The organism is Mycobacterium sp. KBS0706 (assembly GCF_005938675.2).
GTDB lineage: Bacteria > Pseudomonadota > Alphaproteobacteria > DSM-16000 > Inquilinaceae > Inquilinus.
Genome location: NZ_VCCH02000008.1, coordinates 1 through 112,129 on the forward strand (window position 1 = coordinate 1; position 112,129 = coordinate 112,129).

The 112,129-nt window shown below is 69.8% G+C and carries 105 protein-coding genes and 2 tRNA genes (1 of these 107 cut by a window edge); 56 read left to right on the forward strand and 51 right to left on the reverse strand.

Annotation, left to right across the window (positions count from 1 at the left end):
• The 4 genes from FFK22_RS42740 to FFK22_RS05935 all read left to right on the forward strand — a co-directional run.
• A partial coding sequence (locus tag FFK22_RS42740) for a cupin domain-containing protein (RefSeq protein WP_186002332.1) occupies positions 1–246 on the forward strand: 246 nt, incomplete at its 5' end.
• An 8-nt stretch (positions 247–254) separates the two neighbouring features.
• On the forward strand, positions 255–797 hold the full coding sequence (locus tag FFK22_RS05925) for a GNAT family N-acetyltransferase (protein ID WP_138886853.1): 543 nt from the start codon (positions 255–257) through the stop codon (positions 795–797).
• A 67-nt stretch (positions 798–864) separates the two neighbouring features.
• Positions 865–3,981 (forward strand): YdbH domain-containing protein, encoded by a 3,117-nt coding sequence (locus FFK22_RS05930; RefSeq protein ID WP_138886854.1) that lies wholly within the window; start codon positions 865–867, stop codon positions 3,979–3,981.
• A 16-nt stretch (positions 3,982–3,997) separates the two neighbouring features.
• Positions 3,998–4,195: a YnbE family lipoprotein gene (locus FFK22_RS05935; protein WP_138886855.1), complete on the forward strand. Its 198-nt coding sequence runs from the start codon at positions 3,998–4,000 to the stop codon at positions 4,193–4,195.
• 149 nt (positions 4,196–4,344) lie between these two features.
• On the opposite strand, the gene FFK22_RS05940 is transcribed toward FFK22_RS05935, so the two are convergent.
• Positions 4,345–5,511, reverse strand: coding sequence for a porin (locus tag FFK22_RS05940; protein ID WP_138886856.1), 1,167 nt, complete (start codon positions 5,509–5,511; stop codon positions 4,345–4,347).
• Positions 5,512–5,684: 173 nt separating this feature from the next.
• On the opposite strand from FFK22_RS05940, the gene FFK22_RS42745 reads away from it, so the two are divergent.
• Complete coding sequence (locus FFK22_RS42745; protein ID WP_186002340.1) at positions 5,685–5,843, forward strand: hypothetical protein; 159 nt, start codon at positions 5,685–5,687, stop codon at positions 5,841–5,843.
• A gap of 24 nt (positions 5,844–5,867) precedes the next feature.
• Here the strand turns inward: FFK22_RS42745 and FFK22_RS05945 are convergent, their stop codons facing one another.
• From FFK22_RS05945 to FFK22_RS05955, 3 genes are all read right to left on the reverse strand, one after another.
• Positions 5,868–6,896 (reverse strand): cupin domain-containing protein, encoded by a 1,029-nt coding sequence (locus FFK22_RS05945; RefSeq protein WP_138886857.1) that lies wholly within the window; start codon positions 6,894–6,896, stop codon positions 5,868–5,870.
• A 64-nt stretch (positions 6,897–6,960) separates the two neighbouring features.
• On the reverse strand, positions 6,961–8,091 hold the full coding sequence (locus FFK22_RS05950) for a RimK family alpha-L-glutamate ligase (protein ID WP_138886858.1): 1,131 nt from the start codon (positions 8,089–8,091) through the stop codon (positions 6,961–6,963).
• A gap of 14 nt (positions 8,092–8,105) precedes the next feature.
• On the reverse strand, positions 8,106–8,831 hold the full coding sequence (locus FFK22_RS05955) for a hypothetical protein (RefSeq protein ID WP_138886859.1): 726 nt from the start codon (positions 8,829–8,831) through the stop codon (positions 8,106–8,108).
• A 159-nt stretch (positions 8,832–8,990) separates the two neighbouring features.
• Between FFK22_RS05955 and FFK22_RS05960 the strand changes: the two genes are divergently transcribed.
• Positions 8,991–10,484, forward strand: a complete 1,494-nt coding sequence (locus FFK22_RS05960) for a CoA-acylating methylmalonate-semialdehyde dehydrogenase (protein WP_138886860.1) — start codon at positions 8,991–8,993, stop codon at positions 10,482–10,484.
• 58 nt (positions 10,485–10,542) lie between these two features.
• Here the strand turns inward: FFK22_RS05960 and FFK22_RS05965 are convergent, their stop codons facing one another.
• Positions 10,543–11,166 (reverse strand): FMN-dependent NADH-azoreductase, encoded by a 624-nt coding sequence (locus FFK22_RS05965; protein WP_138886861.1) that lies wholly within the window; start codon positions 11,164–11,166, stop codon positions 10,543–10,545.
• A gap of 123 nt (positions 11,167–11,289) precedes the next feature.
• Between FFK22_RS05965 and FFK22_RS05970 the strand changes: the two genes are divergently transcribed.
• The 4 genes from FFK22_RS05970 to FFK22_RS05985 are packed head-to-tail and all read left to right on the forward strand — an operon-like array spanning position 11,290 to position 14,951.
• The gene (locus tag FFK22_RS05970; protein WP_138886862.1) at positions 11,290–12,306 is read left to right on the forward strand and encodes a LysR substrate-binding domain-containing protein; all 1,017 of its coding nucleotides are present in this window, start codon (positions 11,290–11,292) and stop codon (positions 12,304–12,306) included.
• Between the two features lie 10 nt (positions 12,307–12,316).
• Positions 12,317–13,147 carry an ABC transporter substrate-binding protein gene (locus FFK22_RS05975; RefSeq protein ID WP_138886863.1) on the forward strand — a complete coding sequence of 277 codons (831 nt, stop codon included), beginning with the start codon at positions 12,317–12,319 and terminating at the stop codon, positions 13,145–13,147.
• The gene (locus FFK22_RS05980) at positions 13,144–14,166 is read left to right on the forward strand and encodes an iron ABC transporter permease (protein ID WP_138886864.1); all 1,023 of its coding nucleotides are present in this window, start codon (positions 13,144–13,146) and stop codon (positions 14,164–14,166) included. The genes FFK22_RS05975 and FFK22_RS05980 overlap by 4 nt, the downstream gene beginning before the upstream one ends.
• A complete protein-coding gene (locus FFK22_RS05985; protein WP_138886865.1) occupies positions 14,166–14,951 on the forward strand; it encodes an ABC transporter ATP-binding protein in 786 nt (261 codons plus the stop codon). The genes FFK22_RS05980 and FFK22_RS05985 overlap by 1 nt, the downstream gene beginning before the upstream one ends.
• A gap of 13 nt (positions 14,952–14,964) precedes the next feature.
• Here the strand turns inward: FFK22_RS05985 and FFK22_RS05990 are convergent, their stop codons facing one another.
• Entirely contained in the window at positions 14,965–17,331 is a 2,367-nt protein-coding gene (locus FFK22_RS05990) for an LPS-assembly protein LptD (RefSeq protein ID WP_186002333.1), read from the reverse strand.
• Between the two features lie 86 nt (positions 17,332–17,417).
• The gene (locus tag FFK22_RS05995) at positions 17,418–18,971 is read right to left on the reverse strand and encodes a DEAD/DEAH box helicase (RefSeq protein ID WP_138886867.1); all 1,554 of its coding nucleotides are present in this window, start codon (positions 18,969–18,971) and stop codon (positions 17,418–17,420) included.
• A gap of 168 nt (positions 18,972–19,139) precedes the next feature.
• Here FFK22_RS05995 and FFK22_RS06000 point away from each other — a divergent pair, with 168 nt between their 5' ends.
• Entirely contained in the window at positions 19,140–19,682 is a 543-nt protein-coding gene (locus FFK22_RS06000) for an isochorismatase family protein (RefSeq protein ID WP_138886868.1), read from the forward strand.
• Positions 19,679–20,383 (forward strand): alpha/beta fold hydrolase, encoded by a 705-nt coding sequence (locus FFK22_RS06005; protein ID WP_138886869.1) that lies wholly within the window; start codon positions 19,679–19,681, stop codon positions 20,381–20,383. Before FFK22_RS06000 ends, FFK22_RS06005 begins: the two co-directional genes overlap by 4 nt.
• Here FFK22_RS06005 and FFK22_RS06010 read toward each other — a convergent pair.
• The 3 genes from FFK22_RS06010 to parE form a co-directional block, all read right to left on the reverse strand.
• Entirely contained in the window at positions 20,380–20,922 is a 543-nt protein-coding gene (locus tag FFK22_RS06010; RefSeq protein WP_138886870.1) for a hypothetical protein, read from the reverse strand. The genes FFK22_RS06005 and FFK22_RS06010 overlap by 4 nt on opposite strands.
• Positions 20,923–20,980: 58 nt before the next feature.
• Positions 20,981–21,505 (reverse strand): hypothetical protein, encoded by a 525-nt coding sequence (locus FFK22_RS06015; RefSeq protein ID WP_138886871.1) that lies wholly within the window; start codon positions 21,503–21,505, stop codon positions 20,981–20,983.
• 126 nt (positions 21,506–21,631) lie between these two features.
• Complete coding sequence (parE, locus tag FFK22_RS06020; protein WP_138886872.1) at positions 21,632–23,611, reverse strand: DNA topoisomerase IV subunit B; 1,980 nt, start codon at positions 23,609–23,611, stop codon at positions 21,632–21,634.
• 93 nt (positions 23,612–23,704) lie between these two features.
• Here parE and FFK22_RS06025 point away from each other — a divergent pair, with 93 nt between their 5' ends.
• Entirely contained in the window at positions 23,705–24,106 is a 402-nt protein-coding gene (locus FFK22_RS06025; protein ID WP_221938424.1) for an acyl-CoA thioesterase, read from the forward strand.
• Between the two features lie 226 nt (positions 24,107–24,332).
• On the opposite strand, the gene FFK22_RS06030 is transcribed toward FFK22_RS06025, so the two are convergent.
• From FFK22_RS06030 to FFK22_RS06065, 8 genes are all read right to left on the reverse strand, one after another.
• Positions 24,333–25,061, reverse strand: coding sequence for a bifunctional 2-polyprenyl-6-hydroxyphenol methylase/3-demethylubiquinol 3-O-methyltransferase UbiG (locus tag FFK22_RS06030; RefSeq protein ID WP_138886873.1), 729 nt, complete (start codon positions 25,059–25,061; stop codon positions 24,333–24,335).
• Positions 25,062–25,379: 318 nt separating this feature from the next.
• Positions 25,380–25,604, reverse strand: coding sequence for a YMGG-like glycine zipper-containing protein (locus FFK22_RS06035; RefSeq protein WP_138886874.1), 225 nt, complete (start codon positions 25,602–25,604; stop codon positions 25,380–25,382).
• Positions 25,605–25,615: 11 nt separating this feature from the next.
• Complete coding sequence (locus FFK22_RS06040) at positions 25,616–25,990, reverse strand: hypothetical protein (RefSeq protein WP_138886875.1); 375 nt, start codon at positions 25,988–25,990, stop codon at positions 25,616–25,618.
• A gap of 143 nt (positions 25,991–26,133) precedes the next feature.
• Complete coding sequence (locus FFK22_RS06045; RefSeq protein WP_138886876.1) at positions 26,134–26,358, reverse strand: hypothetical protein; 225 nt, start codon at positions 26,356–26,358, stop codon at positions 26,134–26,136.
• Between the two features lie 78 nt (positions 26,359–26,436).
• Positions 26,437–27,420, reverse strand: a complete 984-nt coding sequence (locus tag FFK22_RS06050) for a calcium-binding protein (RefSeq protein WP_186002334.1) — start codon at positions 27,418–27,420, stop codon at positions 26,437–26,439.
• 396 nt (positions 27,421–27,816) lie between these two features.
• Positions 27,817–28,470 carry an amino acid ABC transporter permease gene (locus FFK22_RS06055; RefSeq protein ID WP_221938425.1) on the reverse strand — a complete coding sequence of 218 codons (654 nt, stop codon included), beginning with the start codon at positions 28,468–28,470 and terminating at the stop codon, positions 27,817–27,819.
• Positions 28,470–29,141, reverse strand: coding sequence for an amino acid ABC transporter permease (locus FFK22_RS06060; protein ID WP_138886879.1), 672 nt, complete (start codon positions 29,139–29,141; stop codon positions 28,470–28,472). Before FFK22_RS06060 ends, FFK22_RS06055 begins: the two co-directional genes overlap by 1 nt.
• A gap of 196 nt (positions 29,142–29,337) precedes the next feature.
• On the reverse strand, positions 29,338–30,180 hold the full coding sequence (locus FFK22_RS06065; RefSeq protein WP_138886880.1) for a transporter substrate-binding domain-containing protein: 843 nt from the start codon (positions 30,178–30,180) through the stop codon (positions 29,338–29,340).
• 113 nt (positions 30,181–30,293) lie between these two features.
• Between FFK22_RS06065 and FFK22_RS06070 the strand changes: the two genes are divergently transcribed.
• Entirely contained in the window at positions 30,294–31,064 is a 771-nt protein-coding gene (locus tag FFK22_RS06070; RefSeq protein WP_138886881.1) for an IclR family transcriptional regulator, read from the forward strand.
• Between the two features lie 83 nt (positions 31,065–31,147).
• Complete coding sequence (locus FFK22_RS06075; protein ID WP_138886882.1) at positions 31,148–31,459, forward strand: hypothetical protein; 312 nt, start codon at positions 31,148–31,150, stop codon at positions 31,457–31,459.
• On the opposite strand, the gene FFK22_RS06080 is transcribed toward FFK22_RS06075, so the two are convergent.
• Positions 31,460–31,858 (reverse strand): VOC family protein, encoded by a 399-nt coding sequence (locus tag FFK22_RS06080; RefSeq protein WP_138886883.1) that lies wholly within the window; start codon positions 31,856–31,858, stop codon positions 31,460–31,462. It abuts the gene before it with no gap.
• 8 nt (positions 31,859–31,866) lie between these two features.
• Positions 31,867–33,723 (reverse strand): adenylate/guanylate cyclase domain-containing protein, encoded by a 1,857-nt coding sequence (locus FFK22_RS06085; protein WP_138886884.1) that lies wholly within the window; start codon positions 33,721–33,723, stop codon positions 31,867–31,869.
• A 73-nt stretch (positions 33,724–33,796) separates the two neighbouring features.
• Between FFK22_RS06085 and FFK22_RS06090 the strand changes: the two genes are divergently transcribed.
• Complete coding sequence (locus FFK22_RS06090; protein ID WP_138886885.1) at positions 33,797–34,522, forward strand: DUF72 domain-containing protein; 726 nt, start codon at positions 33,797–33,799, stop codon at positions 34,520–34,522.
• On the opposite strand, the gene FFK22_RS06095 is transcribed toward FFK22_RS06090, so the two are convergent.
• Together FFK22_RS06095 and FFK22_RS06100 are read right to left on the reverse strand one after the other, a co-directional pair.
• The gene (locus FFK22_RS06095) at positions 34,509–35,198 is read right to left on the reverse strand and encodes a class GN sortase (RefSeq protein ID WP_138886886.1); all 690 of its coding nucleotides are present in this window, start codon (positions 35,196–35,198) and stop codon (positions 34,509–34,511) included. The two genes, FFK22_RS06090 and FFK22_RS06095, sit on opposite strands and share 14 nt — an antisense overlap.
• Positions 35,195–37,459 carry a marine proteobacterial sortase target protein gene (locus tag FFK22_RS06100; protein ID WP_138886887.1) on the reverse strand — a complete coding sequence of 755 codons (2,265 nt, stop codon included), beginning with the start codon at positions 37,457–37,459 and terminating at the stop codon, positions 35,195–35,197. The genes FFK22_RS06095 and FFK22_RS06100 overlap by 4 nt, the downstream gene beginning before the upstream one ends.
• Positions 37,460–37,578: 119 nt before the next feature.
• On the opposite strand from FFK22_RS06100, the gene FFK22_RS06105 reads away from it, so the two are divergent.
• Entirely contained in the window at positions 37,579–38,436 is an 858-nt protein-coding gene (locus FFK22_RS06105) for a helix-turn-helix transcriptional regulator (RefSeq protein WP_221938426.1), read from the forward strand.
• Between the two features lie 9 nt (positions 38,437–38,445).
• Here the strand turns inward: FFK22_RS06105 and FFK22_RS06110 are convergent, their stop codons facing one another.
• On the reverse strand, positions 38,446–39,348 hold the full coding sequence (locus FFK22_RS06110; RefSeq protein WP_221938427.1) for a LysR family transcriptional regulator: 903 nt from the start codon (positions 39,346–39,348) through the stop codon (positions 38,446–38,448).
• Between the two features lie 120 nt (positions 39,349–39,468).
• On the opposite strand from FFK22_RS06110, the gene FFK22_RS06115 reads away from it, so the two are divergent.
• The 5 genes from FFK22_RS06115 (at position 39,469) to FFK22_RS06135 (ending at position 46,588) form a co-directional block, all read left to right on the forward strand.
• Positions 39,469–40,347: an arginase family protein gene (locus tag FFK22_RS06115; RefSeq protein WP_138886888.1), complete on the forward strand. Its 879-nt coding sequence runs from the start codon at positions 39,469–39,471 to the stop codon at positions 40,345–40,347.
• 107 nt (positions 40,348–40,454) lie between these two features.
• The gene (locus FFK22_RS06120; protein ID WP_138886889.1) at positions 40,455–43,613 is read left to right on the forward strand and encodes a UvrD-helicase domain-containing protein; all 3,159 of its coding nucleotides are present in this window, start codon (positions 40,455–40,457) and stop codon (positions 43,611–43,613) included.
• A gap of 136 nt (positions 43,614–43,749) precedes the next feature.
• Entirely contained in the window at positions 43,750–44,670 is a 921-nt protein-coding gene (locus FFK22_RS06125; RefSeq protein WP_138886890.1) for a DMT family transporter, read from the forward strand.
• A 304-nt stretch (positions 44,671–44,974) separates the two neighbouring features.
• The gene (locus FFK22_RS06130) at positions 44,975–45,694 is read left to right on the forward strand and encodes a glutathione S-transferase (protein ID WP_138886891.1); all 720 of its coding nucleotides are present in this window, start codon (positions 44,975–44,977) and stop codon (positions 45,692–45,694) included.
• Positions 45,695–45,733: 39 nt separating this feature from the next.
• On the forward strand, positions 45,734–46,588 hold the full coding sequence (locus FFK22_RS06135; RefSeq protein ID WP_138886892.1) for an NAD(P)-dependent oxidoreductase: 855 nt from the start codon (positions 45,734–45,736) through the stop codon (positions 46,586–46,588).
• A gap of 39 nt (positions 46,589–46,627) precedes the next feature.
• Here the strand turns inward: FFK22_RS06135 and FFK22_RS06140 are convergent, their stop codons facing one another.
• Positions 46,628–47,359, reverse strand: a complete 732-nt coding sequence (locus FFK22_RS06140; RefSeq protein WP_138886893.1) for a DUF6683 family protein — start codon at positions 47,357–47,359, stop codon at positions 46,628–46,630.
• A gap of 364 nt (positions 47,360–47,723) precedes the next feature.
• On the opposite strand from FFK22_RS06140, the gene FFK22_RS06145 reads away from it, so the two are divergent.
• The gene (locus FFK22_RS06145; protein WP_138886894.1) at positions 47,724–47,948 is read left to right on the forward strand and encodes a hypothetical protein; all 225 of its coding nucleotides are present in this window, start codon (positions 47,724–47,726) and stop codon (positions 47,946–47,948) included.
• On the opposite strand, the gene FFK22_RS06150 is transcribed toward FFK22_RS06145, so the two are convergent.
• The 5 genes from FFK22_RS06150 to FFK22_RS06170 form a co-directional block, all read right to left on the reverse strand.
• Entirely contained in the window at positions 47,945–50,521 is a 2,577-nt protein-coding gene (locus tag FFK22_RS06150; RefSeq protein WP_138886895.1) for a polynucleotide kinase-phosphatase, read from the reverse strand. The two genes, FFK22_RS06145 and FFK22_RS06150, sit on opposite strands and share 4 nt — an antisense overlap.
• Positions 50,518–51,096 (reverse strand): hypothetical protein, encoded by a 579-nt coding sequence (locus FFK22_RS06155; RefSeq protein WP_138886896.1) that lies wholly within the window; start codon positions 51,094–51,096, stop codon positions 50,518–50,520. Before FFK22_RS06155 ends, FFK22_RS06150 begins: the two co-directional genes overlap by 4 nt.
• Positions 51,093–52,478, reverse strand: coding sequence for a 3' terminal RNA ribose 2'-O-methyltransferase Hen1 (locus FFK22_RS06160; RefSeq protein WP_138886897.1), 1,386 nt, complete (start codon positions 52,476–52,478; stop codon positions 51,093–51,095). Before FFK22_RS06160 ends, FFK22_RS06155 begins: the two co-directional genes overlap by 4 nt.
• Positions 52,479–52,518: 40 nt before the next feature.
• Positions 52,519–53,256, reverse strand: a complete 738-nt coding sequence (locus FFK22_RS06165; RefSeq protein WP_221938428.1) for a serine protease — start codon at positions 53,254–53,256, stop codon at positions 52,519–52,521.
• 174 nt (positions 53,257–53,430) lie between these two features.
• Positions 53,431–55,461 (reverse strand): calcium-binding protein, encoded by a 2,031-nt coding sequence (locus tag FFK22_RS06170; protein ID WP_138886898.1) that lies wholly within the window; start codon positions 55,459–55,461, stop codon positions 53,431–53,433.
• 375 nt (positions 55,462–55,836) lie between these two features.
• On the opposite strand from FFK22_RS06170, the gene FFK22_RS06175 reads away from it, so the two are divergent.
• Entirely contained in the window at positions 55,837–56,067 is a 231-nt protein-coding gene (locus tag FFK22_RS06175) for a hypothetical protein (protein ID WP_138886899.1), read from the forward strand.
• Between the two features lie 9 nt (positions 56,068–56,076).
• On the opposite strand, the gene FFK22_RS06180 is transcribed toward FFK22_RS06175, so the two are convergent.
• The gene (locus FFK22_RS06180; protein WP_138886900.1) at positions 56,077–56,871 is read right to left on the reverse strand and encodes an IclR family transcriptional regulator; all 795 of its coding nucleotides are present in this window, start codon (positions 56,869–56,871) and stop codon (positions 56,077–56,079) included.
• 225 nt (positions 56,872–57,096) lie between these two features.
• Between FFK22_RS06180 and FFK22_RS06185 the strand changes: the two genes are divergently transcribed.
• From FFK22_RS06185 to FFK22_RS06230, 10 genes are all read left to right on the forward strand, one after another.
• Positions 57,097–58,620 carry an ABC transporter substrate-binding protein gene (locus FFK22_RS06185; RefSeq protein ID WP_138886901.1) on the forward strand — a complete coding sequence of 508 codons (1,524 nt, stop codon included), beginning with the start codon at positions 57,097–57,099 and terminating at the stop codon, positions 58,618–58,620.
• Between the two features lie 178 nt (positions 58,621–58,798).
• A complete protein-coding gene (locus FFK22_RS06190; RefSeq protein ID WP_138886902.1) occupies positions 58,799–60,316 on the forward strand; it encodes an ABC transporter substrate-binding protein in 1,518 nt (505 codons plus the stop codon).
• Between the two features lie 201 nt (positions 60,317–60,517).
• Positions 60,518–61,459 (forward strand): ABC transporter permease, encoded by a 942-nt coding sequence (locus FFK22_RS06195; RefSeq protein ID WP_138886903.1) that lies wholly within the window; start codon positions 60,518–60,520, stop codon positions 61,457–61,459.
• Positions 61,459–62,328: an ABC transporter permease gene (locus tag FFK22_RS06200; protein ID WP_186002335.1), complete on the forward strand. Its 870-nt coding sequence runs from the start codon at positions 61,459–61,461 to the stop codon at positions 62,326–62,328. The genes FFK22_RS06195 and FFK22_RS06200 overlap by 1 nt, the downstream gene beginning before the upstream one ends.
• Complete coding sequence (locus tag FFK22_RS06205) at positions 62,328–63,482, forward strand: amidohydrolase/deacetylase family metallohydrolase (RefSeq protein WP_138886905.1); 1,155 nt, start codon at positions 62,328–62,330, stop codon at positions 63,480–63,482. The genes FFK22_RS06200 and FFK22_RS06205 overlap by 1 nt, the downstream gene beginning before the upstream one ends.
• A complete protein-coding gene (locus FFK22_RS44345; protein WP_138886906.1) occupies positions 63,479–64,492 on the forward strand; it encodes an ABC transporter ATP-binding protein in 1,014 nt (337 codons plus the stop codon). The genes FFK22_RS06205 and FFK22_RS44345 overlap by 4 nt, the downstream gene beginning before the upstream one ends.
• The gene (locus tag FFK22_RS44350; RefSeq protein WP_138886907.1) at positions 64,489–65,496 is read left to right on the forward strand and encodes an ABC transporter ATP-binding protein; all 1,008 of its coding nucleotides are present in this window, start codon (positions 64,489–64,491) and stop codon (positions 65,494–65,496) included. Before FFK22_RS44345 ends, FFK22_RS44350 begins: the two co-directional genes overlap by 4 nt.
• A 2-nt stretch (positions 65,497–65,498) precedes the next feature.
• Positions 65,499–65,966 carry a RidA family protein gene (locus FFK22_RS06220; protein ID WP_138886908.1) on the forward strand — a complete coding sequence of 156 codons (468 nt, stop codon included), beginning with the start codon at positions 65,499–65,501 and terminating at the stop codon, positions 65,964–65,966.
• A gap of 11 nt (positions 65,967–65,977) precedes the next feature.
• On the forward strand, positions 65,978–67,189 hold the full coding sequence (locus tag FFK22_RS06225) for an aminotransferase class V-fold PLP-dependent enzyme (protein WP_138886909.1): 1,212 nt from the start codon (positions 65,978–65,980) through the stop codon (positions 67,187–67,189).
• A 148-nt stretch (positions 67,190–67,337) separates the two neighbouring features.
• On the forward strand, positions 67,338–69,704 hold the full coding sequence (locus FFK22_RS06230; RefSeq protein ID WP_221938429.1) for a hypothetical protein: 2,367 nt from the start codon (positions 67,338–67,340) through the stop codon (positions 69,702–69,704).
• 157 nt (positions 69,705–69,861) lie between these two features.
• Here FFK22_RS06230 and FFK22_RS06235 read toward each other — a convergent pair whose 3' ends face one another.
• From FFK22_RS06235 to FFK22_RS06245, 3 genes are all read right to left on the reverse strand, one after another.
• Positions 69,862–71,202 (reverse strand): AAA-associated domain-containing protein, encoded by a 1,341-nt coding sequence (locus FFK22_RS06235; protein ID WP_138886911.1) that lies wholly within the window; start codon positions 71,200–71,202, stop codon positions 69,862–69,864.
• A gap of 11 nt (positions 71,203–71,213) precedes the next feature.
• A complete protein-coding gene (locus tag FFK22_RS06240) occupies positions 71,214–72,956 on the reverse strand; it encodes an ABC transporter permease subunit (protein ID WP_138886912.1) in 1,743 nt (580 codons plus the stop codon).
• 392 nt (positions 72,957–73,348) lie between these two features.
• A complete protein-coding gene (locus FFK22_RS06245) occupies positions 73,349–74,416 on the reverse strand; it encodes a DNA topoisomerase IB (RefSeq protein ID WP_138886913.1) in 1,068 nt (355 codons plus the stop codon).
• A gap of 82 nt (positions 74,417–74,498) precedes the next feature.
• Here FFK22_RS06245 and FFK22_RS06250 point away from each other — a divergent pair, with 82 nt between their 5' ends.
• Positions 74,499–74,987: a YaiI/YqxD family protein gene (locus FFK22_RS06250; RefSeq protein WP_221938430.1), complete on the forward strand. Its 489-nt coding sequence runs from the start codon at positions 74,499–74,501 to the stop codon at positions 74,985–74,987.
• A gap of 3 nt (positions 74,988–74,990) precedes the next feature.
• On the opposite strand, the gene FFK22_RS06255 is transcribed toward FFK22_RS06250, so the two are convergent.
• From FFK22_RS06255 to FFK22_RS06270, 4 genes are all read right to left on the reverse strand, one after another.
• Positions 74,991–75,701: a Crp/Fnr family transcriptional regulator gene (locus tag FFK22_RS06255; protein ID WP_138886915.1), complete on the reverse strand. Its 711-nt coding sequence runs from the start codon at positions 75,699–75,701 to the stop codon at positions 74,991–74,993.
• Between the two features lie 298 nt (positions 75,702–75,999).
• On the reverse strand, positions 76,000–77,169 hold the full coding sequence (locus FFK22_RS06260) for a bifunctional 2-polyprenyl-6-hydroxyphenol methylase/3-demethylubiquinol 3-O-methyltransferase UbiG (RefSeq protein WP_138886916.1): 1,170 nt from the start codon (positions 77,167–77,169) through the stop codon (positions 76,000–76,002).
• 173 nt (positions 77,170–77,342) lie between these two features.
• Positions 77,343–77,546, reverse strand: coding sequence for a hypothetical protein (locus tag FFK22_RS06265; protein WP_138886917.1), 204 nt, complete (start codon positions 77,544–77,546; stop codon positions 77,343–77,345).
• A gap of 110 nt (positions 77,547–77,656) precedes the next feature.
• A tRNA-Thr gene (locus FFK22_RS06270) sits at positions 77,657–77,732 on the reverse strand.
• Between the two features lie 266 nt (positions 77,733–77,998).
• On the opposite strand from FFK22_RS06270, the gene FFK22_RS42750 reads away from it, so the two are divergent.
• The gene (locus FFK22_RS42750; protein WP_186002336.1) at positions 77,999–78,136 is read left to right on the forward strand and encodes a DUF1127 domain-containing protein; all 138 of its coding nucleotides are present in this window, start codon (positions 77,999–78,001) and stop codon (positions 78,134–78,136) included.
• 46 nt (positions 78,137–78,182) lie between these two features.
• Here the strand turns inward: FFK22_RS42750 and FFK22_RS06280 are convergent.
• Positions 78,183–78,274: transfer RNA gene (locus FFK22_RS06280), tRNA-Ser, on the reverse strand.
• Positions 78,275–78,600: 326 nt separating this feature from the next.
• Between FFK22_RS06280 and dxs the strand changes: the two genes are divergently transcribed.
• From dxs to FFK22_RS06300, 4 genes are all read left to right on the forward strand, one after another.
• Positions 78,601–80,517, forward strand: coding sequence for a 1-deoxy-D-xylulose-5-phosphate synthase (gene dxs, locus FFK22_RS06285; protein WP_138886919.1), 1,917 nt, complete (start codon positions 78,601–78,603; stop codon positions 80,515–80,517).
• Positions 80,518–80,667: 150 nt separating this feature from the next.
• A complete protein-coding gene (locus FFK22_RS06290; protein WP_138886920.1) occupies positions 80,668–81,228 on the forward strand; it encodes a hypothetical protein in 561 nt (186 codons plus the stop codon).
• 47 nt (positions 81,229–81,275) lie between these two features.
• Positions 81,276–81,554: a type II toxin-antitoxin system ParD family antitoxin gene (locus FFK22_RS06295; RefSeq protein ID WP_221938431.1), complete on the forward strand. Its 279-nt coding sequence runs from the start codon at positions 81,276–81,278 to the stop codon at positions 81,552–81,554.
• On the forward strand, positions 81,551–81,853 hold the full coding sequence (locus tag FFK22_RS06300; RefSeq protein WP_138886921.1) for a type II toxin-antitoxin system RelE/ParE family toxin: 303 nt from the start codon (positions 81,551–81,553) through the stop codon (positions 81,851–81,853). The genes FFK22_RS06295 and FFK22_RS06300 overlap by 4 nt, the downstream gene beginning before the upstream one ends.
• Here the strand turns inward: FFK22_RS06300 and FFK22_RS06305 are convergent.
• Both FFK22_RS06305 and FFK22_RS06310 read right to left on the reverse strand, forming a co-directional pair.
• The gene (locus FFK22_RS06305; protein ID WP_138886922.1) at positions 81,850–83,202 is read right to left on the reverse strand and encodes a sigma-54 dependent transcriptional regulator; all 1,353 of its coding nucleotides are present in this window, start codon (positions 83,200–83,202) and stop codon (positions 81,850–81,852) included. The genes FFK22_RS06300 and FFK22_RS06305 overlap by 4 nt on opposite strands.
• A gap of 22 nt (positions 83,203–83,224) precedes the next feature.
• Positions 83,225–85,096: an ATP-binding protein gene (locus FFK22_RS06310; protein ID WP_138886923.1), complete on the reverse strand. Its 1,872-nt coding sequence runs from the start codon at positions 85,094–85,096 to the stop codon at positions 83,225–83,227.
• A 304-nt stretch (positions 85,097–85,400) separates the two neighbouring features.
• On the opposite strand from FFK22_RS06310, the gene FFK22_RS06315 reads away from it, so the two are divergent.
• Positions 85,401–86,723, forward strand: a complete 1,323-nt coding sequence (locus FFK22_RS06315; protein ID WP_221938432.1) for a dicarboxylate/amino acid:cation symporter — start codon at positions 85,401–85,403, stop codon at positions 86,721–86,723.
• Positions 86,724–86,775: 52 nt separating this feature from the next.
• On the opposite strand, the gene FFK22_RS06320 is transcribed toward FFK22_RS06315, so the two are convergent.
• The gene (locus tag FFK22_RS06320; RefSeq protein WP_138886925.1) at positions 86,776–87,357 is read right to left on the reverse strand and encodes a hypothetical protein; all 582 of its coding nucleotides are present in this window, start codon (positions 87,355–87,357) and stop codon (positions 86,776–86,778) included.
• Positions 87,358–87,519: 162 nt separating this feature from the next.
• Between FFK22_RS06320 and FFK22_RS06325 the strand changes: the two genes are divergently transcribed.
• Positions 87,520–88,578 (forward strand): alpha/beta hydrolase, encoded by a 1,059-nt coding sequence (locus FFK22_RS06325; protein ID WP_138886926.1) that lies wholly within the window; start codon positions 87,520–87,522, stop codon positions 88,576–88,578.
• A gap of 40 nt (positions 88,579–88,618) precedes the next feature.
• Here the strand turns inward: FFK22_RS06325 and FFK22_RS06330 are convergent, their stop codons facing one another.
• Positions 88,619–88,933, reverse strand: a complete 315-nt coding sequence (locus tag FFK22_RS06330; RefSeq protein WP_221938433.1) for a hypothetical protein — start codon at positions 88,931–88,933, stop codon at positions 88,619–88,621.
• Between the two features lie 109 nt (positions 88,934–89,042).
• Positions 89,043–90,083: a LacI family DNA-binding transcriptional regulator gene (locus FFK22_RS06335; RefSeq protein WP_138886927.1), complete on the reverse strand. Its 1,041-nt coding sequence runs from the start codon at positions 90,081–90,083 to the stop codon at positions 89,043–89,045.
• Positions 90,084–90,282: 199 nt separating this feature from the next.
• On the opposite strand from FFK22_RS06335, the gene FFK22_RS06340 reads away from it, so the two are divergent.
• The 4 genes from FFK22_RS06340 (at position 90,283) to FFK22_RS06355 (ending at position 94,887) form a co-directional block, all read left to right on the forward strand.
• Positions 90,283–91,218: a carbohydrate ABC transporter permease gene (locus FFK22_RS06340; protein WP_138886928.1), complete on the forward strand. Its 936-nt coding sequence runs from the start codon at positions 90,283–90,285 to the stop codon at positions 91,216–91,218.
• A 10-nt stretch (positions 91,219–91,228) separates the two neighbouring features.
• The gene (locus FFK22_RS06345; protein ID WP_138886929.1) at positions 91,229–92,125 is read left to right on the forward strand and encodes a carbohydrate ABC transporter permease; all 897 of its coding nucleotides are present in this window, start codon (positions 91,229–91,231) and stop codon (positions 92,123–92,125) included.
• A gap of 37 nt (positions 92,126–92,162) precedes the next feature.
• Positions 92,163–93,482 carry a sugar ABC transporter substrate-binding protein gene (locus tag FFK22_RS06350; protein ID WP_138886930.1) on the forward strand — a complete coding sequence of 440 codons (1,320 nt, stop codon included), beginning with the start codon at positions 92,163–92,165 and terminating at the stop codon, positions 93,480–93,482.
• A gap of 61 nt (positions 93,483–93,543) precedes the next feature.
• A complete protein-coding gene (locus tag FFK22_RS06355; RefSeq protein WP_138886931.1) occupies positions 93,544–94,887 on the forward strand; it encodes an alpha-glucosidase/alpha-galactosidase in 1,344 nt (447 codons plus the stop codon).
• A gap of 180 nt (positions 94,888–95,067) precedes the next feature.
• On the opposite strand, the gene FFK22_RS06360 is transcribed toward FFK22_RS06355, so the two are convergent.
• Positions 95,068–95,985, reverse strand: a complete 918-nt coding sequence (locus tag FFK22_RS06360) for a LysR substrate-binding domain-containing protein (RefSeq protein ID WP_138886932.1) — start codon at positions 95,983–95,985, stop codon at positions 95,068–95,070.
• A gap of 111 nt (positions 95,986–96,096) precedes the next feature.
• Between FFK22_RS06360 and FFK22_RS06365 the strand changes: the two genes are divergently transcribed.
• Both FFK22_RS06365 and FFK22_RS06370 read left to right on the forward strand, forming a co-directional pair.
• On the forward strand, positions 96,097–97,398 hold the full coding sequence (locus FFK22_RS06365; RefSeq protein ID WP_221938434.1) for an aspartate aminotransferase family protein: 1,302 nt from the start codon (positions 96,097–96,099) through the stop codon (positions 97,396–97,398).
• Positions 97,399–97,615: 217 nt separating this feature from the next.
• A complete protein-coding gene (locus tag FFK22_RS06370) occupies positions 97,616–99,868 on the forward strand; it encodes a calcium-binding protein (protein WP_306770077.1) in 2,253 nt (750 codons plus the stop codon).
• A 12-nt stretch (positions 99,869–99,880) separates the two neighbouring features.
• Here the strand turns inward: FFK22_RS06370 and FFK22_RS06375 are convergent, their stop codons facing one another.
• Entirely contained in the window at positions 99,881–100,459 is a 579-nt protein-coding gene (locus tag FFK22_RS06375) for a hypothetical protein (protein ID WP_138886934.1), read from the reverse strand.
• Between the two features lie 81 nt (positions 100,460–100,540).
• Between FFK22_RS06375 and FFK22_RS06380 the strand changes: the two genes are divergently transcribed.
• Positions 100,541–101,962, forward strand: coding sequence for a PLP-dependent aminotransferase family protein (locus FFK22_RS06380; protein ID WP_138886935.1), 1,422 nt, complete (start codon positions 100,541–100,543; stop codon positions 101,960–101,962).
• On the opposite strand, the gene FFK22_RS06385 is transcribed toward FFK22_RS06380, so the two are convergent.
• Positions 101,959–102,882, reverse strand: a complete 924-nt coding sequence (locus FFK22_RS06385; protein ID WP_138886936.1) for a DMT family transporter — start codon at positions 102,880–102,882, stop codon at positions 101,959–101,961. The genes FFK22_RS06380 and FFK22_RS06385 overlap by 4 nt on opposite strands.
• Before the next feature lie 100 nt (positions 102,883–102,982).
• On the opposite strand from FFK22_RS06385, the gene FFK22_RS06390 reads away from it, so the two are divergent.
• From FFK22_RS06390 to ssuD, 3 genes are all read left to right on the forward strand, one after another.
• The gene (locus FFK22_RS06390) at positions 102,983–103,843 is read left to right on the forward strand and encodes a LysR substrate-binding domain-containing protein (RefSeq protein ID WP_138886937.1); all 861 of its coding nucleotides are present in this window, start codon (positions 102,983–102,985) and stop codon (positions 103,841–103,843) included.
• 118 nt (positions 103,844–103,961) lie between these two features.
• Positions 103,962–104,906: an aliphatic sulfonate ABC transporter substrate-binding protein gene (locus tag FFK22_RS06395; protein ID WP_138886938.1), complete on the forward strand. Its 945-nt coding sequence runs from the start codon at positions 103,962–103,964 to the stop codon at positions 104,904–104,906.
• 20 nt (positions 104,907–104,926) lie between these two features.
• Entirely contained in the window at positions 104,927–106,090 is a 1,164-nt protein-coding gene (ssuD, locus tag FFK22_RS06400) for an FMNH2-dependent alkanesulfonate monooxygenase (RefSeq protein WP_138886939.1), read from the forward strand.
• Positions 106,091–106,156: 66 nt separating this feature from the next.
• Here the strand turns inward: ssuD and FFK22_RS06405 are convergent, their stop codons facing one another.
• A complete protein-coding gene (locus FFK22_RS06405) occupies positions 106,157–107,203 on the reverse strand; it encodes an aldo/keto reductase (RefSeq protein WP_138886940.1) in 1,047 nt (348 codons plus the stop codon).
• A 190-nt stretch (positions 107,204–107,393) separates the two neighbouring features.
• Complete coding sequence (locus FFK22_RS06410) at positions 107,394–108,011, reverse strand: FMN-dependent NADH-azoreductase (protein WP_138886941.1); 618 nt, start codon at positions 108,009–108,011, stop codon at positions 107,394–107,396.
• Positions 108,012–108,158: 147 nt separating this feature from the next.
• Here FFK22_RS06410 and FFK22_RS06415 point away from each other — a divergent pair, with 147 nt between their 5' ends.
• On the forward strand, positions 108,159–108,629 hold the full coding sequence (locus FFK22_RS06415) for a helix-turn-helix domain-containing protein (protein ID WP_138886942.1): 471 nt from the start codon (positions 108,159–108,161) through the stop codon (positions 108,627–108,629).
• A gap of 106 nt (positions 108,630–108,735) precedes the next feature.
• Here the strand turns inward: FFK22_RS06415 and FFK22_RS06420 are convergent, their stop codons facing one another.
• The gene (locus tag FFK22_RS06420) at positions 108,736–109,062 is read right to left on the reverse strand and encodes a DUF1127 domain-containing protein (RefSeq protein ID WP_186002337.1); all 327 of its coding nucleotides are present in this window, start codon (positions 109,060–109,062) and stop codon (positions 108,736–108,738) included.
• A 658-nt stretch (positions 109,063–109,720) separates the two neighbouring features.
• On the opposite strand from FFK22_RS06420, the gene FFK22_RS06425 reads away from it, so the two are divergent.
• Genes FFK22_RS06425 through FFK22_RS06435 form a run of 3 tightly spaced genes read left to right on the forward strand, consistent with a single transcriptional unit; the run spans position 109,721 to position 111,200 of the window.
• Positions 109,721–110,107: an NADH:ubiquinone oxidoreductase subunit NDUFA12 gene (locus FFK22_RS06425; RefSeq protein WP_138886944.1), complete on the forward strand. Its 387-nt coding sequence runs from the start codon at positions 109,721–109,723 to the stop codon at positions 110,105–110,107.
• Positions 110,108–110,130: 23 nt separating this feature from the next.
• Entirely contained in the window at positions 110,131–110,694 is a 564-nt protein-coding gene (locus FFK22_RS06430) for an outer membrane lipid asymmetry maintenance protein MlaD (RefSeq protein ID WP_138886945.1), read from the forward strand.
• Positions 110,695–110,702: 8 nt separating this feature from the next.
• The gene (locus tag FFK22_RS06435) at positions 110,703–111,200 is read left to right on the forward strand and encodes a DUF2155 domain-containing protein (RefSeq protein WP_138886946.1); all 498 of its coding nucleotides are present in this window, start codon (positions 110,703–110,705) and stop codon (positions 111,198–111,200) included.
• Here FFK22_RS06435 and FFK22_RS06440 read toward each other — a convergent pair.
• Both FFK22_RS06440 and FFK22_RS06445 read right to left on the reverse strand, forming a co-directional pair.
• Complete coding sequence (locus FFK22_RS06440) at positions 111,166–111,567, reverse strand: MAPEG family protein (RefSeq protein ID WP_138886947.1); 402 nt, start codon at positions 111,565–111,567, stop codon at positions 111,166–111,168. The genes FFK22_RS06435 and FFK22_RS06440 overlap by 35 nt on opposite strands.
• Positions 111,568–111,626: 59 nt before the next feature.
• On the reverse strand, positions 111,627–112,129 hold the 3' portion of the coding sequence (locus tag FFK22_RS06445; protein WP_138886948.1) for an N-acetyltransferase. Its footprint extends 412 nt past the window's final position; only the last 503 of its 915 coding nucleotides appear in the window; its start codon lies beyond the right edge, outside the window; its stop codon occupies positions 111,627–111,629.

The following is a 112,129-nucleotide window of genomic DNA, read 5'->3' on the forward strand; positions in this document are numbered from 1 at the left end:
TTCCGCGGCGAGCTGGTCGAGGGCGTGCTGCCGGCCGGCGCCGTGGTCAGCTACGACACGCCGCCGATCCACGGCATCGAGCAGCATGTCTGGATGCTGGACGGGGCGCTGGAGCTGCTGGTCGACGACGTCGTCCACCGTCTCGGTCCGGGGGATTGCCTGCGCTACCGCCTGTTCGGGCCGACCCGCTTCCACTGCCCCGGCCCGCAGCCGGCCCATTACGTCATCGCCCTGTGCAAGCCATGAGCGCCGCCATGCCCGACACCGCCTTGTCTCCGGTCACCCTGGCGGAGGTCGCCCCTGACGGCCTCGCCGCTCATCTCGACGACCTCGCCGAAGTGCTGCATGGCTGCGTGCTGGACGGTGCCAGCGTCGGCTTCGTGCTGCCCTTCTCGGTCGCAGCGGCGCGGGAGTTCTGGCTGGGGCTGGAGCCCGCCTTCTGCAGCGGCGCCCGGCGGCTGATCGTGGCCCGGCTGGACGGGCGCACGGTCGGGACTGTGCAGCTCGTGCTCGGTATGCCGGCCAATGGCCGCCATCGGGCCGAGATCGCCAAGCTGCTGGTGCATCCGTCGGCGCGGCGCCGCGGCATCGCCCGGCGGCTGATGCTGGCGGCCGAGGAGCTGGCGCGCCGGCACGGCCGCACCCTGCTGCTGCTCGATACCAGGCGCGGCGACAGCGGCGAGGCGCTGTATGCGAGCCTCGGCTTCCGCCTGTTCGGCATCGTCCCCGGCCATGCCTGTTCCCCGGCTGGCGTGCTGGAGGAAACCAGTTACATGCTGAAGGAGTTGTGGTCGTAGGCGGGTTCGCCGCGACGCCCCCAATGCGCACGCTGTTTTGCCCCGCCGGCTCGGCTAGACTGGCAGGATGGCGCGCTTTATTCCCCGTCGCCGCTGGACGATCGGCATCCTCGCTCTGCTCGCGACCCTGGTCGGGGTCGCGGTCGCGGCGCGCGGGCTGCTGCCCGGCTGGATCGAGGCGGAGGCGATCTCCCGCCTCAGGGCTGAGGGCGTGCCGGTGGAGCGGCTGACCGTGTCCAGCGTCGATCTCGGCTCGGCCGAGATCGGCGGCATCGCCGTGGCCGAAGGGCGGATCACGATCGACCGCATCTCGCTCGGCTTCAACCCCTGGACCCTGATCCGCCAGGGCCACCTGACCTCGATCGCGTTGTCCGGCGTGTCGATCCGCCTCGGCATCGACCGGTCCGGCTCGCTGGACCTGCCGCGGATGGAGGTGCTGGAGGGCGGTGGCGGCGGCGGGCTGGGTGCGATCCCATTCCGGACCATCTCGGTCAGCGACAGCACGATCGTGATCGACACGCCCTGGGGCCGGATCCGCACCCCGGTCGAGGCCGAAGGCGCGGTCAACGAGCTGGGCCGGCTGGTGTGGAAGGGGCAGCTGCGCCCGGCCGGCGCCGGCGGCGCGGCCCAGGCCAAGTTCGATCTGACCAACACCCCCGAAGGCCAGATCTATGGCGGCGTGCAGCTGGAACGGGCCAGCTTCCGGTCGGACCAGCTGTCGCTCGACGGGGTCACCGGCTGGATCGCCTATGGCGGCGAACGCGACAGCAGCGGCGAGATCCAGGGCGCGCTGACGGTCGCCGAGGTCGAGCGCGGCACGGCCCGGTTCCACGATTTCGGTGTGCAGGGCAATGGGACGCTGGAGCAATTGCAGCAGTTGATCGTCGGCGCCAAGATCGGCACCGGCGATGGCAGCCTGGGGCTGCAGTTGCAGGGCGCAAAGCAGGGCGGGGGCACCGACCTGGCGGTGCAGGTCGCCGCCGACAATCTCGCCGCGGTGGCGCCGGCCCTGGGCTTCGAGGGCGGGGTGACCGGCAAGGCCAGCGTCAACGCCTGGCTGACCCTGCGCACCCCAGGCCTGCCCAGCCTCGACGAGCTGCCGCAGCTCCTGGCCGACGGCTTCATCCGGGTCTCGACCGACGGCGTCCAGGCCGGCAGCGGCGTGGCGCTGCAGACCGGACAGTTGAGCGCCGCCATCGACCTGTCCGGCGGCACACTGACCCTGGCCGGCAGCCGGCCCTGGAAGGTGGCGGGCCGCTTCGCCTCCGGCAAGCTCGCGGTCGACCTGGACTGGCTGCCCGGCGACGGCGGGCCGCAGCGGCTGGAGTTCAGCCGTGAGGCCGACACCTGGTGGACCCGGCTGGCCGGCGCGACCAAGGGCAATGTCGCCGGCTTCGACGTCGCCGGCTCGATCGACGCCGAGCTCGGGCTGAACGATGCCGGCCAGGCCAAGGTCCGGGTGCCGGAGGCGGTGCTGGACCTCGACCCGTTCGAGGCGATCGGCCTGACTATCGACCCCGGCCCGATGACGGTGTCGGGCGAGACCACCGATGCCGGCTGGACCGCGACGCTGTCGGGCAGCTCGGCGATCGGCCTGCCGGGCAAGGCGGGCGGCAACGCCACGGCGCAGGGCACGGTCCGGGTCGACACGGTCGGCCAGCATCTGACGGTGCGGCCGGTGCAGGGCGGATGCCTGTCGCTGGCCGTTCCGGCGCAGGATTTTACGCCGCGGCTGCGCCTGGCCGAGCCGGCGGCGGCGCAGCTGTGCCCGGATGCCGAGGGCCGGCCGCTGCTGGAGACCGATCTCGACAGCGACCGGCCACCGCTGGTGCGGGCGTCGATGCCGGCCCTGGCACTGGACCTGTCGATCGGCGCCGGCGCGGACGCGACCCGGCTGACCGCGACAACGCCGGTTCTCGCCATCGCGCCGGCGGCGCAGCCCGAGGGCAGCTATCGCCTGACCGCGGCGGACGGCAAGCTGGCTTTGCCCGGTGCCGGGTTGACGGTCGAGGATGTCGACGCCGAGGTCGCGGTCGTCCCCGGCGCCGCGGTTCCGTTCGACGCCAGCCTGACCGCGGCGCGGCTGGCGATCGAGGGCAATCCGGTGGTGCCGATGAAGGCGACGCTGCGCAGCCGGCTCGACGCCGCCACCGACATCCTGTCGCTGGACGCCGAGCTGACTGATCCGGAAGGCCGGGCCCGCGCCGCCGGCACCGGCCAGCACGACCTGACCACCGGCGACGGCGGCCTCGACCTGGTGCTCGACCCCGTGCGGTTCCGCCGCCGCGGCCTGCAGCCGAAAGATGTGGTGCCGGCCCTGGCCGCGCTGCCGCTGGCCTGCGTCGACGGCCGGATGGAGGGCAGCGGCCGGATCGCCTGGGGCAGCGCCGCGGAGACCGCGCTGGATCTGCGGCTGCGCAACGCCGCCTTCCGCACGCCCTGGGGCCGGGCCGAGGGGGCGACGGCCCAGCTGCGGCTCGACCGGTTCTCGCCGCTGCGGCTGCCGGCCGGCCAGCGGGTCCGGATCGGCCGGTTCCTCCTGGATGGTGAGATGCCGCCTTTGACCGATGTCGACGCCCGCTTCGGCTGGAGCCCGGCCGGCGGCGTCGATCTGCGGCGGGCGGCGCTGGACTGGACCGGGGCCAAGGTCAGCGTCGAGGGCGGATCGGGCCGGCGGCGGCCCTCGGTGCTCAGGATCGAAGGGCTAGACCTCGCCCGCGCCGTCGCCGCGGCCGGGCTGGACGACGTGCGCGCCACCGGCATCGTCGACGGCACCATCCCGTTCCGCCTCGACCGCGACACGATCGTGGTCGAGAACGGCGTGCTGGCGACGCGCGGCCCGGGCGAGATCCGCTATGGCGGTGCGACGGCGCCGGACGAGATCAAGGCGGCCGCGGCTGCCGAACCGGGCATGGACACGCTGATGGCGGCGCTGCGCAACTTCCAGTATCAGTCGCTGCGGGCGACGCTGGACGGCCGCAGCGACGGCGAGGCGAATGTGAAGCTGGCGGTGCGCGGCTCCAACCCCGACCTCTATGGCGGCTTTCCGATCGCGCTCAACGTCAACCTGTCGGGCGAGCTCTACGTCATTGCCCGCCGCAGCCTGGCGCTGGCGCGGATCGGCGACCGGATCCGGGATTATTACGTGGAGCGGCTGGGGCGCCGGACCGATCCGCGATGCTGAAAAGGGAAGGGGCCCGATGACCGACCGATCCCGCGCCGCTGGCGCCGGCCTCTGCCTTGCCGCGCTGCTCGGCGCCTGCTCGCCGGTGATCCGGGTGGTGCCGCCGGACAAGCCGATCGAGATCAACCTCAACGTCCGGGTCGAGCAGGACGTCAAGGTCCAGGTCGACCGCGACCTGCAGAAGGTGGTCGGCAAGAACCCGGCGGCGCCTTAGCCACGAAAAAAGGGATGCGCGGTTGGCAGCACCGCGCATCCCCGTCGACCGGACGCGATCTTTCAGTCTAGGAGGGAACGAGACAGAGACCTTAGGAGCGATCTGTCGCGTCCGGTCTTCTCGGGCCAACCGCCGGTTTGGCCTGGGCCTCAGAAGGCCAGGTTGATGCCGGTCAGCAGGTTGGCGTTCTCGAAATCCTTGCCCTCGCGGAAGTTCTGCCTCTCGTAGATCACTTCCGCATAGGTGTTCAGGCCTGGCGCCAGCGTATAGGTCAGGTTCACGCCGGCGATGTGGTTGTCCTGCAGGTCCGTGGCGCCGGTATAGGGCTGTGTCAGCCCGTTGTTGCTGCCGGCCCAGGTATAGGCATAGGACACCGAGGTCAGGAACGGACCCCACTGGTAGCTCAGATCGCCGATGACCGTGTCCACCGACTTGTCGGTCAGGTACAGGGTCGAGTAGTGGGTCCAGTTCACGCTGGCGGCGATGCCGCCCGACTTGACCCGGCCGCCAAGGGTGTAGGCCTCGAGGTCGTGGTGCTCCGGGTTGTTGTCGGTGGTGACGCCGTTGCCATAGGCAGCCGTGGCGGCCAGGCGCAGGTCGGTGCCGCCGCCGATGTCGCCGTCCCAGCCGACGCCGCCGGTGACGACGTTCTCGTACAGCGTGCTGCTGTCGTTGACCAGGTCATTGCGGCCGCCGGGGCCGGCATGGGTCGAGCCGCCCACGACCGGAGTGAAATCGACGCCGAAGCTGAAGCCGTTGATCGTCGGCGAGGTGTATTTGATGCGGGTATCGTCGTTCGCCAGCCCGCCGAGATAGGTGGCATCGATCGAGTAGAAGTTGCCGCCGCCCAGCGGGAAGTCGCCGTCCAGCAGGTCGCCGAAATCCATGCCGCCGGCCCCGACGGCCCCGGCCAGCTCGTCATGGGCGTAGACATAGCCGAAATCGTCGGCGACGGTCGGCCCGTCACCGAAGGTGATGGTGCCGAAGCTGCCCTTCACATAGACATAGGTGCGGTCGACCAGGACGTTGTCGCGGCGGTTGATCGAGTCGAAGCGGATGCGGCCGCCGTATTCGAGGCCGGAATCAGTGACGTTCTTGACGTCGAACTGCATCCGCGCATTGGTCTGGAAGTCGTAATCGCGGTCGAAGTCGCTGTGTTGGGTGTCGGTGAGCACCAGCGCGGATTGCGCGGCGACGAACCCGGTGATCTTCAACTGCAGACCGGACGTCACATTCGCATCGGCCGCCGATGCCGGCATGGCCCCGATCAACGCGGCAGCGGCCAGCGCCGTGCCTCCCAGCAATACCTGCTTCATTCTGCCTCCCTCTACCCGCACCGACGCGGGGCGATACACGCAAGACGCCCGCCTGTCGGCCGAGCTCTGTGTCGTCGAAGGCACAGTCGATTGGGCTTGGTGGGTTGCTTTAATCGTGTGCCTGAGACAGCAAAAACCCTAGCCTCGGCCAAATTCGTAACATACATACAAAAATGTATAGTTTGTTACAGTGCCGATCCGTTGCCGGCGGGCCACACCCGCTGCCGGGACGGCACCAGCACTATTTCGCCGACAGCTCGCTCCCGTCCTATGACGCGGAGGCGACGGCGCTGCTCACCCGGCGGGTGCTCGCCTTCCTGGGTCGCATCTGACCTGGACTCTGGCGACGCCGGCCATCAAGCGTCCTCGCCATCCCAGTATCGCCGCAGTCCCGACATGTCGAAGATGTCGTCCTGGCTGCGCAGCGCGCCGACCGCCATCTTGTTCGAATCCGGATAGACGCAGACCTCGTTCGGGTTGCGCTGGCCGATCATCAGGGTGCGGCAGGGGCCCGGGCCGCTGTTGATGAAGGAATGGCCGACCTTCCGGCCGGCGGGGAAGCAGACATAGTCGCCGGCTTCCAACTCGTGGCGCTCGTCGCCGAGGATCAGCGTCACCTGGCCTTCGAGGACCAGCGCGTGCTCCTCCTCCAGCATGTGGTAGTGTGTCGGGCACAGGCGCTTGCCGGGCGCCGGGGATTCGATCAGCACGCCGACACGGTAGCCAGGCCCGACCGCCGCATGGGTCAGGTGCTTCGACCGGCCGCCGAACCGCGCGCTGCCGGGCACGCCGTCCTCATGCCAGTCGACCGCGGCTTCGGAGATCGGCGGCTTCGGCACGACCGCAGCCTCGGTCACCGCGGCATCGGTGGGCGGGGCGACGCCGGCCGGCAGGCCGGTGTCCTCGCCGTCCCAGTAATTGCGCATCGCCGCCATGTCGAAGATCGCCCGCCGCCCCAGGGGGCGCACCAGCACCTTGCTGGTGTCGGTGTAGACGCAGACCTCGTTCGGGTTCTTCTCGCCCACCACCACGTAGCGGCAGGTCGTGTTGCCGGTGTTGACCAGGCAATGCCCGGCCTGCTGCCCGGCCGGGTAGCAGATATAGTCCCCGGCCTTCATCTCATGGGTGTCGGTGCCGAGCCGCGCGGTGACCGTGCCCTCGAGGATGTAGACATGCTCCTCCTCGAAGATGTGGTAGTGCGCCGGCGAGCTCTGCTTGCCCGGGCCCAACTCCTCGATGGCGACGCCGACATGATAGTCGTCGCCGACCGCGGCCCGGGTCAGGTGGCGGTAGCGCATGGTGAAGCGTGGGATGTCCGACCATTCCTGCCACGGCACGTCGTCCGACGAGATCGGACTGGCCGGCGCGACGGTCTCGCTCGCCATGTGTCTGCTCCCCCTTGCGATCAGGCCGCCCGATCCTGGACCGGAAGCGGCAGCGGTCAAAGCCTCACGGTTCCGCCGGCCGGCGATGCGCCAGGGCCAGGGAGCGGGCGAGTGCGGCGCCCAGCGACAGGCCGTAAGCATCACGCAGATAGGTCTGGAAGTCGTAGATCGTCACCGCCGGGCAGGTCTCGAACTCCAGGATCCTGACGTCGCCGTCCTCGCCGGCGCGGAGGTCGACCGAGAAATAGTCGCGCAGGCCGAAGATCTCGGCCAGGCGGGGCACCAGCGCCTCGGCCGCGGCGACGGTCCGGGCCGCCGCCGGGCCGGCCTCGGCGCGCAGATCCGACAACCGCGGGACAAAGGCGCGGTCCTGCGTCTCGCCGAAGCCGGTGCGGCCGCCCTCGGTGTCGCGGCTGCCGGAGAGGCTGGCATTGTCGCGCATGGTCATGAAGGCGCCGCCGGTCTCGCTGCCGGGGTCGCGGCCCAGCCGGGCGATGCCCAGCGACGCGGCCAGGGGGCGGCCGGTGTCCATGAAACTGACCCGGACGTCGTGGCCCGGCAGGAAGGGCTGGATCACCGCCCGGTCGCGATAGCGGTCCCACAGCCTCGTGGCAGCCTCCAGCGCCGCCGCCGCATCCGCGGTCCGGGAATCGGCGAAGATGCCGATCTTGGCGCCGAGCGTGTTCGGCTTGACGAAGAATGGCCCCGGCCCGTCCAGCACTGCGGCGCCGGCAATGATCCGCCGCCCCTCCGCCAGGGCGGTCGGCGGCACCGGCAGGCCGGCCGCCGCGGCTAAAGCGGTGCATTTGAACTTGTCCTGGCACAGATGCTGGGCTTGCGGCGGGCTGCCGTAGGTTGGAATCCCGGCCAGCCGCGCCAGGGCGCTGACGGCGCTGCCGCGGTAATAGGCGATGCCGTCGGTCTGGCACCACAGGATGGTGTCGTCGCGCCGGGCGACGAGGCCGGGCAGGGCGCCGATCAGCCCGTCGATCTCGATGAACTCGGCCTCCAGCCCGGCCTCGCCGAGCGCTGCCGTGAGCTCCGGCCGGATCGCCTCCAGGTCGGTCGCCTGGGCCAGATAGCAGGCGATTTCCGCCGTGACGGCGGGATCGAATCCGGCCGCCTGCAGCCGCGCCCGGCACGCCGCCTCGGGTTCATAGGTGATGACCACGCGGCGGAGCGGGGAGGGCGGCATCGTCGGCTCCTCGATCAGGGAAACGCGCAGACCTCGTTGGTGACGCGGACGAAGCTGCGCTCGCCCTCGACCAGGCTGAAGCGGTACTCCTTGTCGCCGACCACGATGGTCTGGAACAGTGGCAGCACGCCGGTGGCGGTGGCCTGCTTGCCGTCGATGCCGCGGAAGTTGACGGTCACGCTCTTGGCCGGGTCGAACCAGGACTGCGCCTTGTTGTTGTCGTCCACCGCGCTCTCGCCGCGGCCGGTCACGGCGATGGTGTTGTTGGCGAAGGCGACCGAGCTGTTCGATCCCGCCGCGTTCTGGGTCGGCAGGATGAAGCGCTTGCTCTCGCCCGGCTTGCAGTCGCGCGGCGCCGCAGCCTGGTCGATGTAGAAGGCCAGGCGCTGCGGGTCGAGCCCGGACTGCAGGCGCTGCGCCACCTTGTCGGCCATCTCGCGATAGGTGCCGGTCGGCACCTCGCGCTCGAATCGGGCCATCAGCTCGCGATACTGGATCTGCGCCGTCTGCGCCGCCGCCTGCAGCTGCACCCGCTGCTGTTCCCACCCGCTCTTGTCCTGGGTCAGCGTGCCGACCTGGGCCTGCAGCGTCGCGATCTGGCCGCGGGTCCGCTCGACCCCGATCTGATAGGCGAAGGCCGCCACCACCACCAGCACGGTGATCGAGAAGAAGACGCGGATGATCGCGCCCCAGACGCGCCGCCGGTAGCGACTCTCCGGATCGTAGAGACCGAGACCCATGAACCCCATCCAAATCCTTTGCCGGCGGACGTTGCCGCCGTAGCATGGCCGACAGTTACGACAGGGGCCCCCCGGCCGCCAAGCCCGTCGCGAGGGGCGCGGCAAATCGGCGGCGTTTAAACTGTCGTCTAAACAGAGTTCCGTTTGGAGGAGCGCAGCGTGGATCCGATCTATCACTTCATCGACGGCAAGGCCGCGCCCGGCCGCAGCGGCCGCGCCGGCGACGTGTTCAACCCGGCGACCGGCGAGGTCTCGGGCCGCGTCGACTTCGCCTCGGCCGAGGAGGTCGGCGCCGCCATAGCCGCGGCCCGCAAGGCGCTGCCCGGCTGGGCGGCGACACCGACGGTGATCCGCGCCCGCATCATGTTCCGCTTCAAGCAGCTGATTGAGGAGAACATCGAGGAACTGGCGCGGATCGTCACCGCCGAGCACGGCAAGGTGCTGTCCGACGCCAAGGGGTCGATCCAGCGCGGCCTCGAGGTGGTGGAGTTCGCCTGCGGCATCCCGCATCTCTTGAAGGGCGAGTTCAGCGAGAATGTCGGGCGCGAGATCGACAGCTTCTCGATCCGCCAGCCGGTCGGCGTCTGCGCCGGCATCACGCCGTTCAACTTCCCGGTGATGGTGCCGCTGTGGATGTTCTCGGTCGCCATCGCCTGCGGCAACACCTTCGTGCTGAAGCCGTCGGAGAAGGACCCGTCCGCCGCCAACTGGATGGCGGCCAAGCTGATCGAGGCCGGGGCCCCTCCGGGCGTGCTGAACGTGGTGCATGGCGACAAGGTCGCGGTCGACACGCTCCTGACCCATCCGGGCGTGGCGGCGGTCAGCTTCGTTGGCTCGACCGCGATCGGCGAGTACATCTATGCGACCGCGGCGGCACATGGGAAGCGGGTGCAGGCGCTGTGCGGCGCCAAGAACCACATGGTGGTGATGCCGGACGCCGACCTGGACAAGGCGGTCGACGCGCTGATGGGCGCGGGTTACGGCTCGGCCGGCGAGCGCTGCATGGCGATCTCGGTGGCGGTCGCGGTCGGTGACGTCGGCGACAAGCTGATCCAGAAGCTGGAGCCCAAGGTGCGGGCGCTGAAGGTGGCGCCGGGCACGGACCCGGACGCCGAGATGGGGCCGCTGGTGACGAAGCAGCACTACGACAAGGTGCGCGGCTATGTCGACATCGGCGTCCAGGAGGGCGCGAAGCTGGTGGTCGACGGCCGCGGCCTGAAGCTGCAGGGCTACGAGAACGGCTACTTCGTCGGCGGCTGCCTGTTCGACCAGGTGCAGCCAGAGATGCGGATCTACCGGGAGGAGATCTTCGGGCCGGTGCTGTCGGTGGTGCGAACGCCGGATTTCGCGACCGCGCTGGACCTGGTGAACAAGCACGAATACGGCAACGGCACCGCGATCTTCACCCGCGACGGCGATGCGGCGCGGACCTTCGTCAGCAACTGCAATGTCGGCATGGTCGGCGTCAACGTGCCGATCCCGGTGCCGATGGCGTTCCACAGCTTCGGCGGCTGGAAGCGCTCGGCCTTCGGCGACCTCGGCATGTACGGGCCGGACGGGGTGCGCTTCTACACCAAGCTGAAGACGGTGACCGAGCGCTGGCCGACCGGCATCAAGGGCGGGGCGGAATTCACCATGCCGGTGATGCGGTGAGCGGCCCCCGCAAGGTTGGGTTCGCGCTTCGCGAACCCAACCTTGCGGGCGATGATCCTCAAGCCGCCGCAGCCAGACCCGGCGAGGCCTTGGCCTGCTGATGCGCCTCGGCGACGGCGCGGTCGCGGTGTTCCGGGCCGTAGCCCAGGCCTTCGGCGCGGACGAAGTCGATGTCGGTGACGCCGATGAAGCCGAGGATGGCGCGCAGATAGGCCTCCTGGTGGTCCAGGGCCTCGAGGCCGGCGGTGTAGATGCCGCCGCGCGAGGAGGCGATGATCACCTTGCGGCCGCCGGCCAGGCCGACCGGGCCGGTCTCGGTGTAGCGGAAGGTGCGGCCGGCCTGGGCCAGCCGGTCGATCCAGGCCTTCAGCTGGGTCGGGACGGTGAAGTTGTACATCGGCGCGCCGATCACCACGACGTCGGCCGACAGGAACTCACCGACGATCGCGTCGATCAGCGCCCGCTCCTCGGTCTGCGCCGGGGTCAGCTCGGCATCCTTGCCGAACTTCACCACCGCCACGCGCTCGGCGTCCAGGTGCGCGGGCGCGTCGACGACGAGGTCGCGATACACCAGCTCGGCCTGCGGGTAGTGGGCGCGCCAGGCCTCGACAGTGGCACGGGTCAGCTGGCGCGACACCGAGGCGTCGCCGAGCGGGCTGGAATCGATCTGCAGGATCTTCATGGACCCCTCCGTGAGTGCAAATGACATCGGCATTGTATTTACGGATGGTGGCAATCTGCCTGTAGTCTGGATTTTTGCGATGGATCGTTCTATGTGTGAGACAATTCACTACGAGTGACGGCCATGCTCGACCTCAACGACCTCCGCCTCTTTGCCAAGGTGGCGCAGCTGGGCGGCTTCACCGCCGCCGGCCGGGCGCTCGGCCTGCCCAAGTCGCGGCTCAGCCGCCGGATCGCGGCGCTGGAGGAGGGGCTGGGAGTCCGGCTGCTGCAGCGCTCGACCCGCCGGTTGTCGCTGACCGATGTCGGCGAGACCTTCCTGCGCCATTGCGAGGCCCTGCTGGCCGAGGCCGAGGCGGCGGAGCAGGCGGTGGCCCAGGCACGGTCCGAGCCGAGCGGGCTGATCCGCGTTACCTGCCCGCACATCCTGGCGCAGACCATGATCGCGCCCCTGATCAACAGCTTCCTGGCAGCCCATCCCGCGGTGCGCATCGCCATGGAGCTGACCGGCCGCCGCGTCGACGTGATCGACGAGCGCGTCGACCTGGCCTTCCGCGTGCGCCGGCCGCCGACCGAGCCCTCCGATGTCGTGGTGCGGGTGCTGTCCCAGACCCGGGCGGTGGTGGTGGCGGCGCCGGCGCTGCTCGATCGCGTCGGCCGCCCCGCGGAGCCGGTCGACCTGATCCGCCTGGGCACGCTCGACCTGCACCATGCCGATGGCCGCCATGTCTGGACCCTGGTCGACGCCGCCGGCGCCCCGCAATCGGTGCCGCATGTGCCGCGGCTGGCCAGCGACGACATGTTCACCCTGCGCCAGGCCGCGATCGACGGGCTCGGCGCCGCGCTGCTGCCGGACTATATCTGCCGGCCGGCGATCGAGGCCGGGCTGCTGGAGCATGTGCTGTGGGGCTGGCGGGTGCCGGAGGGCGAGGTGCAGGCGGTGTTCGCCTCGCGCCGCGGCCTGGTGCCGGCAGTGCGCGCCCTGGTCGACCATGTCGTGCGCTGGGTGCCGCGGATGGTGGCGATCTGCGACAGCGACCTGCGCGAAGAGGACCGGTTGCCGCCCTATCGGGATTCCGGCGCCAACGCCGCCGCGCTCGGCCTTGATGCGCTGTTGACCGCCCGGCCGGCCGCCCATTAGCGTCGCGGCGATGCGCCGTCCCGCCGCGATCCCGCTGCTCCTGGCCCTCGGGCTCGCGGCGCCCGCCATGGCCGGACCGCATCGGATCGTCTCGCTCAACCTCTGCGCCGATGCGCTTGTGCTGCGCCTGGCCGACCGCGCCGCTGTGCAGTCGGTGAGCTGGCTGGCGCGTGACCCGGAGAATTCGATAGTGGCGGAAGAGGCGGCCTCCGTGCCGGTCAATCACGCGCTGGCGGAGGAGGTGGCGGCGCTGGAGCCGGATCTGGTCGTGGTTGGCGCCTTCACTGCCCGCAGCACGGTGGCGCTGTTGCGCCGCCTGGGAATGCCGGTGCTGGAGCTGGGCGTGCCGCAGGACCTGGACGGCGTCCGCGCCCAGATCCGCGAGGTGGCGGCGGCCCTGGGCCGGACGGAGCGCGGCGAGGCTATGATCGCAGCGATGGACGAGAAGCTCGCGGCGGTCCGGAGACCGGCATCGCCACCGCTGGCGGTGGTACTGCGCCCGAACGGCTTCACCGCCGGCCGCGGGTCCCTGGTCGACGAGATCCTGCGCCGGGCCGGCGTCCGCAACCTCGCCGCCGAGCAGGGGCTGGAGAATTACGGCGAAATCCCGCTGGAGCGGGTGGCGCTGGCCGGGGTGCGGCTGTTGATCCTGAACCAGCCGGAGAACCGGGCGCCGTCGCTGGGCGAGGCGGTGCTGGACCATCCGATCCTGTCCGCCCTGCCGGATCTGCGCCTGGTCCGGGTGCCAGCGCGGCTGTGGACCTGCGGCGGGCCCGAGGTCGCCGACGCCGCGGCCCTGATCGCCGCCGCTGGCCGTGAGGCAGCAGGAGAGTCGCCATGACTGCCGAGACCACGGATCGCCGAGCCTCGGCGGCATCCTATCCGCTTCTGCTCGCCGGCCTCGCCGTGGCGGCGCTGGCCTGTCTCGCCGGGTCGGTCGCCACCGGATATGCGTCGCTCGACCTGCCGGCCGCGATCGGCGACCTGCTGGCCGGGCGGCGGAGCCTGCCGGCGCTGGTGCTGCTGGAGCTGCGGCTGCCGCGGGCGCTGCTGGGCCTGCTGGTCGGGTTCAGCCTCGGCCTCGGCGGCGCCGCGATGCAGGGGCTGCTGCGCAACCCTCTGGCCGAGCCCGGCGTGATCGGCGTCTCGGCCGCGGCGGCGCTCGGCGCCGTGCTGGTGTTCTACACGGGCCTCGCCGGCAGCTTCGCTTTGGCCCTGCCGCTGGGCGGCATCGCCGGGGCGGTGCTGGCGACGCTGCTGCTGCTCACGCTGGCCCGGCGCGGCGCCGGCACCATGACCGTGATCCTGGCCGGCGTCGCCATCAGCAGCGCCGCCGGGGCCCTGACCGCCCTGGCGCTGAACCTGTCGCCGAACCCCTATGCGGCGCTGGAGATCGTGTTCTGGCTGATGGGGTCGCTGGCCGACCGCAGCCTGGAGCATGTCTGGCTGGTGCTGCCGCCGATGGCGGTCGGCTGGGCCTTGATCCTGGCCGGGACGCGGGCGCTGGACGCGCTGACCCTGGGCGAGGACACCGCGACCAGCCTGGGCTTCGACCTCGGCCGGCTGCGGCTGCAGCTGATCGCCGGCACCGCGCTGGCGGTCGGCAGCGCGGTGGCGGTGACCGGGGCGATCGGCTTCGTCGGACTGGTTGTGCCGCATCTGCTGCGCCCGTTGGTCGGGCACCGGCCGGGGCGGCTGCTGCTGGTCAGCGGCCTGGGCGGCGCCGTGCTGCTGCTGCTGGCCGATATCGGGCTGCGGCTGGTGCGGGTGCAGCCGGAGCTGAAGCTGGGCGTGGTCACCGCGGTGATCGGCGCGCCCTTCCTGTTCAGCCTGATCTGGCGGCTGCGGCGGAGCGCCTGATGCGGATCGATGCGACAGGGCTGCACCTTGCGCTCGGCGGCCGCCCGGTCCTCGCCGGCATCGACCTGGCGCTGGCGCCGGGCGCGCTGGTCGGGCTGATCGGGCCGAACGGCGCCGGCAAGACCACGCTGCTGCGCGTGCTGGCCGGGCTGCAGGCGCCGGATGCCGGCACGGTGCGCTATGACGGGCTGTCGGCCCGGCAGCTCGGCCGCGACCGGCTGGCCGGGGGCCTGGCGGTGCTGATGCAGGGCGACGAGGTGCAGTGGCCGCTGCGGGCCGACCATCTGGTGGCGCTGGGGCGGCTGCCGCACCGGCGGGCGCTCGGCGGGATGTCGGCGGCGGACCATGACGCGGTGACGCGGGCGCTGGAAGCGGCGGATGCGGCGCATCTGCGGCGGCGCACGGTGGGCACCCTGTCGGCCGGCGAGCGGATGCGGGTGCTGTTCGCCCGGGCGCTGGCCGTCGAGGCGCCGATGCTGTTCGCCGACGAGCCGGTGGCGGCGCTGGATCCATTCCACCAGCTGCAGATCATGGAGCTGCTGCAGGCCCGTGCCCGGGCCGGCGCCGGCGTGCTGGTGGTGCTGCACGACTTGGCGCTGGCCGGTCGGTTCTGCGACCGGCTGGTGCTGCTGCAGGACGGGGCGGTGCTGGCCGACGGCCCGCCGCACGAGGTGCTGACCGACGATCACCTGCGCCGCGCCTATGCGGTCGAGGTGCAGCGCGGCGAGCGCGACGGGATCGGCTATGTCCTGCCCTGGTCGCGCATCGCCACGCCGGAGCGGTGAGATCGGCCGCCGGTCAGGTGCCCGGTGTGCGGCTCTGCTCGCCGCTCAGCTTCAGCGGCACCTCGCCGAGATTCTTCAGGTTCAGCGTCAGGAAGACGGAGTAGCCTTCCTTCTGGTCCTCGGCCGTGGTGAAGCGGCGCTGCACCGTGACGCCGAAGGTGAAGCACTCGTCCATATACTGCGCGCCGGCGCTGTAGGTGAACGGCCGCATGTTCTGGATGTCGTAGGTCATCCCGGTCGACAGCGACCAATAGTCCGAGATCTTGGCGGTGCCGCCGGCGCCGAGCTGCTGCTGGTTGAAGGTGTTGCCGTCGTCGTCCGGGCCCTTGTCGTCGAGCAGGCTGTAATTGACGTTCAGGTTCAGCCAGTCCGCCGGGGTGGTGGTGGCCTGGACGAATTGCCGGCGGCTATAGAAGTTGTCCTTGTCCAGCCGGAACCGCCAGTCGAGGTTCAGATATGGCGCCGGATGCAGGGTGACGCGGCCGACATAGTCCGACACCTTGTCGCGCAGGCCGGAGCTCTCCGGGAAGTCGTCATCCTTCTCGAACCGGTAGCTCTGGCCCAGGAAGAAGGTGGCGTTGGCGCCGTCCGGCGCGTAGAGGCCGTAGCGGAAGCCGTAGGAGACGTGCTGGCCGCCCTCGACCCGGTCGAGGCCGGGGAAGCGGTTCTCGCTGAACAGGTTGATCTCGTCGAACTCGATGTCGGCGCTGTCGTTGTTCGGGATCTTGTTGCCGTTGCTGATCCCCGGCGCGACGCTGAAACTGACGATCGGCTCCAGCAGTTGCTGGTAGGTGCCGATCTGGCCGACGAAGGGGTAGCGCGCGGTCAGCGTGGCGACAGGGAACAGGCGGGCGGCACTGGCGTCCTCGGTCAGAACCTCGTCGGGCCCGCCATTGATCACCTTGGTCCCGTCTGGCATGTCGTTCGACTGGTACAGGTCGCCGCGCAGATAGCCGCGTGCGTTCAGCACGATGCCGCTGTCGGTGTAGAAGTCGCGCTGCCAGCCGACCTGGCTGGACAGGCGGCGGGTGTCGATGCCGCGGGTCGGGTCGCTGGTCACCGGGTCGAAGTCGCGCAGCAGGCTGATGGCGCTGGCGTTGACGAACCACTGGCCGCCGAACAGGGTGTTCGGCTCGCTGACATAGTTGGCCTGAGCCCAGGGCAGCACGGTGGGCGAGAAGCCCTTGTTGCCGATCCCGGTGCCGGGGGTGCGCAGATCCTGCCAGTCCAGCGCCTCGACCGAGATGTAGTTCAGTCCATAGAAGCCCTCGGCATAGGCCCGGCTCTGCAGCACGTCGGCGCTGGAGATGTTGAAGTTGTCGAGATAGGTCCGGTCCGATGTGCGCTGGATGTCGGTCCCGAACCGCCAGTTCTGATCGAAGTCGTAGCGGGCGGACCCGAAGAGGTGCCAGCGGACCTGCTGCGAGCGGAAGTTGAGGTTGCTACCGTTGAAGCCTGAATTGTCGTTCAGGATCTTGTCGTAGCCGCTCTGGTTGATGCTGCCGTTGAGGGTGACCAGGCCCTTATCGAAACGCTTGCGGTACTCGCCGCTGAACAGCGTGCCGGCATCCCGCGTGGTCATGGCGCCGACCGTGGCGTCCTGGTCCGGCGAGATGTCGAAATAGTATTGCAGCCCGAAGAACGGCCCGACATCGGAGGTGGCGCCGAAGGTCGGGAACAGGAAGCCCTGGCGCCGGTCGACCGAGGGGTCGGGCATCGAGAAGTAGGGCGTGTAGAACAGCGGCACGCCGAACAGGTCGATGAAGGCATCGTGGTAGATGATGTCCTTCGACACCGCGTCGTTGGTCACCCGCACGGCCCGGATCTGCCACAGCGGCGGCGCCGTGGGATCGTCCTTGCACAGGTTGCAGGGCGAATAGACGGCGCGGTCGATGGTGGTGATCTCGCCGCGCTCGCGCACCGCGCTGTTGCCGACCATGCGCGAGTTGTCGGACAGGATCAGCGACACCTGCTGGATGAAGCCGTCCTTCAGGTCGTCGGTCAGCTCGGCATAGTCGCCGAACATCACCTCGCCGCCCGGCTGCACCATGGTGACGTGGCCGCTGGCGGCGACCACCTGGGTCTTCTGGTTGTAGGTGACCTGGTCGGCCCGCACGATCTGGTGATTCTGGTGAATCTCGACCTTGCCGCGGGCGGTGACCAGACCGAGGGTCTGGTCGTAGATCAGCTCATCGGCGCTGATCACCGGGGGCTGCTGCTGCCCGGCCGGCGTGTCGGGCCGCGAGGGAATCTCCGCGGCCGCTGCGGCTGGCGGCGTCTGCTGCGGGCCCTGCTCCTGGGCCGATGCGCCGATCGCCGACAGCATGGCGATTGCGGAAACGGCGCTGAGAAAGATCGATAACCGATTGATTCGCTTCACTGCCGCTTCCATGCTCCGACGCGAGCCGCTGCCCCTTGTGCCGAATGCGAAGGGGCGAAGTCAACGTCGGTTACGGCCGTGCGAAGCTAAGCGGCGGTTTCGGTGACCTCGGCGGTGTTGCGCTTGCGCTGCGGCACGGGGCGCAGCAGGAAGGCCGGGACGTGATCGCCGAGGCCGAGCACCGGCGTATCGTCATGATCGTCGCGATGCTGCCGCCGGTCACGGCCGCGATCGTCGCCACGGTCGCCACGGCGGGGAGCGTCCCGGCGCGGCCGATCGCCGCCCCGTCGCGCGTCGTCGTGGCGCGGCCGATCCTCGGCGTGGGAAGGCACCGCCTCGACGCGATCCTCGCGGGGGGTATCCCGGCGCGGCCGGTCCTCGGCAGGACGCGGCGCCGCCTCGGCGCGCTCCTCCGGTGCCGAGTCGCGACCACGGCGCTTCGGCGCGTCGGCGCGCTCGCCGCGCCGGCGGGACTTGCCGCGCTGCTTGATCTCGTCCTCGGACAGGAAGCCCTCGAGCCCGATCTCCGGCAGCACCAGCAGCGGGATCGGCTTCTTGATCAGGCTCTCGATCGTCTTGACGAAGCGCCCTTCCTCGGGCGTCGCGATCGAATAGGCCGTGCCGGTCTTGCCGGCGCGGCCGGTGCGGCCGACGCGGTGGACGTAGTCGTCGGCATGGATCGGCACGTCGAAGTTGAAGACATGGCCGATGTCGCTGACGTCGATGCCGCGGGCGGCGACGTCGCTGCACACCAGCGTGGTGATCTCGCCGCGCTTGAACTTGTCGAGCGTCTCGTTGCGCACCGACTGGACCAGGTCGCCATGCATCTGCCCGGCATTGAAGCCATGGCTCTGCAGCGACTTGAACACCACCGAGACGTCGCGCTTGCGGTTGCAGAACACGAAGGCGCTCTTGACGTCCTCCTGCCGCAGCAGGTGGCGCAGCGCCTTGCGCTTGTCCTCGGCCTCGACGATGACGATGTGCTGCTCGAGCTTCTCGCCGGTGGTCGCCGGCGGCGCCACCGAGATCTGCTTCGGATTGCTCAGGAAGGCGTCCGACAGGCGCCGGATCTCCGGCGGCATGGTGGCGCTGAAGAACAGGGTCTGCCGCAGCGGCGGCAGCAGGCCGACGATGCGCTCGATGTCCGGAATGAAGCCCATGTCGAGCATCCGGTCGGCCTCGTCGATCACCAGGATCTTGACGTCGGCCAGCAGGACCTTGCCGCGCTCGAACAGGTCGAGCATGCGACCGGGCGTGGCGATCAGCACGTCGACGCCGCGGTCCAGCTTCTTGATCTGGTCCTCGAAGCTCTCGCCGCCGATCAGGAGGGCGTAGGACAGCTTCTCGTACTTGCCGTACAGCTCGAAATTCTCGGCCACCTGGGCGGCCAGCTCGCGAGTCGGCTCCAGGATCAGCGAGCGCGGCATGCGCGCCCGGGCCCGGCCGGAGGCGAGGATCTCCAGCATCGGCAGGGTGAAGCCGGCGGTCTTGCCGGTCCCGGTCTGCGCAATGCCGAGGACGTCGCGGCCCATCAACACGTAAGGTATGGCCTGGGCCTGGATCGGCGTCGGCGTGGTGTAGCCGACATCGTCCACGGCACGCAGGATTTCGGGCTTCAGCCCAAGATCCGAAAAGAGCATCGTACAGGAATCTTTACTAATGGGGGCGCGCCGAGCGGCCCGCCGCAGGCCCTTTAAATGGGAAAAACCCTCGTCAAGTCAATTGAAACTATCGAGACATCAGGGCATGGCTCACCCTAGCGCGGCGCGAGTCATGCCACCGCGGTGATGATTGGGAAGAGGTGACGAATGCTGCTCGACCGGAATGACGGCGTCCTGCTTGTGGTCGATGTGCAGGAGAAGCTGGTGTCGGCGATGCATGATTTCGCGGCGGCGCGGAAGGGGATCGAGACGCTGATCCGCAGCGCCGTGGCGCTCGACGTGCCGGTGCTGTTCGCCGAGCAATATCCGAAGGGCCTGGGCCCGACGCTGCCCGACCTGGTGGCGCTGGCGCCGGACGCGCCGGTGGTGCCGAAGGTCCGGTTCTCCGCCGTCGGCGAGCCGGCGCTGCTGGACCATCTCGAGGGCATCGGCCGCCGCACCATCGTGCTGTGCGGGCTGGAGAGCCATGTCTGCGTGCTGCAGACCGCCTTCGACCTGCATGACGCCGGCTTCCGGCCGGTGGTCGCGATCGATGCCACCACGGCGCGGGCGCCGCGCAGCACGGCGGTGTCGGAGCTGCGGCTGGTGCAGGGCGGCATCGAGATCGTGACTGCCGAGATGGTCTGCTTCGAGTGGCTGGGCGAGGCCGCCACCGAGGAGTTCCGCACGGTCAGCGCCTTCCTGCGATGACACTGCCGGTCCTGTTCCTGCCCGGCCTGCTGTGCGACGCCGATCTGTGGACGGCGCAGCTCAACGCCTTTTCAGCCGGGCGGCCGGTGGCGGTGGCCAACCTCGCCGGCGCTGATTCGGTGGCGGGGCTGGCTGAGGCCGCCCTGATCGCGGCGCCGCCGCGCTTCGCCCTGGCCGGGCTGTCGATGGGCGGCTATGTCGCGCTCGAGATCATGCGCCGGGCGCCCGAGCGGGTGGCCGGGCTGGCGCTGATCGACACCTCGGCCCGGCCGGACACCGAGGAGCAGAGCCGCCGCCGGCGCGGCCTGATCGCGCTGGCCCGGACCGGCAAGTTCAAGGGCGTGACGCCGCGGCTGCTGCCGCTGCTGCTGCACCCCGCCCGGCTCGAGGACCCGGTGCTGACCGGGCGGGTGATGGCGATGGCCGCGCGGATCGGCCGCGACGCCTTCCTGCGGCAGCAGACCGCGATCCTGGGGCGGCCGGACAGCCGGCCAGACCTGCCGCGCATCGGCTGCCCGACGGTCGTGATCTGCGGCCGGCAGGACGAACTGACCCCGCTGCCGGTGTCGGAGGAGATGGCCGGGCTGATCCCTGGCGCCGGGCTGGCCGTGGTCGAGGACAGCGGCCATCTCTCGACCATGGAGCGGCCCGAGGCGGTCAACGCCGCGCTGGCCGCCTGGCTCGGGCGTCTCGCGGCCTAGCCGAAATCCGGACGGCCGAAGGGCACCGGTGAGACGTAGGGGAAGAGCTGGATGGTGAGGTTGCGGATCAAGCTGGTGAAGTTCGGGTCATCCGGCCCGGTCGCCTGGTCGAGATAGCCCGTCACGGCCGATTGCTCGCCGCCGAGGATGCAGAAGGCGGCGCGCACCACGATCGGCCGCATCGCGGGCGCCGTGGTCCAGGTCTTCTTGTCGCACAGGTCGAAGGGGTTGACCGCGGGCTGGGCGTTGAACACCACCGAGACGTAGTAGTTCCGGTTCTCCGTCGGCCCTGGCGTGGTGGTGAAGCGGGTGCGTGGCCCGATATAGGTGGCGGTCATGATCTCCGTCACCAGCTGGTCGAAGCGGGGCGTGCCGAAAGGGTTGCCTTGAACCACGGTGCGCAGGTCGCGGCCATCGGCGGCGGCGAACAGCTCGCCGGTCGAATACATCATGCCGAGATCGCTGCGCACGATCCGCGGCCCGGAACAGGCGGCCAGCGCCAGCACCGCAACGGCAAGGGCGCATCGAAGCAGGATCATGGCGTTTCCCCCTTTCAGATCTCCCGCAGGGGGCCGGGCAGGCCGGCGCCCATGACGGTCAGTACGGGAACATCGCGAGCATCATGTGCTGGATCATGCTGACGAAGTTCGGGTCGTCCGGCCCTTTGACGTTGCTGACATAGCCGGTGACGGCCGTGGCCTCGCCGCCGGTGATGCAGAAGGCGGCCCGGGCGGTGATCCGGCCTGGGTTCGGCGCCGCGGTCGGGATCGGCGCGTTGCATAAAGCGAAGGGCGTGACGTCCGGGGACGGGTTGAACACCACCGAGACGAAATAGTCGCGCTTGGCCGTCGGGCCGGGCGTGGCGGTGAAGTTGGTCTTCGGCCCGACATAGGTCCGGTTCATGATCCCGAGCACCGCCTGGTCGAAGCCCGGCGTGCCGAAGGGATTGCCCTGGATCACGGTGCGCAGGTCGCGGCCGTCCGCGGCGGCCGAGAACTCGACCCGGGAGTAGCGGACACCGATGTCGTCGACCACCACCCGGTCGCTGGCACAGCCGGCGAGCATCGGGACGGCCGCGGCAAGGGCGGCGAGGGAAGGAAGGCGGAGGCGATGCAGGATCATATCGGTTCTCGATGCTGCGGCCGGCCCGGATGTATGCAGCGGCTCGGGGCGCCGCCAATCGGCCGGCACCATCGATATAGGCCGCCCCGCCCCGCCTAGCTTGTGCCCAGGGTCACATGCCGCAGGTCAGATGTCGAGTTCGGTCGCCTTATCCGCGTTCTGCTGGATGAAGCGCAGCCGCAGCTCCGGCTTGCGGCCCATCAGCTGCTCGACCAGGTCGGCGGTGCGGCGGCCATCGATCTCGTCCTCCGGATCGTCCGTCAGCTCGACCCGCAGCAGCGACCGCTTGGCCGGGTCCATGGTGGTGTCGCGCAGCTGCGCCGGCATCATCTCGCCGAGGCCCTTGAAGCGGCTGATCTCGACCTTCTTGCCGGCGAACTGCTTGGCCAGCACCTCGTCCTTGTGGGCGTCGTCGCGGCAATAGACGGTGGTGGTGCCGGCCTGCACCCGATACAGCGGCGGCTGCGCCAGGAACAGGTGCCCCTCGGCGATCAGGCCGCGCATCTCCTTGTAGAAGAAGGTCATCAGCAGCGAGGCGATGTGGGCGCCGTCGACATCGGCGTCGGTCATGATGATCACCCGCTCGTAGCGCAGCCGGTCGCTGGAATACTGGCTGCGGGTGCCGCAGCCCAGCGCCAGGGTCAGGTCGGCGACCTCCTGGTTGCCGGCCAGCTTGTCGGCCGAGGCGCTGGCCACGTTCAGGATCTTGCCGCGCAGCGGCAGGATCGCCTGGGTCTCGCGGCTGCGCGCCGCCTTGGCCGAGCCGCCGGCCGAATCGCCCTCGACCAGGAAGATCTCGGTGCCCTCCGGCGCGTTGCGGCTGCAATCGGCCAGCTTACCGGGCAGGCGCAGGCGCGCGGTCGGGGTCTTGCGGCCGTTCTCCTTGGCCTGCTTGCGGCGCAGCCGCTCCTCGGCCCGGTCGGTCAGGAACTCCAGCAGCCCTTCGGCCGATTTCGGGTCGGCCGACAGCCAGTGGTCGAAATGGTCCTTGATGGCGCCCTCGACCAGCTTGGTCGCCTCGGGCGAGGACAGGCGGTCCTTGGTCTGGCTCTGGAACTGCGGGTTCGGGATGAAGATCGACAGCAGCACCGCGACGCCGGACATCACGTCGTCGGCGATGATCTGGCCGGCGCGCTTGTGGTTGGCCAGCTCGGCGAAGCCGCGCAGGCTGCGCAGCAGGCCGCTGCGCAGGCCCTGCTCATGGGTGCCGCCCTGCGGCGTCGGGATGGTGTTGCAGTAGGTGTGGACGAAGCCCTCGTCGTCCTCCGGCCAGGCCACCGCCCATTCGATCTGGCCGCCGCCGTCGGGGAAGGTGGCGGTGCCGGCGAAGGCGGTCGGGGTGCGCATCGCCCGGTCGTCCAGCGCCGCCTTCAGATAGTCGGACAGGCCGCCGGGGAAATGCAGCACTGCCTCGGCCGGGGTGCGGTCATCGCCCGCCACCAGCGCCGGGTCGCAGCGCCAGCGGATCTCGACGCCGCGGAACAGATAGGCCTTGGACCGCGCCAGCCGGTACAGCCGGCCGGGCTGCAGCCGGGCGTCGGCGCCGAAGATCTCCGGGTCGGGGTGGAAGCTGATGGTGGTGCCGCGCCGGTTCTGCACCGCGCCGCCGCGCTCCAGCGCCCCTTGCGGCAGGCCGCGGGAATAGCGCTGGAGATAGACCTGGCGGTCGCGCGCCACTTCGATCCGCAGGTCGTCCGACAGGGCGTTGACCACCGACAGGCCGACGCCGTGCAGGCCGCCCGAGGTGGCGTAGACCTTGTTCGAGAACTTGCCGCCGGAATGCAGCGTGGTGAGGATCACCTCCAGCGCCGACTTGCCGGGATATTTCGGATGGTCGTCGACCGGGATGCCGCGGCCGTTGTCGCGGACGGTGACGAAGCCGTCGGCGTCGAGCGACAGGTCGATCGTGTTGGCGTGGCCGGCCACCGCCTCGTCCATGGCGTTGTCCAGCACCTCGGCCACCAGATGGTGCAGGGCGCGGTCGTCGGTGCCGCCGATATACATGCCGGGCCGGCGGCGCACCGGTTCCAGCCCTTCCAGGACCTCGATGTCGCTGGCGGTGTAGCGGTTGTCGGTCTTGCTGCCGGGAGCGAACAGATCTGTCATGATCCGGAGTCGGGGCCGTCTCGTGGATGTGCGGGCTGCCTCCATCATATAGACACTTCCGATCTCAACGTAACCAAATCTGGGGATCCATCGGTGACCACCCTGCTGCTGCCGTCCGGGATGCCGGCCCTCCGCACCATCGCCATGCCGAAGGATGCCAATCCGAACGGCGACATCTTCGGCGGCTGGCTACTGTCGCAGATGGACTTGGCCGGCGCGGTGGTGGCCCATGAGCGGGCGCGGGGCCGCACGGCAACGGTGGCGGTGGAGGCGATGAGCTTCCTGGCCCCGGTCAGGATCGGCGACACCGTGTCCTGCTATGCCGAGCTGGTGTCGAATGGCCGCAGCTCGATGAAGGTGCGGATCGAGACCTTCGTGCAGCGGCGCACCGACCACAGCGTGGTCAAGGTCACCGACGGCACCTTCACCTATGTCGCGATCGATGGCGAGGGCAAGTCCCGGCCCCTGCCGCCGGAGCCCACGGCGATCGGCTAGGGCGGGGCCTGCCTCACAGCCCCCAGGCGTAGCCGAACACGGCCAGGCCGTAGCACATGCCGAACAGCAGGGTGAGGGTCACGGTCTCGCGGATGAAGGTCCAGTTGCTCATGATGTTCCTCCTACGTTCTTTCTGGAAAGAAAAGAACATAGGAGGAACATGCGGTCAAGCGGGATCGTTGGCCCGGGTCAGGGCGCGCTGCCGGGGCGATCATGATGGAGCCTCTCAGCGATCGGCGGCGAGCAGCAGGAAGGGCGGGCGCTGCCGCTCGATGGCGTATTCCGGATGCACGGCGATCTGGTCTCCAGTCGGGCCCCATTCCTCGAGATGCGACAGGGTGAAGCCGGCGCGCAGCAGCAGCCCGGCATAGCTGCCGATGGTGCGGTGCTGCTTGACCACGCCCCTGGCCAGCCAGTCGGTGACGCGCGGCCCTTCGTCCAGGTAGCGGTCGACCGGCCAGACATCGCGCCCGGCCTCGTCCCGCACCCATTTCGGATCGGACGGGGCCGAATAGATCGGGTGCTCGACCGAAGCGACCAGCCGGCCGCCCGGGGCCAGCGCCCGGTACAGCCGCGTCAGCAGCCCCTCCAGGTCGGCGATGTAGTGCAGCGCCAGCGAGCTGTATGCGAGGTCGAAGGCGGCGGATGGCAGCTCCAGCCGCTCCAGATCCTCACGGCGATAGGTGACGGCGGCGTCCGGATCGGTGGCCCGGGCGCGGGCCAGCATGTTCTCCGAGACGTCGAGGCCGAGCACCTCGGCGGCGCCGGCCTGCCGGGCCCAGCGGCAGAACCAGCCGAAGCCGCAGCCGAGATCGACCACGCGGCGGCCCGCCAGCCCCGGCACCAGGGCGCGCAGAGCGGGCCATTCCGGGGCGCCGTCCAGGCCCTCGACCGATCGGCGCAGCCGGCTGTATTCGGCGAAGAAGGCGGGGTTGTCGTAGATGTTCTGGGGCATGCTGCGAACTCCATCTGAGAGGGGCGGACGGGGTGCGCGGCAGCCGGGAATGCGGCCAAGAAAAAAGCCCCGTCCGTTTCCGGCGGGGCTGCGTGGGGATGGTGCGCCGACCGGGGTCAGCGCACACGGAGTCCGGGCGTCCCGCCGACGGCGATGCGGCTGCGTCTGACGACCATGCGGGATGCGATCACGGACATGCTCTCTGTATCGCGGGTGGCCGGCGCCGCGTCAAGGACGGGCTTCGCTGGAATGGATTTTTATCCTAGACCTTGCCCTTGAGCGGGGAAGCGGCCCGGCCTGGCGGCCGGGCCTCAATCCTCACCAGTAGCCCTTGCCCTTCAGGTTGCCGGCAACGGCGCCGGCTGCACCGCCGACCAGCGCACCGACGCCGGCATTGCCGCCGGCGATCGCGCTGATCGCGGCACCACCGGCGGCGCCGATCGCCGCGCCGCTCAGCGTGGTCTGTTGTTCATGGGTCATGTTGCTGCAGGCGGTCACGGCCAGCGTGCCACAGAGCAGGACGGGCAGGAGAAGCTTCCTCATGGCGATCTCCCTCACTTCTTGACGTGCCGGGTGGGCTGGATCTTGGCCACGTCGGTGACGATGACCTCGATCACCGCGCGAGAGCTCTGGTCCGGATGGGCGGCGTAGTAATCGTCGACCGCCTTGGAGATGTCGGTCAGCGACATCGGCTGCAGGTTGGTGACCAGGGCATTGATCATGTCCGGCTGGGGGCGGCGGTCGTTCCTGCGCAGCTCGTACTGGATCGAGATGACATTGGCGGCGCCGACCAGGAAGGCCTTCTTCTCGGCCTCCGAGGCCTTGGTCCAGTGCTCGCCGGTGACCAGCGGGACATCGCCGGCCCGGGCCGGCATCGCCGCCGCGGCGGCGATCAGCACCACCCCCACCAGCAGGGGTTTAATGGACAATGCAACCATTATTTCCTCCCGACTGAAATGACGGAACTATTCTTCCGCCAACCGGGAGCATAATCAAATGCTAGATTGCACCGGGGAGGATCTGCCGCGTCCGGATATGGCGAGCGGCGGGGATCGGCGCCCGCCGGGCCGGACTACCAGTAGCCCTTGCTCTTCAGGTTGCCGGCCACGCCGCCGGCCGCGGCGCCGATCACGCCGCCGGCCAGCAGGCTGCCGCCGGTGAGGGCGGTCAGGGCGACCCCGCCGGCCGCGCCGATGCCGGCGCCGCCGAGCGTGTCGCGGGCCTCGCGGTTCATGTTGGAGCAGCCGGCGGCGAGCAGGGCGGCGGCGAGGGCGATCGGCAGGAGGCGGCGGGTCATCGGGCTCTCGGGGCAGGACGGGACGAGGCAGGCAACCCGCGGTGTCGCGGTTTGTTCCGTCCCGCCCTGCCGCCGGTGCTACAGCACGAAGTCGCCGGCGACCGGGGTCACGCCGCCGAGCAGCGCGATCGACAGGTCGGCCTGGCCGTCGCCGTCGATGTCGGCGCCGATCACGGTGAGCCCGCCGGCGGCGTCGAAGCGCAGCTCGCCGGCCTGGCCGGAGAAGGCGGCGCCGCCGATGAAGCTGAAGGCGGTGTCGCCGTTGCCGGCGTTGCCGTCGGCGTCGATGCCGGCGAGGTCGATCCTGTCGCCGTCGGCCGAGGAGAAATCGGCGATGACGTCGCGGGTGTCGAGGCCGGTGCCGGTGTCGCCGGCCGCGGCATAGACGAAGCGGTCGGCGCCGCTGCCGCCGATCAGCGTGTCGGCGCCAGCGCCGCCCGTGATCCGGTCGCTGCCGTCGCCGCCGACCAGGCGGTCGGCGCCGCCGGCCCCGGCCAGCGTGTCGTCGCCACCCAGGCCGCGCAGGATGTCGCCGCCGTTGTCGCCGGTCAGCGTGTCGCCGAAGCGGCTGCCGTGAATGGTCTCGATATCGCCGGCGATGACGTCGCCCCCGGCGTTGCCGCCTTGGTTCACATGGGTGCCCAAGTTGATCGAGACCGCGGCGTCGCTTTCGGCGTAGCTGGCGATGTCGATGCCGTCGCCGCCGCTGAGGATGTCGGGGCCGGCGCCACCGCGCAGCAGGTCGTTGCCGGCACCGCCGTCGATCGTGTCGGCGCCGTTGCCGCCGGCGATCCGGTCGCGGTCGGCGCCGCCGGTGATCACGTCGCCGCCATTGCCGCCGCGCAGCCAGTCGAGGCCGGCGCCGCCATCGATGACGTCGAAGCCTTGGCTACCGTCGACGATGTCATCGCCGTCGCCGCCGGTGATCACGTCGAAGCCAATGCCGCCGTCGATGATGTCGTCACCACCGCCGCCGCTCACCACATCGTTGCCGTTGCCGGCGTCGATGATGTCGTCGCCCGGCGTGCCGATGATGATGTCGGAACCGTTGGTCGCAGTCATGTCCATGTCCCCCTTGCATGTCACACGCGATGTCCGAAGACGATGCCCGTCGCGGGGCAGGGGCCCGAAGGCCGCCGCTCGCCCGACCGGGGCGCGGCCCTGCCGAAGGCAAAGGCCGCAAACGGCCGCGAAAGTTCGTCGAGCCGGAGCGTCTTCAAAGGTTTCGCCGGCTTCTGTCTGATTTCGCAACCGATTCGAAGTCTATATAGACTCGATCCTCTGAGGATTGGGAGTGGATTCTGGCGATTGGAGTCTGATTTTCTGACGCAACGAAATTAAAGAAAATGGTCCGGATCGGATTTCAGACATGCGCCAGCATAAATCAGTAATATTTATTTGAAGCAATTGCCGGAGGAATGCCGAAGGTCTTGGGGCGATCGTGCCCGGCCCCCGGGCTCACCGCAGCGCGGTGCGGCGGGCGAGGGTCTTGCCGAGGCGCTCGATGGCGAAGTTGACGACGAAGTAGATTGCCGCGGCCAGCAGGTAGAATTGCAGGCTCATATAGTTGCGGCTGATCACCTCCTTGGTCGCCAGCAGCAGCTCGGTCACCCCGATCACCGACAGCAGGGTCGAGGCTTTGACCATCTCGGTGCCGGTGTTGACCCAGCTGGGCAGGATCTGGCGCAGCGCCTGGGGCAGCAGGACCAGGACGACGGTCTGGCGGAAGCTGAGACCGAGAGATTTCGCCGCCTCGGTCTGGCCGGGCGGGATCGCCTGCAGCGCGCCGCGCACGATCTCGCCGACATGCGAACTGCAGAACACGGCCAGCGCGAAGATGCCGGCTTGCACCGCGGTCAGCTGGATGCCGATGACGGAGAGGATGTAGAAGGCGGCCAGCACCAGGACCAGCACCGGCGTGCCGCGGATGAAGTCGACGAACAGCCGCGCCGGCCAGCGCAGGGCGCGGCCGCCATAGGTCAGGGCCAGGCCGACCAGCACGCCGAAGACGGTGCCGGCGGCGATCGACAGCACCGAGATCTGCACCGTCAGCCAGGCCCCGTCGAGCAGGGCCCAGCGCGCCACCCAGATCTGCTGCAGGAAGGCCCCCATCACCGGGCTCCTCCGGGCAGCCGCAACCGCGCCTCGAGCCGGCGCAGCAGGAAGGCGATCAGGGTGCAGACGCAGACATAGAGCAGGGCGGTCACCAGCCAGGTCTCGATCACGCGGAAGCTCTCGGTGTTGATCTTGCGCGCGTAGAAGGTCAGCTCCGGCACCGCGATGGCGGCGGCCAGCGAGGTGTCCTTGAACAGCGAGATGAAGTTGCTGCCCAGCGCCGGCAGGATGTTGCGCAGCATCAAGGGCGCCACCAGCAGCCGGCGGATCTGCATCGGCTTGAGGCCGAGCGCGGTGCCGGCCTCGATCACGCCCTTCGGCACCGACTGGATGCCGGCGCGGAATACCTCGACCAGATAGGCCCCGGCATAGACCGACAGCGAGGCGACGAAGCTGTCGATCTTGTCCAGCCGGATCCCCGCCCGCGGCAGAGCGAAGAACACGAACAGCAGGATCACGAGGATCGGCAGGTTGCGGAAGAAGGTGACGTAGCCGGAGGCGAGGCCGCGGGCGACCCGGCTGCGCGAGGTGGCGGCGAAGGCGCCGACCAGGCCGATGACGCAGCCGATCAGGATCGACACCACCGCCAGGCCGAGCCCGAGCGCCAGGCCGCTCAGCAGCAGGTCGCGGCTGTCCCAGACCACGCCGAAATTGAACTGATAGTTCACCCGCGTCTCCGTTGGTGCCGTGGCGGAGGGGCCGGTGCCACCCCCTCACCCGAAATCGCGTCGCGATTTCGACCTCTCCCCAGGGAGAGGTGTAGGGCAGCCACTCTTTTTTCCCTCTCCTCGGGGAGAGGGAGGGGCCCGGCCCGTCGGGGCCGGGAGGGTGAGGGGGCTGGCACCGGCCTTTGTCGCCAGAGCGTCAGCGCATTTCCGTGGGGAAGCCGATGGCGGGCGCCGGCGGGCGCTGGCCGAACCATTGCTCGAAGGAGGCAGCGTAGGTCTCGTATTCGACCCCGGTCATCGCCTCGTGCAGCGCGGTGTTGACGAAGTTCAGCCAGTCCTGGTCGCCCTTCTTCACGGCGCAGGAATAGGTCTGCGGTTGCCAGCCGTAGCCGGCGTCGAGATATCGGTCCGGGTTCTGCTTCATGAACCAGCGCAGCGACGACACGTCGGTGGCGGCGGCGTCGGCACGGCCGGAGTTGAGCGCCTCATACATCAGGTCGGTGCTCTCATACTGGTCGACCGCCGCCTGCGGCAGCGCCGCATGCACCATGTCCTCGGCATAGACGTTCTGCAGCACCGAGACGGTGACGCCGCTGCCGGCCGCCTTCAACTCGTCATAGCTCTTGTACTTGCCGTCCTTCATCAGCAGCAGGCCGACGCCTTCCCGGTAATAGGGGATGGTGAAGTTCACCTGCTGCGCCCGGGCCGCAGTGACGGTGATGAACTGGCAGGTGATGTCGACCTTGTCGGTGGTCAGGTTCGGGATGCGGGCGTCGGAGGACTGGACCACGAACTCGACCTTGCTCGGGTCGTTGAACAGGCCCTTGGCGATGATCTTGGCCATGTCGATGTCGAAGCCGGCGAGGTCGCCCTGCTCGGTCTTGAAATGCCAGGGCGGGTTGGTGCTGCCGGTGCCGACGATCAGCTTGCCGCGGCTCAGCACCTCCTGGAGCTTGTCGGCCGCAAAGGCGCCGCCGGCGGTGCCCAGCAGCAGGGCGGCGGCGCTGACCGAAAGCAGCGTCCGGGTCACGATGCGCATCTCAGCCTCCATGTTTTCTGTCCAGTATATCGGACAATGGTCTTGTATGTCGGACAAGCGATACGATAGGCTCGGCTTGGGACAAATGCAATCGACCCAACGGAGGAGAGCCAATGGCCGGGGCGACCAGCCGGGAGCGGGGCATCGATCGGGCGGTGGCGATCCTGGAGCATCTGCAGGCGCGGCGCGGGCCGGTGCGGATGGGCGAGCTGGCCAAGGCGATCGGCGCTCCGCGCTCGACCCTGTACGAGATCGTCGGCCGGCTGACCGCGGCCGGGATCCTGGAGCCGGCGGGCGAGGGCGGGGCGGTGTTCTTCGGCCGTGCCGTGCATTACTACGCCCAGACCTATGTCGCCGGCGTCGACCTGTTGAGCCGGGCCCGGCGCGAGGTGCTGGGGTTGGCCACAGAGACCGGCGAGACGACACAGTTCTGCATGCTCGACGGCGACAAATACGTGGTGATGCTGAACGAGCCCGGGCGGCGCACCTTCCGCATCACCTCCGAGGTCGGGATCCGGCTGCCGATCCCCTGGACCGCCTCCGGCCGCCTGCTGGTGGCCCATCTGGACGCCGCCGGCATCGCCGGCTTCATTCCGGCGGAGGATTTCACGCTGCCCTCGGGCGAGCGGATCGAGCTCGCTGCCTTCGTCGCCGAGACCGAGGCCGCGCGGGCGCGCGGCTATGCCGTGACCGAGGAGCTGGTCGACCGCTTCACCTGCTGCCTGGCGGCGCCGGTGGTGGACCATGACGCGCGGGCGGTGGCGACCTTGTGCCTGGTCACCCCGCTGGACACGCCGGAGGCACGGCGGCAGGCGCTGCTCGACACCCTGATCGCCGCCGCCCGCCGCCTGTCCCTCGCGCCGCCAGGGGCGGTGGGGCTGTAGGGTCGGGGCGCCGGAGAGCATCGATCTCCGCGGGATCTGGCTCCCAGTGTGCTATCCTGCGAGGCGCAGGGGAGCACACATCCATGACTTCGAATGAGCGGCTGCCAAGAAAAGGTGATCGCTACGTGGTTCACACAGCCTTCAAGGGCATTGTCACCACCCAGTGGTTCGCTCCCTACTCCGGTGGAGAACTAAGGGATTTTCCGCATTCCTTGGAGTTCGAAGTGATGGCGGATCTTCCGGAAGGTGCGACAGCCATCATCGCCAACCCGCTCGAATACGAAAGCTGGCAACGGGAATTGGTGAGTGAAGATGAGTATACTGACGACCTTTACGGTGGGTATGGCTTGACCATCACCCTGGATCAATTGGCAGCGAACTGCAGGAGCCTGTAGTCAGGCGACGGCCTCATTTCGATGGCACACCGCCTCGATGCGGTTGCCGTCGGGGTCGAGCAGGAAGGCGGCGTAGTAGCTCGGGTGGTATTCCAGCCGCAGGCCCGGGGCGCCGCCGTCGCGGCCACCCTGGGCCAGGCCGGCGCGCCAGAACGCGTCCACCGCCGCGCGGTCCGGCGCCTTGAAGCACCAGTGGCGGCGCGGCGCGTCCTCCGGCCGGTCACCGGGCAGGATCGACAGGTAGCTGCGCTCCGGATGCGCCGCGTCGCAGCGCGCGCCATAGCCGATCCAGCCCCGGCTGGAGCCGACCTTGGTGACGCCGAGCGCCGCCAGCACCGCATCGTAGAAGCGCTCCGCCGCGGCGAGGTCGGAGACGGTGATCGAGACATGGTCGAGCATGGCGGGCCTCAGGGCTGGCCGGCCGGAGACGGATCCTCCAGCCGGAAGATCTCGATCTCGGTCCGCCGGCCCGGCACGGCCTGGACGCCGAGGCTGCGCAGGCCGGACCGATCGGCCGCCAGCGCCACGGTCTCGCCGCTGGCCAGCACCACAATCTCGTCCGTCGGCGCCACCGCCTTGCCCAGCTGCTCCAGCCGGTTGCCGAGATTCACCGCGTCGCCGACGATGGTATAGCCCGACCGGCCGCTCATGCCGATGTTGCCGGCCACCACCCGGCCGCTGTGGATGCCGATGCGCAGGCGCAGCGGCGCCAGGCCGCGGCCGCGCCGGGCGGCGTTGTCCGCCGTGATCGCCGCGGCGATGGCGCGGGCGGCGCGCAAGGCTCGGTCGGCATGGTCCGGCTGGTCGTCCGGCGCGCCCCAGAAGGCCATGACGCAGTCGCCGATGAACTTGTCGATGGTGCCGCCCTCGGCCTCGACGCAGCGGCCCAGCAGGTCGAAATGGGCGTTCAGCATGGCGGCGACCTCGGCCGCCGGCATCCGCTCGGCCGCGGCGGTGAAGTCGACGATGTCGGTGAACATCACCGTCACCAGCCGCTCCGCCGACGGCACGGCTCCGCCGCTGCGCAGCAGGCGCCGGACCAGCGATTTCGGCACATAGGTCTCGAGCCAGCGCAGCCCGGTCAGCATGGTGTTGTAGGCGCGGGCCTGCTCGTTCAGCTCGGAGAACAGGCTGCCGGGCAGCGGGCGCAGGGCGGCGAAGTCGAGCGAGCCGACGGCGCGCACCTCCCGCGCCATGGCGCCGACCGGGCGGGCGATGGCGCGGCTGACCGCGATCGCGACCAGGATGGCGATCGCCAGCACGGCGAGGCCCGCCAGGGCGGCGCGCAGCAGGTCGTCGTCCGGCTTGTCCAGCACCGCCACCGGCACCTCGACGCCGACGATCAGCGGCACCGGGTCGAAGTTTGGGATGGTCCGGGTCAGGACGACGCGGCCATCATCGCCGAGCCGCACGATTCGGGCCTCCAGCCCGGTCTCGCCGACCGTCTCGGCCTCTCCCTCGGCCCACAGCGAGGCCAGGAACGGGTCGCCGATCTCATCCAGCCGGGGCAGAGGGTGTTCGGGCGACAGTGCCGGCCGCTGCGCCGCCATGGCCGGATGGGCCAGCACCCGGTCGCGGCCGTACAGGATGAAGGGCGTGGTGCCGGGGTTGCTCGCCGCGATCGTCTGCAGGTGGTCGGACAGGGCGTCGATCGTGATCGTGGCCCGCAGCACCCCGGCGAAGCGGCTCCCGGCCTGGACCGGCCGGCTGAGATTGGCGACCGAGGTGCGCATCGATTCCGCCGGCACGAAGTAGACCGGGCCCCAGACGGAGTCGTCGCGGCCGCGTGCCTGCTCGATCTCGCGCCGCTCCTGGTCGGTGTGGATCTTGTCGGTGAAGGCAAAGACGCCATGCGGGCCCTGGGTGACGCCGCGGATCGTGCCGTCGGGCGCGGTCAGGGACAGGACGCGGACCTGCGGCGTGCCGGCCAGGGCGCCGGTCAACAGCCGGTCCAGCGCCGCGCCATCGTTCGGATTGATCTCTCCGGAGGCGATCTGCCGCGACAGGAAGGCCAGCTGGTCCTCGACCGGGGTGAAGCGGTCGCCGATCCGGGCCTGGACCGAATCGAGCCCCAGCTGCGCCGTCCGGGCCAGCAGGTCGCGGGTGGTGCCGGCGGTCATGAACCAGAACACGGCCAGCACGTCGATCGTGGTCAGCGCCACCAGCCCGGCCATCACCACGGCCAGCGTGCCGGACAACGGGATGGTGCGGCGCCGGGCGGGCGCGGCGCGCCGATCCGTCGTGGTCTCCGCCTCTGTCGCCAAACCGTCGCCTCCTCGCGCTGGCGGCACCTTACACCACGCCGACGGAAATCCCCGCCGGGGTGTTGACTGCAGGATGACCGATACTCCGACCTATATCGGCACCGCCGGCTGGAGCATGCCTTCGCGCTACGCCGAGCGGTTCCCGGCCGAAGGCTCGCATCTCGAGCGCTATGCCCGGCGGCTGAACGCGGCCGAGATCAACACCTCGTTCTATCGCCCGCATCGCCGGGCCACCTATGAGCACTGGGCCGCCAGCGTGCCGGCGGATTTCCGCTTCGCTGTCAAGCTGCCGCGGACCATGACCCATGAGCAGCGTCTGAAGGATTGCGGCGACCTGCTGGACCGTTTCATCGGGGAGGCGACGGGGCTGGGGCCGCAGCTCGGTGTGCTGCTGGTGCAGCTCCCGCCGAGCCTGCCCTTCGAGGCGGAGGCGGTGGAAGGGTTCTTTGCCGAACTGCGCCGCCGGATCGATGCGCCGGCCGCCTGCGAGCCGCGCCATGCCAGCTGGTTCGGGCCGGAGGCGGAGGAGTTGCTGGCGGCGCTGCAGATCGCTCGCGTCGCTGCCGATCCGGCCCGTGCGACCGGGGCAGGGGCGCCGGGCGGCTGGGGCGGGTTGGTCTATTACCGGCTGCACGGGTCGCCGAAGATCTACTATTCCGACTATGACGAGGCCGTGCTGGCCGGGATGCGACGACGGCTGCAGAAGCATCGGGCGGCGGGCGTTCCGGCCTGGTGCATCTTCGACAACACCGCCGCCTTCGCCGCCCTCGGCAACGCCCTCGCCGTCACGGGGCTGTAGAGGCGTCCGCGACGACCGGGCCTGCCTGGCCCCGCTGCCGGATCTCCTCCGCCTCCACCAAATAGCGGTAGGGGCCGCGGGCGGTGGCGTCGAAGGGCCAGCAGGTGGCCAGCACCAGGTTGCGGCCGGGCGCCCGCGGGTCGATGCCGGAGACGTCCCAGGTTGCCACCCGCGTGCTGGTCACCCGGAAGCTGACGCGGCGTCCGTCGCGGCGGGTGACGTCGATCTCGTCGCCCGGCTTGACGTCGCGCAGGATGCGGAAATGGGTGTCGCGATGGGCGGCATAGACCGCGGTGCCGGGGTCTCCGGCCTCCGGCGTGTCCTGGACGTGGCCGGGGCCGAAGGCCAGGGCCTGGCCGCTGGCGCCGGCCAGGGCGATGGCGCTTTCGCCCAGCCGCGGCAGGTCGATCCGCGCCACCGGCCAGGTGTCGGCCCAGGGCCAGGGCTTCACCGCCCGGCCGGTCGCCAGGGTCTCGGCGAAGGCCCGGTCCAGCAGCACCTGGGCCAGCTGCGCCTTGGCGTGGATCCAGACGCCCTGGCCGGCCAACACGAGGCCGGCCAGGACGAGGAGGAGGGCGACGAGCCGGGACTTCGGCCGGCGCTGCCGCGGCAGGCGCTGCCTGCCGGGCGGGCGTTGCCAGGCCAGCGGGTGGGACAGTGACAGGGTCTCGCTCATGCCCGGCCTCCCATCGTCCGGCGGCCGAAGGCGAGGACCGCCAGGCCGGCCAGCAGCAGCGCGATGCCGGCGATGATCCGCAGCTCGGCATCGGTCGCGGTCTGCGGCAGCACCACCTCCTCGACCGGCGCCGGCTTGTTCGCGGCGGCCGGAGTGTCGGCGCGGGCGGCGGCTGGCAGCAACAGGGCGGCCTCACGGAACTCCGGCCGCGGCTCGGCCTTGGGCTTGCCGAAGACCTTGTCGAAATCCCAGCCGGCGGGGAGGTTCAGCGGAATGTCGTTGCGGCTCAGCGCCGCCCCGTCCGGCCGGCGCGGCGTCCGGTCGACCGCGACCAGGCTGGTCAGCCGGGTCACCAGATGGTGCTGCAGCGCCAGGGCGAGAATCCGCTGGTCGGCCTGCTCCGGGCCGATCTGGCCCAGGGTCTGCGCCACCTCGGCATCGGCGATCCGGCGCCGCGCCCACAGCTTCGACAGGCCTTCGCCCTTCGCCGCCTGGGCCACCGGCAGGGTGACGATCCAGGGCCGGTCGCCGATCATGCCCTTGACCTCGATGGTGCCGGACAGCGCGGCCAGCTTCGCCGCCAGCACCACCGGCTCGCCACGATACAGGTCGGGCAGCGTCTCCGGCGTCGCATCGGCGGCGCCGGCCGAGAAGCTGGCCGACAGGTTGGTGACGACCGGGCTTTCCAGCTTCTCGAACAGGCTGCGCATCCGCTCCTGCACCTGGTCGGGCGCACCGATCTGGGTGAAGGTGCCGCGGCCCAGCTCGGCGGCACGGCTCATCAGGAAGGTGTTGGGGGCGGAGCCGATGCCGACCATGAACACCCGGGACCGGCCGCGCATGCCGGCGATGGTGTCGAACAGCTGCTGCTCGTTGCCGATGGCGCCGTCGGTCAGGAACACCACCTGGCGCAGGCGCGGCGCGCCGTCAGCCCCGTTGTGCTCCGTAAGGGCGGCCCGCATCGCCGGCACCATCTCGGTGCCGCCCGTGGCCTCCAGCGCGGAGACGAAGCTCCTGGCACGGCCGACATGCTCGGCGTCGGCCGGCACCACGTCCGGGAACAGCACGTCGAGCGTGTCGTCGAAGCGCACCACGTTGAAGCGGTCGGCGGGGGCCAGGCGGCCGAGGGCGTAGAGCAGGCTGGCCTTGGCCTGGTCCATCGAGGCGCCGCCCATCGAGCCGGAATTGTCGATCACGAAGACGACGTCGCGCGGCCGCTTGTCCTCGGTCTGCGCCAACGCCGGCGGGGTGACGAAGGCCAGGAGATAGTCCTCGCCGGCGACCTTCTCGCGGAACAGCCCGACCGAGGGCACGGCGCCGGCGGCCGGGGTCCAGCTCAGCTCGAAGTCGCGATTGGCCGGAACCGGGCCTTTCATGGTGACGACGCGGCTGTCCGGGCCTTGCGTCTCGATGTCGACGGCATGGTTGGCGCTGACCACCTCGCCCAGCGGGAAGCCGGCCTGCAGCCGCACCTTCAGCGTCACCGGGTTGGTCGGCGCAGCGCGGCGCGGGTCCTGCACCGGCGGGGTGATGCGGTCGCGGTCCGGCACCGGATCGGTGCTCGCCTGCCCCCAGCCGCCCTGGCCGGGCCTGAAGTCGACCGACTGCGTCACCGCCGCCGGGGTGTAGCGCGGCGCCACCACCAGCGGCACGCGCAGCGAGAACCGGTCGCCCGACTGGTGCACAGTCTCCTGGTACTCGATCCGGATCAGCACGGTCTCGCCGGGGCCGACATTGGCGACCGAGGTGGTGAACAGGTTCGGCCGCTCCTCCTCGACCAGGCCTGCGGTCTGGCCGGCCTGCTTCGCCGCCTCATAGGTGCGGCGCGCTTCCTCGCGGGCGGCGATGTCGCCGGTGATGACGCGGTCGCCGACCACCATCTTCAGCGTGTCGACCGCGCCGTCCTCCGGCAGCGGATAGACATAAACGGCCTCGACCCACTGGTCGGTCGGGTTCTGGAACACCTGGGTGACATGGGCCCGCGCCGTCGGGCCGCTGACCGTCAGGTCGACATCGGTGCCGAGGCGCGGCGCCTCGACATAACGGCCCTTCTCATTGGCGCGGAACAAGAGGGCGCCGGACTGCATCTCGCCCGGCGTCACCAGCACCGGCCCGAGCTCGGCCCGGGCGGCCCGCCCGCCGACCGCCAGGGTCAGCACGGCCAGCAACAGGGACAGCAGCAGCAGCGGCGCCGCATGCCCGAACCGGGACTGGAGCGCCGGCCACAGCCCCGCCGGCGCGTCCTTCGTCATGGATGTCATCGAACCCTCCGTGGACCTCGGCCGGCGTCCGTCCGGCCTGGTTTTTTGTCGGTCCGAGGGGATCTGTCCGGCCACGGTGATGATCCGGCTTGTTCCGCAGGCGGTGGCCGGGATAGGTCTTGCTGCGCACCGCCCTGTGCGGATCGGTGCGGATCTGTGCGGAGGAGGGCGCCTTGGTCGGGTTGACGACGCACCCAGCCGACCACGAGCTGTCGGAGGAGCAGAGCCACGCCGTTGCCGGGCTGGTGCGGGAGGAGCTGGCCCGCCGCCGCATCTCCCGCCAGTTCCTGGCCGACCAGGCGAAGATCAGCCTGTCGACGCTGGAGAAGGCGCTGTCCGGGCGCCGGCCCTTCACCCTGGCGACGCTGATCCGGCTGGAGGAGGCGCTGGGCGTCAAGCTGCGTCATCCGGAGCCGAAGCCGGCCGCCGCCGCTGCGCCTGTAACGCTGGCCGGGCCGGTCGGAGTGGCGCCGGAGGGGCTCGGCTCCTATTCCCGGCCGGCCGTGTCCTGGATCGAGGGGGCGTATCTGACGCTGCGGCCGTCCTTCGGCGACCGCCGCGCGATCTACGCCTACCGCACCGAGATCCGCTGGGACGAGGCCGGGTCGCACCTGGCCTTCCATGAGGCGGAGCGGGTGGACGCCGCCTTCACCCAGCACGGCACCGTCTCGGTGCCGCACCAATCCGGACATATCTACCTGGTGACCAACACCCACGGGCAGTACCGGATGGCGGTGCTGGGCCGGCCGACGATCACCGGCGAGATGCACGGCATCCTGACCACGCTGCAGGCCGGACCCGGGTCGCAGCTCACCCCCGTCGCGTCGCCGATCGTGCTGGTGCCGATGGCGGCGGCGGGCGCGCCGGAGTTCGGCCGCATCGCCGCCGACCATGCCTGCCACGCCCGCTATCGCGACATCCTGCGGCGGACGGTGGAGGAATCCTTCGCCCGCTTCTTGCCGGTCTCGGCGGAGTAGCCCGTTGTCCTATCGACCGGCCGTCCTGCCGAAGCACTCCACCAGCCACTGAACGAAGACCGTCAGCCTGGCGCTCTGATGCCGGCCGGGCGGGTAGACGACATGGAACGGCAGGGGCGGGTGGCTCCATTCGCCGAGAACCTCGACCAGCCGTCCCGACTGCAGATGGGGCAGGACGAACGGCTTCAGGCATTGCCCCACGCCCGGCCCGGCCAGCAGCATCGCGATCTGGCCGTTGTCTTCGTTGGTCGAGAACTGCAGGTCGCCGACCGCGTGTCTGTGACCGGGCTTCTCGAACAGCATGGGTTTCGTCCTGCCGTCGGCGTGGGAGAAGAAGCCGACCTTGCAGTGCCTGCCGTCGAGGTCTTCCGGACTCACCGGCGTCCCCATCCGCTCCAGATAGGCCGGCGACGCGCAGGTGATCATCCCGGCGTCGAACAGGTGCCGTGCGACCAGGGATTCGTCGCCGATCTCCCCGGCCCGGATGGCGCAGTCGACGCCTTCCCCGACGATGTTCGCCGTCCGATTGCTGACGCCCAGGGCGATGGAGACATGCGGATACTGCCGATGGAAATCCGGCAACTGCGGGATCAGCATGGTCTGCGCGAAGGTCGTGGCGGATTCGACGCGGAGATGTCCGCGTGGCGTCAGCTTCCGGCCGCGCGCGGCAGCATCGGCCTCGTCGACCTCCGCCACCAGGCGGGCCGCGGATCGGTAATAGTCCTCGCCCTCCGGGGTCACCACGATGCTGCGCGTGGTCCGGTGCATCAGCCTGGTGCCGAGATGCTTTTCGAGATCGGTCACCAGCTTGCTGACGGTCGAGCGCGGCGCCCGGAGCTGGTTGGCGGCGCCCCGGAACGACCCTGAGTCGACGACCCGCACGAAGGCCCGCATCGCCAGCAACTGGTTCACCGGTCCCTCCAAGGGCAGGCAGATTGTCCATGTGCATGGACAGCGCTGTCATATCTCAGCTGTTTTGCTTCCGGTTTCAATCACCAGATCTGTCCTGCTCCTGACGGAAAGGATGAGACCGTGACGATCGATCCGACAAAGGTTCTGCGCCTGAACCTGCCGCAATGGCAGGGCGGCAACCATCCCGACTACAGAATCGGCGCCCGTGTCCTGGCCGCGATCGCCCCGGAACCGACCGGGCCGGAAGAGACCGTTGCCGTGCCGGAGGCCGATGGCGATGCGCGGCCGGTCGAGCAGGGCATCGTCTCCCGCCGGGCCCTCCTGAACGTGCTGGCGGCAGCCAGGTCGGCCATCGCCCGGCACGATCCCGACGCTGTCGTCACCCTCGGCGGCGACTGCCTCGTGAATCTCGCGCCGACCGCCCATCTCAGCGAGCGCTATGGCGACGACCTGGCGGTGCTGTGGGTCGACGCCCATCCCGACATCATGGGGGCGCAGCAGTTCCGCCACGCCCATGCGCATGTCCTGGCCATGCTGATGGGAATGGGCGACCCGGACTTCGTGGCTGCGGTGCCGAAGCCGGTACGGGCGGACCGGGTCCTCTATGTCGGTCTGACCGAGACCACGCCGTTCGAGACGGAGTTCATCGCCAGGCACGGGCTTGCGCGCCTGAGCCCGGAAGACCTAGCCGGCTCGGCGGAGCCCGTGCTGGCATGGCTGCGCGCCTCGGGCGCGAAGAAGGTCGCGGTGCATTTCGACCTCGATGTGCTGGATCCCTCGCTCTACGACTTCCTGCTGCTCCAGGATCCCGCCGCCGCGCCGGGTGTATACGACGGCGTCGCCAAAGGCCGGATGCGCTTCGAGGAGGTCGCCCGGATCCTCAGGGCGGTGGATGCCGAAGCCGACATCGTCGGGCTGGCGATCGCCGAATACATGCCATGGAGCGCGATCCGGCTGTCGAAGGCGCTGCGGACGCTGCCGCTTCTCGGCAGCCGGTAGCGAAGGCCCCGTCTCGGCGTTTGCCGCACCGGCTCCGCGTCCTATCATCCCCGGATCGGCGCCCGAGTCTGCACGGCGATCCGCGGGCGCGGGGACACGGGGCCGACATGCGCTTTCACGCCGATCTGCACGTCCATTCCAAGCATTCGCGGGCGACCAGCCGGGACCTCGACCTGGAGCACCTGGCGCATTGGGCGGCGCGCAAGGGCATCGGCGTGGTCGGCACCGGCGATTGCGTCCACCCGGTCTGGCTGGCCGAGCTGAAGGACAAGCTGGTGTCGGACACGCCCGGCCTGTTCCGGCTGCGGCCGGACCTCGAGGCCGCGGTGATGGCGACGCTGCCGGCGCCGTGCCGCACGCCGGTGCGCTTCATGCTGTCGACCGAGATCTCGACCATCTACAAGAAGGGCGACCGCACCCGGAAGATCCACCACCTGATCTACGGGCCGGATTTCGACACGATCGACCGGCTGCAGGCCAGCCTGGCGCGGATCGGCAACATCGCCTCGGACGGGCGGCCGATCCTCGGCCTCGATTCCCGCGACCTGCTGGAGATCGCGCTGGCCTCGGGGCCGGACGCCTATCTGGTCCCGGCCCATATCTGGACGCCCTGGTTCGCGGCGCTGGGGTCGCAATCCGGCTTCGATTCCATCGGCGAATGCTATGGCGACCTGTCAGACCACATCTTCGCGGTCGAGACCGGCCTGTCCTCGGACCCGGCGATGAACTGGCGGATCTCCTTCCTCGACCGCTACCGCCTGACCTCGAACTCCGACGCGCATTCGCCGGGCAAGCTGGGGCGCGAAGCCACCGCCTTCGATTGCGACCCGGACTATCACGCCATCCGCCGGGCGCTGGAGACCGGGGAAGGCTATGTCGGCACGGTCGAGTTCTTCCCGGAGGAGGGCAAGTACCACGCCGACGGGCACCGCAAATGCGATGTCCGACTGAGCCCGCAGGAAACGCTGGCGCGGGACGGCCGCTGCCCGGTCTGCGGCCAGCCGGTCACGGTCGGCGTGCTGCACCGGATTGAGAAATTGGCCGACCGCAGCGAGGAAGAGGCAGTGCCGCCGCCGACGGCCGGCGAGATCGTGAGCCTGGTGCCGCTGCCGGAGATCCTGTCCGAGCTGCTGGCGACCGGCCCTTCCAGCAAGGCGGTGGAGCGCAGCTACGACCGGCTGGTCGGCACGCTGGGGTCGGAGCTGGGCATCCTCGGCAAGATCCCGGTCGAGGACATTGCCAGGGCCGAGGGCGAGTTGCTGGCCGAGGCGGTGACCCGGCTGCGGCGGGGCCAGGTGATCCGCGACGCCGGCTATGACGGCGAATACGGCGTGATCCGGCTGTTCGAACCGCAGGAACTCAAGAGCCGCACCGCCGGCGGGCTGTTGTTCGACCTGCCGCAGAGGCGGGCGGAGGCCTCGCCCCAACCTACATCCCGTCATCCCCGCGAAAGCGGGGGGCTTGTCGCCCCCGAACCAGAGGGAGATTCCCGCTTTCGCGGGAATGACGATGAAAGGGAGGGGGTAAAGAGCCCGAATGTCCGCGACACAACTGCCGCCTCGACCGGCCTCCTCGACCGGCTCGACCCCGACCAGCGGGCGGCGGCGGAGCGGGTGGTGGGGCCGCTTCTGATCGTCGCCGGGCCGGGCTCGGGCAAGACCCGGACGCTGACCCACCGCATCGCCCATCTGGTGGCAGGCGGCGCGGCGCCGGAGTCCTGCCTGGCCATCACCTTCACCCGGCGCGCGGCGGCGGAGATGCGCGAGCGGCTGGAGGCGCTGCTGCCGGGTGCTGCGGCACGGATGCCGATCCACACCTTCCATTCGCTCGGCCTCGCCTTCCTGCGCGAGCATGGCGAGGCCGCCGGGCTGCACCGCGATGCCCGGGTGGCGGGGGAGGTGGAGCGCGCCGCCCTGCTGCAGGAGGTGCTGGAGGTATCGCGCACCAAGGCCGAACGGCTGCTGCGCGCGATCTCGCGGGCCAAGCGCACCGGGGCGCCGGCCGATCTCGACCTCGCCGAGGCGCTGGCCCGCTACGACGAGGCCCTGGCGCAGCGCAACTGGATCGATTTCGACGACCTGGTCGGCAAGACCATCGCGGCGCTGGAGGGGGATCCGGGCCTGGTCGCGCTGACCCGCGACCAGTTCCGCCATGTCTCGGTCGACGAGTTCCAGGATGTCGATGACAGCCAGGTGCGGCTGCTGTCGCTGCTGGTGCCGTCTGGCGGCAATCTCTGCGTCATCGGCGACCCCGACCAGGCGATCTACGGCTTCCGCGGTGCCGATGCCTCCTGCTTCGACCGCTTCCACCGCGACCACCCCGGCGCCGCGGTGATCCGGCTGCGGCGCAACTACCGCTCGACCGGCACCATCGTCACCGCCGCCTCGCGCTTCATCGGGGCCGACGGCCGCACGGAGCCGGCGGCCGAGATCGTGCGGGCGATGCAGGACCGCATCTCGGTCCACGCGGCCGCCAGCGACAAGGCCGAGGCCGAGTTCGTGGTGGCGGAGATCGAGGCGCTGCTGGGCGGCCACAGCTTCTTCTCGATCGACAGCGGCCGGTCGGACGGCCGCGCGGACGACCAGCTGTCCTTCTCCGACATCGCCGTGCTGTACCGCACCGACGCCCAGGCCGAGGCCGTCGCGGAGGCTTTGGGCCGCGGCAGCATGCCGTTCAAGAAGAGCTCGCTGGTGCCGCTGTCGGAGGATCCGGCGGTCCGCGCGCTGCTGGCGGCGCTGGAGCCGGAGGAGGGGCCGCAGCAGCTGCAACAGGCGTCCGAACGGCTGCGCCGTGACGGCGCCGATCCGGCCTCGACCACGGCGGCGCTGCAGCGCCTGTCGCTGATCGCCTCGCGGCAGGGCACCGACGATCGCACCGCCTTCCTTGCCGCCGTGGCGTTGGCGACCGAGGCCGATTTCTGGGACCCGCGCGCCGACCGGGTCTCGCTGCTGACCCTGCATGCCGCCAAGGGGCTGGAGTTCCCGGTGGTGTTCATCCTCGGCCTGGAGGACGGCGTGCTGCCGCTGCGCTTCGGCGAGGCCGACCCGGCGGCGACGGCGGAGGAGCGGCGGCTGTTCTATGTCGGCATGACCCGGGCGATGGACCGGCTGCTCCTGTGCCGAGCGCGCGAGCGGCGCTGGCGCGGCGGCATGGTGCGGCTGGAGGCATCGCCCTTCCTCGGCGAGATCGAGGCCGAACTCTTGGCCCATCGCCGCCCGGACCCGGCACCCAGGCGTCCAGCCGAGCGGCAGCTCAGCCTGTTCTAGCCGTCCCGCCACGGGAAGACCGCAATTCGGCGCGAATCCATCGCCGCCCGGCGCGAATGCGGCCATGATTGTCTGCTTTGATGACGCCATTCATGCCGGCCTCGGCAGCAATCATATTTGAGAAGGTCCTTTCGAAGTGCGCACCTCTCCCCGTCAGATGCAGGGACTCGCGCTCTATGCCCTGGGCGTCGGCGCCTTCGCGACGATGGATGCCTTCGCCAAATATCTGAGCGGCAGCTACCCGGTCGCCGAGATCATCCTGATCCGCGCCCTGTTCGGATATCTGCCGATCCTGGTCCAGTACCGCATGGGTGAGGTCCGGGGGATGCAGGCGGTGCGCTCGACCAAGCCGCTGCTGCAGCTGATGCGCGGCGGCCTGGTGCTGGCGGCAGGCGCCACCTTCTTCCTCAGCCTGTCCGGCCTGTCGCTGGCCGACGCGACCGCAATCTCGCTGGCCGCGCCGGTGTTCATGGCGCTGTTCGGCATCACCGTGTTGCGCGAGCCCGCGGGCCGCGAAACCTATGTCGCGATCGCCGTCGCTCTCGCCGGCGGGCTGCTGATCGTGCGGCCGACCGACGGGCTGAATGTCTGTGCCGCGATCGCGGTGCTGTCGGCGCTGTTCTACGCGCTCGGCGTGGTGGCGACGCGCCGGGCGGGGCAGGCGGATCCGCCGATCGTCACCGCGATCTGGGGCAACACCGTCATGGTAGTGGCGTCCGCCGCATGGGTGCTGCATTCGGGCTGGGTCTGGCCGACGGCTGACGACTGGCTGCCCTTCCTCGGTGTCGGGCTGGCCGGCGGCCTGGCCAACCTGCTCTATATCGGCGGGCTGCGGCTCAGCGGCGTCTCCGACGTCGCGGTGATCGACTATTCGATCTTCGCCTGGGCGGCGGCCTTCAGCGTCCTCGTCTTCCACGAGGAGATCCCGGCCCTCAGCCTGGTCGGGGCCGCCCTGATCGTGTGCGGCGGGGTGTACAGCGCCCTGGCGAAATGGCTGCGGTCGCGCGACGAGCCGGCCGAGGCGCCGCTGGCCATCGGCATGGGCCCGACATCCTGACGCACCAACATCCTGACGGCCAAACCACAAGGGGGCGCCAGGCGCCCCCTCATCGTGCTGTCGTCCCTGTCTGTCTTCCGCTGGGTCGCTGTAAAGACGCCCATCGAGTTCTGATTGCGGGCGAACGCAATGCCCGTTTGACTATTCGACTGTCGATCCCCTCAAATCACTCTACTTGAAAATCGGGCCCTCACCAGGCTCGATGGGCGTACCGTCCGTGGGACAGTATGGACATCATAACCAGGCAGCGTGAATCCAACGTGAATCGTTCACGAGAGTGGAATCATGCGAAAGGATATTGCGAGTGACCTATGAGCTCTACTACTGGCCCGAGATCCAGGGGCGCGGCGAATTCGTACGGCTGGCGCTGGAGCAGGCCGGCGCCGACTATGTCGACGTCGCTCGCGGCGAGGATGACGACCTGCCCGGGCTGATGCATTTCCTGCAGGACAAATCGGTGGCCGAGCCGCCCTTCGCGCCGCCCTATCTCAGGGCCGGCGACCTGCTGATCGGCCAGACCGCCGCCATCCTGCTGTTCCTCGGCGACCGGCACGGGCTGGCGCCGGCGGACGAGGCGGGGCGGCTTTGGACCCACCAGCTGCAGCTCACCGTCGCCGACCTGGTGGTCGAGGTGCACGATACCCATCACCCGATCGGCAGCGGCCTGTACTACGAGGACCAGAAGCCGGAGGCGAAGCGCCGCACCGAGGACTTCCTGGCCCATCGCGTGCCGAAATATCTCGGCTACTTCGAGCGGGTGCTGGCGCGCAACCCGGCCGGCGACGCGCATCTGGTCGGGGACGGCGTCACCACCGCCGACCTGTCGATGTTCCAGATCATCGCCGGGCTGCGCTACGCCTTCCCGAAGGCGATGGCAAAGATCGAGCCGAAGCATCCGCGTCTCGTGGCGCTGCACGATCTCGTGGCTTCGCTGCCGCGGATCGAGACCTATCTGGCCTCGCCGCGGCGCATCCCGTTCAACCAGATGGGCATCTTCCGCCACTATCCCGAGCTCGATCCCTGACCTATCTTGTCGGACAATAGTTCGACGAGGGAGGACCAGATGATCATCGTCACCGGCGGCAGCGGCCAGGCCGGGCGCGCCTGCCTGAAGGATCTGATCGCGCATGGCCACGATGTCTGCTCGGTCGATCTGGCACCGCCGGCCGACCCGTCGGTCCGGCACAGCCGCGTCGACCTGACCGACTACGGCCAGACCATCGCCGCCTTCTCGTCGATCGACGACCGGGTGTCGCGGGTCACCGGCATCGTCCATCTGGCGGCGATCCGCGCCCCCGGCCTGGCGCCGAACCACGTCATCTTCGAAACCAACACGGTCAGCACCTACAATGTGTTCGAGGCGGCGCGGCAGCTGAAGATCCGCAACATCGTCTGGGCCTCGAGCGAGACCGTGCTGGGCCTGCCCTTCGCCGACCCGCCGCCCTATGTGCCGGTGGACGAGGACTATCCCGGCCGGCCGGAGACCGCCTATTCCCTGTCCAAGCTGATGGGCGAGGAGATGGCCAAGCAGTTCTGCCGCTGGGACCCCACCGCCAAGATCATCGGCCTGCGCCTGTCCAACGTCATGGACCCGGAGCGCTACGCCGAGTTCCCCGGCTTCGACGACGACCCGCGCAAGCGGAACTGGAACCTGTGGGCCTATATCGACGCCCGCGACGCCGCCCAGGCGATCCGGCTGGCGCTGGAATCGAAGCTGACCGGCGCCGATGTCTTCGTCATCGCCAATGCCGATTCGGTGATGAGCCAGCCGAACGACGCGCTGCTCGACGCCGTCTATCCCGGCGTGCCGCGCAAGCGCCCCTTCGGCCCGAACGAGACCCTGCTGTCGATCGAGAAGGCCCGTCGGGTGCTGGGCTACGAGCCGCGCCACAGCTGGCGCGATCCGCCGTCGCGGTAGGGGATCGCCATGGGACTCGCAGACGCGAGTCCCATGGGCTCAATCCTCGGAGACGAACCCATCCTCGGTCAGCGTCATGCCCGCGAGGTCCAGGTTCATCCCGCGCGCGCCCTGCGACACCGCCGTGGCGAGCTGATGGCCGAGTTCGGGATTGCCCTTGCTCTGTTGCACCGCCGCCTCGATCAGCATCGCCTGGATCAGCAGGCTCTCGGCCATTTCCTGCCTGGCGGCATCGCCCGCTCCGCGCAATGCGCCCGTGGACGCCATCACGCCGGCCACCTGGCTCCTGACCGCCGTCGCAGTGTGGCGGCTGATCTCGTAGTCGACGCCGCGGCTCGCCTGCCAAGCGTTGACCCAATAGACGGTGTAGGCATCGGCGACGTCGTCGACCCGCAACCCAACCTTGGCCAGCGGGGCCCGCATCTTCTCGATGACATCGCCCGACGCGAACAACCTGGCGAGATCGTCGGCGCCCCTGGGATCGTTCTGCCGGCTCTTGGCCACGAACTGCGCCAGGTTGGCGGCGCGGCGCTGCGGCGACGGGGTGTACCGGAAGGCCGCCGCGGAAGGGGTCCCGGGCACCGGGTTCGGCTGCGCGCGCCGCTGGCCCCCGTTCGGCTGCTGCTCTCTCAACTCGCGCAAATGCAGGCCGAGCGTATCCGTGCCCGTGATCGCGGGAAGGGTCGTCGACCAGAACATGTCCTGGGCGTGACCTGCCGCCGGCCAGACCGCGGCCGTCCAGATGAAGGCGCAGAGCAGAATTTGCCGCATGATTCCCCCCGATCCAGCGCGAATGACTGTGGCACGGCAGAGCGGACGCGTCCTCACCGGCATCGACCTTCCTACCACCATCACATGGCAGTTTGTGGCCCGACGCCGGTGTCACGACAGGGCGGCGAACTCATGCTGCAGGCGACATAGCCCCTGGATTGCCCGGTCAAGCCGGGCAATGACAGAAAAGGGGAGGAACGCACTGGTCTCTGAAACTTGGATTCGGAGCCCTGGCGAGGGCAGGGCCGGGCTTGCCCAAAGTCTATGTTGCAGTGCACAATGATCGGATGCGGGCCCCGGCGAGCACGCCGGGCCTGCCGGAGGAAGCCCCCGGGTGGTGCGCAACCCAGGGAGCGGAAGCAGCATGGACGTTTTCACCACCCTCATCCTCGTCTGCGCCACGGCGATGCCGCAGCACGACTGCAATCGGGACACTGCGGTCGACGTGGTCGCCGGCCCGGTGGCGCCGACGCCGCTCGGCTGCGGCTTCACCGGCCAGGCGATGCTGGCCAGCACCGCGCTGGGGCCAGAGCTGGGCGAGGGGCGCTACCTCAAGGTCGTCTGCGACCGGCGGCACGACGAAGGTTAGAGCCGCGGGTCGATCGGCTCGCTCTCCAGCGCCAGCACGCCGAACACGCATTCATGCACCCGGCGCAGCGGCTCGCGGGCCACGAAGCGCCGCAGCGCCTCGTGCCCGAGGGCGAATTCGCGCAGGGCCAGGTTGCGCTTCCCGCCCAGCTTGCGCTCGCGCAGCCGGACCAGGTTCTCCGGCAGGTCGTATTCCGGGCCGTAGATGATGCGCAGATATTCCCGGCCGCGCACCTTCACCGCCGGCTGGATCAGGCCCTTCGGTCCGCGGGCGACGAAATCGCTCGGCTTCACCACCATGCCTTCGCCGCCTGACGCGGTCATCGCCTCCCACCAGGCGACGGCGTCGGCGCAGGCGGCGGCGTCGGCCAGATCGACCAGCCGCCAGCGCGTCGCGGCCACGGCTGGCCCCCCGGCCTGTGCCAGCCGGTCGGCCACGCTCATATGCCAGGCATGGTCCCGGTCGAAGCAGACGCGGCCTTCCGCCGCCAGCAGGTGGAAGGGGGCGATGCGCAGGTCGTCGATGCCGGAGACCGGCCAGACATAGGGCGCCCAGGCCCGGCCATAGGCCTCGGCCCGGCCGCGCCGCCCGGCGACACGCTGTTGCAGATCCGCCAGAGGCAGGCCGCGTCCGACCGCCCGGGCCAGCGCGTCGCCGGCCGCCGTCAGTCCGGCCAGGCTGGAGGCGGCGACCGGGGCGTACTGGTTTTCGATCAGGGCGCCGGCCTTGGCCGACCACGGCATGATCTCGGCGTCGAACAGCAGCCAGCCGGTGTCCAGCTCCGCCCACAGCCCATCCGCCGCCGCCCGCAGCGTTTCGAGCACCGCCTCGGTGGTGGCGGCATCGGCGAAGAAGGCCCGGCCGGTCCGGGTCCAGATCGCCCCGGTCTCGTCCCCGGTCACGCCGAACCGCGCCCGGGCGACGGCAGCATCGCGGCACAGCGCGATCACGGCGCGCGAGCCCATGTGCTTCTCCTGGCACATGACCGTGGCGACGCCGCGCCCGCGAAAATGCTCGAACGCTTCCTCCGGCCGCTCCAGCCACTCCTGTCGCGCGCTGGTCTCGACCGGCGACATGGTCGGCGGCAGGTAGACCAGCCATTGCGGCGCGATGGCGAAGCGGCTCATCACCTCCAGCGCCGCGGCCGCGTTCTCGGCGGCCACCTCGATCCGGCCGCGCAGCTGGGTCTCGACCCAGCGCCGCCCGACCACATCCTCCATGTCGAGCAGGTCGTCGGCCTCGGCCTGGGCGCTGCGCTCCTCGGCGCGCGGCGCCAGCGGGCGGACCGGCTCGCTCCACACCCGCTCGGCCGGCACCGAGACCAGCTCCTTCTCCGGCCAGCGCAGCGCCGTCAGCCGGCCGCCGAAGACGCAGCCGGTGTCGAGGCAGATGGTGTTGTTGACCCATTCCGGGTCGAGCACCGGCGTGTGGCCGTAGGCGATCGACGTCGGCCCGCGATAGGCCGCGGCCCAGTCCAGCCGGACGGGCAGGCCGAACTCGTCGGTCTCGCCGGTGGTCTCGCCGTAGAGGGCGAATTCGCGCACCGCGGCCGAGGCCCGGCCGACCATCTCCGGCTTCAGTCCGGCATGGGCGACCGCCAGCTTGCCGCCGTCCAGCCAGACATGGCTCAGCAGCCCCTCCAGGAACGGCTTGATCGCGGCCTTGAAGGCCGGGCCCTCGGCCTCGAGCTGGTCGATCGACTGCTGCAGTCCATGCGCGATCTTGATGTCGCGGCCGTCCAGCCAGCGCGCCAGCTTGCGGTCGTGGTTGCCGTTGACGACATGGGCGGTGCCGGCCGCCGCCATGCTCATGGCGATGCGCAGCACGTCGGGCGTGCGCGGGCCGCGGTCAACCAGGTCGCCGACGAAAACCGCCTTGCGGCCCGGCGGCGGCGTCACCGTGACCTGGCGCCCGCCCTCCGCCGCCTGCCAGTCGACGCCGTAGCCCAGGCGGCGCAGCAGCGCCTCGAGCTCGTCGGCGCAGCCATGGATGTCGCCGATGATGTCGAACGGGCCGGAATCGTCGCGCTTGTCGGTCCATAGCGGCCGGCGCTCGACCGTCGCGGCGTCGATGCCCTCGGCCGTGCCCAGCCGCCACACCTGGCGGAAGCCCTCGCGCTGCAGCCCGCCCAGGCCGCGCCGGATCTCCGACACCATCCGCACCACCACCTGCGGGCCGAAGGGGCGGTCGGGCCGCGCCTTGTTGCGCTCGACGCAGAGATCGATGCCGGGGTCGAGCACGATGGCGACCGGCAGGGCGTGCCAACGTCGGGCCAGCGCGACCCAGTCCTTGCGGTCGGCGGCGCGGACATTGGTGGCGTCGATCACCGTCAGGCGCCGGTTCTTGAGCCGCTTCTCGGCGATGGTGCGGACCAGGTCGAACGCATCGGCCGTCGCCGACTGGTCGGTCTCGTCATCCGACACCAGGCCGCGGCAATGATCCGATGAGATGACCTCGGTCGGCCGGAAGTGCCGCGCGGCGAAGCTCGACTTGCCCGACCCGGTGGCGCCGATCAGGACGATCAGGGCGAAATCGGGAATGTCGATGCGGACGGGATCGGGAGCACGGCTCACGATGCGGCCCCCGTCAGCTCGGCGAAATAGCGGTCGAGAAACGCCACGTCGCCGACCCGGCCGGTCAGGTCCAGCCAGTAGTCGGCGACGATCGACGGCGCCAGCGCGTCGATCGCCAGCAGCGCGGCGCGCAGGGCAGCGAGCTGCGCCGGCTCGGCGCCGGAGGCCTCGAACCAGATGCTGGCGACGAGGGCACCCTCGGGCTCGACCTTGACGAAGCAGGACCGCCCGAAGCCGAAGCAGACGGCGTTCTCCAGATAGGAGCCGAGCGGGTCGCGCCCCGCCCCCTTGGCCATGGCGCTGCCGATGGTGGCGTAGAACCGGCGGACGCGCGGCATCATCGGCTCGAGCACCGCGATCACCGCGGCGAGCGGAAGGCCGGCATCGGTGAAGTCGGTCTTGGGCGGCTGGATCACATGCATGTCGGTCCAGCCCCGGCCGTCCGGCGCGCGATTCCGCTCGCCGGCCTCGGCGGCTCGGGCGATGTCGTCCTGCGCCTCGTCCCCGGCCGCAGCCGGATAGAGGTTGCGCATGCCCCAGTCATCCTCATGAATGTGGATCAGCCCGTCGGTCATGCGGTCCTCGTGAACACGGCCATCTGGCTCGGCGCGCCGTGCTCGGCATCGGCGGGACCGATATCGCCGAACTCGGCCGCATAGCCATGGGCGTCGGCGACGGCGGCCGCCCAGGCGCGGAACTCGGCACGGCTCCATTCGAAACGGTGGTCGGCGTGGCGGAAGGATCCGACGCCGAGCGTCGGGAACAGCACGTTGTAGTCGGCGTTCGGCGTGGTCACGACGACCAGCCGCGGCCGGGCCTCGGCGAACACGATCCGGGTCAGCGCCGGCAGCCGGTCGGGGTCGAGATGCTCGATGACCTCGACCAGGGCGGCGGCGTCGGCCTCGGCCCAGCGCCGGTCGCGATAGGTCAGGGCGCCATGCAGCAGCGTGATCCGCCCTTCGGGCGGGCCGCCGGGCTGGTCCAGCTTGAGGCGGCGCTGCGCCCGTTCGAGGTCGCGGGTCGAGGCATCGACGCCGATCAGGCGCTCGACCCAGCGCTCGCGCGCCAGCAGGGACAGCAGCCTGCCCTCGCCGCAGCCGAGATCGGCGACGACCCGGGCGCCATTGGCCTGCAGCGCCGCCGCCACCGTCGCCAGCCGCTGGTCGTGCAGCCGGATCGGCGCCTCCAGAACCTCCTCGTGGCTCGCGGCGCGCTCCGGCCCGGTCTCCTCCGCCGCTTCCTCCGGCACCAGCCGGGCCAGGGCCTGGCGGGCGAGCGACCGGCGGTGGCCCAGATAGCGCCGGACGATCAGCTCCTGTGCCGGGTGGTCGCCGAGCCAGCCCTCTCCGCGGGCCAGCAGCTTGGCGACCTCGTCCTCGCCGACCCAGTAGTGCTTGTCGTCGTCGAGCACCGGGACCAGCACGTAGATGTGGTTCAAGAGCGCGCTCAGCCGGGCGGTGCCCGACAGGGTCAGGGCGAGGTAGCGGGGGCTGGCTTCGCCGTCGGGGCCGGGAACGGGCCCGGCCCGGACGGTCCACCCCAGCGGCTCGAACAGACGGCGCACCAGGGCCTCGCCGCCGCGCACGGGCAGCGGGCTGATCCGCGCCTCGAGCGGCATCGGCGCGGCGGCGAGCTCCGGCCGGTCCTTCGAGATGCCGTTCATCGCCGTCTTCACGCTGCGGTTCAGGGCGACGGAGAGGAAGGACGAGGCGGCATAGGGGCGGTCGTTGACATACTGGTCGACCATGCCCTCGGCTGAGCCGCGGCCGCGCACCAGACCGACCGGGTCGATCTCCAGCAGCAGCACGGCCTCGCAGCGCACTGCCGTGGCTTCGGGATAGAACAGATGGGCCTTGCCGAAGGACAGTTCGGTCTCGTGCACCCGGTCTGGATGCTTGTGCAGCAGGAAGCCGAGATCGGTGGCCGGGTTATGAGTCGTTGAAATCGAGAGATACATCGGGCCTCTGTAGCCGAAGGCCCTTGCACGGGAAAGGCCGCTACCGCAGCGCCGCGGCGAAGGCGGAGGCCGGGACCGCGAAGTTGAGGGTCAGCCGGTCGGTCGATCCGGCGACGGCGATGCCGACCACCTGCCATTCGCCCTCCTTCAGCGCCAGCAGCGGGCTGCCGCTGGTGCCGCGCGTGCCGTTGCAGTCGTGGATCAGCACCGGGCCCTTGGTGGTGCGGTCGGTGCCCAGCACCATGCAGGCGGTGTCGGCGGTGATGATCTGCGCCTTGTCCTGGCTGTAGCCGCCCAGCACGACCGCCGTGCCCGGGGCCGGCGCCGCCTCCGCGACCACCAGCGGCGGCGCCTGCGGCGGCGCGTCGGCGGCCAGCACCAGGATCGCCCAATCCGCCGCATATTCCTCGCGCGGCCGCAGCGGGTCGTAGGCGTCGGCGTGGATCACCTCGGCGACCAGGGAGTGCTCGATGAACTCGCCGCGCTCATAGCCGAACAGCACATGCAGCGAGGAGGCGGGCAGGAAGCGCTGCGTCCGCGGATTGAACAGGCAATGGGCCGCGGTCAGCACGCGGCGGGCGCCGATCAGTGCGCCGGTGCAGCGGCCGCCGATGCCGGTCTGCACCTTGGCCAGGCTGCGCCAGGGGGCCGCGGTGCCGTCCACCGGCACGCGCCGGTCGTCGGGGCCGAGCCCGGGCAACAGCGGCGCGGCCGCCGAGGCGGCCACGGCGGAGAGGGCGAGGAGCGCGCCCGCGAGCAGAGCTGATCTGAGCCGCATCCTGTTCCGTCTGTTCGGGCCGGTCCGTCCGCCGGCGCCCGGACCCGAGTATCGCCGTCGAACCGGCCCGGGCCAAGCCGCTCCTATCGTCGCGGCGCGAAGGAGCGGACAAAAAAGAACCCCACCCTGCCCGGGGGGCAGGGTGGGGGGATGCCCGACTATGTCCGAGGGGACTCAGAGCACGAAGTCGCTGGCGGTCAGCGCGTGGTCGGACAGGACGACGATGGCGAAGTCCGGGTTCTTGTCGCCCGTGGTGTCGCCATAGACCACCTGGTAGCCGTTGGCCTGGGTCACCACCCGCAGCTCGCCCGCCACGCCGGTGAAGTTGCCGGTGCCGAGGGTGAAGGCGCCGCCAGCGCCGTTGGCGTCGATCACGGACAGGTCGATGTGGTCGCCGGTCGAGAAGTCGGTGATGGTGTCCCGGCCCGCCGCCGCCACGGTGCTCTCGCCGATCGCGGTATAGACGAAGGTGTCGTTGCCGGCGCCGCCCTTCAGCGTGTCGGCGCCGTTGCCGCCGGCGAGCTGGTCGTTGCCGGCCAGGCCCCAGAGCGTGTTGTTGCCGGTATTGCCGGCGATGACGTCGTTGAAGGCCGACCCCATCGCCTGCTCGACCCCGGCCAGGGTGTCGCCATCGGCATCGCCGAAGGTGCCGGTGCCGGACTGTAGGTTGACGACCACCCCCTCGGACGAATTGGCGTAGGACGTCGTGTCGATGCCGGCGCCGCCATCGATGTTGTCGGCCCCGGCGCCGCCTTCGATGTAGTCGTTGCCGTCATTGCCGTTGATCGTGTCGGTGCCGGCGCCGCCCGAGATGGTGTCGTCCCCGGCGCCGCCATTGAGGGTGTCGTCGCCGGTGCCGCCGTCGATCGAATCGTTGTTGGCCCCGCCATTGGCGACATCGGCGCCGTCGCCGCCGACGAGCCGGTCGTTGCCGTCGCCGCCGTCGAGGCCGTCATTGCCGGCCTCGCCCGAGAGCGAATCGTCGCCGCCATTGCCGACGAGCGTGTCGTTGCCGAGCTCGCCGCCGATGATGTTGCGGGCATTGTCGCCGGTCAGGCTGTCGTCGTTGCTGGAGCCGTACAGGTTCTCGATGCTGGTCAGCGTGTCGCCCGCTGCGTCGCCGCCGCTGGCGGTGCCCGCCAGCAGGTCAACGGTGACGGCTGTCGCCGAGCCCTGGTAGTTGGCGAAGTCCGAGCCGTTGCCGCCGTTCAGCACGTCGGCGCCGGCGCCGCCGCGAAGCGTGTCGTCGCTGTCGAGGCCGTTGAGGGTGTTGGCCGATGCGTCGCCATACAGGTGGTCGACGAAGGCCGTGCCGTTGATGTTCTCCATGCCGGTCAGCGTGTCGCCCTGGGCGTCGCCGCCCGTGCCGGTGCCGGCGGTCAGGTCGACGGTCACGCCGGCGCCCGAGCTGGAATAGTCGGCCGTGTCGACGCCGCCATTGCCGGTGAGCGCGTCGGCCCCGGCGCCGCCGATGAGGGTGTCGTTGCCGGCGCCGCCGGTGAGGGTGTCGTCGCCGGCCGACCCGATCACGCGCTCGATGCCGGTCAGGGTGTCGCCCTGGGCGTCGCCGCCGGTACCGGTGCCGGTGGTCAGGTTGACGGTCACGGGCGCGGCGGAGCCGGAATAATCCGCGGTGTCGTTGGTGCCGGCGCCGCCCTGCAGCGAATCGGCGCCGCCACCGCCGATGAGGATGTCGTCGGCGGCGCCGCCGAGGAGGATGTCGTTCCCGCCCTGGCCGTTGAGGGTATCGTTGCCACCCTGGCCGTTCATGGTGTTGGCGGCGGCGCTGCCGCTAAGGTTGTCGCCGCCGGTGTTGGAGCCGATCAGGTTGACGATGCCGGACAGATAGTCGCCCTGGGCGTCGCCGCCGAAGCCCTGCGAGGCGCCGGTGAGCTGGATGTTGATGCCGAGAATCGGCAGGGTCAGGCTGACCAGCACCGACAGGTCGATGGTCACGCCGTCGACCGAGGTGGTGTAGTCCGCCGCGTCGATGCCCGAGAGCGTGATGATGCCGGCCGCGTTGAGCAGGCCGCCGATGATCACGTCCGCACCCGCGCCGCCACGGATGACGTCGTCGCCGGACCAGCCGATCGCGACGTCGTCGCCGCCGAGCGCGTCGACGAAGTCGTTGCCGATACCCTGGACGGGGCCGATGATGAGATCGGGTATGATTTCGGCGCTGTTGGAGCCGGTGAAAGTGGCCATGAATATTTCTCCCCACTATGATCAGGGCCCGATATGAAGTGGGCGCCGTAGTTGGACATTTCCTCTCATGAGGTTCAACAAAAATGCAAGCGTTGGCCGAAGGAAAGCTCGCGCAACCCATAATTGTCTGATGATATCATAAATTTTTATGCAGTTGCATAGATCGCGAGTGACCGTTAGGCCTGTTGCCGGCAAACGATTGCCATTGCCGCGATTTGATTTCAAAAATAACAAATGGTGATAATAAAATACCGGTGGCGTCATGACGGCCGTCGCCATGATCCTGTTGGGGAACGCCGCCGCGGATAAGCGCGTTTTCCGATCACCGACGTCGATGCGGCTGCGGCCGCATCCGAAACCGAGGGAGAGATCGCCATGGATCGCGATTTCACACGCCAGGTGGCGCGGGCCAAGAACGCGGCGCAGGCGACCAGCCGGGCGCAGCGGGCCTTCCGCCACGACGACCCCGCCGCCCCGACCGGCATCACCGGCGCGGCCTATGTCGCGGAGAAGCGGCGCGCCCTGCGCATCGCGGTGGCGGAGGCTGCCGCCTTCGATCAGGTGGTGGATCCGGTCGCCCGCGACCTCGCCGCGCGGCGCCGCTAGGTCACCGCTTCAGGCGGTCCAGCCCAGCAGCCGTTCGATCCGGCTGGCCGCTTCCTGCACCGCGACGCTGTAGGTCCGCTCCCGTTCGCGCGCCTTCTGTTCGGGCAGCACGACGCTGATCGTCGCGTCGCAATCGCCGTTCGGGGTGCAGATCGGGGCGGCGATGCAGGCCACGGCGAAATCGGATTCGCTCAGCTGGATCGCCAGCTTCTCGGCCAGCGCGGTCTCGCCGGCCCGGCACAGCACCTCCGGGTCGGTCTCGGCCATGCCGGTGGGAGAGGGCAGGGCGGCCCGGCGCATCAGCTCGACTCGCTCGGCCCAGGGCAGGTGGCCGATCAGCAGGCGGCCGGAGGCGGTCCAGTTCAAGGGCACCCGGGTGCCGACCTTGGACGACACCCGGAAATGCCCGGACGGCTCGGCCATGGCCAGCACCACCATATGGCCGTCGTCGCGGCCGCAGACCTGCACCGTCTCGCCCAGCAGGCGGCTCAATTCCCGCATCTCCTGCGACGCGGTCTCCAGCAGGTTCAGGCTGCGGCCATAGGCCAGGCCGTAATGGTAGAGGCGGGGGCCGAACCACAGCAGGCCGTCGCCGTCGCGCGACAGCAACTCCTGGCGTAGCAGCGAATCCACCACGCCGTAGATCGTCGACATCGGCGCGCCCAGCGCCTTGGACACGTCATAGGCGGTGAGGGGCCGGCCCACGGCCAGCAGATGGTCGCAGATCTGCACCGCGCGCTCGATGCCGCTGACCCGGCTGCGCTCGCTCATCCTCTCGGCCTTGGCCGCCGCTGCTTCCGCCATGGTCCCGTCCTGCCTGCTCCCGGCCGGTGCTCCGGCCGAGTGGTATAGCCCTCATGCCCTCGAAGCTAGGCTTTGTCCCGCATTGTGGTCAATCGCCGAGCGTTTCCGCCGTTCGGGTGCGATCGATGGGTTGACGTCCCGGTCGCGATGGCACTAGCGTATTCCGCAACGGAAGATGTTGCTTCTTAATAACGGAATACTAGAAGCTCACGACAGGGGGAGTCAATGCTGCGAATCCTGTGTCTGATCGCGCTCGCGATCCTGCCGATCTCCTCGGGCGCGATGGCCGCCCCGGCCAAGGGCGGGACGATCACCGTGGCGACGATCGGCGAGCCGCCGACGCTGGACCCGATGGTCAGCACCGCCGACCTGGTCGGCATCATCACCCAGCACATCTTCGAGACGCTCTACACCTTCGACGCCAACTGGGCCGTTACGCCGCTGGTCGCGGAATCGATGCCGGAGATCAGCGCCGACGGCCGCGTCTACACCATCAAGATCCGCCAGGGCCTGACCTTCCACGACGGATCGGCGCTGGACGCCGACGACGTCGTCGCCTCGCTGAAGCGCTGGACCGAGGTGGCGTCGCGCGGGAAGCTGGCCGCCGGCAACATCGAGGCCATCGAGAAGGTCGACGCCTCCACCGTCAAGATCTCGCTGAAGCAGCCCTTCGCGCCGCTCCTGGCCCTGCTGGCCTTCAACAACAGCGCCGCGGTGATCGTGCCGTCGGAGAAGATCGCGCCGGAGATGAAGGACCCGATCGGCAGCGGCCCCTACATGCTGAAGGCGCGGGTGCCCGACCAGTACATCCAGCTGGTCCGCTTCGACGGCTACAAGCCGCGCGAGGGCGACCCCAACGGCTATGGCGGCGCCCGCAAGCAGTATCTGGACGAGATCCGCTTCACCCCGGTGCCGAACCCGAACACCCGGGTCGAGGGCGCGGTCGCCGGCCAGTTCGACTACACCGATTCCCTGCCGGTCGAGGCCGTCGACAAGATCAAGGCCGGGGCGTCGGAGCCGATCATCCTGAAGCCCTTTGGCTGGCCGGTCTTCGTCATGAACACCAAGCAGGGCCTGCTCAGCGACGTGAAGCTCCGCCGCGCGGTGCAGCTGGCGCTGAACGAGGAGGACATGCTCGCGGCAGCCTTCGGCAGCACCGATTTCTACGCCCTCGACGCCGCCATGTATCCGGAAGGCTACCCGTGGCGCACCGAGGCCGGCACCGAGGTCTACAACAAGGGCGATGCCGAGGGCGCGCAGAAGCTGCTCGAGGAGGCCGGCTATGACGGCAAGACGCCGATCCGGATCCTGACCAGCCGGCAATACGAGTTCCACTACAAGATGGCGCTGGTGGCGGCGGAATACCTGAAGGCCGCCGGCTTCCAGGTCCAGCTCGACGTCACCGACTGGGCGACGCTGACCCAGCGCCGGACCGACCCGGCCCTGTGGGAGATCTATATCAGCCACAGCCCGTTCCTGCCGGAGCCGGCGCTGATCGGCGCCCTGGCCAAGGGCTCGCCGGGCTGGTGGGACACGCCGGCCAAGGACAAGGCGGTCAGCGCCTTCAACCAGGCGCTGACGCAGGACGAGCGGGTGAAGCTCTGGGCCGGCGTGCAGCAGGTGATGGCCGACGAGGTGCCGCTGATCAAGGTCGGCGACTTCAACGCCCTCTCGGCCAAGTCGAAGGCCCTGCAGGGCGTGACCCCGGCCCCGTGGCCGTATTTCTGGAACGCCTACGTGGAGAAGTAGCCGCCGGGACAACCCCCTCACCCTCCCGTCGCTGCGCGCCGGGTCCCTCCCTCTCCCCTGGGGAGAGGGCAGGGGTGCCGAGCCGATACACCTCTCCTTGGGGAGAGGTCGAAATCGCGCAGCGATTTCGGGTGAGGGGGTGGCACCGCCGTCGACATAAGGAACCGAAAGCCAGCCGATGCGCCGCCTGCTGCTCTCTCTTCTCGTTGCCGCCGCCCTGGTGCCGGGCGTGGCGGTCGCCGACCCGGTGAAGGGCGGCAAGATCGACGTCGCCACCATCGGCGAACCGCCGACGCTCGACCCGATGGCGAACACCGGCGACCTGCTGGGCATGATCACCCAGCATGTCTATGAGACGATGTTCACCTTCGACGCCGAATGGCGGCTGCAGCCGCTGCTGGCCGAGGCGATGCCGGCGATCTCCGAGGACGGCCGCACCTATGACATCAAGATCCGTTCCGGCGTCACCTTCCATGACGGCGAGAAGCTGACTGCGGCCGACGTCGTCGCCTCGCTCGAGCGCTGGATGCGGGTCGCCTCGCGCGGCAAGCAGGCGGCGCCGATGATCGAGAGCGTGACGGCGACCGGCGACCTGTCGGTGCAGATCAGGCTGAAGCAGCCCTACGCGCCGCTCTTGTCGCTGCTGGCCTTCAACAACAGCGCCGCGGTGATCATGCCGAAGGCGCATATGGACCAGCCGCTGACCGATGTGGTCGGCACCGGCCCCTACAAGCTGGCCGAGCGCAAGCCCGACCAGTACATCCTGCTGATCCGCTTCGATGGCTATGCCGCCCGGACGGAACAGCCGAGCCGCTATGCCGGCCGGCGCACCGCGTATCTCGACGAGATCCGCTTCATCCCGGTGCCGAACGCCAACACCCGGATCGAGGGCGCGGTCTCCGGCCAGTACGACTTCTCCGACCTGCTGCCGGTCGAATCCTACGACAAGCTGACCGGGAACACCGAGCCGGTGATCCTGAAGTCCTTCGGCTACCCGATCATGATGCTCAACACCAGGCAGGGCCCGCTGGCGAAGCTGGAACTGCGCCAGGCGGTGCAGGCGGCGCTGGGCGAGAGCGACATGATGCTGGCCGCCTTCGGCAAGCCGGAATTCTTCACGGTCGACGGCGCCATGTATCCGGAGGGCTTCCCCTGGCGCAGCGATGCCGGGGTCGACACCTACGACCAGGGCGATCCGGAGAAGGCGCAGGCGCTGATGGAGAAGGCCGGCTATGCCGGCGAGCCGATCCGGATCCTGACCAGCCAGCAATACGAGTTCCACTACAAGATGGCGCTGGTGGCGGCGGAATACCTGAAGGCCGCCGGCTTCAAGGTCGACCTGCAGGTGTCGGACTGGGCGACCTTGACCCAGCGCCGCAATGACCCGGCGCTGTGGGACATCTTCTTCACCCACAGCCCGTTCCTGCCGGAGCCGGCGCTCAATCTCGGCATGTCCGAGAGCGGCCCGGGCTGGTGGTCGACCGAGCGGCGCCGCACCGCTTTCGACGCCTTCAACGCCGCGTCCGACCCGGCGCAGCGGGTCAAGCTCTACGCCGACGTCCAGGCCGCGATCATGGAAGAGGTGCCGTTCATCAAGGTCGGCGACTTCAACGCCCTCTCGGCCAAGTCGCCGAAGCTGAAGGGCTACGACCCGTCGCCCTGGCCGTCCTTCTGGAACACCTGGATGGAGAAGTGAGGGGAATGGTGCCGACACGCGCCACTGCCGGCCAGTTTTCTCGAGTCCCCCCTCCCCCTGCGGGAGGGGGGCAGGGGGAGGGGGTTCGCGCCGCCGGAGCCGGCGCCTTCGTTCTCTTCGCTCGACAACCCCCTCCCCCTAGCCCCCTCCCGCGAGGGGAGGGGGGACTCGAAGAGTGTGGTCCCGGAGCGCGCTGAACCCATGCTCTCCTACATCGTCAATCGCCTGATCGGCATGGTCGCGGTGATGTTCATCGTGGCGACGGTCGTGTTCGTCATCATCCGGGTGACGCCGGGCGACCCCGCCGCGGTGATGCTCGGCCCCGACGCCCAGCCTCAGGACGTGGTCGAGCTGCGGGCCAAGCTCGGCCTCGACCAGCCGCTGCCGGTGCAATACGTCTCCTGGCTCGGCGAGATCGCGGTCGGCGATCTCGGCCAGTCGATCTTCCTGAACCAGCCGGTGCTGGAAGCGATCAGCGACCGGGCCGAGCCGACTCTGATGCTGACCGTGCTGTCGATGCTGATCGCGGTCGCCATCGCCCTGCCGGTCGGCATCGCCTCGGCGGTCTGGCGCGGCTCGGCGCTGGACCAATCGGTGCTGACCGTGTCGATGTTCACCGCCAGCATCCCCAGCTTCTGGCTGGGCCTGATCCTGATGCAGATCTTCTCGGTCAAGCTCGGCTGGTTCCCGGTGGCGGGCTATGGCGGGCCGGGCGCCAGCTTCCTCGACCGGATGAGCCATCTGGTGCTGCCGGCGATCGTGCTCGGCCTCGTCAACTCCGCCCTGATCACCCGCTTCACCCGGGCCAGCATGCTCGACGTGCTGAACGACGACTATGTCCGCACCGCCCGGGCCAAGGGCCTGCCGGAGCGGCGGGTGGTGCTGAAGCACGCGCTGAAGAACGCGCTGATCCCGATCCTGACCGTGATCGGCCTGACCACGGCGCTGCTGGTCTCCGGCGCGGTGGTGACCGAGACGGTGTTCGGCCTGCCGGGCGTCGGCAACCTCGTGGTCAACGGCGTGCTGCGGCGCGACTACCCGGTGATCCAGGGCGCGCTGCTGGTGATCGCCGCGCTCTACGTGCTGATCAACCTCGCCATCGATCTCCTCTACCTCTTCGTCGACCCCAGGGTGCGCACCTGATGGCCGCCACCGCCTCCATCTCCGTCGCCGGCGAGCGCATGAAGCTCGCCCGCCTGCTGCTGCGCCGCAAGACCGCGATGATCGGGCTGATCATCCTGGTCGTGCTGGTCCTGGCCGCGGCCTTCGCGCCCTACATCACCGGCTACGCGCCGCAGAAGCTGTCGATCGTGAACAGGTTGAAACCACCGAGCGCGGCGCATTGGTTCGGCACCGACGAGTTCGGGCGCGACGTCTTCACCCGCGCCGTCTATGGCGGTCGGCTGTCGCTGTTCGTCGGCTTCGCCGTGGTGATCCTGTCCTCGGTGCTGGGCATCGTGCTGGGCCTCGTCGCCGGCTTCTTCCGGCCGGCCGACAAGGTCGTGGCCCGGGTGATCGACGCGATGATGGCCTTCCCGGACATCCTGCTGGCGATCTCGCTGGTCGCGGCGCTGGGGCCGTCGCTGGTCAACGTCATCCTGGCGCTCGGCATCGTCTACACGCCGCGCCTGGCCCGCATCGTCCGCGCCTCGACCCTGGTGATCCGCGAGCTGCCCTTCGTCGAGGCGGCGCGGGCGCTCGGCGTCTCCACCTGGCGCATCGTCACCGCCCATGTCCTGCGCAACCTGTGGTCGCCGATCCTGGTGCAGGGCACCTTCATCTTCGCCTACGCCATCCTGGCCGAGGCCGGCCTGTCCTTCCTCGGCGTCGGCGTCTCGCCCGAAATCCCCACCTGGGGGACCATGATCAATGCCGGCCAGCAATATATGGGCTCGGCCGACTGGATGATGGTCTTCCCCGGGCTCGCCATCGTGCTGTCGGTGGTGTCGCTGCAGATGGTCGGCGACGGCCTGCGCGACATCCTCGACCCCCGCCTGCGCAAGGAACTGTGATGACCGTCCTGATCCGCTCGGCCCGGCCGGCCGGCTTCCCCGACCATCCCGACGATGGCCCGGTCGACATCCTGATCGCCGATGGCCGGGTGGCCGCGGTGGGGCAGGGGATCGATGCCCCCGCCGGGGCCGAGATCGTCGATGGCCAAGGCGGCTGGGTATCGCCCGGCTGGGCCGATCTGCATGCCCATGTCTATCACGGCGGCACCGACATCTCGATCCGCCCGTCCCAGGGCGGGCTGGCGCATGGCGTCACCACCATCGTCGACGCCGGCTCCTCCGGCGAGGGCAACTTCGTCGGCTTCCGCGAGTTCATCGCCGAGCCGGCGGCGGAGCGGGTGGTCGCCTTTCTCAACATCGGCTCGATCGGCCTGGTCGCCTGCAACCGGGTCAGCGAGTTGATCGACCAGCGCTCGATCGACATCACCCGCACCCTGGCGGTGATCGAGGCCAACCGCGACATCATCCGCGGCATCAAGTGCCGGGCCTGCAGCACGGTGACCGGCGCCTGGGGCATCACCCCGGTGAAGATCGCCAAGAAGGTGGCGAAGATCAGCGGCCTGCCGCTGATGGTCCATGTCGGCGAGCCGCCGCCGCTCTTGGAGGAGGTGCTGGAGGTGCTGACCCCCGGCGACGTCCTCACGCACTGCTTCCACGGCAAGCCCGGCGGCAACATCCTCGAAGACGAGGAACTGTTCGGCATCGCCAGGCAGGTGGCCGAGGCCGGGGTGCGCCTCGATGTCGGCCATGGCGGCGCCTCCTTCTCTTTCAAGGTGGCGCGGGCCGGGATCGAGCGCGGGCTGCACCCGTTCTCGATCTCCACCGACCTGCATCTGCGCTCGATCGAAGGCCCGGTCTGGGACATGGCGACGACCATGTCGAAGCTGCTGGCCGTCGGCATGCCCTTCGCCGAGGTGGTGGCCGCCGCCAGCACCCGCCCGCGCTCCGTCGTCGGGCTGCCGGCCGAGGGCAACCTGAAGGTGGGGGCTGAGGCGGATTTCACCGTCTTCGGGCTGGAGCCGTCCTCGGTGACGCTGCCGGATTCCTCCGGCGACAGCGCCACGCTCGACCGGCTGTTCACGCCGCGCCATGCGGTGCTGGGCACGAAGTCGGTGAAGGCGGCCCGGCTGTTCGATCCGGCAGTGCACGGATGAGCGCGTCCAGCCGCGACATCGTCCTCGCGGTCGAGGATCTGCGGACCTGGTTCCACAGCCGGGACGGCGTCGCCAAATCGGTCGACGGCGTGACCTTCGACCTGGCGCGCGGCGAGACGCTGGCGATCGTCGGCGAAAGCGGCTCCGGCAAGTCGGTGACCAGCCTGTCGATCATGGGCCTCCTGCCCAAGCCGGCGGGGCGGATCGAGAGCGGCGCCATCCGCTTCCGCGATCGCAAGGGCACGACCCACGATTTGGCCCATGCCTCCCAGGCGCTGCTCCGCCGCCTGCGCGGCGCCGAGATCGCGATGATCTTCCAGGAGCCGATGACCAGCCTGAACCCGCTGTTCACCGTCGGCGACCAGATCGCCGAGGCGGTGCAACTGCATGAGAGGCTGGGCCGGAGCGGGGCGATGGCCCGGGCGCGGCAGATGCTGGAGCTGGTGGAGATCCCGGCGGCGGCATCGCGGCTGAACGACTATCCGCACCAGATGTCGGGCGGCATGCGCCAGCGGGTGATGATCGCGCTGGCCCTGTCCTGCAATCCGTCGGTGCTGATCGCGGACGAGCCGACCACGGCGCTGGACGTCACCATCCAGGCCCAGATCCTGGATCTGCTGCGCCGGCTGCAGGCCGAGATCGGCATGTCGATCCTGTTCGTCACCCACAACATGGGCGTGGTGGCCGAGATCGCGCACCGGGTCGCCGTGATGTATGCCGGGCGGGTGGTCGAGGAGGCGCCGGTGCTGGACCTGTTCGACCGGCCGCGCCACCCCTATACCAGCGGCCTGCTGTCCTGCATCCCCAACGCCCGTACCGGCGGCCGGCACGACGACGCCCGGCTGCAGCCGATCCCCGGCACGGTGCCCAGCGTCATGGCCCTGCCGCCCGGCTGCGCCTTCGCCCCGCGCTGCTCGCTGACTGAGAATGCCTGCGAGGCCGCGGTGCCGGACCTCGCCGCGGTGCAGGCCGGCCACCGCTCCCGCTGCCGGAGGACCGACCAGCTGTGACCGCCGCCGCCCTCCGCACCGAAACCGATCCCGCCGTGCCGCTGCTCGACGTGCAGAACCTGTCGGTGCATTTCCCGATCGGCGGCGGCCGCGTCGTTCGCGCGGTCGAGAATGTCAGCCTGTCGATCCGGCGCGGCAGCATCGTCGGGCTGGTCGGCGAATCCGGCTCCGGCAAGACCACCACCGGCCGCGCCGTGCTGCGGCTGATCGAGCCGACCGGCGGCCGCGTCATGTTCGACGGCACCGATGTCACGGCCCTGCCGGAGAAGCAGTTCCGCGCCTGGCGCCGGCGGATGCAGATCGTGTTCCAGGACCCCTATGCCAGCCTCAATCCGCGCATGAGCGTGGCCGAGATCCTGGGCGAGGCGCTGGACACCCACGGCCTGGCCAAGGGCCGCCGCAGCCAGCGGATCGGCGAACTGCTGGAGCGGGTCGGCCTCAACGCCGACCACCAGCGCCGCTTCCCGCACGAATTCTCCGGCGGCCAGCGCCAGCGCATCGGCATCGCCCGGGCCCTGGCGGTGGAGCCCGATTTCATCGTGGCGGACGAGCCGGTCTCGGCCCTCGACGTCTCGGTCCAGGCCCAGGTGCTGAACCTGATCCAGGACATCCAGCGCGACCTCGGCCTGACCCTGCTGTTCGTCGCCCATGACCTCGCCGTGGTCGACTATCTCTGCGACGAGATCGTGGTGATGTATCTCGGCCGGATCATGGAGAAGGGGCCGACCCGCCTGGTCTACGACCGGCCGCGCCACCCCTACACCAAGGCGCTGCTCTCCGCCGCGCCGGTGCCGGACCCGCGGGCGAAGCGCGACCGCATCATCCTGAAGGGCGATATCCCGAGCCCGATCGCCCCGCCCTCCGGCTGCGTGTTCCGCACCCGCTGCCCGATGGCGGTCGAAGCCTGCGCCCAGGCGGTGCCGCCGCTGGTGGAGCGCGAGCCCGGCCGCTTCGTCGCCTGCATCCGCGACGCCGAACTGAACGACCAAACGACCACGGACTGACCATGCCCAACGTCTACGACCGCCTTGCCGCGCTCGGCATCACGCTGCCCAAGGCGCCGCCGCCGGTCGCGAATTTCGAGACCCACCGCATCACCGGGCAGCTCTGTTTCCTGTCCGGCCAGGGACCGACCGAACCCGACGGCCGTCAGTACCGGGGCAAGGTCGGCGGCACGGTCGACCGGCACGACGCCTATCGCCATGCCCGCCTGACCGGCATCAACCTGATCGCGGTGATGCAGGAGGCGCTGGGCGACCTCAACCGCATCACCGGCATCGTCAAGCTGCTCGGCATGGTCAACGCCGTGCCGGAATTCGAGCATCATCCGGCGGTGATCAACGGCTGCTCCGACCTGTTCGTCGAGCTGTTCGGGCCGGAGATCGGGCGCCATGCCCGCTCCGCCGTCGGCATGGGGTCGCTGCCGGGCCAGATCACCGTCGAGATCGAAGCCGTCGTCGAATTCGCGCGCTAAGGGATAGGGCCATGAAGTCGAACGAGGATATCCGCCGCCGCCTGGGCCTCCGCCCGGTGATCAACGTCTCCGGCACCATGACCTCGCTGGGCGCCTCGATCGTGGTGCCGGAGGCGGTGCAGGCCGTCGCCGAGGTGCTGCCGCAATTCGTCGAGATCACCGACCTGCAGCGCAAGGCCAGCGCCCGGATCGCCAGATCCTGCGCCGCCGAGGCCGGCTTCGTCACCGCCTCGGCCTCCGCCGGCATCAGCTTGGCCGTGGCCGGCGCCATGACCGGCGACGACCTGCTGGCGATCGAGCGGCTGCCGGACACCGCCGGCCTGCCGAGGACCGAGGTGTTGCTGCAGGTCGGCCACATGGTCAGCTACGGCGCCCCGGTCGACCAGGCGGTGCGGCTGACGGGCGCCAAGGTGGTGCCGGTCGGCACCGCCACCTCGGCCGCTGGCTATCAGCTGGACGGCGCCATCACCGACCGCACCGCCGCGGCGCTCTACGTGGTCTCGCACCACGTCGTGCAGTACGGCCAGATCCCGCTCGAGGAGTTCGCCGCGATCTGCCGGGCCAAGGGCGTGCCGGTGATCGTCGACGCCGCCTCGGAATACGACCTGGTCGGCTTCCTGGCCAAGGGCGCCGACCTCGTCATCTACAGCTCCCACAAGTTCCTGGGCGGGCCGACCGCCGGCATCGTCGCCGGGCGCGAGGAGCTGGTGCGCGCCGCCTTCCTGCAGAACCGGGGCATCGGCCGCGGCATGAAGGTCGGCAAGGAGGGCGTGGTCGGCACCATCGCCGCGCTCGACGCCTGGGAGAAGCGCGACCACGCTGCGGCGCGGGCGCGGGAGGACGGCCATCTCAAGCTCTGGCACGAGGGCCTGGCCGGGCTGCCGGGCATCACCGCGGTGATCGAGCCGGACCCGACCGACAACCCGCTCGACCGCCTCAAGGTGACGATCGACCCGGCCAAGGCCGGCCTCGCAGCCTGGGACGTGGCCGACCGGCTGGCCGCCGGCGACCCGCCGGTGATCGTCCGCGACCACGAGGTCGAGCACAACTACTTCTACCTCGACCCCTGCAACCAGCATGACGGCGAGGCACAGCTGGTGCTGGAGCGGCTGCTGGCCGTGCTGCGCGGCGCCGCCGGCGACCCGCCGCAGGGCGACGCCCACGAGCGCCTGCTGGCCCGCGGCCGAAAGGGGCTGGAGTCGCTGCTGCGCTTCCCGCGCTGACGACGGCATCGACCAAAAAAGGGAGATGCGGAGCCCACCCCGTTCGGTCACACTCGAACCGTTTCCGAGTTCGATTTGAACCCGCCCGCTCGCCGGGCCGGGCCATAACGACCGAATGGGGTAGGGCGCCATGCCACGATATTGGCTGATGACGGCGGTGACCGCCGCGATCCTGGGCTTCACCGCGATCCCGGCGCTGGCCCAGGACAATGCCGCTCCCGACACCGCGACCCAGCTGTCCTGGCCGCGGGATCTCGACCAGGGCGACCAGCGGATCGAGATCTACCAGCCGCAGATCGAGGATTGGAGCGGCGACCGCCTCTCCGGCCGGGCCGCCATCGCCATCGGCCCCAAGGACGGCCAGCCGGTCTATGGCGTGATCCGGTTCAGCGCCGACACCGACATCGACAAGACCGCCGGGCTGGTCCGGCTGCACGACATCACCATCGACGGTGTCGAGGTCCCGACCGCGCCCGACAAGGCGCCGGAGCTGCAGAAGGCGCTGCAGGCCCGGCTGCCGCCCGACGGCATGACCGTCGCGCTCGACCATCTGCAGACCAGCTACGCCGCGCAGCAGCAGATCGCCAAGCAGGCCGGGGTGCCGGTGCAGAACGACCCGCCGAAGATCGTCTTCGCCAACACGCCGACCGTGCTGGTGTCGATCGACGGCGATCCGGTGCTGCGACCGGTCGACGGGGCCGACGGCTATCAGCGGGTGGTGAACGCCCGTCCCCTGATCCTGCAGGACGGTGGCAAGGTCTTCTACGTCCAGGCCGCCGGGTCCTGGTACGCCTCGCCGGCGCTCGACGGCACCTGGGTGGTGACGGCGGCGCCCTCGGCCGCGCTGCAGGCGGCGGCGAAGGCGGCCGCGCAATCCACCGCGCCCGACCCGCTGCTGCCGCAGGACGGCAAGCCGCCGGCAACGCCGCCCTCGCTGCTGGTCGTCACCCAGCCGACCGAGCTGGTGGTCACCAGCGGGCCGCCGCAGATCGCGCCGGTGGCCGGGGTCGGCCTGCTGACCATGACCAATGCCGACCACGCCGTCTTCGTCGATCCCGCCAGCAACGGCTATTACGTGCTGATCTCCGGCCGCTGGTTCCGGTCGACCGGGCTGAACGGGCCGTGGAGCTTCGTGCCGCCGGAGTCGCTGCCGGCCGATTTCGCCAAGATCTCGCCCGACGACCCGAAGGCCGATGTGCTGGTCTCCGTCGCCGGCACGCCGCAGGCGAAGGAGGCGGCGATCGCGGCCTCGATCCCGCAGACCGCCAAGGTCTCGCGCAGCAAGGCGACCCTGGAGGTGCCCTATGCCGACGGCGCGCCGGAGTTCAAGCCGATCCGGGGCACGCCGCTGGCCTATGCTGTGAACACGCCGGTGCCGGTGATCCGGGTCGACGCGACGCATTACTACGCCGTGTCGAAGGGCGTGTGGTTCGTGGCCGCCGCCCCGGTCGGGCCGTGGCACGTCGCCGATGCCGTGCCGGCGGTGATCTACACCATCCCGGCCTCGTCGCCGCTGCACTACGTCACCTATGTCCGGGTGTATTCGGCGACGCCGGAGGCGGTGGTGGTCGGCTACACGCCCGGCTATATGGGTGTCGTCGTCAACCCCGCCGGCACCGTGGTCTACGGCACCGGCTATGCCTATCCGCCCTATGTCGCGGGCAGTGCCTGGTACGGCTACCCGGCGACCTATGGCTATGGCGCGGGCTTCGGCCTCGGGGCCGCGACCGGCTTCGCCTTCGGCTTCGCGTCCGGGGCCTATGCCGCCTCGCCCTATTGGGGCCCGTACTGGGGCTATGACGGCGGCTATGTGAACTGGGGTCATGTCGACGCCAACCAGGTCAACGTCTATGGCCGCTGGGGCGAGGGCACGGTCACCCATGCCAGCGGCTGGAACAGCTGGACCAACACGAGCTGGAGCGGCAGCGCCGTCTCCGGCCACAACCCCTACACCGGCGCCCATGGCCAGGCCCGCCAGGGCGGGGCCTTCGACTGGAACACCGGGGGCTATGCCGCGGGGCGGGAGGGCTCCTACGTCAACCCCTCCACCGGCACCGCCGTCGCCGGCCGGTCCGGCATCACCGGCAATGTCGACACCGGCGACTACCAGGCCGGTCGCCAGGTCGCCGGGGCGAATGCGCAGACCGGCCGGATCGGCGCCGCCCAGACCACGGTCACCGGCAACACCCAGACCGGCGACCGCTCGGTCGACAGCAAGGGAGCGGTGGTCAATCCGCGCACCGATTCCGGCGTGGCCTGGAACAACGGCAACGTCTATGCCGGCCATGACGGCAACGTCTACCAGCACACCGACGATGGCTGGGAGAAGCACGATTCCAACGGCTGGCAGCCGGTGCAGCGCAACAACGCCGACAACAACGAGCTCGGCGGCCTCGAGAACCAGCGCGGGGCACGTGGCGAGGGCCAGCAGCGGCTGAACAGCTTCCAGGGCAGCGGCCGGTTCGGCGGCGGCGACTTCGGCGGCAGGGGCGGCGGTTTCCGCCTCCGCCGCTGACCGCCACGTTTCCGCGGTGGAGCCTTGAGGATCTGAAAACCGGCCCGACCTTTTGCGTTGCCTCTCCCGCTTGGCGGGAGAGGTCGACAGCGCGCAGCGCTGGCGGGTGAGGGCTGGCACAGGCCTCGACAAAGGGCCCTCACCCGGAGCCGAAGCGTCAGACCGGGTCCTCCAGGCTGAACTGGCCGCTCTCGCCGTCATAGGCGAAAAGCTCGGCGTAGCGGCCCCAGGACACCGCGGCGCGCAGGGTTTCCTCCGCCCTGTCCTCGGACATGAAGTCTTCGAGCTCCTCGCTGAAGCGCAGCCGAGGCGCGCGGTGGCTCGGCCGCTCATCCAGCACCCGCCGGATCAGCGCCGCGATGGGCACATGCGCCAGCAGATGCGCCGCGAACAGCCGCTTGCGGTGATCGACGTCGGATTCGGCGAACAGTCTCCCGTGTTCGGTCAGGTGGATGTCGCCGTCGGCCAGGTCGGCGAAGCGCAGCAGCTGCAGCGTCTCGGCGATCGGGAACAGCTCGTCCGCCTCCATCTGCAGCGTCGCCGCCAGGTCCGGCAGGTCGGCCCGGCCGTTGTAGGGCGGCGCGGCCAGCGCCTCCATCAGGCCCGACATCAGGTTGGTCGAGACATGCGGCAGCTCCATGCCGATGCCGGTGCCGTGGAATCCCGCCTTCGGCCCGGCCTTCTCCGCCGGGCCGCGATTGGTCATCCGGGCATAGATGTCGTCGACCATGCGCCGGAACTCCGGGTCCAGGCGGTTGCGCGGATGCGGCAGGTCGATCCGGATCTCCGCCGCCACCCGGCCGGGGTTGGAGGAGAAGATCAGGACCCGGTCGCACATCAGGATCGCCTCCTCGATGTTGTGGGTCACCATCAGGATCGACTTGATCGGCAGCCGGCCTTCCATCCACAGGTCGATCAGGTCGGTGCGCAGTGTCTCCGCCGTCAGCACGTCCAGCGCCGAGAACGGCTCATCCATCAGCATCAGCCGGGGATGCACGACGAGGGCGCGGGCGAAGCCGACGCGCTGGCGCATGCCGCCCGACAGCTCCTTCGGATAGGCGCTCTCGAAGCCGTCCAGGCCGATCAGGTCGATCGCCTCCAGCGCCCGCCGCCGCCGCTCGGCCGCCGGGATGCCCTGGGCCTCCAGCCCGATCTCGACGTTCTGCAGCACGGTCAGCCAGGGGAACAGGGCGAAGCTCTGGAACACCATCGATAGGCCCTCGGACGGGCCGTCGACCGGGCGGCCGCACCAGTCGACCCGGCCGGCGCTCGGCGGCACCAGCCCGGCGATGATCCGCAGCAGCGAGGATTTGCCGGAGCCGGAACGGCCGAGCAGCCCGACGATCTCGCCTTCGCGGATGGTCATCGACACGTCGTCCAGGACCACGAGGTCGTTGTCGCCCTTGTGATAGGCCTGCCGGACACCAGCGATGTCGATCAGGACCGGGTTGTCGTTAGCCGGCTTGGCGGCGGGACGGAGCAGGTTGATGTCGAACATGGTCGTGGCCCTCAGTCGAGGCGCAGCCGGCGGGCGGCATAAGTGAAGAGCGGCCGCCACAGCAGCCGGTTGAACAGCGAGACGAAGACCGACATCACGGCGATGCCCAGCACGATGCGCGGGTAGTCGCCGGCTGCGGTGGCCTGGGCGATGTAGGCGCCGAGGCCGTGCGCGGTCAGGGTGGTGTCGCCCCAGCTCGCCACCTCGGCGACGATGCTGGCGTTCCAGGACCCGCCCGAGGCGGTGATCGCCCCGGTGACGTAGTAGGGGAAGATCCCGGGCAGGATCACCTTGCGCCACCAGCTCCAGCCGCCGATGCGGAAGCTGGCCGCAGCCTCCTTCAGGTCGGTCGGGAAGGCGCTGGCGCCGGCGATGACGTTGAACAGGATGTACCACTGGGTGCCCAGCACCATCAGCGGCGCCAGCCAGACATCCGGGTTCAGCCCCAGCCGCACGATCGCCACCACCGCGAAGGGGAAGGCGATGTTGGCCGGGAAGGCCGCCAGGAACTGGGCCAACGGCTGGACCCGCTGGGCGACGCGGGGGCGCAGGCCAACCCAGACGCCGATCGGCACCCAGACCAGCGTCGCCAGCGCGATCAGCACCACCACCCGGACCAGGGTGAAGCTGCCCAGCACCAGCGCCTCGCCGGCATCGCCCCAGCTCAGCTCGGTGGCGACGAAGCCGACGATCTGCCACAGGGCGTAGGCGATCGCGGCCAGCAGCAGGGCGGCGAAGGCCCAGTCGGCCGCGCGGCTGGACCAGATCCGGGCGACCACGGTGTCGCGGGCGGTGCCGGCCGGGATGAAGGCGAAGCGCCGGCGCGACACGGTGCGGGTCAAAAGGCCGATCGGCGACAGCGCCAGCTGGAACAGCCGGGTGCGCTGCACCAGGGTCAGCAGCCAGGACTGCGGCCGCGCGGTGCCGGCCGACTGCTCGAACCGGAATTTCTCGGCCCAGGCCACCAGCGGCCGGAACAGCAGCTGGTCATAGGCCAGGATCACCGCGCCCATCACCAGCACGGCCCAGCCGACAGCGGCGAGGTCACGGCTGTCGATCGCCCGGGCGACATAGGAGCCGATGCCGGGCAGGGTAATGGTGGTGTCGCCGACCGAGATCGCCTCCGACGCCACCACGAAGAACCAGCCGCCCGACATCGACATCATGGTGTTCCACACCAGGCCGGGCATGGCGAAGGGCACCTCCAGCCGCCAGAAGCGCTGCCAGGACGACAGGCGGAAGCTGCGGCTGGCCTCGTCCAGGTCGCGCGGCACGGTCTTCAGCGACTGGTAGAAGCTGAAGGTCATGTTCCAGGCTTGGGAGGTGAAGATGGCGAACACCGCGGCGCATTCGACGCCCAGCACCTGGCCCGGGAACAGGGCCATGAAGCCGACCACGGTGAAGGACAGGAAGCCCAGAACCGGCACCGATTGCAGGATGTCCAAGAGCGGGATCAGCACCATCTCCGCCCGCCGGCTCTTGGCCGCGGCGGTGGCGTAGACGAAGGTGAAGACCAGCGAGGCGACGATCGCCGCCAGCATGCGCAGCGTGGTGCGCAGCGCATAGTCGGGCAGCGCCAGGGGATCGAGCGAAATCGGCGTCTGCTCGAGGCCGGCCAGGGGCGCCAGGGTGGCGCGGCCGCCATGGGCGACCAGCACGATGGCGCCGAAGACGAGGGAGAACGCCACCAGGTCCCAGAGATTGGGCAGGGTGCGCGGACGCTCCGCCGTGAGGGCGGGGGTGTGAAAGGCCATGATGTCCGTCCGGAAGGCAGGCAGTCGCAATCGCCGCACGTCGTTGGGGACACGCGGTGCGGAACGGCCAGCGGTGTGCCGGCGTCAGCCGAGCCTTCGGTCGTTCCCCTCCAGGGAGAGGCGCCGATAGGACGGACGATGGTGTAAAGACTGGTGCTTCATGGTTCACCTCGCACCGGCGCGGCCTGGCCGCGCGACGAGGTGAACCGGACCCCGGAGGGTCAGGCTCGCAGCGTCGGCGCCGGCAAAGTCGCGCTAGGTCGACTGGGCGTGCTCATCGGAGCGGCGGATCCTTGGTTGCGTCGGGGACTGGCCTCGACAAGGGCGATATCGCGCCGCGGAACGAAGCGGTCAAGCCGTTTTCCCGGCCTGTACGATTTGTAAGGAAAAGGTCATGCCCGGGCTGCCGGTACGGCCTCCAGCCGCTTCAGGAAGCGCAGCAGCGCGGCCTCGCCGCGGCGGCCGTCCGGATCGTCGCCGGGCGGCCAGCGCAGGGTCGCGGCCAGGTCGCCGTCGAGGAAGGCGCCGACCACGCCCGGATGGACGTAGCAGGCCCGGCACACCGCCGGCGTGTTGCCCAGCTGCACCGCCACCTGCTCGATGCAGCGCACCACCGCGGCCTTGGTCGGCGGCGCCTCCGGCTCGGCATCGCTGGCCAGGATCTGCGCCGCCAGCAGCGTGCCGGCCCAGGTGCGGAAATCCTTGGCGGTGAAGTCCTGCCCGGCGATCTCGCGCAGATAGTCGTTGACCTCGTCCGACCCGACCGAATGCCGTTCGCCGTCGTCGTCGACATATTGGAACAACCGGTGGCCGGGCAGGTCCTGGCAGGACCGGACGATGCGGGCGATGCGGCGGTCGCGGAAGGCGGTGCGGTGCAGCCGGCCGCTCTTGGCCTTGAACTCGAAGCGCACGGCGCCGCTCTCGACATCGACATGGCGCTTGCGCAGGGTGGTCAGGCCGAAGCTCTTGTTCGTCTTGGCGTATTCATCATTGCCGATGCGGATCAGCGTCGCCTCCAGCAGGCGCACGATCGCCGCCAGCACCTTGGTCCGGGCCAGGCCGCGCTGCGCCAGGTCGGCGTCGACCCGCTTGCGGATGCGGGGCAGGGCGCGGCCGAAGGCCAGCATGCGGTTGTACTTGGTCTCCGCCCGCGCCTCCTTCCAGCGCGCATGGTAGCGGTACTGCTTGCGGCCACGCTGGTCGCGCCCGCTGGCCTGCAGGTGGCCGCGCGGGTCCTGGCAGATCCAGACATCGGTGTAGGCGGGCGGGATGGCCAGCTTGCGGATCCGGGCCAGCGTATCCCTGTCCCGCACCGGGGTGCCGTCCGGCATCCGGTAGGCGAAGCCCTTGCCGGACCGGCGGCGGCTTATGCCCGGATCGGCGTCGGAGACATAGCGCAGCCCGTTCGCCCGCGCCTCGTCGGGTGGGGAAGGGGCGGGTGGGGCGGCGGCGTCGGACATTCCGGAAACGCTGGTCCTCGGCAGGAACGGCGCTTGGACCAACGGCCCCGCCGCCGCTATGGTTCCGGTCCCGACCGCAACCGTGCCGCCGCCTGTGACCGACCCGATCCGCATCCTCGTCGACGCCGATGCCTGCCCGGTGAAGGCCGAGATCTACCGCGTCGCCGAGCGCTATGACCTGCCCGTCTTCGTGGTGACCAATGGCGGGGTGCTGGTGCCGCGCGACCCGCGCATCCAGCTGGTGATCGTCAGCGACGGCTTCGATGCGGCCGATGACTGGATCGCCGAGCGTTGCGGGCCGTCCGACATCGTGGTCACCGCCGATATCCCGCTGGCCGACCGCTGCCTGAAATCGGGGGCGACAGTGATCGGCAATACCGGCCGGCCCTTCACCAAGGAATCGATCGGCATGGCGCTGGCCAGCCGGGCACTGATGGCCGATCTGCGCGCCATGGGCACGGTCGGCGGCGGCAACAAGCCGATGGTGGCCAAGGACAAGTCCACCTTCCTGTCGGCGCTCGACGCCGCCGTGGTGCGCCTGCGCCGCGCCCCGCCGTCACGGCCGGCCTGAAGCTCAGCGATCGTCCGGGCGGTCGGGCACATGGCCCACCGCCGCCAGCCGTCGCTCGTCCAGCAACTCCAGCCGCCCGCGCTTCAACCGGACCAGGCCGTCGCTCTGCAGCTGCTGCAGCATCCGGTTGACGTGGACGACCGACAGGCCCAGCGCGCCTCCGACATGCCGCTGCGTCAGCGGGAAGGGCAACAGCGAGCCCGAAACCAGCCCGGCCCGGTTTCCCCGCCGGAACAAGGCGGTCAGCAGGAACGCCACCTTGCCCAGGCCGCTATCCTGGCCCATGACCAGAAGATGATCCTCGAGGTCGCGCTTCTCGCGCGCCGCCAGCAGCCCGATCTCGTAGCCCAGCTCCGGCGCCTGCTCGATCGCCTCGCGCAGCCGGCCGGGGCGAATCTCGACCAGCGATACGTTGGTGACAGCCTGCAGCGCGCTGATCGCGGCGCCGAAGAACTGGGAGTGGAGGCCGGCGACATCGCCCGGCAGCAGGAACCGCACGATCTGCCTTCCCCCGCCGGGCAGCGTCCGGTACCGCGCGGCCCAGCCCGCGGTGAGGTGGATGACCGGCGGGTTCGGTCGGCCCTCGGGCCAGATCTCCTGGCCTGCCCTGACCGTCGTCTGCTGCAGATCGGCAGCGGCGAGCTGCAGCAGCCAGATCAGATTCGGCGACGGTTCAGACGAACCCGGATCCTGCGACCCCAGATACTTCTCCAACGAACGCCCCGCTACGGCTTGCCAGTCCCGGATATCGCCAGCCGGCGCAGAGCCTCCGCCGCGAATTCCTGATTCGAATGCGTCACAATACCGTCACCGCTTCCGGCGCCGCATTCTTTCGGATTTTCGGGAAGGCGATGGCAGATATGCTGTTGAAGCCGCTATTCGTCGCACCTATAAAAGGTCGGTTATGGAACTCAGAAGCAGAGTTCCAAAAATTAACTTAAGATAACTTCCGAATCAGGTGGCGGTTACCTGATGTGACGGCGGCGCCAGCCGTTATGGACGGGAATGGCCCTCAGGCAAATTGCCCGTGCGGCGACACGATCATGTCGCGGGCCACGCCGGCCTGCAGCAGCCCCTCGCCGATCTGGCGCTCGGACGGGAAGCTGGAGATCACCACCTTGCGGCCGCTGCGCAGCACGTCGTCGGGCGGGATCACCGCGTGCCGGCCGACGGTGTGGCCGTGCTTCTGGGTGTCGCGGTCGGTGATCGCCAGGATTCGGGCGTGGCTCTCCAGCGACGTCCGCTCCAGCATGGTCGAGGTGTGCAGCCCGGCGCCCCAGACATAAACCTCCTCGCCCGGCCGGACGCCGGCCTGCAGCCGTTCCTCGACCGCGCCCCAGCGTCGCCTTTCGACTTCGCCATAGGCCCGGCAGAAGGCGCGGTTCTTGTCGAAGCCGCCGACCAGCGGCCGGTCGGGCTGCGGCGCCTGCTTGCGGGCCAGAACGGTGATCACCGGATAAGGGTAGTGGTCGACCGTGACCGGCGCCTGCAGGATGCCGAAGCCGGTGCGGGCCAGGAGGTTGTCCAGCGAGGTCTCGTCGAAATAGTTGACGTGCTCCATCATGAACAGGCCGGGCGGGTTGACCTCCGGCGCCGCCAGGCACGGGACCTCGAGCAGCAGCAGCCCGCCCTCGGCCAGAGCCGCATGGACGCGCCGCAGCGTCGTCGCCGGGTCGTAGATGTGCTCCAGCACATGCGAGAAGGTGATCAGGTCCTGCCCGCCGCGATGCGGCAGCGCCTCCTCGTCGCCGCCGAGATCGACCTCGATGCCGTTGCGCTCGCGCGCCTGCTCGCAGGCCTTGGGCGACAGGTCGCAGCCGGCCACGGCCCAGCCCAGCTTGCGGAAATGCCAGAGCATTGAGCCGCTGGAAGCGCCGACATCGTACATCCGGCCGGGCCGCACGCCGTCGGCCTGAATCATGGCGATCATGCGCCGGGCGGTATCGATCAGGGGCGGCTCGCCGCCGCCGAAGACGGTGTAGTTCGAGAAGGTCTGGTACTGGCGCAGCATGGTCTCGGGCGAGACTGCGGGGTCCTGCAGCGTCAGGCCGCAATGGGAGCAGCAGCGCAGCGCATAGGTGATGCGGCCGAGGCCGCAGACATCCATCGCCGTCTCGAACACCGTCTCGCCCTCGGTCGAGCCGCAGACGAAACAGGCGCGGCGGATCGTCGAATTCTGCATCAAATTCCCCCCGGAAACCCCCGATGCGCCCCGGAATTTTGGAAATTCCCGGTGACGTTCGAAACCGAAAGCAAGATAGGCGGCCGATCCCGATCTGTCACGCCTGGCACGCGGCGATCGGCACCTGCGTGACCATCCGTTTCAAAGCGGGTGCCGGCGGGGTGAGGGCTAATCTACGCCTCGACCATATCGAGGCGCTTCTTGATCCGCTCGATGTCGCCGGCCATCCGGTCAAGCCGCCGGGACATGCTCGCATACTGGCTCTCCAGATTGCCGAAGCGCTCCTTCAGTTCGACGAGGCCCGTCTTGACCTCGGCGATGTCGCCGTGGATCGCCCGCAACAGATCCAGGACGATGTTGTCCGGCTTGTCGGTCATCTGTCGGCCGGAGGTCTCGCTGGCTGTCGGCCGGCCTACACCAGAGATGGGGGCGCTACGAAAGAGCGTGAAGAGTGGACGTCCGGTCCGGCTGAAGCGGATTGGAGGGATGGTGCCGGATGCAGGGGTCGAACCCGCGACCTTCGGTTTACAAAACCGCTGCTCTACCAACTGAGCTAATCCGGCGTCGGCCCATTCCCTATCGAGTCCCGCCGCGGCTGTCCAGCGGGGAGGCGGCTGCCGCGCGACATGCTGGCCGGGTCGAGCCTCCGGGCCCTATCATTCCCATCCCCGCCATTCGACGATGGGGCGGGCTGTCTGCGGGGCCGGCGATGGGAGGCATCGGTTCGATCGAGCCTGGCGTCTGGGACGATCTGGCCAGGCGGTGCGCCAATGACAACGTGCCCGGAACGGTTCGGCCCGGGCCGGCCCGCTCATTGGCGTGGCGTCTGATGCTGGCTTTGGAGAACGCGCTGGAGCGGATCCGGCAGCGCCGCGCGTTGGCCGGCCTCTCGGCGCTGGATCTGAAGGATCTCGGCTGGACCCGCTGCGACACGCTGGCCGAATTGTCGAAGCCGTTCTGGCGGTGAGCGCGCTTCGCTTGTCAGCCGTGGCCTGCCACCCGAAGCCATAGGGTGGCGGAGGGACCGGGATTCGAACCCGGGCACGGGATTTCTCCCGTGGACGGTTTAGCAAACCGTTGCCTTCAGCCGCTCGGCCACCCCTCCGTCGAACGGCAGTGCCGCTCGGTCCGGGGTTCTTAAGGGTGTGGAGCGGGCTTGTCAATGACGGCTCGCGGCGCATTCCGGCCGGTTCCGCCACGGCCTCGACCGGGCAGTGGCGGAGCGGCCTCAGGGTGTGGCAAATCGGCATGCTGTCATGGCCCCGTCACCGGATTTTCTTGATCGCGCCACCGCTCCCCTATAGTGCTGGAAAGACTACGGGGCAGGAAAATGATGGGTGCTTCGGCCGCTGGTCTGCCGTCACGGCGGGAGAGAGACCGACGCCGAAGCCGCCCGAACCGTCGGATCAAGCCTGCCGAAAGCGAAGCTGAATGAAGCCAGTCACGCCGCTGCTCGACACCATCCACACCCCCGAAGACCTCCGACTCCTGCCGGCTTCCGACGTGAAGCAGGTCGCCGACGAGCTCAGGGCCGAGACCATCGACGCGGTCTCGACCACGGGCGGCCATCTCGGCGCCGGTCTCGGCGTGGTCGAGCTCACGGTCGCCCTGCACCGGGTGTTCGACACCCCACGCGACAAGCTGATCTGGGATGTCGGCCACCAGGCCTATCCGCACAAGATCCTGACCGGGCGGCGCGACCGCATCCGCAGCCTGCGCCAGGGCGGCGGCCTGTCCGGCTTTACCCGTCGATCGGAAAGCGAATACGATCCGTTCGGCGCGGCGCACAGCTCGACCTCGATCTCGGCCGGCCTCGGCATGGCCGTGGCACGCGATCTCAAGGGCGATGATTTCCGAGTCGTCGCGGTGATCGGCGACGGCGCAATGAGCGCCGGCATGGCCTATGAGGCGATGAACAACGCCGGCGCGCTGAAGAGTCGCCTGGTCGTCATCCTCAACGACAACGACATGTCGATCGCGCCGCCGGTCGGCGCCATGAGCGCCTATCTGTCGCGGCTGATCTCCTCCCGCTCCTACCGCTCGCTGCGGCACCTGATGCGCGACGTCACCGCGGTGTTCCCCAAGCCGGTGGCGCGCGCCGCCAAGCGGGCCGAGGAATATGCCCGCGGCTTCGTCACCGGCGGCACGCTGTTCGAGGAGCTGGGCTTCTACTATGTCGGCCCGATCGACGGGCACAATCTCGACCACCTGCTGCCGGTGCTCGAGAATGTCCGCGACGCCGATGACGGCCCGGTGCTGGTCCATGTCGTCACCCAGAAGGGCAAGGGCTACGGCCCGGCCGAGGCGGCGCCGGACAAGTATCACGGCGTCAGCCGCTTCGACGTCATCACCGGGGCCCAGGCCAAGCCGAAGAGCAACGCGCCGAGCTACACCGGCGTCTTTGCCCAGGCCCTGATCCAGGAGGCGGAGGAGGACGAGCGCGTCGTCGCCGTCACCGCCGCCATGCCTTCGGGCACCGGCCTGGACAAGTTCGCTCAAGCCTTCCCGACCCGCAGCTTCGACGTTGGCATCGCCGAGCAGCATGCGGTGACCTTCGCCGCGGGCATGGCGACGGAAGGCTTCAAGCCGTTCTGCGCGATCTACTCGACCTTCCTGCAGCGCGCCTATGACCAGGTGGTGCATGACGTGGCGATCCAGCACCTGCCGGTGCGCTTCGCCATCGACCGGGCCGGGCTGGTCGGCGCCGACGGCGCCACCCATGCCGGCGCCTTCGACATCCCCTATCTCGGCTGCCTTCCCGGCATGGTGCTGATGGCCGCGGCCGACGAGGCCGAGCTGGTGCATATGGTGGCGACCGCCGCGGCGCTGGACGACCGGCCCTCGGCCTTCCGCTATCCGCGCGGCGACGGCGTCGGCGTCGAGCTGCCGGCCCGCGGCCGGCCGCTGGCGCTGGGCAAGGGCCGCGTGCTGCGCGAGGGCACGACCATCGCGCTGCTCAGCTACGGCACCCGGCTGCAGGAATGCCTGGCGGCGGCGGATGCCCTGGGCGGGATGGGCCTGTCGACCACCGTCGCCGATGCCCGCTTCGCCAAGCCGCTCGACACCGAGCTGGTCGGCCAGCTGGCCCGCCACCACGCCGTGCTGATCACGGTGGAGGAGGGGGCCGAGGGTGGTTTCGGCAGCATCGTGCTGCACCATCTGGCCCGCGCCGGCCTGCTGGACCACGGGCTGAAGATGCGGCCGATGACTCTGCCGGACCGGTTCCAGGACCACGACAAGCCGGAGCTGCAATATGCCGAGGCAACGCTGTCGGCGCAGGACATCGTCGCCACCGCCGCCGCGGCGCTGGGCCTCAATGCGCCGGCCACGGGCGTGATCCGGGCCTGACGCTTTCCGCTGTTTCCGGATGAACGGCCGTCCCGATCCGTCGGGACGGCCGTTTTCCGTTGTGCGGGGCCGATTTTCCGTGCTGCCGGGATGCCGCATCGGCGATGATGACCGCCGAATCGATCCTGTGGGGACGGGAAGGGGGACAAGATGAGGCTGCGGCACGCCATCCTGGGGATGGCTGCGATCATGGCGCTGGGCGCCTGCGTTCCGGCATCCGGGGAGACCAAGCCGCCTGCGGCTGCTCCGGCCGCTGCAGCGCCTGTGGCTGCGGCGACCGGGATCGAGGCGTTCCGCGGTTCCTGGGTCGGCGCCAGCCAGGGCGAGGGCGACACCCGCCGCGCCGCGGCGCTGGTGATCGACGCCTCGGCCGATGGCGGCCTGTTCCTGCGCTGGCGCAGCGCCGAGGGGCCGCGCGACGGCGAGGCCAATGACGACCAGCTCAAGATGCGCGAGAACACCGCGGTCTTCGCGCCGGGCAAGACGCCGAATGTCTGGTCGGCCAAGCTCGACAGCGGCGCCCAGGCCAAGGCCCGGCTGGAGGGATCGGTGCTGACCACCGAGCTGACGGCGAAGTCCGGCGGCCAGACCGAGCTGCAGACCTACCGCCGCACCCTGACCGCGCCCGGCAAGCTGTCGCTGCACTACACCCGGACGGTGAACGGCAAGGTCGAGACCATGATCGACGCGGATTTCGTCAAGCTGCCGTGAGGCTGTGATCCGAACGGCTTGCGCGGAGGCTGATTCAATCGCATCTTATGTCAAACTTTGACATAGGCTCGGCCATGGCAACCAACGTTCATCTCACTCCGGAGCTGGAGCGCTTCGCCCGCCAATGCGTGGAGGAGGGGCGCTTCAACAATGTGAGCGAGGTCGTGCGCTCCGGCCTTCGTCTGCTGCAGGAAGCCGAGGAGCGCCGCCACGCCTTCACGGCGATGCTGCGTCAGGTGGAGGAGGAGACCGATCGAGAAGGGGATGTCTCCACCGAGGACGCCTTGGCTGAGGTCGATCGCATCATCGATGAAGCCGAACGGTGAAAGCCTCACTCTCCCGACAGGCTGTTCGCGATCTGACCGAAGCGGCGCGATGGATAGCGCAAGACAATCCGAGCGCCGCCCGGGCATTCCGGAAATCCGTCGATGACGCCGCTGCCCGTATCGGCCGCCAGACCGATATTGGGGCGCCGCGTCCGCATCTGGCGCCCGCGCCGTACCGCTTCCTCGTCCTGAGCGGATTTCCATATATTCTCGTCTACAATGCAGCCCGCCGGCCGCCGCGTATCGCCCGCATCCTGCATGGCGCCAGGGATCTGCCGGAGCTGCTGGGCGACCTCTAGCCCGCCCTTTTGCCGATCGGCTCCGCCCGGTATTCGTTCGGATCGATGCCGTGCCGCGCCAGCTTGTCATAGAAGGTCTTGCGCGGCAGGCCGAGGGCCTCGGTCGTGGCCCGGACGTCGCCGTTATGCGTCGCCAGCGCCTCGCGCAGCAGGGCGGCCTCATAGCGCTCGACCCGCTCGGGCAGGCTGGCCGGCGTCTCCGGCGGGGCCGGGGCGTCGATCCCGCCGAGGCCGAGCGCCACCCGGTCGGCGAAATGCGCCAGCTCGCGCACATTGCCCGGCCAGTCATGGTCCAGCAGGTGCCGCCGCACGGCGTCGCCCAGCGGCGGCGGGTCGCGGCGGAAGCGCTCGGCGGCGCGGGCCAGGAAATGCGCGAACAGCAGCGGGATGTCGGCCCGGCGCTCGCGCAAGGGCGGGATGCGCAGCGTCACCACGTTGAGCCGGTAGTAGAGGTCGGCCCGGAACTTCCCCTCCTGCGACGCCGCGGCGAGGTCGGTCTTGGTGGCGGCGACGACGCGCAGGTCCAGCGGCCGGCGCTCATTGGTGCCGAGCGGCTCCACCGCCCGTTCCTCCAGCACCCGCAGCAGCTTCACCTGCAGCGCCGCCGGCATGCTCTCGACCTCGTCCAGGAACAGGGTGCCGCCATCGGCATGCTCGATCCTGCCGATGCGGCGCTTCTGCGCGCCGGTGAAGGCGCCGGCCTCGTGGCCGAACAGCTCGCTCTCGATCACGCTCTCCGGCAGCGCGCCGCAGTTCAGCGCCACCAGCGGCTTCGACCGGCGGCGGCTCCAGCGGTGCAACGCCTCGGCCACCACCTCCTTGCCCGATCCGGTCTCGCCCAGCACCAGCACGTCGACATCCGCGTCGGCGACGTTGCGCACGGCGTCGCGCAGCCGCTCCATCTCCGGCGTGTCGCCGAGGAAGGCGAGGTCGTCGGCCGCCTCCAGCTGCGCCGTCAGCCGCCGGTTCTCGATCACCAGACGCCGCTTCTCCACCGCCCGGCGGACGCTGTCGACCAGGCGCTCGGCCGGGTAGGGCTTGGCCAGAAAGTCGTAGGCGCCGTCCCGCATGGCGCCGACCGCCATGGCGATGTCGCCATGGCCGGTGATCAGGATCACCGGCAGGTCGGGGTCGAGCTCCCTGAGGCGCCCGAACAGCGCCAGGCCGTCGGTCTCGGGCATGCGGATATCGGTGACCACGGCGCCCGGAAAGTCGCGGTCGACCGTCGCCAGCGCGGCCCGGGCGGAGTCCAGCGCCGTGACCTCGAAGCCGGCCAGCTCCAGGCTCTGCACATTGGCGTGGCGGATCTCGGCCTCGTCATCGACGAAGACCACCTGCCCCGCGCTCATGGCGCCCGCTTCCCGGGCGCCCTCATTGCGCCCGTCTCAATGTCACGGTAAAGACCGCCCCGCCGCCGTCTCGGTTTGCGGCGGCGATGCTGCCGCCGAACTCGCGCGCGATGTCCTGGCAGATCACCAGGCCAAGCCCGAGCCCGGCCGGCTTCGAGGTGGCGAAGGGGATGAACAGCGCCTTCATCGCGTCGGGGTCGAGGCCTTTGCCGGTGTCTGACACCGCAATCTTAACCTCTTCGTCCCCGGCATCCACCGCGATGCGGATCTCCGGTGCGGGCAGACCGTCGACGGCGTCGAGCGCGTTCTGCAGCAGGTTGACCAGGATCTGCTCCAGCCGCACCCGCTCCGCCACCACCCGGACGTCGCCGGGCGGCAGATCCTGCACCAGCCGCACCGACTGGCGGCGGATGCGCGGCCGGGTCAGGATCAGCGCGCCCTCGACCGCATCGGCGCAGGATGTCGCCTCGACCCGGCCGGTCGCCTTGCGCGAGAAGGCGCGCAGGTGCTGGGTGATGGTGCCGACCCGGTCGGTCAGCCCGGCGATGGTCGACAGGTTCTCGCGCACCGAAGCGGGTTTGTCGCGGTCGAGGAACACCGAGGCGTTGTCGGCATAGGCGCGGATCGCCGCCACCGGCTGGTTGATCTCATGCGCCACGCTGGCCGCGACCTGGCCCAGGATGGCCAGGCGGTTGGCCTGGGTCAGCTCCTCCTGCAGCTGCTGCCGGCGCTGTTCGCCGCGGCGCCGTTCCTCCATCTCCTCGGTCAGGCGCTGGTTGGCGTCGTTCAGCGCCCGGGTGCGCTCGGCGACCCGGCGCTCCAGTTCCGCCTGCGCCGCCGCTTGCCGCGCCGTGTTGGTCAGGGCGCGGTTGCGGCGGTAGAGCAGCGCGGCGGCGGCGGCCAGCGCCAGCAGCGTCACCAGCCCGGCGATCAGCCGCGTGTCGGTCATGGCACGGCCGACGGAAGGCGAGGTCGGCGCCAGCAGGTGCAGGGTCCAGCCGGTGGTCGGCACCGGGGCGGCGAGGGCGAGGAAGCGCCCGGCCAGCCGCGCGCCCGGCAGGGTCGCGGTCACGGCCTCGGGCCGGGGCGAGGCTGCATCCGGTGCGATCGGCAGCGGGTCGAGCGGCGCCCCGCCATATTGCAGGCTCTCGCGCACCGCCGCGCGATCCGCCTCCGGCAGCGGGCCGAAGCTGCGGAAGCGCCAGTCCGGCACGTCGGTCAGCAGCACCACGTTGCGCTCGTCGGTGACGAAGGCGGTCTCGGCGAAGTGGCCCCAGGCCTCTTCCATCTCGTCGAACTCGACCTTGACCACGATCACACCGAGCAGCCCGTTCGGCCCGTCGATCCGGCGCGACAGGTAGGAGCCGGGCTTGCGGCTCATCGTGCCCATGGCGAAGAACTCGGCCTCGCCGGTCTCGACCGCCCGCTGGTAATAGCCACGGAAAGCGTAGTGCTGGCCGACGAAGCTGATCGGCTCGCGCCAGTTGCTGGCGGCGATCGCGGTGCCGCCGCGGTCCAGCAGATAGATCACCGCCGCCCGCGTGCCGCGGCTCAGAGCCTCGAACTTGGCGTTGATGCTGTCCAGCCGCGGCCGGTCGTTGGCAGCGGTCAGCGCGGCGCGGACATCCGGGTCCTGGGCCAGGACGAAGGGCAGGGAGCGCTGCTTCTCCAGCTCGCTGCGCAGCATCGCCACATGCAGGCCGAGGGCGGCCTCGGCCGAGCGCGCGATCTCGCCCAGCGCCCGGTCGCGCCCGACCGGCCCGGCCAGCCAGACCACGGCGGTGAACAGGGCGACGCCGGCCACGGCGAAGATCGCCCAGCTGTGCCACCGGTGCGGCGCTGCGGCGGGCCGGGCCAGGATTGCGGCGGCCAGGGGACGGTCGACGGTGGTCATGCCGCGAGTCTAGCACTGCGGGGCCGGACTGACTGTGGGGAAGGCTGTGCGGATGTCCGCCCGGCCTGGGCGGCACTTGTGCGGGATTCCGCACAGATCGGCAGCCAGCGATCGCGGGGCGTCCAGAAAAGTCCCTTTTCGATCAAGAGTATGGCGAAACCCCGGCCGATGTAATCCCGGCTGGCACGGCGATTGCTCCCTACTTGGCCAGCCGTCCGCAAGAAGGGGCATCCCCGGGGCGGCAGGAAACCCCATGCCGGCGTCGCCGCGGTCATCGCGGCCTGCGCCCCGAGGAGTGTGTGCCATGGCCACAGCCGACGCCGCCACGCGTCCCATCCCCTTCTACCGCCATCTCTACGTCCAGGTGCTGATCGCGGTCGTGATCGGCGTCCTGCTCGGCCATTTCTGGCCCGAGACCGGGGCGTCGCTGCAGCCGCTGGGCGACGGCTTCATCAAGCTGGTGAAGATGATCATCTCGCCGGTCATCTTCCTGACCGTGGTCACCGGCATCGCCAGCATGCACGACCTGGAGAAGGTCGGCCGGGTCGGCGCCAAGGCGATGATCTACTTCCTGGTGTTCTCGACCCTGGCGCTGGTCGTCGGCCTGGTGATCGCCAACCTGGTGCAGCCGGGCGCGGGCCTGAACATCGACCCCGCGACGCTGGACCCGAAGGCGGTGGAGAAATACACCACCCAGGCTCATGACCAGTCGATCGTCGGCTTCCTGCTGAACGTCATCCCGGCGACGATGGTCAGCGCCTTCGTCGGCGGCGACATCCTGCAGGTGCTGTTCGTCTCGGTGCTGTTCGGCATCGGCCTCGCCATGACCGGCGAGAAAGGTACGCCGGTGCTGAACTTCCTGAAGTCGGTGTCGGGCGCGGTGTTCAAGGTCGTCAACATCCTGATGAAGGCGGCCCCGATCGGCGCCTTCGGCGCCATGGCCTTCACCATCGGCAAGTTCGGCATCGGGTCGGTGGTCAACCTGGCCTTCCTGGTCGGCACCTTCTACGTCACCGCGATCATCTTCGTGGTGTTCGTGCTCGGCGCCGTCGCCCGCTACAACGGCTTCTCGGTGCTGGCGCTGGTCCGCTACATCAAGGCCGAGCTGCTGCTGGTGCTGGGCACCAGCTCGTCGGAAGCGGCGCTGCCGTCGCTGATGGAGAAGATGGAGCGCGCGGGCTGCGCCAAGCCGGTGGTCGGGCTGGTGATCCCGACCGGCTATTCCTTCAACCTCGACGGCACCAACATCTACATGACCATGGCGGCGCTGTTCATCGCCCAGGCGACGAACACGCATCTGTCCTATGGCGACGAGATCCTGCTGCTGCTGGTGGCGATGCTCAGCTCCAAGGGCGCCGCCGGCGTCACCGGCTCGGGCTTCATCACCCTGGCGGCGACGCTCTCCGTCGTCCCGACGGTGCCGGTCGCCGGCATGGCGCTGATCCTCGGCGTCGACCGCTTCATGTCGGAGTGCCGGGCATTGACCAACATCGTCGGCAACGCCGTGGCCGCCGTCGTCGTCGCCCGCTGGGAGGGGGCGCTGGACCAGGACCGGCTGAAGGCCGCCCTGGCCGGCGAGCCGCTGCCGGCGCTGGACGACGGCGTGGTCCCCGCTCCGGCGGAATAAGGCAGCAGGGCGGACGGCGATGTCAGCGCCGTCCGCCCTGCCGGCCGCGGCCTCAGGCGGCTTCCTCCACCTCGTCCTCGGTGCCGGCCACGGTGGTTTCCGCCGCCTCGGCCAGGGCCCGGATCCGGTCCTCGGTCGGCTCGATGCCGTGCTCCTCGAGATAGAACTTCGCGGTGGCGAGGCTGGAGGCGGGAAGGTCGGGGGCGACGTCGTCGGTCGTGCGGTTCACCAAGGCGAGGAAGTCGATGGTCTCCTCGAAGGTGACCTTGCCGTCGGCATGGGCCGCCTCGATGAAGCTGCGGATCTCGCGCTCCTGCTTTCGGGTCAGGCCTTCGTATTCATGGCCCTCGAGGCCGCCGAGGACGATCCGCAGCTGGTTGCCGGCGGACTCCGCGTCGGTGGCGGCGGTGTCGAGCATGCAGAAATAGCTCGCTTTGAGGATGATGGCCCGCACCCGGTCCCGTCGGGTGTCCGCGTCGAGCTCCGGGCTCAGGGACAGCTCGGTGTCCATGCTCAGGATCCTGGCATATCGGGCGAGTTCCGCCCGCAGTGCCGCCTGGTCGAGCGGCTGGTCGGATTCGAATTCGACGGTCTCGATGATGTCGTCGATCGGGGAGCGCTGCGTATCGGTCATGGGCTCGGCTCGTCTGTGGTCGGACAGGTGAGGGCGAGTATTGCCCGCGCCTCCGCCAGGCGGCCCATGACGATGTCTGATGGAAACATGTGCGAGGAGTATGGGCCGCCGGAAGGACGGCGGTCCGACGTGTGGGACCCATCACAGCGAGGGAGATCCAGCGTGATCCTGCGACGTCTTCTCGGCATCGCCGCGGCGGCCTGCCTGATGCTTTCGGCCCTGCCCCTGCGGGCCGCCGACGAGAAACCGCACCCGGTCAAGGTGGTGGCCGACCAGCGCCTGACGGTGACGGCGCCGGCCGGCACCGGCGAGCTGGCGCTCTATGTCTCGCGCGATTGGTCGAAGCGGCAGCCGGGCGTCACCCGGGCGGTGATCGTCGTCCACGGCCGGCTGCGCAACGCCGACGTCTACAATGCCTCGGCCGAGAAGGCCCTGGCGGCGGCGGGGGAGGCGGGCCGGTCGGCGATCCTGGTCGTGCCGCAATTCCTGGCCGACATCGATGCTGCGGCGTTCCACCTGCCGGCCGCTACGTTGCGCTGGAGCGCTGCAGGCTGGGAGGGCGGCGCCGAAGCCAAGGGCCCGGCCCCGATCAGCTCCTTCGCCGCGCTCGACGCGACCCTGGCCCGGCTGGCCGACCGCACGCTGTTCCCGGACCTGACGACGATCGTGGTGGCAGGGCACTCCGGCGGCGGTCAGGTGGTGCAGCGCTATGCCATCCTGGGCCAGGGCGAGGCGGCGCCGACCGCGTCCGGCATCGCCGTCCGCTACGTCGTCGCCAACCCATCCTCCTACGCCTATTTCAACCCCGACCGGCCGGACGGGGAGGGCGGCTTCGCCCCCTTCGCCGCCGCCGCCTGCCCGAAATTCGACCGCTGGAAATACGGCATGGCCGAGCTGCCCGCCTATGCCGGGGCGGCGACCCCGGCGGTGCTGGAGCAGGCCTATCTCGGCCGCGACGTCACCTATCTGCTCGGCACGGCCGACACCGATCCGAACCATCCGGCGCTGGACAAGAGCTGCATGGCGGAGGCGCAGGGTCCCTACCGCCTCGCCCGCGGCGAAGCCTATGTCCAGTATCTGCGCGGGCGCCATCCGGACGGGTTCCGGCAGCGCGTGCTGCTGGTCCCGGGCGTTGGCCATGACGGCGACCGCATGCTGACCTCGGCCTGCGGCCTGGCCGCGCTGTTCGACCGGCCAGGCTGCACGCCCTCGGTGCCGTGACATCCGGGCCGGGGCGGCGTGGGGCCGCCCCGGCATCCGGTCACTCGTGCACGGTGTATTTGCCGGTCTGGCAGAGGTCGACGCCGTCGTTCTGCGCGGTCCGGCCGTCCTCGAACACCGTCTTCAGGTCATAGGTGCAGGTGCGCCGGCCGTCGCCGATGGTCACCGTCACCTCGTTGCCGGCAGGCAGGTACTTGCCCTCCAGCAGGTTCTCCTCCCAATTGTCGACGCTGGCTGGCGACACGTAGAACTCGGTGGCGCTGACCGAGGTCGCATTGGTCAGGGTGAACTGAAGGTCGTCGGCGGAGGCCGGGCTGGCGAAGATCATCATGCCGCCGATGACGGCCGCAGCCAAGCTGCAGGAACGAAAATTCCGAATTTGCTATCCCTTATGAAAATCACGTTCGCAAATCGCAAGGACGCGACTCGAATAATACATCGAATCCCACGGAAATGCATTCGCCCTACCGGCCGGATTGCCTCGCGCCGCAGGAATCCCGGATCACCAGCTCGGTCGGCAGGGCGATGCGGCGCTGATCGACCGTTTCGCCCTTCAACAGGCGGATCAGCAGCTGCGCCGCCTGGCGGCCCTGCTCGACGCCCGGGTTGCGCACCGTGGTCAGAGCCGGGCGCAGCAGGGCGGCGAAGGGCAGGTCGTCGAAGCCGACCAGGGCGATGTCGTCCGGCACGGACAGACCGGCATCGGTCAGCGCCGCCAGGGCACCCAGCGCGATGGTGTCGTTGCCGGCCAGGACCGCGGTCGGCCGTTCGCCGCCGCGGTCCAGCAGCTCGCGCATCGCCCGGTGGCCGCTCTCGGCGCTGAAGGCGCCATAGGCAACCAGCCGGTCGTCCGGCTCGATGCCGTGGGCGCGCAGCGATTCGCGGTAGGAGTTCAGCCGTGCATCGGTGGCGACGAAGCCGGGCGGCGAAAAGCCGATATGGGCGATCGCCCGATGCCCCAGCCCGGCCAGATGGTCCATCGAGCGGCGGATGGCGCGGCGGGTGGAGAAGTTGACCGCATGCTCGCGCGGGTGGCGGACCGAGCCCAGCAGAACCAGCGGGAAGCCCTGGTCGATCAGCGCATGGATCTGCGGCGCGTCGGTCGGCGGGTTCAGCACGATCAGCCCGTCGATCCGACGGCCCTCCACCAGCTCGCCATAGGCGTGCGGCCCGGCGCCGGGCTCGACCCCCTCGAGCAGGATGCGGTAGCCGCTCTCCTGCGTCGCCTGGGCGATGCCGTACAAGAGCTGCGGCACGAAACCGTCGACCGCCAGGACCTGCGGGTCGGTGACCACCAGGCCGATGGTCTCGGTGTCGCCGCGCACCAGCATCCGCGCCGCCGAGTTCGGCCGGTAGCCCAGCGCCGCCGCGGCCTCGAGCACGCGTTGCCGGGTCTCGGCGCTGATCACCACCGCGTCGGACCGGTTCAGCACCATCGACACGGTGGCGCGCGACACCCCGGCCCGGCGGGCGACATCGTGGCTGGTGATCCTGCGTCGTTCCATATCCATCCGCTTCACGAGGCGCCCGGCCGATCGGGCGGGCCCGGTCCCCTCTGCCATGCCGGTCGGCGCTTGACAAGCCGGCCGGATCTCGTTTGACTATAGCTAACACGTGTTAGTAACGATAGTGACACGTGTCATCCGCAGACAGAAGCCCTGCTTCCATGAGATGCCGGGCCCGATCCGGGGAGGATGGTCGAGGATGGTGGCAGCGGAGTTGAGCAGGCCGGCGGCCGCCGGCTGGCTGCGGTCCCGTCCGAAGCTGCGGGCGGCGCTGCAGCGCAACGTCACCGGCTGGCTGTTCATCCTGCCGGCGCTGATCGGCTTCGGCATCTTCTATTTGTATCCGACGCTGCGGGCGGTCGAGATCAGCCTGACCGACTGGAACCTGATGCGGGCGCCGAAATTCATCGGCTTCGACAACTACCTGAAGCTGATCGACGACCCGCGCTTCTGGCAGTCGGCCCGCATCACCGTCGCCTATGTGCTCTACAACATCCCGCTGCAGACCGTGCTCGGCTTGGCCCTGGCGGTGATGATGGACCGGCTCAGCAAGTCGGTGGCGCTGCGGGCGGTGGTGATCGCGCCCTATCTCCTGTCCAACGTCATCGCCGCGCTGATCTGGCTGTGGCTGCTCGACCCGCTGCTGGGCATGACCAACGCCTTCCTCGGGCTGATCGACGTGCCGCGCCAATCCTTCCTGGCGACGTCGGACCTCGCCATCATGTCGATCGCCGGGATCAACATCTGGCGCCATGTCGGCCTCACCGCCCTCCTATTCTACGCCGGGCTGCAGGCGATCCCGCGGTCGTTGTACGAGGCGGCGCGGCTGGAAGGGGCGGGGGAGTGGGTGGTGTTCCGCCGCATCACCCTGCCGCTGTTGCGCCCGGTCTTGGTGTTCGTGCTGGTGACCAGCGTGATCGGGTCGTTCCAGGTGTTCGACACCATCGCCGTCACCACCCAGGGCGGGCCGGCGAACTCGACCAGCGCCATCATCTGGTACGTCTACGAAAGCGCCTTCCGCTTCTCGAAGATGGGCTACGCCTCGGCGATGTCGGTGGCGCTGTTCGCGGTGCTGATCCTGATCACCATCCTGCAGATGCGGGCGCTGCGCGCCGGCAGCTCGGATCTCGAGTGAGGGACGCGCCATGACCGCGATCGCTCTGCCGCAAGCCCCCGCCCTTCGCCTGTCCCCCGGCCGCATCCTGGCCTGGGCGATGCTGGTCGGCTTCATCGTCTGTTCGCTGTTCCCGCTCTGGATCACGCTGAAGACGGCGCTGGTGCCGACCGCGACGCTGTTCGACCAGGCGACTTTGCTGGTGCCGGTCGAGGTGACCCTCGACAATTTCCGCCGCGTGCTGGGCCTGGCGCCGATCGACCCCGCCACCCCGTCGACGCCGATCAACTTTGCCCTGGCGCTGCGCAACAGCCTGATCTTCACGCTGCTGACGGTGGGCGGGCAGATCTTCTTCTCGGCGCTGGCCGCCTACGCCTTCGCCCGGATCCGCTTCATCGGGTCGTCGGTGATCTTCTACCTGTTCATCGCCGCCACCATGATCCCGGCGATCGTGCTGTTCATCCCCAACTTCGTGCTGATCAAGGAACTGGGTTGGCTGAACACCTTCCAGGGCATGGTGGCGCCGACCATCCTGATGTCGCCCTTCGCCGTGTTCTTCCTGCGCCAGTTCTTCCTGACCACCCCGCGCGAGCTGGAGGAGGCGGCGCGGATCGACGGCGCCACGCCGTTCCGGACCTTCTGGTCGGTGGTGCTGCCGGTGCACAAGAGCGCCATCGCGACGCTGGCGATCCTGCTGTCGATCAACGCCTGGAACGACTTCTTCTGGCCGTTCCTGGTCGGGCGCGACGCCGATGTCCGGGTCATGTCGGTGGCGCTGGCCGCCTTCAAGACCCAGCAGCAGAACGGCAACCCGGACTGGACCGGGCTGATGGCCGGCACCGTGCTGTCGATCGTGCCGGTGATCGTGCTGCTCGTGCTGTTCGGCCGGCGCGTCGTCGAATCCCTGCAGTTCAGCGGGCTGAAATGACCCGTGCGTCAACAAACGAGATCGGAGGAGGCCTGAGATGCGTGTGAGCTTGTCGAGGACCCTGTGTCTGTCCGTGGCGGCCCTGTCCCTGGCCGGAGCCGGCGCCGCCCGGGCCGAGACCCAGCTGAACTACTGGCTGTGGGACGCGCTGCAGGCGCCGCACTATGCGGAATGCGCCGCCGCCTTCACGGCCAAGCATCCCGACATCACCGTCAAGGTGACGCAATATGGCTGGCTGGACTACTGGACCACGCTGTCGACCGGCTTTGTCTCGGGCGAGGCGCCGGACGTCTTCGCCGACCATCTGCGCTCCTATCCTGAATTCGTCGCCAACGACCAGATCATGGACCTGACGCCCATGGTCGAGCGCGACAAGGTCGACACCAAGATCTACAGCCCCGGCCTGGTCGACCTGTGGACCCGCGATGGCAAGCTCTACGGCATGCCGAAGGACTGGGATACGGTGGCGCTGGTCTACAACAAGGAGATGCTCGACAAGGCCAGGGTCACCGTCGACGAGCTGAAGAGCGCCACCTGGAACCCGAAGGACGGCGGCAGCTTCGAGAAGATCCTGGCCAAGCTGTCGCTCGACGCCAACGGCAAGCGCGGCGACGAGGCCGGCTTCGACCCGAAGAATGTGGTCCAGTACGGGCTGATCACTCCGAAGATCGACGGCTACGGCCAGACGCAGTGGAGCTGGCTGGCCGTCTCCGCCGGCTTCAAGTTCACCGACGGGCCTTGGGGCACCAAGTACCACTATGACGACCCGGTGTTGGCCGAGACCCTGACCTGGCTGCGCGACCTGTCGCTGAAGAAGGGCTACGGCCTGCCGCAGAAGGATGTCGGTGCCCTCGGAGGCACCGCACTGCTCGGCGCCCGCAAGGGGGCGATCGTCGCCGACGGCTCCTGGAACTCCACCTGGTACGGCAAGAACGTGTCCTTCCAATATGGCTTCGTGCCGCTGCCGACCGGGCCGCAGGGCCGCAAGAGCATGTTCAACGGCCTCGGCGATTCGATCTGGACTGGCACCAAGCACCCGGACGAAGCCTGGGAATGGGTCAAGTTCCTCGGCTCGGCGGACTGCCAGGGCATCATCGGCAAGGCCGGCGTGGTGTTCCCGGCGATCCCGGCGGCGGCCAAGATCGCCCAGGATGCTTTCGCCACCCGCGGCCAGGACGTCACCGCCTTCACCAGCGAGGCGACCCCGGACCAGACCTTCCTCTATCCGATCACCGACTATTCGCCGCAGATCCTGTCGACCATGAACGTGGCCTTCGACCGGATCTTCCTCGAGGACGTGCCGGTCGCGCCGCTGCTGAAAGAGGCGAACGACCAGGTCAACGCACTGTTCGAATAACCCGTCCACTTCGGCCCGCGGCCGCCGCGCCGCGGGCCCTTCCGCCAACCGGGACCCTCGCATGACCTCTCCCAAGATCACCTTCATCGGCGCCGGCAGCACGGTCTTCGCCAAGAACCTGATCGGCGACATCCTGTCCTATCCGGAGCTGGCGGATGCGCGCATCACCCTCTATGACATCGACCCGGAGCGCCTGGCCACCTCCGAGACCGTGGCCCGGCGCATCGCCGAGGCGCTGAAGGCGCCGGCGACGATCGAGGCGACGACCGACCGCGCCCGGGCGCTGGACGGCGCCGACTACGCCATCACCATGATCCAGGTCGGCGGCTACAAGCCCTGCACGGTGACCGATTTCGAGGTGCCGAAGACCTACGGGCTGCGCCAGACCATCGCCGACACGCTCGGCATCGGCGGCATCATGCGGGCGCTGCGCACCGTGCCTGTGCTGCTGGAGCAGGCCCGGGACATGGAGCGGCTGTGCCCGGACGTGACCCATCTGCAATACGCCAACCCGATGGCGATGAACTGCTGGGCGCTGAACCGGGCGACGAAGATCAAGACCGTCGGCCTGTGCCACAGCGTGCAGGGCACGGCGGCGGAGATCGCCGAGGATATCGGCGTGCCGGTCGAGGAGATCAGCTATCTCTGCGGCGGCATCAACCACATGGCCTTCTACCTGAAGTTCGAGCGCGACGGCGAAGACCTGACGCCCTTGATCCGCAAGGTGGTGGAGGAGGGGCGGGTGCCGGAGTGGAACCGGGTCCGCTACGACATGTTCCTGCGGCTCGGCTATTTCGTCACCGAATCCAGCGAGCATTTCAGCGAATACGTGCCCTGGTACATCAAGCGCGGGCGCGAAGAGATCGTCGACCGCTTCAACATCCCGCTCGACGAATACATCACCCGCTGCGAGCGCCAGATCGACAAATGGGGCGCGCTGAAGGCCCAACTGCAGGACCCGACCGTGCCGCTGGAGATCCGGCGCAGCGTCGAATACGGCTCGACCATCATCCGCGCCAAGGAGACCGGCCAGCCGGCGGTGATCTACGGCAATGTGCAGAATGGCGGGCTGATCGAGAACCTGCCGGCCGACTGCACGGTCGAGGTGCCCTGCCTGGTCGACCGCAACGGCGTGCAGCCGATCGGCATCGGCCGGCTGCCGCCGCATCTGGCAGCGCTGATGCAGACCAACATCAACGTCCAGTCGCTGACGGTCGAGGCGCTGCTGACCGGCAACCGCGACCACATCTACCACGCTGCGATGCTGGACCCCCACACGGCGGCGGAGCTGGATCTCGACCAGATCTGGAAGCTGGTCGACGACCTGCTGGCGGCGCATGGGGAGTGGATCCCGGAGGGGTTGCGCCCGTTGGCCGAGCCCCAGCCGCTGCCGCGGGTGGCTTAGAGCGAGCGCGTTGCCTCGCGTCCTCTCACAGTTCCCAAATCGTCATTGCGAGCACAGCGAAGCAATCCATCGGGCCGCAAGAGCGGAAGCATGGATTGCTTCGCCGGCTTCGCCTCCTCGCAATGACGGGATGGCGTTGTGAGAACGCGGGAGAGGCAACGCGTCTATAGATCCTGAGCCTCAACCCTCTGTGGTGCGCGCCGAACTCTCCATCAGCCACGCCCGCACGGTCTCCACGCCCTCCCGGCCGGCCGAGCCGCGGGCGATGCCCAGCCAGTAGGCGGGCCAGGTCACGCCGAGCCCCGGGAAGGGGGCGACCAGCCGGCCTTCGCGCAGCGCGTCCTCGGCCAGCACGTCGCTCTCCAGCACCACGCCCAGGCCCTTGACCGCCGCCTCGATCGCGACATGCGACGGGTCGAGCTGGATGGTGCCGGCGAATGCTTCGTCCAGCGCCACGCCCTGGCGCCGGAACCATCCCTCCCAGGACAGGCGGTTGTCGCGGGTGACGATCAGCGGCAACGCCGGCAGGTCGCTCGGCGCGCGCAGGTCGGCGCGGGCGGCCAGGGCCGGGGCGCAGAGCGGCTGCACCGTCTCGGTCAGCAGCGGCACGGCCGCCGCAGGCGCGTGGTCGCCGTACCAGATCGCCAGGTCGACCCCGTCGGCCTCGGAGCGGGCGGCCTCGGTGGCGAGCCGCAGATCGGCATGGACCCGCAGGTCGATCTCCGGATGACCGGCCAGGAAGGCGGGCAGGCGGGGCAACACCCAGCTTCCGGCCAGCGACGGCGGAGTGCGCAGCAGCACCACCTCGGACCGGCGGGCGCGCCGACCGCGCCGCGCAGCCGTCTCCACCGCTTCGGCCAGCGCGTCGAAGCTGCCGCCGATCCGGCCGAACAGCTCGGATCCCTCGGGCGACAGCACGACGCCGCGGCCGACCCGGTCGAACAGCCGCAGGCCCAGCCGGGCTTCCAGGATGCGCACCTGGTGGCTCACCGCCGAGGGGGTCAGCGCCAACTCCTCTGCCGCCGCCCGGAAGCTTTCCAGGCGGGCGGCGGCCTCGAAGGCCGCGAGCGCGCGCAGCGGCAGGGGCGGTCGCTTCATCGCCCGATGAATGGTGAATTCCGCTCATGAGTCCAGCGAATTCTCTGCGTTTGCCGCGGGGCAGGCCACGGCGGAGGATGGCGCATTGTCTTTCCGGGAGGGACGCTTGTCATGGACGCCATCGCCACCGACCTCGACCCCGCCTTCTGGACCCGTGCCCGGCGCCACCTGCTGCGCTATGGCGGCGACTTCGTGCCCTTCGTGCCGGTGCGGGCCGAAGGCGCGTTCCTGTGGGATGCCGCCGGCCGTCGGGTGCTGGACTTCACCTCCGGCCAGATGAGCGCCATCCTCGGCCATTCGCATCCGGAGATCGTGGCCACGGTGCGCGACGCGGTCGGACGGCTGGACCATCTGTTCTCCTCGATGCTGTCGGCGCCGGTGGTCGACCTGGCCGAGGCCCTGGCGGGGCTGGTGCCCGGCCTGCCGAAGGTGATGCTGCTGTCGACCGGCGGCGAATCGAACGAGGCGGCGATCCGGCTGGCCAAGCTGGTCACCGGCAAGTGGGAGATCGTCGGCTTCACCCAGTCCTGGCACGGCATGACCGGCGCCGCCGCGGCCGCCACCTACAAGGCCGGCCGGCGCGGCACCGGCCCGCTGATGCCCGGCCAGTTCGGCATCCCGGCGCCGAACCCTTATCGCCCGCGCTTTCCCGGTATCGACTGGCGGCTGGAGCTGGACGATTCCTTCGCCCTGCTGGACCGGCAGTGCACCGGCAACCTGGCCGCCTTCATCGCCGAGCCGATCCTCAGCAGCGGCGGCGTGCTGGACCTGCCGCCCGGCTATCTGGCGGCGCTGCAGGCGCATTGCCGGGCCCGCGGCATGCTGCTGATCCTGGACGAGGCGCAGACCGGCATCGGCCGCACCGGCCTGATGTTCGCCTTCGAGCGCGACGGCGTTGTGCCGGACATCCTGACGCTGTCGAAGACGCTGGGCGCCGGGTTGCCGCTGGCCGCAGTGATGACCAGCGAAGCGATCGCCGCCGAGGCCGAGGCGCGCGACTTCCTGTTCTACACCACCCATGTCAATGACCCGCTGCCGGCGGCGGTCGGGCTGAAGGTGCTCGAGATCGTGGCCCGCGACGGCCTGGCGGCCAGGGCGGCCGAGGCCGGGGCGCGGCTGGCGGAGGGCTTGCGCGGGCTGCAGCGGCGCCATCCCTGCATTGGCGATATCCGCGGCCGCGGCCTGCTGCTGGGGCTGGAATTCGCTGACGCCGGCGGGCGGGACGCGGCCTGGATCTCCGACGCCGTGACCGACACGGCGCTCGAACTCGGCCTGTCCGCCAACATCGTCCGCGCCGGCCTCTCCGGCGGCACCATGCGCATCGCCCCGCCGCTGACCGCGACCGATGCCGAGATCGACCTGGGCGTCGAGCTGCTGGACGCGGCGATCACGCGGGTCCTGGCCGGCGCCTGAGCGCCGCGCACCCCTTGCCCCCGAGGACTGTACCCCTAATCCTCGGGGGTTGAGGGCGTTTCCGATTCCCGACACTGTCTCGCTCATTCGACCGGACGGCGGCCCGACCCGCCGGCGGCCGCGCCCTTGCGGAGGGGCGGGGTTGCGACCGAACCGGACAGGGCTGGTTCTCCTCATCACAAACCGGGCGGATCCAATCCCTCGTCAGGAGAATCTTATGGTCCAGTGGACCGGCAGCGATGCCAACGAAGCCATGTCCGGCGATGCCGGGGACGACTTCCTGGACGGCCGCGGCGGCAATGACAGCCTCGCCGGGGTCGCCGGCAACGACACGCTCCATGGCGGCGACGGCGACGACCAGCTGTATGGCGCCGACGGCGACGACATCCTCCAGGGCGGTGCCGGCGGCGATTGGCTGCAGGGCGATTCCGGCATCGACACTGTCGACTACAACGGCACCGTCGGGGTCACCGTCGTCATCGGCGGCACCTCCTGGGGCGGCGAAGCCAACGGCGACACGGTCTGCGCCGACGTCGAGAATGTCTGGGGCACCAACTCCGACGACTACATCGTCGGGTCGGCGGTGAACAACGTCCTCAGCGGCTATGACGGCAACGACTTCCTGGGCGGGGCGGACGGCGACGACACGCTCTGGGGCATGATCGGCAACGACATCCTCTCCGGAGACAACGGCAACGATCGTATCGAGGGCAGCTATGGCGACGACATCCTGCGCGGCGGGGCCGGGGCAGATGTCCTGCTCGGCGGCGACGGCATCGATACCGTGGAGTTCTACGCCAGCGACGCCGCGGTCGACGTCAACCTGGAGTACCAGTACGCCCGCGGCGGCTATGCCGAGGGCGACACCATCCAGGGCGTCGAGAACATCAACGGCAGCCCCTACAACGACCGGCTGATGGGGGACTACGGCAACAACCGGCTCCATGGCGCCGAAGGCAGCGATGTCCTCGAAGGCCGGTACGGCGACGACGTCCTGGTCGGCGGCAGCGGCGACGATGTCCTGATCGGCGGGGCTGGTCGGGATCAACTCGAGGCCGGCGACGGCAACGACTGGCTCGACTACACCTATCCCCAACTCAGCGCCGCGATCGATGTGAACCTGACGACCGGCGTGGGCTATGGTGGCGATGCTGAAGGCGACGTGCTCATCGGTGCCTTCAGGGGGCTCGTCGGCACGGCCTACAACGATGTCCTGACCGGCAACTGGGTCGACAACATCATGCGCGGCAATGCCGGCGACGACGTACTGTCCGGAATGGGTGGCGACGACACGCTGGAAGGATATGGCGGCGCCGATGTGCTGGATGGCGGCGACGGCAACGACACACTCTATGGTGACGGCGACGGCGACCGGATCAACGGCGGCAACGGCATCGACACGGTCGTCTACCGGGGCGACACCGCAGTGACTGTCATCATCGGCGGCACCAGCCATGGCGGCGACGCCGAGGGCGATGTTATCGGCACCGATGTCGAGAACGTCTCCGGCACCAGCGCCTATGACATGATCACCGGCTCCTCTTACGCCAACCAGCTGCAGGGCTGGGGCGGCAACGATACGCTCGGCGGCCTCGACGGCGACGACGTGCTGCTGGGTGGCGACGGCAATGACGTCCTGCGCGGAGGCGGCGGGGCCGACCGGTTCGAAGGCGGCGTCGGCATCGATTCCGTCACCTACACCGAGAGCGCGATCGGCGTGACGGTCGATCTCGGCACCGGCAAGGGCACCGGCGGCAACGCCGAGGGCGACGTCCTGGTCGGCATCGAGAACGCCAATGGCAGCCAGGGCGGCGACGTCCTGACCGGGACCGGCGGCGCCAATGTGCTGCGCGGCTTCGACGGCAACGACGTGCTCCGCGGCGGAGCCGGGGCCGATGTGCTCGACGGCGGCAACGGCATCGACACCGCCAGCTACTACACCGGCACCAACGGGGTCGCGGTGAACCTCGCCACCGGCACCGCCAGCGGCGGCGGTGCCCAGGGCGACACCCTGACCGGGATCGAGAACCTCTCCGGCAGCCAGGGCCATGACAGCCTGGCCGGGACCGCGGGTGCCAATGTGCTGCAGGGCTGGAACGGCAACGACGTGCTCGCGGGGGCCGGCGGCCGTGACATCCTCACCGGCGGCGCCGGGGCCGACCGCTTCGTCTATGGCGGCACGGCCGACAGCCCGACCGGCGCCGGGGCGGACCTGATCACCGATTTCAGCCACGCCCAGGGCGACCGGATCGACCTCTCGGCGATCGACGCCAGCACCGCGGCCGCCGGAAACCAGGCGTTCCGCTTCATCGGCACCGGCCTCTACACCCACCATGCCGGCGAGCTGCGCTACGCCGTCGCCGGCGACGTCGCCACCATCGCCGGCGACATCAACGGCGACGGCGTCTCCGACTTCCACATCCGCCTGGACGGGGTGGTCGGCCTGCAGGCGTCGGACTTCGTGCTGTAGCCGGTCACGTTCTCAGTCGGACGTCCGCGTGTCGGTGGCGATCCAGTTCTCCTCCCAGGTCTTGCCGCCGTCGGCGGAGAAGGATTGCACGAAACGGTAGACATCGGGCGCCATGGGCAGGATCTCGAAGCGGACCAGCACGGCGCGGCCGTCGTCGAGGAAATCCTCGCCCTGGAACATGCCACGGCCATCCGTGAACCCGCCATACACCGGCGGCGTCAGCTTGCCGACCCGAGCATTGGAGAAGTGAAGGCTCCACTGCCGGGACTTCGGGTTGTACAGGCGCAGGCTCAGCCCCTCGATGCGGTGGCCGCCGGCGCCGTCGGCCTCAAGCTCCAGCAGGTTCGCGCGGCCATCCCAGACCTTGCGGACCGTCGAGGTGCCGTCGAATTCTAGCCACTGGTCCGGAGACCCGCTGAGGGGCTCCGCGAGCACTTTCATCTGCGTCTTCCAGGTGCCGATCTCGAAGTCGAAATCGTGCTGGCCGTCGGACGCTGCCGCAGTCTGCGCCGCCGCCGGCGGCAGCAGAAGCGTGCCGGCCAGCAGCAGCAGGGGAAGTCCCGCGAACCATGGGTGGAGTATCGCCGGCATGAAGCTCTCCCGGATCTGAAGGATGAGCCACGCTAGGCAGAGAGTGGTAATCTGGAAATCACCACTTTGCCTGCAAATACCATGACCACTCTGCACCTGCCCCTCGACCGGTCCGGTGGCCTGCCGCTGCACCGGCAGATCTATGACGGCATCCGCGGGGCGATCCTCGCGGGCGCGTTGCGGCCGGGTCGGCGCATCCCGTCCACCCGCGCCCTGGCCGCCGAGCTGGGGGTCTCGCGCCTGCCGGTGCTCGCCGCCTATGAGCAGTTGCTGCACGAATGCTATCTCGAGGGGCGGGCCGGGTCTGGCACCTATGTCAGTCAGGCGCTGCCCGATGAGCTGCTGGCATCGAGGCCGGCGCCGGACGCGGCGCTGTCCGCGCCCCGTGTCCCGCCGGAACGCGACTATGGCGGGCTCGCCCCGTTCCGCACCAGCCTGCCGGCGCTGGACCGGTTTCCGCACGCGGCCTGGGCCCGGCTGGTGGCGCGGCATGCACAGCGGCTGCCGCTGGCGCACATGGCCTATGGCGATCCCGCCGGGTTGCCGACGTTGCGCGCGGCGATCGCCGAGCATCTGCGCGCCGCGCGCGGGGTCCGCTGCGGCCCCGAGCAGGTGCTGGTCGTGTCCGGCTCCCAGGCGGCGCTGCGCATCGCCGCCGCGGTGCTGCTCGCGCCCGGCGACGGCGTGGCGATGGAAGAGCCGGGCTATCCGGGCGCACGCGCCGCGCTGACGGCCGGCGGGGCGCGGCTGCTGCCGGTCCCGGTGGACGAAGCGGGCATCGACGTCGAGGCGCTGCGGCGCGCCGGTCCCGTGCGCGCCGCGTATGTCACGCCCTCGCACCAGTATCCGCTTGGCATGTCGATGACCGCGGCGCGGCGGCTGGCGCTGCTGGACTGGGCCCGGCGCGAAGGCACCTGGGTGCTGGAGGACGATTATGACAGCGAGTATCGCTATGTCAGCCGTCCGCTCGGCGCGCTGCAGGGCATGGATGCGCATGGGCGGGTGATCTATGTCGGCACCTTCAGCAAGGTGCTGTTTCCCGCGCTGCGGATCGGTTACCTGGTGGTGCCGCCGTCGCTGCTGCCGGATCTCGTGCGGGCGCGCCTGGCCTTCGACCTGTTCCCGCCCACGCTCTACCAATCGGCCCTCGCCGAGTTTCTGATCGAGGGGCATTTCGCGCGGCATCTGCGCCGCATGCGCGGCGTGTACCAAGCGCGGCGCGCGGCGCTGCTCGACGGCCTGGAGCGGCATTGCGGCGACCGCCTGACCGTCCACAACGCCGATGCCGGGCTGCATGTCGCAGTGCTGCTGCCTGACGGGCTCGACGATGTCGAACTCGTCCGGCGCATGGGCGAGCGCGGCCTGACGGCGACCGCTCTGTCCGCCTGCTACGCGGGCATGGCGCGCCGCTACGGCCTGCTGCTCGGCTTCGGCGGGTCGGACGAAGGCCGGCTGCTCGAGGCGACGCGGGCGCTGGGCGAGATCCTGCGCACGTCTCGCTAGGTCGAGCGCGGGGCGGCGCGGGTGACCAGGCGGATGCCGAGCGCGATCGGCACCACGCCGAGCAGGTCGAGCGGCGGCACGTGCTCGCCCAGCACCGCCCAGCCGAGCAGCAGGCCGATCGGCGGCACCAGGAAGTGCAGCGCGCTGGCGGTGGAGGCGCCGAGCCGGTCCAGCATGTCGAACCACAGCAGGTAGCTGCACAGCGACACGGCGAGAGCGAGCCAGAGGAAGCCGGCCAGCAGTTCCGGCGTCCAGCGGATCGCCGAGACCGGCTCCAGCACCAGGCCCAGCGGCAGCAGTACGATTCCGGCCGCCAGGGTCTGGACCGCGGTGCCGTACCAGAGGTCTCCGGACGGTCCGTTCGATGGCGGTGCGATCCGCTTGTACAGGATGGTGCCGGCGGACAGCGCCACCAGCGCGCCGAAGGTGAAGGCGATGCCGACCAGCCCCTCGATGCCGCCGCCGAGCCGGCTTTGCAGCACGATGCCGACGCCGACGACGCCCAGCGCCAGCCCGGCCAGCTTCGTCCGGGTCAGCCGCTCGCCCAGCAACGGCGCCGCCAGCACCGCGGTCAGCACCGGGTTCATGCTGATGATCAGCGCTGCGAAGCCGGAGGTGACGCTCTGCATCCCGAAATAGGACAGGGTGAGATAGACCGCCATGGTAACGATGCCGAGCAGGGCGAAGCGCGCCACCGCGCCGGGGCCGAGCGTCCAGCGCCGGCCCGACAGCCGGGCCAGGCCGGCCAGCACCAGTCCGGCCAGCAGGAAGCGCGTCGACAGCAGCAGGAAGGGCGGGGCATAGGTCACCGCCACCTTGGCAGCGGTGAAGGCCGAGGCCCACAGCACCACGAACAGGGCGGGGGCTCCCCAGCGAACCAGGGCGCTGCGCCCGGGGGCCGGGATCGAGACGGCGTGCATGGTCGATCTCCTTCGGATCGGCTGCACGATAATTGCCGGCGTGATCATTTGGAAATTCAATGATTAAATGAAGCGCAGTGGAAAATCCGATAGGTGTCCCATGCTCGATCTCGACCTGCTGCGCAGCTTCGTCTCCGTGGTCGATGCCGGCGGCTTTACCCGTGCCGGCGAGCGGGTGCACCGGACGCAATCGACCGTCAGCCAGCAGATCCGCAAGCTGGAGCAGTCGGTCGGCCGGCCGCTGCTGCACCGCCAGGGGAAGGGTGTGGCGCCGACCGAGGAGGGCGAGCGGCTGCTCTTCTATGCCCGCCGCTTGCTGGCGCTGAGCGACGAGGCCGAGGATGCGCTGCGCCGGCCGGACGGGTTGGCGGTGGTGCGGGTCGGGCTGGGCGAGGATTTCGCCGCCGAGCGGCTGACCGAAGCGCTGTCCGGCCTGGCCCGGCTGCGCCCGGCGCTGCGCCTCGACGTTCGCTGCGACGCGGGGTCGGAGCTGCGCCGCGCCTTCGGCCAGGGCGAGCTGGACATCGCCGTGATCAAGCGCGATTCCGGCATCGGTACCGCCGTCGCCGCCTGGCCGGAGCGGCTGGTCTGGGTCGGCAGCCGCCGCCATGGCGTGCCGGAGGGCGACCCGGTGCCGCTGGTCGCCTATGGCCAGGGCTGCATCTACCGAGCCCGGGCGATCCACGCGCTGGAAAGCGCCGGGCGGCGCTGGCGCATCGCCTTCACCGGCTCGAACCTGCCGGCGGTGCAGGCCGCAATCGCCTGCGGCTTCGGCATCGGCATCCTGGTCGCGCGCTCGGTGCGCGACGACCTCCGCATCCTGCGGCCGGAGGAGGGGTTCCCGCCGGTCCCGCCCAGCGAGCTCGCCGTCATGCTGCAGCCCGGCGCATCCCCGGCCGTCCGGATCGTGGCCGAGCAGCTGGCCGCGAGCTGCGCCGAGGAGCGGCCCGAGGCGGCATAAATTAATTACATTATAGAAATGTAATTTATAGATTAATCAACACAAGTAAATCAGAATCGGATTGACGTACTCCACAAACGGCTGAGAGATTGTTCGTCCTGTTCAGGAGGATCGGACCATGCTCTCCCGCCGCACCCTGCTGTCGACCACCCTCGCTCTGGCGGCCGCCGCGCCGCTGACAGTCCGGGCGGAGGAGGCGCCGAAGGCCATCCGCATCGGCTACCAGAAGAACGGCATCCTGCTGGTCGCCAAGACTCGCAAGTCGCTGGAGCAGCACTTCGCCCCGCAGGGCATCGCGGTCGAATGGGTCGAATTCGCCTTCGGCCCGCCGCTGCTGGAGGCGCTGAACACCGGCAGCATCGATTTCGGCGCCACCGGCGACACGCCGCCGATCTTCGCCCAGGCGGCGCAGGCCGAACTGGTCTATGCCGCGGCCCAGCCCGCGGCCGGCAAGGGTCAGGCCCTGGTGGTGCCGAAGGGGGTGGCCGTGAAGTCGGTGGCCGATGTGAAGGGTCTGCGGATCGGCGTCGGCAAGGGCTCCAGCGCCCACAACTTCCTGGTCGCGGCGCTGCAGAAGGCGGGGCTCGGCTGGCAGGACATCACCCCGGTCTACCTCGCCCCGGCCGATGCCCGTGCCGCTTTCGCCGGCGGCAGCCTGGACGCCTGGGCGATCTGGGACCCGTATTTTGCCATCGCCGAGCTGGAGGAGGGGGCGCAGGTGCTGGCCACCTCTGCCGATGTCGAGCCGCAGAACTCCTTCTTCCTCGCCTCCAAGGCATTCGCCTCGGAGCACCCCGCCGCGCTGCGCAGCCTGGTCGCGGCGCTGGGTGATGTCGGCGCCTGGGCCGAGGCCAACAAGGCCGAGGTGGCGCAGCTCTTCGCCGACGAGACCGGAATCAGCCTGGCGGCGGAGCAGCGCTCGGTCGACCGAGCCACCTTCCGGATCGGCCCTCTGACCGAGGACATCGCCGCCCAGCAGCAGAAGATCGCCGACCGCTTCGCCGCGCTCGGGCTGATCCCGGCTCCGATCGCCATCCGCGACATCGTCTGGACCGGCGCCTGACCACAGCAGGAATTTCCCTCATGTCCGACACCCGCAAGCCGCTCGACCTGTTCTGGTTTATCCCGACCAGCGGCGACGGACCCTATCTCGGCACCCAGGACCGGCACCGCCCGGCCGAGTTCCGTTATCTGCGCGAGATCGCCACCGCGGTCGACCGGCTCGGCTACACGGGTGTGCTGCTGCCCACCGGCCGCGGCTGCGAGGATGCCTGGATCACTGCCACGGCTCTGGCCACCGCGACCGAGCGGCTGCGCTTCCTGGTGGCGCTGCGCCCCGGCGTGGCCACGCCGGCCTTCTTCGCCCGCCAGGCCGCGGCGCTGGACCGGATCAGCCAGGGGCGGCTGCTGCTCAACGTCGTGGTCGGCGGCGACCCGGCCGAGCTGGCCGGCGACGGCGTCTTCCTCGACCATGACACGCGCTATGCCCAGGCGGCGGAGTTCCTGACCATCTGGCGCGGCCTGCTGGCCGGCGAGACGGTGGATTTCGACGGCGACTTCCTGAAGGTGCAGGGCGGCAAGCTGTCCTTCCCGCCGGTGCAGCAGCCGCATCCGCCGCTGTGGTTCGGCGGTTCGTCCGACGCCGCGCTCGACCTCGCCGCTGATCAGGTCGAGACCTACCTGACCTGGGGCGAGCCCTTGGAGCAGGTGGCCGGGAAGATCGAGGCCGCCAAGGCGCGCGCGGCGGCGCGTGGCCGCACTCTGCGCTTCGGCATGCGCATCCATCTGATCGTGCGCGAGACCGAGGAGGAGGCTTGGCGCGTGGCCGAGCGGCTGATCCGCGACGTCTCCGACGACGCCATCGCCGAGGCCCAGAAGAAGCTGGCCGAGGGTTCGGATTCGGTCGGGCAGAAGCGGATGTCGGCGCTGCATGGCGGCCGGCGCGACCGGCTGCTGGTCGGCCCGAATCTCTGGGCCGGCATCGGCTTGGTGCGGCGCGGCGCCGGCACCGCTTTGGTCGGCGACCCGGCGACGGTGGCGGCCCGGCTGCGCGAATATCAGGATCTCGGCATCGAGACCATCATCGCCTCCGGCTACCCGCATCTGGAGGAGGCCTACAACGTCGCCGAGCTGCTGTTTCCGGCGCTTGGCATCGGCGCCGGCGGCGCGCAGGCCGGTGCGCATGAGCTGCATCCGGGCGAATTCGGCACCGGCGCCCGACGGCCGAAGCCGACTGCGGTGTCTTGACGACGTCTATATATACCCTCTCCCGTTTGGCGGGAGAGGGTACACCATAAGCTTTGCGGCCAGGCCTTACCCCTCCCGCTTGGTCCAGGCGGTCGGCTTCGGGTTGCGCTCGTCGAAGCCGGTCTGGTGCCAGTAGGGATAGGCCGGGGGGCGGTGGCTGGCATCATCCAGCAGCGCCACCTGCTCTGGAGTCAAATTCCAGCCGACGGCGCCGAGATTCTGCTTCAGCTGCTCTTCGTTGCGGGCGCCGACCACGATATTGGCCAAGGTCGGCCGCTGCAGCAGCCAGTTCAGAGCCACCTGCGGAACGGACTTCCCGGTCTCCTGCGCCACCCGGTCGAGCGCGTCGACCACGTCGTATAGGTATTCGTCGTCGACCGGCGGTCCGCCGGCGCTGCCGCCGGAGGCGATGCGGCCCGCCCCGGCCGGCTGGCCGCGCCGGATTTTGCCGGTCAGGCGGCCCCAGCCCAGCGGGCTCCACACCATCAGCCCGACCTTCTGGTCGAGGCCGAGGGGCATCAGCTCCCACTCATAATCACGGCCGATCAGCGAGTAATAGCCCTGATAGGCGACGTAGCGCGCGAGACCGTACCGCTCCGACGTCGCCAGCGCCTTCATCAGGTGCCAGCCGGAGAAGTTGGAGGCGCCGATATAGCCGATCTTGCCGGCGCGGGTCAGGTCGTCGAGTGCGCGCAGCGTCTCGTCGATCGGCGCGATCGCGTCGAAGCCGTGCATGAAGTAGAGGTCGATATAGTCGGTGCCCAGCCGCTTCAGGCTGGCCTCGCAGGCCCGGATCAGGTGATGGCGCGACGATCCGACATCATTCGGGCCCGATCCCATGCCGAAGGTGGCCTTGGTCGAGATCAGCACCTGGTCGCGGCGGCCCTTCAGGGCCTGGCCGAGGATCTCCTCCGACGCGCCCTGGCTGTAGACGTCGGCGGTGTCGAAGAAATTGACGCCGGCCTCCAGGCACAGATCGACCATGCGGGTGGCCTCGGCGACATCGGTGCTGCCCCAGCGCTGGAAGAACTCGTTGCCGCCGCCGAAGGTGGCGGTGCCGAAGCTGAGCACGGGAACCTTGAGGCCGGATCCGCCGAGCTGACGGTATTCCATGCATCTCTCCGTTGGTGACGGTGTATCGGGTGTGCGGCTGCAGGCTAGCAGCTTGGGCCGCTTCCGCCAGACGGTTTGTCGCCGCGGGTCAGGCCCGCGACCTTCGCGCTCGCCACCGATCGGACCGTCACCCGGAGGCCGGGTCTCGATGTCCGGGACCGGCCGCTTCCGACCGATCCCGGAGCCCGGTTCACGCCGCCCGGGCCGTGATCGTCGAGACCTTGTCCAGCGCGCCGGCGACGGCCTTCTCCGCCACGTCCGGGCCATAGGCGACGCCCTCGACCGCGATCGACTCGACATCGGTCACGCCGATGAAGCCGAGCAGATGGCGCAGATAGGGCTCCTGGAAGTCGAAGGGCTTGGCCGGTCCGTCAGAATAGACGCCGCCGCGGGCCTCGACCAGGTATACTTTCTTGCCGGTGACCAGGCCGTGCGCGCCGGTCTCGTCGTAGCGGAAGGTGACGCCGGCGCGCAGCAGGTAGTCGAACCAGCTCTTCAGCGTCGAGGCGAGGCCGAAATTGATCATCGCCGAAGCGATGACGATGGTGTCGGCGGCGAACAGCTCCTGCACCAGCGTGTCGGACAAAGCCAACGCCGCCTGCTGCGCCGGGCTGCGGGCCTCGGCGGGCAGCGCCTGGGCGGCCAGGAAATCCTCGCCGATATGGGGCAGCGGGGTCGCGGCCAGATCACGGCGGACGACGACGCCCGGCGACTGCGCCTGCAGCCGGTCGACCAGGGCGGTGGCGACCTTGGTCGACAGCGAGGCGGCGCCGCGCGGGCTGGAGGTGACGAACAGGATTCGGCTCATCGGGAACGGGTCCTCATGGTCGAGGGACAGGGGGATGGGCCGGCCGGCCAATGGAAACCCCGGGGTTGATCGGACCTTGGGGTAGTCACATTTAGTGACTGAGGCTAAACTGATGACTGCCCGAGAGCCGCGCAAGGAGGCACATTTTTGGAACCGAGCAACACCCATGACCCCGCCCGCGACCAGTGCCGGGCGATCAGCGACGTGCTGGCCCGTGTCGGCGACAAATGGACGGTGATGGTGGTCGGGTTGCTGTCGGACGGGCCGATGCGCTTCAATGAGCTGCGCCGGACCATCGGCGGTATCTCGCAGCGGATGCTGACCTTGACCCTGCGCGGGCTGGAGCGCGACGGGCTGGTGACCCGCACCGTGTTCCCGACGATCCCGCCGCGGGTGGAGTATGCGCTGACCGATCGCGGCCAGACTTTGATCGAGCCGCTGAAGGCGCTGTTCGCCTGGGCGACCGAGCACAACGGGGCGATCGAGCGGTCACGACAGGCGTTCGACGCGGCGATGCCGGGCGCCGAGGTGCCGCATCCGCCGCGCAAGGTTCCCGCTTTGGTGCGGCCGCGGCCTGCGATGTCCGACTTCGGCGCCGCGGGGCGGACCGGCCGCTAAGTCCGGCGTCCAGGCAAAGAAAAACCCTGCCGGCTTGCGCTCGGCAGGGTTTTTCGCGACCCGGATCCGGGGGAGGAGACGGACCGGGTGCCTCCGGTCGAGCCGATCACGCGGCGCGACGGATGACCGAATCTTCGTTCGCGGCGGCCACGGTCGGGCGCAGCACGGCGACGGGGGCCGGGGCGACGTTGATGTCGCGGGCGGCGCGCGCCAGGCGCTCGGAGATGGTGCCGCGGTTCATGCCGATATCGGCCAGCAGGCGGTCATCGAGCTGCATCAGGGCAGCATAGGCACGACGACGGTCCCAGGCGGCGACAAGCTTGTTGATCAGGTTCACTTCAGCATTTCCTTCTTCACGTGCCGCGTCCAGCGAGGTTCGCGGCGCGGTGTGCGTTGCATCGCACGAGCCGATATATGCGCTTACCTTAGCCATGCATCCACCCCTGCTTCTCGCACCGCAGCAATGCATGGCCTGCATTGCCTGACATTTGGGCGTCGCTTCTGCCCAGCTTCTGCCTCGAACGCCGGAATTCGTCGCAATTCCGCCATAAACGCCTTCGCTGCGGTGCAACCTGATTGGGCGGGCGCTGCTTCCGGGTTGAGCGTCGATCAATACTAAGTGTGATTACTATCACACCCTTTTGACCCGGCCGGCGGCGCTGCCGGCGCTGGATCCGGTGGGCTGGGCCGCCATGCTGTATCTCGGCGTGGTGGGCGGCGCCCTGACCTTCTACCTCTGGGTCTTCGCCCCCCGGCCGCACCACCCCGACGCGGGTGGCGATCTCGGTCACGGTCAACCCGGCCCGTGGCGGCACTGTTCGGCACGCCGGCACCGGGCGAGCCGCTGGGCTGGCCGCTGCTGGCGGGCCTCGCCGCGGTTGCGGCCGGCATCGGCCTGGCGGCGAGGGATGGCCGGCGGGCCGCGGCACCGCCGTCCGCCGCGCCGGAGCCCGCCCGCTTGCCTCAAAATCGCCTGCCTTGAAATTGCCCCGGGGCACGGCGGCGCATGCACTGGACGGACGTGGCCGGCGATGCCATAGTCCGCGCCGTTCGGCGGCCGGGGGCCGTCACTCGGCATGTCCTTGGGATCCATGGCCTTCGATCTGACCGAATTCGGGCTCCGCACCTATCTTCGTTTCGTCACCTGGCGGCGTGGCGAACTCGTCGGCAAGGACGCCCTCGGCAACCGCTACTACCGCAGCCGCAAGGTCGCCCCGGGCGGCCGCGAGAGGCGCTGGGTGGTGTTCGACGGCGGCACGTCCGAGGCGACGCGCGTGCCGCCGGAGTGGCATGGCTGGCTGCATCACACCTTCAAGGAGCCGCCGGGCGACATCAGCCCGTTCCGCCGGCCGTGGCAGCAGCCGCCCGAGGCCAACCCGACCGGGACCGGCCACGCCTATCTGCCGCCCGGCCATCCGCTGCGCGGCAGCCACCGCGCCAAGGCGACCGGCGACTACGAGCCCTGGACGCCGACGTGATCGGGCTGGCCTGAGGAGCAGCGATGCACAGGAACGTCATCGAGACGGTCATGGGTGCGGTCGTACTGGCCGTCGCCCTGGTCTTCCTGGGATTCGCCTATACCAGCGCCAATCTCAGCTCCGCCTCGGGCTACACGCTCAAGGCCCAGTTCAACCAGGCCGACGGCGTGAATGCCGGCACCGATGTGCGGATCGGCGGCGTCAAGGTCGGCACCGTCACCAGCGTCTCGCTGAACCCCGAGAGCTATCTGGCCGATGTCTCGCTGTCGATCGACCCGTCGGTCAAGCTGTCGCAGGACACCGCGGCGGCGATCAGCAGCGACGGGCTGCTCGGCGGCCGCAGCCTCTCGCTCAGCCCTGGCGGCCGGCCGGACGATCCGAACGGCTGGCTGAAGGATGGCGATACCATCGCCTACACCCAGTCGAATCCGAGCCTGGAGCAGCTGCTCGGCCAGGTAATCTTCAGCATCGGCCAGCTCGGCGACCGCGCCAGCACCGGTGGTACCGCCGGTGGTGCCTCCGGCGCACCGGGCCAGGAGCAGGCGCCGCAGCAGGGCAAGCCCACCGGCGGCATGTTGGGGAATTGATCCGGACCATGCGTAGCCTTCTCGTGCTTCCCGCGCTCGCGGCGCTGGCCGCCGCGTCTCTTCCGGGCGCGGCGCAGGCCGCGGCCACGATCGACCAGCCGATCGCCGAGCTGCGCGGCCTCGACAAGATCACCGCACGGACCCAGCCGCTCGAAGCCAAGGTCGGCGAGACGGTGCAGTTCGGTACGCTCGGCATCACCGTCCGCGCCTGCCGCAAGGCACCGCCCGAGGATCCGCCGGAGAGCGCGGCGTTCCTCGAGATCACCGACACCCCGCCGAGCAAACCGGCCGCCACGGTCTTTTCCGGCTGGATGTTCTCGTCCTCGCCCGGCGTCTCGGCGCTCGACCACCCGGTCTACGATGTCTGGGTGGTCAGCTGCACCGACACCTCGCCGGCCGCCGCCGCGGCCCAGCAGGAGGTCGACGAGAACGTACCGGACGCCTCACCGTTGCCGCTGCCGGAGATGAAGATCATCCCGCCGGCGCTGCCGCCGGGCCGCCAATAGCAGCCAGCGCGAACAGGCCGAGGATGCAGAGGAAGCCGACCGACCAGAGGTTCGAGCGCAGGCTCGGCCGGTCCGCAGCATAGGCGCCGGTGTAGGCCAGGCGGATCAGTACGAACAGCCCGGCCAGGATGTCGGCCCAGTCCTGTGGTGCGCCGCGCATCTGGGCGATGATCACCGCCGCGGCGAAGGCCGGGAACGTCTCGAAATGGTTGCGGTGCGCCCAGTCCAGCCGCTGCTGCCAGCCGGTCAGCCGCTCCATGTCCCGGCGCGGGGCGTGGTTGTCGACCCGCGACGTCACCTTGGCCGGCATCACGGTCAGATAGGGCAACAGGATGGCCGCCAGGACCATCCAGAGGGCAAAGGTCATCGCGGCGACTCCGGCAGCATCGGGTGCATTGTCGCCACGGCCCGCCGGCCGGGAAAGCGCTATCCGGCGGATGCAAAATCCTTCGCATAGACCGGGACGGTCTCGGTGACGGCGAAGCCGTGGCGGCGGTAGAGAGCCTGGGCGGCGTCGTTCACCGCCGCGACCTCCAGCACCGCGGTGCCGGCTCCGGCCGCGCGCAGGCGGCGCAGGCTCTCGGCCACCAGGATGTCGCCCAGCCCGCCGCCGCGATGGTCCGGGTGGCGCCCGATCAGGGCGACGTCGCCCTCGCCGCCGGCGGATCTCGGCGGATGCACGCGCAGGAAGCCGGCGACGGCGTCGCCGCGCAGGATCAGGCCGTGGTTCTCCGGCATCGCCCGGGCGCGGGCGGCGAAGCTGTCGAAATCCGGGATGCTGGCGCCGGGGACGGGCGTCATGGCGCGGCAGACGGCCTCGTGCTGGCTGCGCATCGTCGCCTCGGTCGGCGGCGACCAAGTCAGGCCCTCGGGCAAGGGCGGCACTGGCGGCGGGGCGGTGTCCAGCGGCCGGCGCATCACATGCATGC

Bases quoted from the DNA above. Each gene is read 5' to 3' on its own strand.
- FFK22_RS05925 (WP_138886853.1), top strand. From the start codon at position 255: ATGCCCGACACCGCCTTGTCTCCGGTCACCCTGGCGGAGGTCGCCCCT.
- FFK22_RS05930 (WP_138886854.1), top strand. From the start codon at position 865: ATGGCGCGCTTTATTCCCCGTCGCCGCTGGACGATCGGCATCCTCGCT.
- FFK22_RS05935 (WP_138886855.1), top strand. From the start codon at position 3,998: ATGACCGACCGATCCCGCGCCGCTGGCGCCGGCCTCTGCCTTGCCGCG.
- FFK22_RS05940 (WP_138886856.1), bottom strand. From the start codon at position 5,511: ATGAAGCAGGTATTGCTGGGAGGCACGGCGCTGGCCGCTGCCGCGTTG.
- FFK22_RS42745 (WP_186002340.1), top strand. From the start codon at position 5,685: ATGTATAGTTTGTTACAGTGCCGATCCGTTGCCGGCGGGCCACACCCG.
- FFK22_RS05945 (WP_138886857.1), bottom strand. From the start codon at position 6,896: ATGGCGAGCGAGACCGTCGCGCCGGCCAGTCCGATCTCGTCGGACGAC.
- FFK22_RS05950 (WP_138886858.1), bottom strand. From the start codon at position 8,091: ATGCCGCCCTCCCCGCTCCGCCGCGTGGTCATCACCTATGAACCCGAG.
- FFK22_RS05955 (WP_138886859.1), bottom strand. From the start codon at position 8,831: ATGGGTCTCGGTCTCTACGATCCGGAGAGTCGCTACCGGCGGCGCGTC.
- FFK22_RS05965 (WP_138886861.1), bottom strand. From the start codon at position 11,166: ATGAAGATCCTGCAGATCGATTCCAGCCCGCTCGGCGACGCCTCGGTG.
- FFK22_RS05970 (WP_138886862.1), top strand. From the start codon at position 11,290: ATGCTCGACCTCAACGACCTCCGCCTCTTTGCCAAGGTGGCGCAGCTG.
- FFK22_RS05975 (WP_138886863.1), top strand. From the start codon at position 12,317: ATGCGCCGTCCCGCCGCGATCCCGCTGCTCCTGGCCCTCGGGCTCGCG.
- FFK22_RS05980 (WP_138886864.1), top strand. From the start codon at position 13,144: ATGACTGCCGAGACCACGGATCGCCGAGCCTCGGCGGCATCCTATCCG.
- FFK22_RS05985 (WP_138886865.1), top strand. From the start codon at position 14,166: ATGCGGATCGATGCGACAGGGCTGCACCTTGCGCTCGGCGGCCGCCCG.
- FFK22_RS05995 (WP_138886867.1), bottom strand. From the start codon at position 18,971: ATGCTCTTTTCGGATCTTGGGCTGAAGCCCGAAATCCTGCGTGCCGTG.
- FFK22_RS06000 (WP_138886868.1), top strand. From the start codon at position 19,140: ATGCTGCTCGACCGGAATGACGGCGTCCTGCTTGTGGTCGATGTGCAG.
- FFK22_RS06005 (WP_138886869.1), top strand. From the start codon at position 19,679: ATGACACTGCCGGTCCTGTTCCTGCCCGGCCTGCTGTGCGACGCCGAT.
- FFK22_RS06010 (WP_138886870.1), bottom strand. From the start codon at position 20,922: ATGATCCTGCTTCGATGCGCCCTTGCCGTTGCGGTGCTGGCGCTGGCC.
- FFK22_RS06015 (WP_138886871.1), bottom strand. From the start codon at position 21,505: ATGATCCTGCATCGCCTCCGCCTTCCTTCCCTCGCCGCCCTTGCCGCG.
- parE (WP_138886872.1), bottom strand. From the start codon at position 23,611: ATGACAGATCTGTTCGCTCCCGGCAGCAAGACCGACAACCGCTACACC.
- FFK22_RS06030 (WP_138886873.1), bottom strand. From the start codon at position 25,061: ATGCCCCAGAACATCTACGACAACCCCGCCTTCTTCGCCGAATACAGC.
- FFK22_RS06035 (WP_138886874.1), bottom strand. From the start codon at position 25,604: ATGAGGAAGCTTCTCCTGCCCGTCCTGCTCTGTGGCACGCTGGCCGTG.
- FFK22_RS06045 (WP_138886876.1), bottom strand. From the start codon at position 26,358: ATGACCCGCCGCCTCCTGCCGATCGCCCTCGCCGCCGCCCTGCTCGCC.
- FFK22_RS06050 (WP_186002334.1), bottom strand. From the start codon at position 27,420: ATGACTGCGACCAACGGTTCCGACATCATCATCGGCACGCCGGGCGAC.
- FFK22_RS06055 (WP_221938425.1), bottom strand. From the start codon at position 28,470: ATGGGGGCCTTCCTGCAGCAGATCTGGGTGGCGCGCTGGGCCCTGCTC.
- FFK22_RS06065 (WP_138886880.1), bottom strand. From the start codon at position 30,180: ATGCGCATCGTGACCCGGACGCTGCTTTCGGTCAGCGCCGCCGCCCTG.
- FFK22_RS06070 (WP_138886881.1), top strand. From the start codon at position 30,294: ATGGCCGGGGCGACCAGCCGGGAGCGGGGCATCGATCGGGCGGTGGCG.
- FFK22_RS06075 (WP_138886882.1), top strand. From the start codon at position 31,148: ATGACTTCGAATGAGCGGCTGCCAAGAAAAGGTGATCGCTACGTGGTT.
- FFK22_RS06080 (WP_138886883.1), bottom strand. From the start codon at position 31,858: ATGCTCGACCATGTCTCGATCACCGTCTCCGACCTCGCCGCGGCGGAG.
- FFK22_RS06090 (WP_138886885.1), top strand. From the start codon at position 33,797: ATGACCGATACTCCGACCTATATCGGCACCGCCGGCTGGAGCATGCCT.
- FFK22_RS06095 (WP_138886886.1), bottom strand. From the start codon at position 35,198: ATGAGCGAGACCCTGTCACTGTCCCACCCGCTGGCCTGGCAACGCCCG.
- FFK22_RS06100 (WP_138886887.1), bottom strand. From the start codon at position 37,459: ATGACATCCATGACGAAGGACGCGCCGGCGGGGCTGTGGCCGGCGCTC.
- FFK22_RS06120 (WP_138886889.1), top strand. From the start codon at position 40,455: ATGCGCTTTCACGCCGATCTGCACGTCCATTCCAAGCATTCGCGGGCG.
- FFK22_RS06135 (WP_138886892.1), top strand. From the start codon at position 45,734: ATGATCATCGTCACCGGCGGCAGCGGCCAGGCCGGGCGCGCCTGCCTG.
- FFK22_RS06140 (WP_138886893.1), bottom strand. From the start codon at position 47,359: ATGCGGCAAATTCTGCTCTGCGCCTTCATCTGGACGGCCGCGGTCTGG.
- FFK22_RS06145 (WP_138886894.1), top strand. From the start codon at position 47,724: ATGGACGTTTTCACCACCCTCATCCTCGTCTGCGCCACGGCGATGCCG.
- FFK22_RS06155 (WP_138886896.1), bottom strand. From the start codon at position 51,096: ATGACCGACGGGCTGATCCACATTCATGAGGATGACTGGGGCATGCGC.
- FFK22_RS06160 (WP_138886897.1), bottom strand. From the start codon at position 52,478: ATGTATCTCTCGATTTCAACGACTCATAACCCGGCCACCGATCTCGGC.
- FFK22_RS06165 (WP_221938428.1), bottom strand. From the start codon at position 53,256: ATGCGGCTCAGATCAGCTCTGCTCGCGGGCGCGCTCCTCGCCCTCTCC.
- FFK22_RS06170 (WP_138886898.1), bottom strand. From the start codon at position 55,461: ATGGCCACTTTCACCGGCTCCAACAGCGCCGAAATCATACCCGATCTC.
- FFK22_RS06175 (WP_138886899.1), top strand. From the start codon at position 55,837: ATGGATCGCGATTTCACACGCCAGGTGGCGCGGGCCAAGAACGCGGCG.
- FFK22_RS06180 (WP_138886900.1), bottom strand. From the start codon at position 56,871: ATGGCGGAAGCAGCGGCGGCCAAGGCCGAGAGGATGAGCGAGCGCAGC.
- FFK22_RS06185 (WP_138886901.1), top strand. From the start codon at position 57,097: ATGCTGCGAATCCTGTGTCTGATCGCGCTCGCGATCCTGCCGATCTCC.
- FFK22_RS06190 (WP_138886902.1), top strand. From the start codon at position 58,799: ATGCGCCGCCTGCTGCTCTCTCTTCTCGTTGCCGCCGCCCTGGTGCCG.
- FFK22_RS06195 (WP_138886903.1), top strand. From the start codon at position 60,518: ATGCTCTCCTACATCGTCAATCGCCTGATCGGCATGGTCGCGGTGATG.
- FFK22_RS06200 (WP_186002335.1), top strand. From the start codon at position 61,459: ATGGCCGCCACCGCCTCCATCTCCGTCGCCGGCGAGCGCATGAAGCTC.
- FFK22_RS06205 (WP_138886905.1), top strand. From the start codon at position 62,328: ATGACCGTCCTGATCCGCTCGGCCCGGCCGGCCGGCTTCCCCGACCAT.
- FFK22_RS44345 (WP_138886906.1), top strand. From the start codon at position 63,479: ATGAGCGCGTCCAGCCGCGACATCGTCCTCGCGGTCGAGGATCTGCGG.
- FFK22_RS06220 (WP_138886908.1), top strand. From the start codon at position 65,499: ATGCCCAACGTCTACGACCGCCTTGCCGCGCTCGGCATCACGCTGCCC.
- FFK22_RS06225 (WP_138886909.1), top strand. From the start codon at position 65,978: ATGAAGTCGAACGAGGATATCCGCCGCCGCCTGGGCCTCCGCCCGGTG.
- FFK22_RS06230 (WP_221938429.1), top strand. From the start codon at position 67,338: ATGACGGCGGTGACCGCCGCGATCCTGGGCTTCACCGCGATCCCGGCG.
- FFK22_RS06235 (WP_138886911.1), bottom strand. From the start codon at position 71,202: ATGTTCGACATCAACCTGCTCCGTCCCGCCGCCAAGCCGGCTAACGAC.
- FFK22_RS06240 (WP_138886912.1), bottom strand. From the start codon at position 72,956: ATGGCCTTTCACACCCCCGCCCTCACGGCGGAGCGTCCGCGCACCCTG.
- FFK22_RS06245 (WP_138886913.1), bottom strand. From the start codon at position 74,416: ATGTCCGACGCCGCCGCCCCACCCGCCCCTTCCCCACCCGACGAGGCG.
- FFK22_RS06260 (WP_138886916.1), bottom strand. From the start codon at position 77,169: ATGCAGAATTCGACGATCCGCCGCGCCTGTTTCGTCTGCGGCTCGACC.
- FFK22_RS06265 (WP_138886917.1), bottom strand. From the start codon at position 77,546: ATGACCGACAAGCCGGACAACATCGTCCTGGATCTGTTGCGGGCGATC.
- FFK22_RS42750 (WP_186002336.1), top strand. From the start codon at position 77,999: ATGCTGGCTTTGGAGAACGCGCTGGAGCGGATCCGGCAGCGCCGCGCG.
- dxs (WP_138886919.1), top strand. From the start codon at position 78,601: ATGAAGCCAGTCACGCCGCTGCTCGACACCATCCACACCCCCGAAGAC.
- FFK22_RS06290 (WP_138886920.1), top strand. From the start codon at position 80,668: ATGAGGCTGCGGCACGCCATCCTGGGGATGGCTGCGATCATGGCGCTG.
- FFK22_RS06295 (WP_221938431.1), top strand. From the start codon at position 81,276: ATGTCAAACTTTGACATAGGCTCGGCCATGGCAACCAACGTTCATCTC.
- FFK22_RS06305 (WP_138886922.1), bottom strand. From the start codon at position 83,202: ATGAGCGCGGGGCAGGTGGTCTTCGTCGATGACGAGGCCGAGATCCGC.
- FFK22_RS06310 (WP_138886923.1), bottom strand. From the start codon at position 85,096: ATGACCACCGTCGACCGTCCCCTGGCCGCCGCAATCCTGGCCCGGCCC.
- FFK22_RS06315 (WP_221938432.1), top strand. From the start codon at position 85,401: ATGGCCACAGCCGACGCCGCCACGCGTCCCATCCCCTTCTACCGCCAT.
- FFK22_RS06320 (WP_138886925.1), bottom strand. From the start codon at position 87,357: ATGACCGATACGCAGCGCTCCCCGATCGACGACATCATCGAGACCGTC.
- FFK22_RS06335 (WP_138886927.1), bottom strand. From the start codon at position 90,083: ATGGAACGACGCAGGATCACCAGCCACGATGTCGCCCGCCGGGCCGGG.
- FFK22_RS06340 (WP_138886928.1), top strand. From the start codon at position 90,283: ATGGTGGCAGCGGAGTTGAGCAGGCCGGCGGCCGCCGGCTGGCTGCGG.
- FFK22_RS06345 (WP_138886929.1), top strand. From the start codon at position 91,229: ATGACCGCGATCGCTCTGCCGCAAGCCCCCGCCCTTCGCCTGTCCCCC.
- FFK22_RS06350 (WP_138886930.1), top strand. From the start codon at position 92,163: ATGCGTGTGAGCTTGTCGAGGACCCTGTGTCTGTCCGTGGCGGCCCTG.
- FFK22_RS06355 (WP_138886931.1), top strand. From the start codon at position 93,544: ATGACCTCTCCCAAGATCACCTTCATCGGCGCCGGCAGCACGGTCTTC.
- FFK22_RS06360 (WP_138886932.1), bottom strand. From the start codon at position 95,985: ATGAAGCGACCGCCCCTGCCGCTGCGCGCGCTCGCGGCCTTCGAGGCC.
- FFK22_RS06365 (WP_221938434.1), top strand. From the start codon at position 96,097: ATGGACGCCATCGCCACCGACCTCGACCCCGCCTTCTGGACCCGTGCC.
- FFK22_RS06370 (WP_306770077.1), top strand. From the start codon at position 97,616: ATGGTCCAGTGGACCGGCAGCGATGCCAACGAAGCCATGTCCGGCGAT.
- FFK22_RS06375 (WP_138886934.1), bottom strand. From the start codon at position 100,459: ATGCCGGCGATACTCCACCCATGGTTCGCGGGACTTCCCCTGCTGCTG.
- FFK22_RS06380 (WP_138886935.1), top strand. From the start codon at position 100,541: ATGACCACTCTGCACCTGCCCCTCGACCGGTCCGGTGGCCTGCCGCTG.
- FFK22_RS06385 (WP_138886936.1), bottom strand. From the start codon at position 102,882: ATGCACGCCGTCTCGATCCCGGCCCCCGGGCGCAGCGCCCTGGTTCGC.
- FFK22_RS06390 (WP_138886937.1), top strand. From the start codon at position 102,983: ATGCTCGATCTCGACCTGCTGCGCAGCTTCGTCTCCGTGGTCGATGCC.
- FFK22_RS06395 (WP_138886938.1), top strand. From the start codon at position 103,962: ATGCTCTCCCGCCGCACCCTGCTGTCGACCACCCTCGCTCTGGCGGCC.
- ssuD (WP_138886939.1), top strand. From the start codon at position 104,927: ATGTCCGACACCCGCAAGCCGCTCGACCTGTTCTGGTTTATCCCGACC.
- FFK22_RS06405 (WP_138886940.1), bottom strand. From the start codon at position 107,203: ATGGAATACCGTCAGCTCGGCGGATCCGGCCTCAAGGTTCCCGTGCTC.
- FFK22_RS06410 (WP_138886941.1), bottom strand. From the start codon at position 108,011: ATGAGCCGAATCCTGTTCGTCACCTCCAGCCCGCGCGGCGCCGCCTCG.
- FFK22_RS06420 (WP_186002337.1), bottom strand. From the start codon at position 109,062: ATGGCTAAGGTAAGCGCATATATCGGCTCGTGCGATGCAACGCACACC.
- FFK22_RS06425 (WP_138886944.1), top strand. From the start codon at position 109,721: ATGGCCTTCGATCTGACCGAATTCGGGCTCCGCACCTATCTTCGTTTC.
- FFK22_RS06430 (WP_138886945.1), top strand. From the start codon at position 110,131: ATGCACAGGAACGTCATCGAGACGGTCATGGGTGCGGTCGTACTGGCC.
- FFK22_RS06435 (WP_138886946.1), top strand. From the start codon at position 110,703: ATGCGTAGCCTTCTCGTGCTTCCCGCGCTCGCGGCGCTGGCCGCCGCG.
- FFK22_RS06440 (WP_138886947.1), bottom strand. From the start codon at position 111,567: ATGACCTTTGCCCTCTGGATGGTCCTGGCGGCCATCCTGTTGCCCTAT.